The sequence below is a fragment of the Streptomyces sp. NBC_00637 genome, assembly GCF_045161545.1.
Taxonomy (GTDB): Bacteria; Actinomycetota; Actinomycetes; order Streptomycetales; family Streptomycetaceae; genus Streptomyces.
In genome coordinates this window covers 1486133-1601141 of sequence record NZ_CP109046.1, presented here as the reverse complement: position 1 = coordinate 1601141, position 115009 = coordinate 1486133, and the positions used below count along the sequence as shown (strand labels likewise).

The window sequence follows — 115009 nt, the reverse complement described above, 5'->3', positions numbered from 1 at the left end:
CTCGGCGCGGGCCCGCTGGCGTTGGCCCGGGCGCAGCGTGCCCAGACCGCTCGGCTGCTCATCGAGACCACCGAACTCCCCATGGCGCAGGCGGCGTTCGCGTCCGGCTTCGCCTCCATCCGTACCTTCAACGACACCGTGCGTGAGGTCTTCGCGCTCTCGCCGAGTGAACTGCGCGCCCGGGTCCCGCGCAAGGACCATCCGGTCCGCCCGACCACGCCCGGCACACTGGCCCTGCGCCTCCCTTTCCGTGCCCCGCTCAACCCCGAGAACCTCTTCGGACACCTCGCCGCGACCGGCGTACCGGGTGTCGAGGAGTGGCGGGACGGCGCGTTCCGGCGCACGCTCCGGCTGCCGTACGGGCACGGCGTCGTGGCGCTCACCCCCCGGCCCGACCACATCGGCTGCCGCCTCACCCTCAGCGACCTGCGCGACCTCACGGTGGCGATCAGCCGCTGCCGGCGCATGCTCGACCTGGACGCCGACCCGGTCGCCATCGACGACCAGCTGCGCACGGATCCGCTCCTCGCGCCCCTGGTGGACAAGGCCCCCGGCCGTCGGGTGCCCCGTACGGTCGACGAGGCGGAGTTCGCCGTACGCGCCGTGCTGGGGCAGCAGGTCTCCACGGCGGCGGCCCGCACCCACGCGGCTCGGCTGGTCACCGCGCACGGCGAACCGGTCGACGACCCGGAGGGCGGCCTCACCCACCTCTTCCCGACCGCCGAGGCGCTCGCCGCCGTCGACCCCGAGACGCTCGCCATGCCCCGCACCCGCCGCACCACCCTCACCACACTCGTCGGACAACTCGCCGACGGCACACTGCGCCTGGGCGTGGAGAGCGACTGGCCGAAGGCACGCGCCCTGCTGCTCGCGCTGCCCGGCTTCGGGCCCTGGACGGTCGACGTCATCGCGATGCGCGCCCTCGGCGACCCGGATGCCTTCCTCCCCACCGACCTCGGCATCCGGCGCGCCGCCAAGGAGCTGGGCCTGCCCTCCACCCCCGCGGCGCTCACCGCCCGCGCGGCGGGCTGGCGCCCCTGGCGGGCGTACGCCGTCCAGTACCTCTGGGCGACCGACAGCCATCCGATCAACTTCCTTCCCGTCTGAGGAATCCCCGTGAAACAGCACACGATCACCGACAGCCCGTACGGCCCTCTCACCCTCGTCGCCGACGACGGCGTCCTGTGCGGCCTCTACATGGTCGGACAGCGTCACCGCCCACCCGAGGAGAACTTCGGCCCCCGCGACGCCACCGTGTTCCGCGCCGTGGAGGAACAGCTGGAAGCCTATTTCGGCGGCGGGTTGCAGGACTTCAGCCTCCCGCTCCACCTGGACGGAACCCCGTTCCAGCGCTCCGTCTGGGACGAGCTGCGGAAGATCCCGTACGGCGAGACCCGTACCTACGGCGCTCTCGCCGAAGCCCTCGGCAAGCCGACCGCCTCCCGGGCGGTGGGCCTCGCCAACGGCAGGAACCCCATCGGCATCATCGTGCCCTGCCACCGCGTGATCGGGGCCGGCGGCGGCCTCACCGGCTACGGCGGCGGCCTGGAACGCAAGCGGCGCCTGCTGGACTTCGAGGGCGGCACCGCCCCCGATGACACGACGCTCTTCCCGCTCGGGGCGTAAGAAGGCGTGACCCGCCCGGACCGGCAACGGCGAGGGCGGGCCACATCCGCAACGGCGAGGGCGGGCCCACCGCCCCGACGGAGGGTGTCAGAGCTCCGTCTTGGCCAGCTCCCGCAACAGCTTCGGCAGCGCCGTCCCGATCGGCTCCCGGACGACCTCGTCGGCGATCTCGTCGTACGGCGTCGGCTCGGCGTTGACGATGACGAGCCGGGCCCCGTGGTCGGCGGCGACACCGGCCAGCCCGGCGGCGGGCTGGACCCGGAGGCTCGTGCCGACGGCGACGAAGACCTGGCAGGCCTTGGTGATCGCGACGGCCTCACCGAGCACCACCGGGTCGAGCCGCTCGCCGAACATCACCGTGGCCGACTTCAGGATCCCGCCGCACGTCAGGCACGCCGGGTCCTCCTCACCGGCGTCGACCCGCGCGAGCGCGTCCTCCATCGGCCCCCTGGCGTGGCACCGCGTGCACACCACACCGCGTACGGTGCCGTGCAGTTCGAGCACCTTGCGCACCGGCAGGCCGGCGCGCTGATGCAGCCCGTCCACGTTCTGCGTGATCACCCGCACCGGCACCCCGGACCGCTCCAGCTCGACCACGGCCCGGTGCGCCGCGTTCGGCTCGGCCGTCAGGGCCCGATGCCGCCGCCGCATCCGCCACGACCGTCGCCGGATCTCCGGATCTCCCATGTAGTACTCGTACGTCACGAGCTTCTCGGCCTCGGGATCCTCGCGCCACACACCGTTCGGACCGCGGTAGTCGGGGATGCCGGAGTCCGTGGAGACACCGGCCCCGCTGAGGATGGCGACAAGAGGCTTGCTCATGCGTTCGAGCGTAGGCCGGGGGCCCGGCAGCCGCGAGCCTATATCGCGGTGCCCCGGCCGGTGTTACCGTCCGGCATGGCCAAGATTGCTGTCTCGCTCGACGCCGAACTCGTCGTCGAGGTCATGGTGCTCACCGGTGTGGGCAGCCCCCAGGACGCCGTCGAACTGGTCGTGCGCGACTACATCGAGCGCGGCCATCGCACGGAGGCCAGGACCGCCGTCCGGGACGAGGCCCTGCGCGAGGTCGACGCCAAGCCGCGCGACGTCGACGGCTGAGAGCGCCGGACCGGCGGGCTGGGTGAGCCGGGGTCATCGGGCTGGGTGAGCCGGAGTCAGCGGACTGGGCGGCCGTTCTCCAGTTCCGCCGTCGTCGAGCCGTCCGCGAGCGCGTCCAGGGCGGCCAGGACCCGGTGCCCCAATGCGCCCAGCAGATAGGTGTGCAGCTCCTCGCGCGGGACCAGCCGCCAGGACAGCAACTCCGTCTCCTGGAGCCGGATCGCCTCGAAGTCGTCCGCGTCGAGCACGCCGCCGTCGTACACGTACGCCGCCAGCGGCGGCCGGTCCGGGCCGAGCACCCAGTCCACCGCGAGCAGCCGGCCGAGCGCGCGGTCGAGTCCGATCTCCTCGAGCGTCTCGCGGCGCGCGGCCTGCCGGGGGGTCTCGCCGGTGTCGGACTCGATCGTGCCGCCGGGCAGCACCCAGCCCGCCCGGTAGTTGGGCTCGACGAGCAGGACCCGCCCCTCGGCGTCACGGAAGATCGTGGCGGCGCCGGCCAGGACGCGGGGCAGGGAGGCGATGTACGACGCGTAGTCGGGCGTGCCGGAGATGCTCATCCGGAAAGCGTAAGGGGGCCCGGCCGCGGCGCGCAGGACCGGCCGCGTGGCGGCTCAGTCCGGCGCCGGGTGGTCCCGCACCCCGACCAGTCGCACCGTGCGCCGTGCCAGTTCGCTGACGCGGGCGCCGTCGAAGCCGAACACCGCGCTGCGCACGGTGTCCTCCAGCGGCTCGGTCCACTGCGGCGGGATCGCCGAGGCGCCGGTCAGGACACCGGCCACCGAGCCGGCCGTCGCGCCGTTGGAGTCGGTGTCCAGACCGCCGCGCACGGTCAGCGTGACGGTGCGGGTGAAGTCGCCGTCGCCGTACAGCAGTCCGGCGGTGAGGACGGCGGCGTTCGGGATCGTGTGGATCCAGCCCAGGCCCGCCGTCTCCCCGGTCACCGTGGCGAGGGTGTCCTCCCAGGTCATGCGGGTGTCGTGGAGGGAGGCGACCCGGCGCACGGTCCGGGCGAGGCGGCTGCTCGCCGGGACGACGGCCAGCGCCTCGTCCAGGGCGTGGCGCACCGTCGGCGCGGTGAACGCCGCCGAGATCAGCGCCGCCGCGAACATCGCGCCGTACACGCCGTTGCCGGTGTGCGAGAGCACCGCGTCCCGGCGGGCCAGGGAGGCGGCGCGGCGGGGGAGGCCCGGGCAGGTCCAGCCGTAGATGTCGGCGCGGATCAGGGCGCCGATCCACTCCTGGTACGGGTTGTCGTACGTCGCCGTCAGCGGCGGCTTCAGCCCGGCCGTGAGGTTGCGGTAGGCGGCCCGCTCGGCGGTGAACGTTTGGAGGTACGGCAGCCGCAGCAGCCACAGGTCGCCGACCTGCTCGGTGCTGAAGCCGAAGCCGTGGGTCTCCAGCAGGTCGAGACCGAGGATCGCGTAGTCGACGTCGTCGTCGCGGCAGCTGCCGTGGATACGGCCGCGCACACACGCCCGCCACTCCGGACGCAGCCGCAGGCCGTCCTCCTCGGTGGGCGGCTCGGGCAGATAGTCGGTGAGCGGCAGGGCGGCGGCCCGCCGCAGATAGCGGTCGATGCGCTCGCGCGTCCACAGATCGCCCTGCTCGACCGGCTTGCCGAGCATGTTGCCCGCGATCCGGCCCAGCCAGCCCCCGAGGATGCGGTCGGCGAGCTCCGGCTCGCCGATGACAGGGCTCATGCGTCCGGTCTACCCGATCCGGGGGACACCCGCGAGGGTTGCGGCGGGCCCACAGGCGCCCCTCAGGGTTGTTCCAGGGTCCGGGCACCGCATGACGGCGGGGGCGCCTTCCGGTTAAGGTCGCAGCGGCGCGACTGGCCCTGACGTGCGCGGGGCCCGGAGAGCAAGGGGATGGCAAGGTGACGGACGCTCCAGCGCGGGGCACCCGACGGGTGCTCGTGGCCGCGGACAAGTTCAAGGGCTCACTGACGGCCGTGGAGGTCGCCGAGCGGGTGACGGCCGGGCTGCGCCGGGCCGTGGCGGACATCGAGGTGGAGGCCCTGCCCGTCGCCGACGGCGGTGACGGGACGGTCGCCGCGGCGGTCGCGGCCGGCTTCGAACGCCGGGAGGTGCGGGTCGCCGGGCCTCTCGGGCAGGAGGTGACCGCCGCGTTCGCGGTACGCGGCGACACGGCGGTCGTGGAGATGGCGGAGGCGAGCGGCCTCCAGCGGCTCCCGGCCGGCGTCTTCGCGCCCCTCACGGCGTCGACCTACGGCTCGGGCGAACTGCTGCGGGCCGCACTGGACGCGGGGGTACGGACGATCGTCTTCGGGGTCGGCGGCAGCGCCACCACGGACGGCGGAGCGGGCATGCTGTCCGCGCTCGGCGCACGGTTCCTCGACGAGGACGGCGAACCCGTGGCCCCGGGCGGCGGCGGCCTCCTGGAGCTGGCCCGCGTCGACCTGTCGGAGCTGGATCCCCGGCTGACCGGCGTGGAACTGGTCCTGGCGAGCGACGTCGACAACCCGCTGACCGGTCCCAAGGGCGCGCCGGCGGTGTACGGCCCGCAGAAGGGCGCCTCGCCGGACGACGTGGCGACGCTGGACGCGGCGCTCGCGCACTACGCGAAGGTGCTGGAGACGGAACTCGGGTCGAAGGCGGCGGAGTACGCCGCCGCGCCGGGTGCGGGCGCCGCGGGCGGCATCGGCTACGGGGCGCTGCTCATCGGCGCCCGGTTCCGCGCCGGCATCGAGGTCATGCTCGACGTACTGGGCTTCGCGTCGGCGCTCGAACGGGCCGAGCTGGTGATCACCGGTGAGGGCTCGCTGGACGAGCAGACCCTGCACGGCAAGGCCCCCGCGGGTGTCGCCGCGGCCGCCCGGGCGGCCGGCAAGGAGGTCGTCGCCGTCTGCGGCCGCCTCGCCCTGCCACCGGCGGCGCTGGGCGGGGCCGGCATCCGCCGCGCGTATCCGCTGACGGATGCCGAACCGGACATCGCCAAGTGCATCTCCGACGCCGGACCGATCCTGGAGCGGGTCGCGGAACGGATCGGCCGCGACTTCCTGGGCTGAGGGCGGACGGCGCTGTGGGCTACGACAGGGGGATCAGATCACCGTCGGTCTCCCTGAAGTAGCTGCCGTCGGTCCGGCCCTCCACCCTGCCGTTCTTGAACCACTGCTTCGAGAAGTGGTGGACGGTCTTCGCGGTGGTCTCCCAGACCAGGGAGTGGCCCGCCCCGGCCAGGCAGAACATCAGTGTCTTCGGTCCCTTCACGGCGTCGTAGAGGGCCGGCACGGAGAAGCGCAGGATGTCCGGGAACGTCGCGGGACTGTTCGCCGTCCGGTCCTGATCCCCGTACACGATGAGCAGGGGGACCCGGTTGCCGAGCACCCGCGTGCCGGCCGGGTTCTCGTACGGCGCGGTCTGGCTGTTCCAGCCCCACGAATAGGTGTTCCGGTAGCGCAGGACTCCCTCGTACACGCCCGGCGCTTCTTCGGGGCCCCACTTGCCGCCCACGGGGTCGTCCTGCACGCAGGCGTCCCACGCGCGCTCGTCGATACCGGGCTCCCACAGCGCGGGGGTGCTCGTCAGCGACGCCTTGAACCCGGTCTTGCCGGCGACGTGCATCGGGAAGCCGAACAGATTGGCCGGCTTGGACACGGGCAGCGTCGACACACCGGGCGGGCGTCCGAAGGGATCGGCGGGCTTTTCCGACCACCGCCCCTTCGGCGGGAACACCGGGGCGAGGAGGAACATGCTCTCGACGTCCTCGGGATGCCGGAGCGTATAGGGGCCCATGACGAGCGCGGCCGCGGACCAGCCGACGAAACGAATCGGTTTGTCCAGGCCGGGCAGCCCCCTGATGTACTTGACGACGGCACCGAGCTCCGCCGCCTCGCTCTCCGTGTTGCCCAGTTCGTGGGCGTAAGGGGGCGGGGGCGGGCAGGGTTCGGAGAGCGGGTTGGGGACGAGAACCGCTTGTTGCTGGGTCGGGTTGGCGTTGCACGCCTCGTCCATCACCTTCGGGTGGGGGGACCGGCCGGACCCCTGGAGATCCATGATGAAGACGTCGTAACCGTCCGACGCGAGTTCCTGGGCCCAGCTGTACCGGGTGGCGTGCCCGTCGGGCACCGGCGCCAGATCGAACCCGGCCAGTGCCGGGACGCTTCTGCCGTGCAGCATGAGAACCGGCTTGTGCGGATTGTTGCCGTGGGTGCCGTCGTACTCCCGGACGGGGAGCTGCACCGAGTCTCCGTAGTTCGCGGGGATCTTCGAGGTGTGCGCTACCAGATGTTCTTTGAGGACGAGTGAGGGCATGACCATCTCCCGAAGGGTGCAAAGGGGGTGATTCTCATACAATCCCCCCTCCCTCTACGCTCCTCTTCTTCCTCACGCTCTGCAACCGCTCGATGATCGCCGGTAGTTGACGGTGCAAGGGCACACGACGGACGCCCTTGAACGCGAAACGGGTGCGGCCCGGACCTTCGAGGTCCGGGCCGCACCCGTCAAGCGAGGGAGCGAAGGTCAGGGCAGCTGGGCCGCCCGCGCCTCGCGGCGGTTGCCGCGGAAGTTGTTCACCCGGCGGGCCGTGGCGAACAGCGGGATGACCGCGCCCATGACCAGCTGCAGCGCGCAGCCGGTCTGGAGCAGGAGCTGACCGCTCGGGGCGTCGAACGCCCAGGCCGCGAGCAGACCCATCGACAGCACGATCCAGGCGAGCATCGCGCCGGCGAGGCGGCCCCGCGGCTTCGGGTACTCGACCCGGCTCACCATCAGCCAGGCGGTGCCCAGGATGGCCATCAGGGTCGCCACGAACGGCAGCTCGAGGAGCACGATCGAGACGACCGTCAGCGCGCCGAACGGCGACGGCATGCCCTGGAAGGTGCCGTCCTTGACGGTGACGCACGAGAATCTCGCGAGCCTCAGCACCACCGCGAGCAGCACCACGATGCCACCGACCGCCGCCACCCGCTGGTGGGCGTCGTCGGCGACCATGCCGTAGACCAGGACGAAGTACGCCGGGGCCAGACCGAAGCTGATCAGGTCCGAGAGGTTGTCCAGTTCCGCGCCCATGGGGGAGGAGCGCAGCTTGCGTGCGACCAGGCCGTCGAACAGGTCGAAGACCGCCGCGCACAGCATCAGGATGACCGCCGTGGCCGCGCTGTGGCGGGCCATGCCGGATTCCTGGCTGCCGGTGAGGTGCGGGATCAGGATGCCGGTGGTGGTGAAGTACACCGCCATGAAGCCGCACGTTGCGTTGCCGAGGGTGAGCGTGTCCGCTATCGACAGGCGGAGAGAGAGGGGCATCTCCTCGTCGTCGTCCACGTCGTCGGCCTCGGGCACCCAGCCCGCCTGGGTCTCCGGGTCAATCACGGTCAATGCGAGTCACCCCTGCCACCGTCTTCTGCCCCACCTCGACCGCGACGTCCACGCCCTCGGGGAGGTAGATGTCGACACGCGAACCGAAGCGGATCAGGCCGATCCGCTCGCCCTGCTCGACCTTCGTGCCCTCGGGGAGGTAGGGGACGATGCGGCGGGCGACGGCGCCGGCGATCTGGATCATCTCGATGTCACCGAGTTCGGTGTCGAAGTGCCAGACGACCCGCTCGTTGTTCTCGCTCTCCTTGTTGAAAGCCGGTACGAACCCGCCGGGGATGTGCTCGACCGACGTCACGGTGCCGGCCAGCGGCGCGCGGTTGACGTGGACGTTGAGCGGGCTCATGAAGATCGCGACGCGGGTGCGCCCGTCCTTCCACGGCATGATGCTCTGCACCACGCCGTCGGCGGGGGAGATGACCCGGCCCGAGGCGATCTCGCGCTCGGGGTCGCGGAAGAACCACAGCATGCCCGCCGCGAGAGCGGTGGCGGGCACGGCGACGGCCTTGGCGGCACCCGAGCGGCGGGCGCGCAGCAGGCTGACGGCTGCGGTGGCGACGGTCGGCAGAAGCCACGGCGATGCTCCGCGCGCGAGGCGTGCGCCTACCAGGCTGTCGCGGTGTGCAGAGGTTTGGCTGTGGGGCATGGATGACCTTCGTAGCGGATGATGCCGCGCTTCGACGGGGGGACGGCGGCTTTCCGCGATCGTAGCGGTTCGGGGCCACAACTGGGTAAGCAAGGAAGCCGAGTCGACGGCAGAGGGAAGTTGACGGGGTGTGATCTTCTTCTCGAAGAAAACACCCCCAACCCGGACAATCAGCCCTGGAACCGATACTCCTCGAGCAACCTGCGCCCGATGATCATTTTCTGGATTTCCGCGGTGCCTTCGCCGATCAGCAGCATCGGCGCCTCACGGTAGAGGCGCTCGATCTCGTACTCCTTGGAGAAGCCGTACCCTCCGTGGATCCGGAAGGCATCCTCCACGACCTCCTTGCAGTACTCGGAGGCGAGGTACTTCGCCATCCCTGCCTCGAGGTCGTTTCGTTCCCCGGAGTCCTTTTTGCGTGCGGCGTTCACCATCATGGCATGCGCGGCCTCGACCTTGGTAGCCATCTCGGCGAGCTTGAACTGGATCGCCTGGTGCTGGGCGATCGGCTTGCCGAAGGTGTGCCGCTGCTGGGCGTACGACACGCCCAGTTCGAAGGCACGCTGTGCGACGCCGCAGCCACGCGCCGCGACATTCACGCGACCCACCTCGACGCCGTCCATCATTTGGTAAAAACCTCGGCCGGTGGCCCCGCCGAGCACGCTGTCGGCGGGAAGGCGCAGGCCATCCATGATCAGCTCGGTGGTGTCCACCCCCTTGTAGCCCATCTTGTCGATCTTGCCCGGGATGGTCAGGCCGGGGCGGACCTCACCGAAGCCGGGCTCCTTCTCGATCAGGAAGGTCGTCATCGACTTGTGGGGGGCGGTGCCCTCGGGGTGTCCTTCGTCACTTCGGACCAGAACGGCCACCAGCGACGACGTCCCGCCGTTCGTCAGCCACATCTTCTGGCCGTTCAGGACGTACTCGTCGCCGTCCTTCACCGCCTTCGACGAGATCGCGGACACGTCCGAGCCGAGAGCCGGCTCCGACATGGAGAAGGCGCCGCGGATGTCGCCGGCCGCCATCCTCGGCAGATAGTGGTCCTTCTGCTCCTGCGTGCCGTGCTGCTTGAGCATGTACGCCACGATGAAGTGCGTGTTGATGATGCCGGAGACCGACATCCAGCCGCGGGCGATCTCCTCGACGCACAGCGCGTACGTCAGGAGCGACTCGCCCAGACCGCCGTACTCCTCGGGGATCATCAGGCCGAACAGGCCCAACTCCTTGAGGCCGTCGACGATCGCTTGCGGGTACTCGTCGCGGTGCTCCAGCCCGGTCGCGACCGGGATGATCTCCTTGTCCACGAAGTCGCGGACGGTGGAGAGGATCTCCTGCTGGATGTCGGTCAGACCGGCGGTCTGGGCGAGGCGCGCCATGGCTACTTCTCCGTCTTTTCCGAAGGGTCGTTCAGCTCCGGGCGGCCCGGCTGCTCGCCGCCGCGCTCCTTGATGTACGTCTCGGTCGGCACCATCACCTTGCGGCGGAAGACGCAGACCATCGTGCCGTCCTGCTTGTAGCCCTTGGTCTCGACGTAGACGATGCCGCGGTCGTTCTTCGACTTCGACGGCCACTTGTCGAGCACGGTCGTCTGGCCGTAGATCGTGTCGCCGTGGAAGGTCGGCGCCACGTGCTTGAGCGACTCGATCTCCAGGTTGGCGATCGCCTTGCCGGAGACGTCCGGCACGGACATGCCGAGCAGCAGCGAGTAGATGTAGTTGCCCACGACGACGTTCTTGCCGAAGTCGGTCGTGTGCTCCGCGTAGTTGGCGTCCATGTGGAGCGGGTGGTGGTTCATGGTGAGGAGACAGAACAGGTGGTCGTCGTACTCCGTGACCGTCTTTCCCGGCCAGTGCTTGTACGTCGCCCCGACCTCGAACTCCTCGTAGGTGCGTCCGAACTGCATCGCGCTCAGGCCTCCGGGATCTCGAACTTGCCGGTGCGCCGCATGCCGGCGGCGCGTCCCTTGCCGGAGATGACCAGCGCCATCTTGCGGCTGGCCTCGTCGATCATCTCGTCGCCGAGCATCGCCGAGCCCTTCTTGCCGCCCGCCTCGGACGTGTAGTAGTCGTACGCGTCCAGGATCAGCTCGGCGTGGTCGTAGTCCTCCTGCGACGGCGAGAAGATCTCGTTGGACGCCTCGACCTGACCCGGGTGCAGCACCCACTTGCCGTCGAAGCCGAGCGCGGCCGCGCGTCCGGCGACCTCGCGGTAGCCGTCGACGTTGCGGATCTGGAGGTAGGGGCCGTCGATCGCCTGGAGGTCGTTGGCGCGGGCGGCCATCAGGATCTTCATCAGGATGTAGTGGTAGGCGTCCGCCGGGTAACCGGGCGGCTGCTCGCCCACGACCAGCGACTTCATGTTGATCGACGCCATGAAGTCGGCCGGGCCGAAGATGATCGTCTCGACGCGCGGGGAGGCCTGCGCGATCTCGTTGACGTTGTTGAGGCCCTGCGCGTTCTCGATCTGCGCCTCGATGCCGATCCGGCCGACCTCGAAGCCCATGGTCTTCTCGATCTGCGTCAGGAGCAGGTCCAGCGCGACGATCTGCTGGGCGTTCTGCACCTTCGGCAGCATGATGCAGTCGAGGTTGGGGCCGGCCCCCTCGACGACCGTCACGACGTCGCGGTAGGTCCACTCGGTCGTCCAGTCGTTCACCCGGACGACCCGCGTCTTGCCCGTCCAGTCGCCCTCGTTGAGGAACTTGACGATGGTGTGGCGTGCCTCGGGCTTGGCGAGCGGCGCGCACGCGTCCTCGAGGTCGAGGAAGACCTGGTCCGCGGGGAGGCCCTGCGCCTTCTCCAGGAAGCGGGGGTTGCTGCCCGGAACGGCGAGACACGAGCGCCGCGGACGAAGACGGTTGACGGTCATGCGGGGACCTCCAGGGGGTCGAGCTTGTTCGCTTTCCGGATCTCGTCGACGATGCGGCCGATGATTCCGGTGATGTCGAAGTCCTTCGGGGTGAAGACCGCGGCCACGCCGGCAGCTTTGAGCTGTTCGGCGTCTCCATTCGGGATGATGCCACCGGCGATCACCGGGATGTCTGTGGCACCGGCCACACGCAACCGTTCGAGGACGTCCGGCACCAGCTGGGCGTGCGAGCCGGAGAGGATGGACAGGCCCACGGCGTGCACGTCCTCCTCCAGCGCGGCGTCCACGATCTGTTCGGGCGTCAGCCGGATGCCCTGGTAGACCACCTCGAAGCCGGCGTCCCGGGCCCGCACGGCTATCTGCTCGGCGCCGTTGGAGTGCCCGTCCAGGCCCGGCTTGCCGACCAGGAAGCGCAGCTTGCCGACGCCCATGTCCTTCGCGGTGATGTCGACCCTGCGGCGGACGTCGGCCATGGCCGAGCCCTCCTCCGCGGGGACGGCCACCGGCGCCGACGACACGCCGGTCGGGGCGCGGAACTCGCCGAACACCTCGCGCAGCGCCCCCGCCCACTCGCCGGTCGTGACCCCGGCGCGGGCGCACTCCAGGGTGGCGTCCATGAGGTTGGCGGTGCCCTTGGCGGCCTCCTTCAGCTTCTCCAGCGCCTTGCACGGGCGAGGGTGGTTGAAGGGCGGCTGGTAGCGCGTGTCGCGCCAGTTCTGCAGGGAGGCGATGACACGGGCCTCGACCGCCGGATCGACCGTCTGGATGGCCGTGTCGAGATCGGCGGTGAGCGGGTTGGGCTCGGTCGTCTCGAAGACGTTGACGCCGATGATCTTCTCCTGCCCGGACTCGATCCGGGCCCGGCGCTCGGCGTGCGAGGAGACGAGCTGCGACTTGAGGTAGCCGGACTCGACGGCGGCCATCGCGCCGCCCATCTCCTGGATCCGCTCGATCTCCGTGAGGGATTCCTCGACCAGCTCGGCGACCTTCGCCTCGATGACGTGCGAGCCCTCGAAGATGTCCTCGTACTCCAGCAGGTCGCTCTCCAGGGCGAGGACCTGCTGGATCCGCAGGGACCACTGCTGGTCCCAGGGGCGGGGCAGGCCCAGGGCCTCGTTCCAGGCGGGCAGCTGCACGGCACGCGCGCGTGCGTCCTTGGACAGCGTCACGGCGAGCATCTCGAGGACGATCCGCTGGACGTTGTTCTCCGGCTGCGCCTCCGTCAGGCCCAGGGAGTTGACCTGGACGCCGTAGCGGAAGCGGCGCTGCTTGGCGTTCTCGATGCCGTAGCGCTCACGGGTGATCCGGTCCCAGATGCGGCCGAAGGCGCGCATCTTGCACATCTCCTCGACGAAGCGGACGCCCGCGTTCACGAAGAAGGAGATACGGGCGACGACGTCGCCGAACTTCTCGGCCGGCACCTGCCCGGAGTCCCGGACGGCGTCCAGCACGGCGATCGCCGTGGACATCGCGTACGCGATCTCCTGCACCGGCGTGGCCCCGGCCTCCTGCAGGTGGTAGCTGCAGATGTTGATCGGGTTCCACTTCGGGATGTGGGAGACCGTGTACGCGATCATGTCCGTCGTGAGACGCAGGCTCGGCCCCGGCGGGAACACGTGCGTGCCGCGGGACAGGTACTCCTTGACGATGTCGTTCTGGGTCGTGCCCTGGAGCTGGGTGATGTCCACCCCCTGCTCCTCGGCGACGACCTGATAGAGCGCCAGCAGCCACATGGCGGTGGCGTTGATCGTCATCGAGGTGTTCATCTGGTCCAGGGGGATGTCCTGGAACAGCCTGCGCATGTCACCGACATGGGCCACCGGCACGCCGACCCGGCCGACCTCGCCGCGGGCGAGGATGTGGTCGGAGTCGTAGCCGGTCTGGGTCGGCAGGTCGAACGCGACCGACAGACCCGTCTGGCCCTTGGCGAGGTTGCGCCGGTACAGCTCGTTGGACGCCTCTGCCGTGGAGTGACCGGCGTACGTGCGCATGAGCCACGGCCGGTCCTTCTGACGCTCAGTCATCTATGACCCCGGGTGTCTCAGATGTTGCGGAAGCGGTTGATGGCGTCGATGTGCTGGGCGCGCTTCTCCTCGTCGCGCACACCCAGACCCTCCTCGGGGGCCAGCGCGAGGACGCCGACCTTGCCCTGGTGGAGGTTGCGGTGCACGTCGTAGGCGGCCTGGCCGGTCTCCTCCAGGGAGTAGACCTTCGACAGCGTCGGGTGGATCTTGCCCTTCGCGATCAGCCGGTTGGCCTCCCAGGCCTCGCGGTAGTTGGCGAAGTGCGAGCCGATGATCCGCTTCAGGGACATCCACAGGTAGCGGTTGTCGTACTCGTGCATGTAGCCCGAGGTCGAGGCGCAGGTGGTGATGGTGCCGCCCTTGCGGGTGACGTACACCGAGGCGCCGAAGGTCTCGCGGCCCGGGTGCTCGAAGACGATGTCGATGTCCTCGCCGCCGGTGAACTCGCGGATGCGCTTGCCGAAGCGCTTCCACTCCTTCGGGTCCTGGGTCCGCTCGTCCTTCCAGAACTTGTAGCCCTCTGCGTTGCGGTCGATGACCGCCTCGGCGCCCATGGCCCGGCAGATGGCGGCCTTCTCGGGGGAGGAGACGACACAGATCGGGTTGGCGCCCCCCGCCAGCGCGAACTGGGTGGCGTAGCTGCCGAGTCCTCCGCTGGCGCCCCAGATCAGGACGTTGTCGCCCTGCTTCATGCCGGCGCCGTTGCGGGAGACCAGCTGCCGGTAGGCGGTGGAGTTGACGAGGCCGGGGGCCGCCGCCTCCTCCCACGACAGGTGGTCCGGCTTCGGCATCAGCTGGTTGGACTTCACCAGGGCGATCTCCGCGAGGCCGCCGAAGTTGGTCTCGAAGCCCCAGATGCGCTGCTCGGGGTCGAGCATCGTGTCGTTGTGGCCGTCGGAGGACTCCAGCTCGACGGACAGGCAGTGCGCGACGACCTCGTCGCCCGGTTGCCAGGCGTTGACGCCCGGGCCGGTGCGCAGGACGACGCCCGCGAGGTCGGAGCCGATGACGTGGTACGGCAGGTCGTGCCGCTTGGTCAGCTCGCTGAGCCTGCCGTAGCGCTCCAGGAAGCTGAACGTCGACACCGGCTCGAAGATCGAGGTCCACACGGAGTTGTAGTTGACCGAGGAGGCCATGACGGCCACCAGGGCCTCGCCCGGGCCGAGCTCGGGGACGCGGACCTCGTCCAGGTGGATCGACTTGCGCGGGTCCTTGTCGCGGGTCTCCTGACCGGCGAACATCTCCGTCTCGTCCTTGTGCACGGTGATCGCGCGGTAGGACTCGGGGAGCGGCAGAGCGGCGAAGTCGTCCGGCGTCGAGTCCGGCGACTGGATCGCGTCCAGGATCTTCTTCATGGTCACGGTGTTGCCTCCGGCGGTGAGCGCCCTGAGGGCGGGGCGCTGAGGGTTGCGGCGGTGCTGCTGAGGGTTGGGAGAAGGTGCCGTCGGTTCGGCGGATGTGCTGTTCGGCAGCGCTTTGTGGCGCGGGAGGTTGCCTGTGACGCAGGCGTCCGGGCGCGCAAACCATGAGTTTGCGGGGACAGCCGACGTACGAAAGGTCTCTGCACGCCGGCCGCCCGGACACCTTCAACGTATGACACCGCGTGTCACCTCGCAAGGCACTGAGTGCCAGAACTTGGTCTCAGCTGAAATCTTTACGTAACACATGAGCGATGATCGATCGAACGGGCTCTGAAATCTGCGCGAAAAGGGGCTCTGACATGCCAAAACGGCCACCCGGTGGGGTGGCCGTCGTCACAGCGTGGAAGGAGTTTTCGGGGCGTGCTCAGCGCTCCTTGAGGGCCTGCTCGATGGTGCGCATGACCTCGTCCAGCGAGGCATCGGTGCGGGCGACCGTCACCAGCACCTCCCCCTGCGCGGAGACCGCCGCCGGGGCGGGCCGGGGGCCGCCGGCGCTGCTGCGGCCGGCTCCTATACCCGTCCCGAACGTCTTGCGCACGATCGCGAAGGCGTGGTCGAGCTGGGTCTCGACGTCGCCCTGGCCTCCGGCCCTGAGCCAGCGCCGCAGCACGTGGTTGTGGGCGGTGACCACGGCGGACGCGGCGACCTCGGCGAGCAGCGGATCGTCGTTGGCGTCGTCGTCGTGGGCGTGCTCGTCGAAGTGGCCGAGGAGATAGCGGGTGAAGAGGCGCTCGTAGCGGGCCACCGACGCGATCTCCGCCTCGCGCAGGGTGGGCACCTCGCGCGTCAGCTTGTAGCGGGCGACCGAGATCTCCGGCCGGGCCGCGTACATCTTCATGACCTCCTTGATGCCGCGGCACACCGTGTCGAGCGGATGCTCGTGCGCCGGGGCCGCGTTGAGCACGGCCTCCGCCCGGATCAGGGTGTCGTCGTGGTCGGGGAAGATCGCCTCTTCCTTGGAGCGGAAGTGACGGAAGAAGGTCCGGCGGGCGACTCCGGCCGCGGCCGCGATCTCGTCGACGGTGGTCGCCTCGTACCCCTTGGTCGCGAACAGCTCCATCGCCGCGGCCGCCAGTTCTCGGCGCATCTTGAGCCGCTGGGCGGCCGCGCGGCTGCCCGCGGCACTCTCCGGCGCGTCGGGCGTGGCGGGTGTACGTGAGGACCTGGCGGGCTGGGGCATGACCCGAACGTACTGCATGTGCGCAGCTCGGTGCGCGTGTCCGGGGTTTCCCCCGCCCTCGGTGGGCGGGGGCCCGAGGGCGGGGTCGAGCAGCCCACCCCAGTCCTCGTCCGCGCGGAGCCGGTCGCCGATCCCGTCAGCGGCGGGCATATTCGCGGAAGCCGCGGCCGGTCTTGCGGCCGAGGCAGCCCGCGGCCACCAGGTGCTCCAGGAGCGGCGCCGGGGCCAGACCGGGGTCCCGGAACTCGCGGTGCAGCACCTTCTCGATCGCCAGGGAGACGTCGAGCCCGACGACGTCCAGCAGCTCGAAGGGGCCCATCGGGTAGCCGCCGCCCAGCTTCATCGCCGCGTCGATATCGTCGAGGGACGCGTAGTGCTCCTGGACCATCTTGATCGCGTTGTTGAGGTACGGGAAGAGCAGCGCGTTCACGATGAAGCCCGCACGGTCTCCGCAGTCCACCGCGTGCTTCTTGATCCGCCCGCACACCTCGCGGACCGTCGCGTGGACGTCCTCGGCCGTGAGCACCGTGCGCACGACCTCGACCAGCTTCATCGCCGGCGCCGGGTTGAAGAAGTGCATCCCGATCACGTCCTGCGGGCGCGACGTGGCGCGGGCGCAGGCGACGACCGGCAGCGAGGAGGTCGTCGTGGCGAGGATGGCGCCGGGCTTGCACACCTTGTCCAGCGTCGCGAACAGCTGCTGCTTGATCTCGAGGTCCTCGGCGACCGCCTCGAGCGCCAGATCGACGTCGGCGAAGGCGTCGTAGGAGCCGGCCGGGGTGATCCGGTCCAGGATCTCGGCTGCGGCCTCCGCGGTCAGCCGGCCCTTGTCGACCGAGCGGGAGAGCGACTTGCCGATCCTGGCCTTGGCGGTCTGCGCCTTCTCCTCGCTGCGGGCGGCGAGGACGACGTCGTAGCCGGCCTTGGCGAAGACCTCGGCGATACCGGACGCCATGGTGCCGGAGCCGGCGACGCCGACCGACCCGACCGGACGGCCGGGGGCCACGCCGGCGCCGGACAGGGGCGTCAGCGCGTCCGGGACGACCGTCGCGCTGCCCGGGGCGTCGTAGGTGTAGAAGCCGCGGCCCGACTTACGGCCGGTCAGGCCCGCCTCGCTGAGCTGCTTGAGGATCGGCGCCGGGGCGTGCAGCCGGTCGTGGGACTCGGCGTACATGGCCTCCAGGACCGTACGGGCCGTGTCGACGCCGATCAGGTCCAGCAGGGCGAGCGGGCCCATCGGCAGCCCGCAGCCGAGCCGCATCGCGGCGTCGATGTCCTCGCGGGAGGCGTACCGGGCCTCGTACATCGCGGCGGCCTGGTTGAGGTAGCCGAACAGCAGGCCGTCGGCGACGAAGCCGGGACGGTCGCCGACCGCGACCGGCTCCTTGCCGAGGTCGAGGGCGAGGTTGGTGACGGCGGTGACCGCGGTCGGCGCGGTCAGCACCGAGGAGACGACCTCGACCAGCTTCATGGCCGGCGCCGGGTTGAAGAAGTGCAGGCCCAGCACCCGCTCCGGACGCGCCGAGTCGGCGGCGAGCCGGGTCACGGAGAGCGCGTTGGTGCCGGTGGCCAGGATGGTCTCGGGCCGCACCAGCCCGTCCAGCTCGCGGAAGATCTGCTGCTTGATCTCGTACGACTCCGGCGCCACCTCGATGACGAGGTCGGCGTCGGCCACCGTACGCAGGTCGGTGGAGACACGGACTCGGGCCAGGGCCTCCGTGCGCTCCTGCTCGGTGAGCCGCCCGCGCTGCACGGCGCGGGCGGTGGAGGCCTCCAGCGCGGCGAGGGACCGCGCGGCCTGGGCCTCGCTGATGTCGACGCCGACCACCTCGCGCCCGGCCTTCGCCAGGACCTCGGTGATGCCGGTGCCCATGGTGCCGAGGCCGATGACGGCGATCGTCTGGAGCGGGGACAGAGGGGTGTCGGACAGGGGAGCGGCCATCGCGGGACTCCAGGAATGAGGTGACGACTGGGACGCGCCCGGGTGCGCCGAGGAGCCTTCGCGAGGCAGGGGCGCACCGGGTGCGGAGAAGGAGTTGCGGGTGTTGCCGGGCTACTTGCGCACACGCCCGGTGCCGTCGCCGAGGGCGTGCACACGCCCGGAGCGAACGGGGGGATCCGACCGGCCCTGTCCCGTGGCCGGGTCGTACAGCGGTACCGGTGGTACCGAACCGACTTCTCGCGGCGACTGCGTCACCAGGCCACCGCGAGGAGGTGAGACGAGTGGGTGACTCGCTCGTATGAGCTTAACCGGTGGGTAACGAGCGCGCCAGCCCCTGTGTTTGTGATCTGTTCCGCTCGAACGGCCTCACCCGGTCGGGGCGGACCGGGTGCCCGGTTCGCGCCTCCGCGCCCTGCCCATCCCCCTACGCTCGGCATATGGACGAAGAGTTGCGATCACTCACGGAGCGCTTACGGCGCGAGTCCGGCGCGACGGCCGCGTACGAGCGACTGGCGCGCACCGCGGACCACGACGAACTGGCGGGCGTGCTCATCGCGTCGGGGCAGCCGCTCTGGGCCCGCGAGCTGGCCGCTTTCCGGCTGGGATGCGCCGGCGACCGGCGCGCCTTCGAGGCGCTCGTCCTGCTGCTCAACCACCGGGATCCGGCGCGCTGCGCCTCCGCCGCCCACGCGCTGAGCCGGCTCGACGACCCCCGCACCGCCCGGGCCGCGGCCGCCCTGGCGACCAACGAGCTGCGCGTCGCCTACGCCCTGCACCCCGTACGGCTGCTGGTGGACCTGCGCGCACCGGAGTCCGTACCCGCGCTGATCACGACCCTGCGCCGCCGTCTGAGCCCCCACGACCCCTATCGCCGGGTGGCCCTCGCCTGCGTGGAGGGACTGGGCACCCTGGCCGACGACCGCGCCCGGCCGGTCCTCCACGACGCCCTGGCCCACCCGGCCCTCGCGGAGGCGGCCGTGCACGCGCTGGCGCGGATCCCCAAGCAGCGCTGAGCCGCCGTCGGACCGCGACGCCGGGTCGGGTGCCGGACGCGGCGTGCGGCCCGGTGCCCGACCTCGGTGCCCCGTCCGCCATCCCTGGGCGTGCGGAAACCGGACTCGCTCACGCATGACGGTCTTGTCGCCCATTAGTTCGAGATTCGAATATCTTCGCGATGGGAAGATCGCCTTCCGCCGGACTGCAGAGGGTCGGCGCGCCCGTCGGGCTGCCGCCGAAATGACCGCGGACGAGCCGGATCAGTCCGGCTGTGGAGGGGATAGGCCGTGACCAGCACACAACTGCCCGATGAGATACCAGTCCTGAGCCCGCCTCAAGATCCGACCAAAACTTTCGGGCAGTTCCTGGAAGACAAGTGGTCAGCGGTCTGCGGGGGCTTGGGGATAGACCAGTGGGTGACGGAGAGTGTGTTCCAGGACCTGCGGGAGGCACTCCACCCGTGGGGCGAGAGGCCCGTGGGAACGCGATGTGAGCCGCCTTCGTTCGTCTCGGCGGACGGCTTCCCCGCCGAACTCTCCGTCAGTTGGAAGGCCGGCCGGCCCGAGGTCCGCATCCTGTTCGAGTCGCTCGGCTCCGACGGCACCCCGCTCGGCTGTCAGGAGGCCGGCCGTCGGCTGACGCGGAGACTCGCGCGGAGACCCGGGACGGACATCGCGCGATACCTGGGTGTCGAGGACCTGTTCATCGCGTCCGCCCCCGATCGCTACCGGGCCACCATCTGGCACTCCTTGGCCTGGCGGCCGGGGGAGCTGCCCCGCTACAAGGTCTACCTCAACCCGCAGGTGCACGGCCTGGACCGCGCGTACGACGTCATGACGCAAGCCATGAACCGGCTGGGCCTGGCACAGGCCTGGGAACGGGTGGCGCGGCGCGGCGAGGAACTGGCGCGTAGAGGACACGAGTTGGAGCTCATGGCCCTCGATCTGGAGGGCGGAGACACCTCCCGGGTGAAGGTCTACTTCCGGCACCTCCCCATGCCGATGGACGAGCTGGACACCGTGGCGGCCCTGGCGCACTGCCACGACCCGGCCCGGGCGGCCCGGGCGCGCGCCGTGATCTACGGGCGGGACGGCGGCACCGTGAGCAACGAGCCGATGACCTGCCTGGCCTTCCGGGAGGGCGTGCCCGACCCCGAGGAGGCCAACGTCTACCTGCGGCTGCCGAACAACACCCGCAACGACGCGGAGGCGGCCTTACGTGTCGCGCGGCTCATGGAGCTGGAGGGGATCGACCCGCGTCCGCACGCCGAGGTTCTGCGGCGGTTGACGGCGGAGCCGCCGGAGGGCGCCGGGCAGTTGCAGGAGTTGTGCAGCTACCGGACGATCTCGCAGGACCTGCCCGCGGACATCGGTCTGTACCTGCGGTTCCCCACGTACGCCGACCCCGCGATCTGAACCTGGACCGGGTCCATGGGCGACGGCCCCGCCACAGCCGCTCCGGCACCGCGTGCGGGCTCCGCCGGGGGGCCGGCCGGCGACGGCCGCGAATCGGCCGGTGCCCATGACGGTGGGGGTGCCCCCGGCCGAGCGAAGCCGAGGCCGGGGGAGTGAGTACCGCGCCGCGGCGGCGGCTCCGTCGGGGGCGGAGATCCTGGTCGGTTCTCTCATCTGCCCATGGTGGACCACGGGTCTGACAACGCCCCCGACGGGCCTGCGCTCAGCGCTCAGCCACGGAACCCCAGCAGCCCGTGCAGCGTCGAGCCGTGGGCGCTGCGTGACCCCACCTTGGAGGTCGACGGCTTCGGGTCGGGCTGCGCTGCGCAGACCGCGTCGACCCCGCCGGTCCCGCGCGGCACGGTGCCATCGGTCAGGTACGCCGCCAGATGCTTGTCCAGGCAGGTGTTCCCGCTCAGCGTGATGCCGTGGTTCTGGCCGCCGTCCTCGACGACGAGGCTGGAGCCGCGCAGCAGCGCGTGGACCGTGGCGCCGCCCTCGTAGGGGGTGGCCGCGTCGTTCGTCGCCTGGAACAGCAGGGCCGGCGGCAGTTGGCCGTTGGCGAGGTTCACCGGGCCCACGGATTCGGTCGGCCAGAACGCGCACGGCGCGTTGTACCAGGTGTTGTTCCAGGTCATGAAGGGCGCCTTCGCGTACGCCGACCAGTTGTCCGTGCGCCACTCGTCCCAGTCGCGCGGCCAGAAGGCGTCCCGGCACTGCACGGCGGTGTAGACGCTGTAGCCGTTGTCGCCCGCGGTGTCGACGGCGGCGAGGTTCTCGTACGCCTCGACCAGCGGGGCGGTCTCCTTGCGGTTCGCGTACGCCGCGAACGCCTCGGCGAGGTGGGGCCAGTAGCCGTTGTAGTAGCCGCCGGGCAGGAAGGTGTCCTCCAGCTCCGACGCGCCCACCCGGCCGCCGGCCGGCTTCCCGGCGAGGGCCGCCCGCATCGCGTACCACTTGGCCTCGACCTGCTCCGGGTCGGTGCCGAGCTTGTACGTCTTGTCGTACTTGGCGATCCAGGCCATCAGGGCGCGGTGCCGGTCGTTGAAGGCCAGGTCCTGGGTGAGGTTGTCCTCGTACCAGACGCCCGTGGGGTCGACGATCGAGTCCAGGACCAGCCGCCGTACCCGCTGCGGATACAGCTTGGCGTACACCGCGCCGAGGTAGGTGCCGTACGAGTAGCCGAAGTAGTTCAGCCGCCGCGCGCCGACCGCGGCACGGATCGCGTCCATGTCCCGTACGGCGCTGACCGTGTCGATGTAGGGCAGCACGCGCGCGTACTTCTTCGCGCAGGCCGTCGCGAAGGACCGCGCGCGGTCGACGTTCGCCTTCTCGATCGCCTCGGTGCCGGGCACGGAGTCCGGGCGCACGGAAGCGAAGTGGCCGGGCGCGCAGTCCAGCGCGGGCGTGCTCCTGCCCACCCCGCGCGGGTCGAACCCGATGACGTCGTACTGGGCCGACACCGCCTTCGGCAGCGCCGAGGCGACGAACGCGGCGAGGCTCAGTCCCCGGCCGCCGGGACCGCCGGGGTTGACCAGCAGCGGGCCCTGGTACTTCCTCGCGGTGTGCGGGACGCGGGACAGCGCCAGGGTGATCTGCTCACCGCCCGGCCGCTCGTGGTCGAGCGGCACCTTCAGGGACGCGCACTGGAGCGCCGGCTGCCCCGTGGTGCCGCCGCAGCCCTTCCATTCGAGCGCCGCCGCCCGGGTGGGCTCGGCGGGGTGCGAGGGGCTCGCGGCGGCGGGCGCGACGGTGACCGTCCCGGCCACGACGAGGGCGGCAGCGCACAGCGCTGCTGCGCGTTGGTTCATGGAGTGCTCCCGGGGCGATGGAGGGGCCGAAGGTCGGACCGGGCAGGTCACGGCCCTTGCCGCATCGTTCCGAAAACAGCGTCCGGCAGAACCTGTTCCGCCGTTGATTGACCCGTTCGGGTCGCCGGATGCGCTCGGAAGCGCTCAGATCAGCGTGAGCTGGGTCGGCCCGGACCCGGTCGGCTCCTCCTCCGGCCCGGGCCGTGGGATCCTGCGGGGCATCCCCGCGCGCGTGGGGCCGATCCCGTACTCCTCGGCCAGTTCGTGGACCTGACGGGTGATCCGCCGCTGGTACCACTTCGGGGCGTAGGCGCCGTCCGCGTACAGCCGCTCGTACCGGCGCACCAGATAGGGATGGTGCTGCCCGAGCCAGGCCATGAACCACTCGCGGGCGCCGGGCCGCAGATGCAGCGCCAGCGGGGTGACGGAGGTGGCGCCGGCGGCCGCGATCGCCCGCACGGTGGCCCGCAGCTGGTCCGGCTCGTCGCCGAGGAACGGGATCACCGGCGCCATCAGGACCCCGCAGCCGATCCCGTGGTCGGTGAGGGTCCGCACGACGTCCAGGCGCCGCTGGGGGGCCGGCGTGCCCGGTTCCACGGTGCGCCACAGCTCGGTGTCGGTGAAGCCGACGGAGACCGAGACACCGACGTCGGTCACCTCGGCGGACTGCCGCAGCAGGTCGAGGTCGCGCAGGATCAGGGTGCCCTTGGTCAGGATCGAGAAGGGGTTCGCCCGGTCGCGCAGGGCGGACAGGATGCCCGGCATCAGCCGGTAGCGGCCCTCCGCGCGCTGGTAGCAGTCGACGTTCGTGCCCATCGCGACGTGCTCCCCGTGCCAGCGCGGCGAGGCCAGCTGGCGCCGCAGCAGCTCGGGCGCGTTCACCTTGACGACGATCTGGGTGTCGAAGCCGGTCCCGGTGTCGAGGTCGAGATAGCTGTGCGTCTTGCGGGCGAAGCAGTACACGCACGCGTGCGTGCAGCCACGGTAGGGGTTCACCGTCCATTCGAACGGCATCCGGGAGGCCCCCGGCACCCGGTTGAGGATCGAGCGGGCCCGGATCTCGTGGAAGGTGATGCCGGCGAACTCGGGCGTGTCGAACGTCCTGGTCGTGACCGCGTCCGCGCCGAACAGCGCGGCATCGGCCGGCCGGTCGTGGCGGGTCTCCGCGGTGAGGTTGTCCCAGCGCATGACGCCTCCTCGGTAGCACTGCCCCCACAATAGAACATCTGTTCCCATGATCGTGCGGGGGGCTCTTCGGCAGCCCTTTTCGATCGCCCCGCGATCGCTTCGGGGACCCCGATTTGGGCGGCCGTGGACCGGGGTGGTTGGCTTGCCCCGAAGCTGCAGAACCCCGAACACCCCTGAGCAACACGGACCTGGAGGAACCCCATGGCGCAGGTCGAGGCCACCACCGAGCGGGTCGTCGCCGCGGACCCGGAGAAGGTGTTCGACACCATCGCCGACTACAGCGACGCGCGCGGGAGGCTGCTGCCCGAGCACTTCAGCGAGTACGAGGTGCGCGAGGGCGGCGACGGCGAGGGCACCCTCGTCCACTGGAAGCTCCAGGCCACCAGCAAGCGCGTGCGCGACTGCCTCCTGGAGGTCGCCGAGCCGACCGACGGCGAGCTGGTCGAGAAGGACCGCAACTCCTCGATGGTCACCGTCTGGCGTGTCACCCCGGCGGGCGAGGGCAAGTCCCGCGTCGTCGTCACCACGACCTGGAACGGCGCCGGAGGCGTGGGCGGTTTCTTCGAGAAGACGTTCGCGCCCAAGGGCCTCAACAGGATCTACGACCTGATCCTCGCCAACCTCGCCACCGAGGTCGAGAAGTAGACCAACAACGCAGCGCCCCCCGTGCGTTGCCCTCCTTCACCGGTTCGAGTGGATATCCCTTGTGACCGGGATGGCCCCGTAACTCGTCGCGCTTGCTCGTAGTTGTCGCTTTACGCGGGAATTGTGTGGCAGGTGCGACGAGGGAGCGGTACATGGGCGGGACGACGCCGGTACAGGACGAGCCGGTCACGGCACCTGCCGCGGAGGACCCGCCCCCGCCCCCGGCGCCGGCCGGCGGGACGGAACCCGGCCGGCGCCGGGTGCGGCTGATCTTCTTCTCCCTGATGCTCGCACTGCTCCTCGCGGCCCTGGAGCAGATGATCGTCGCCACCGCCCTGCCGAAGATCGTCGGCGAACTGCACGGCCTGGACCGGATGTCCTGGGCGATCACCGCCTACCTGCTCACCGCCACGGTCGGACTGCCGGTCTACGGCAAGCTCGGCGACCTCCTCGGCCGCAAGGGCGTCTTCCAGTTCGCGATCGTCGTCTTCGTCATCGGCTCCGCGCTCGCCGGGCGGGCCCGCACCATGGACCAGCTGATCGCGTTCCGCGCGGTCCAGGGCGTCGGCGCGGGCGGACTCATGATCGGCGTACAGGCGATCATCGCGGACATCGTGCCGCCTCGGCAGCGCGGCCGGTTCATGGGCCTCATCGGCGCCGCCTTCGGTCTCGCCTCCGTCGCCGGACCGCTGCTCGGCGGCTACTTCACGGACCACCTCTCCTGGCGCTGGTGCTTCTACTTCAACGTGCCGTTCGGCCTCGCCACCCTCGCCGTCGTCACCGTCGTCCTGAAGCTGCCGAAGCCGGTGGCCAAGCCCCGATTCGACGTCCTCGGCACCCTGTTGCTGGCCACCGCCTCCACCTGCCTCGTCCTGCTCACCAGTTGGGGCGGCACCACGTACGCCTGGGACTCCGGCGTCGTCCTCGGCCTCGGCGCGGGAGCGGCCGCCTCGGCCGTGCTGTTCCTCGCCGTGGAGCGCGCCGCCGCCGAACCCCTCATCCCGCTGCGGCTGTTCCGGGACTCCGTCTTCAACGTCAGCGCACTCGTCGGCCTGGTGATCGGCGTCGCGCTGTTCGGCGCCGCGAGCTACCTGCCGACCTTCCTCCAGATGGTCGACGGGGCCACCGCCACCGAGTCGGGGCTGCTGATGCTGCCCATGATGGGTGGCATCGTCGGAGCCTCGGTCCTCTCCGGGCAGCTCATCACCCACACCGGCCGCTACCGGATCTATCCCGTCCTCGGCAGTACCCTCGCCGCCCTCGGCATGTGGCTGCTGTCCAGGCTGGAGGTCGACACGCCCCGGCTCCAGTACAGCCTCTGGATGGCCGTCCTCGGCGCCGGCATCGGGCTGGTGATGCCCGTCCTGGTCCTCGCCGTGCAGAACTCCGTGCGCCCCGCCGACCTCGGCACCGCCACCAGCGCCAACAACTACTTCCGCCAGATCGGCGGCAGCGTCGGGGCGGCCGTCTTCGGCACGCTCTTCGCCGACCGGCTCACCGACGCCCTGAGCGCCCGCCTGCCCGCCCGCGCCGCCGGCGACGTCCCGGACCCCGAGTCCCTCACCCCGCAGCTCGTCCGCACCCTGCCCCCGCAGCTGCGCGACGCCTACATCGGCGCCTACGCCGACGCCATGCCGAGGATCTTCCTCTACCTCGTGCCGGTGCTGCTCCTCGGCCTGCTCCTCGCCTTCTTCCTCGAGGAGAAACCGCTGGTGGCCCACCACACCGGCGCGGCGGAACCCGCGTCCGGGAACACGCAGGTCCCGCAGACCCTCGCGCTCCAGGCGCCTCACCTCGCCGGCGTTCCCGTCCAGGGCACGGTGCGGCGCCCCGACGGGACCGTCGTGCACCGCGCGGCGCTCACGCTCATCGACGTGACCGGGCAGCAGATCGGCCGGGACGCGAGCGCCGCCGACGGCCGGTTCGCGCTGGCCGCGCCCGGCTCCGGGGCGTACGTCCTGATCGCCGCCGCCGGCGGTCACCAGCCGCGCGCCTTCTCCCTCACCGTCGGCGAGCGGCCCGTCGCGCTCGACGTCGTCCTCGGCGGGGCCGGTCGCCTCGCCGGGAGCGTCGTGTCCGCCGACGGCTCCCCGGTACGGGAGGCCGCCGTCACCCTCACCGACGTCCACGGCGAGGTGGTCGCCACCACCCGCAGCGGCCGCGACGGCGGCTACGTCATCACCGAACTCGTCGCCGGGGAATACACCCTCGCCGCCGGCGCGCCCGCCTTCCGCCCGGCCGCCGTACCGGTCAGTGTCCAGGCCGCCCGCGAGACCCGCCAGGACGTCGAACTGGCCGGCGGCGCCCTGCTGCGCGGCACGGTCCGGGCCACCGGCGGGCGGCCCGTCGAGGACGCGCGCGTGACCCTCCTGGACGCGGCGGGCAACGTCGTGGACACCCTCACCACGGGGCCCGACGGCACCTTCCGCTTCGTCGACCGCTCCGGCGGCGAGTACACCGTCATCGCCGCCGGTTACCCGCCGGTCGCCACCGTCCTCCAAGTGGCGGGCGGCGCCCGCACGGAACGCGACCTCCAGCTCGGCCACGAGGACTGATCCCGTCGCGAACGGCCGCCGGGACGTGCGGCGTACCCCGGCGCGCCGCGCTGAAACCAATTCCAGGATTGCCGCACATGCCGACCGACGTGCGCCGTACGGTGGTGACGGCGCAACAGATCTTGCACAGCTCTGGGGAGAGAGGGCCTGGGCCATGGACCGTGGCACCGAGAGGGACGTACCTCCCAGCCGCGGAGCCGGCGGCGGCACGGCCGACACGGCGGGCGAGGCAGGGCAGGGGTCCCCGCGCCCGGAGGACGGGGGAGAGTCCGCCGACGCCGGACGCGTCCCGCTGGCCGTCGTCGTGGTGGACCGCGAGGGACTCGTCTCCCACTGGAGCACCGGCGCACGCCGGCTCTTCGGTGTCGTCAAGGACGAGGCGATCGGCCGGCCCGCGATCGACCTGCTCCCCGTCTCCGGCGCGCTTCCCGAGCCGGACGACCACTTTCCCGACGGCGGATACGACGGCTACGGGGACTACGCGGCCTACGACGGCCTCGGGCCGGGCCTCGACTCGTCCCTCGACCGGGGTCTCGGCTATCCGGCCGCCGGTCGGGCCCGGCTGACCGTCCCCGGGCGGGACCGCGAGCGTGGTCGGGTCGACGTGCTGTGGTGGGCCTACCCGCTGGTCGGCCCGGGCACGGAACGGCTGCTGGTCCTGGCCGCGGACGCGACGGAACTGCACAGGGACGAACCGGTCGACTCCCTGGCCGTCGAACGCATCGCGCCCGCCTTCGCCCTGCACACCGACTTCCCCGGCGCCGCGGAACTCGCCCGGCGACTGCCCGAGATCCTGCCCAGCATGAGCGTCGGCGAGAGCGCCCGCATCGTCGCGCAGGTCCTCGAACTCGGCTACCCGGTACTGGAGTTCAGTCAGAACGACCGGGTGCCGGTGACCCCCGACTGGGGCGTGGCCCGGCGCGTCGAACGCAGAGCGCGCCGCGAACGGGCCGCCCGCGCCGTCGCCGAAGGGACGCCGATACCGCAGGAGCTCGCCGACGAGGGCGAGGACCTCGAGTACGTCGCCGTCCGTGAGCGGCTGGAGTTCCTCAACGAGGTCAGCGGGAAGATCGGCACCTCCCTCGATCTCTCCCGCACCATCATCGAGGTCAGCAAAGCCGTCGTGCCGCGCTTCACCGACGTCGCCGGCACCTATCTGCGCGAACAGGTCGTCGCCGGTGAGGGGTTCCCCGACGGCGTGCCGGACACGACCACCATGTGGCACCGGGTCGCCCTCGAACACACCGACGAACCCGGCCGCTGGGACGACGTCGTACCCGTCGGCGAGGCCATGCCGTTCCCGGCACACACCCCGTTCTTCCAGTGCATGACGAGCGGACAGCCCGTCCTCGTGCCCCGCATCAGCGAGCGAATGGGCCACGCCATCGCCTCGCAGTTCGAGAAGCGCGACATCCGGCCCCTGATCACCGGCCGTTCCATGCTGGTCGTCCCGCTCAAGGCCCGTAACGTCGTCCTCGGCTTCATGATCCTGCTGCGCCACCCCGAGCGCGCCCTCTTCAACGACATGGACCGCGTCACGGGCGCCGAACTCGCCGCCCGCGCCGGCCTCGTGCTCGACAACGCGCGCATGTACACCTACCAGGAGAGCGTCGCCGAGATCCTCCAGGACAGCATGCTGCCGCACATCCCACCGCGCATGGCGGGCTGCGACATCGCCACCCGCTATCTGCCGGGCACGTTGCTCGGGCGGGTCGGCGGCGACTGGTTCGACTCGGTGAAGCTGCCCGGCGCGCGTACCGCCCTCGTCGTCGGCGACGTCATGGGACACGGACTCAACTCGGCCGCCATGATGGGCCAGTTGCGCACAGCCGTGCAGACCATGGCAGCGCTCGACCTGCCGCCCGCCCAACTCCTGCGCAACCTCGACGACCTGGCGCAACGGTTGGGCGACACCTACCTCGCGACGTGCCTGTACGCCGTCTACGACCCGATCGTGGGCGAGCTGCACCTCGCCAACGCCGGCCACATCCCACCCGTGTTGGTACGCGCCGTCGACGGCCGCAGCGAACTGCTCGAACTGCCCACCGGCGCGCCCATCGGAGTCGGCGGGGTGCCCTTCGAGGCCGTACGCGTGCGCGTGGACCCGGGCGACCGGCTGGTGATGTGCACCGACGGCCTGGTCGAGGTGCGCGGCGAGGACATCGGCGTAGGGCTCGCGACCCTCTGCGAGTCCGCCGCCCACCCGGCCGCCTCCATGGACGACGCCTGCGACACCATCATCCGCACCCTCAACGTCCGAGGCGGCCGCAAGGACGACGTGGCCCTGCTCATGGCGCGTCTCAACGGCATCGAGCCGGACGACGTCGCCGAGTGGCGGTTCCCCCTCGACCCGGCGGAGGTCGGCCGGGCCCGAGCGGTGGTCCGCGAACAGCTCCACGCATGGGGTCTGGCGAAGCAGGCCGAGGCCGCCGAACTCATGGTGAGCGAGCTCGTCACCAACGCCGTACGGCACTCCCGCCGCAGCCCCGTGGCCGTACGCCTCGTCCGCGGCGAGACGCTGCTGTGCGAGGTCGAGGACGACGACCACGAACTGCCGACCCTGCTGAGTGCCGGCCCCGGCGACGATGCCGGGCGGGGACTGCGCGTCGTGAGCGCGCTGGCCCGCGAGTGGGGCACCAGTCGTACGGCCGCGGGGAAGTCGGTGTGGTTCGAGCTGACGTTGCCGCGCCGCCCCGCGGGACGCTGAGCCGAGGCACCGGGGCGCACCGGACGGCGGACGGAACTCGAACGCGGCGTGAAGGAATGAGCTCCGCGCTTGTCGCGCCGTCCGGGGAGCGATAGACCGTACTCGCCCGTCACTTACGACGGATCGGTTCTGCATCCTGGGGAGTTGTGCATGAGCGTGACGAGTCGGTACCGGGAGGCGTGGGAGGGCTTCTGGCGGGAGGCTCCGCAGGAGGCGGGCGGTGTGTTCTGGGACGCGGATCCGAAGGTGACCGCAGCCCCCCACCTGGCCCTCTTCGAGCCCCATCTCGCCGACCCCGGGCTGGCGTTGCTGGACCTCGGCTGCGGCAACGGCACCCAGACCCGCTACTTCGCCGACCGCTTCCCGCACGTGGTCGGAGCCGACCTGTCCGCCTCGGCCCTCGACCACGCCCGCCGTGCCGACCCCGCCGGACAGGCGACCTACCGGCTGCTGGACGCGGCCGAGAAAGGCGCGGCCGAGACGCTGCACGCCGAACTCGGCGACGCCAACGTCTATATGAGGGGGGTCCTGCACCAGTGCGAGCCCGACGACCGGCAGCCGCTGGTGGACGGGATCGCCGCATTGCTCGGGGAGCGCGGCCGGGTGTTCCTCGTCGAGCCGTCGGAGGCGGCCCGTCCCGTCCTGGGCGGACTGGCACAGAGTCCGGCCGGTCCGCCGCCGAAGCTCGCGCCGATCTTCCGGCACGGCATCGCCCCGGGCGAAGTGGCCGACGACGCGGTGCCCGCGTTTCTGCGCGCCGCCGGTCTCACCATCCTGGCCAGCGGTGAACTACCCCTCGTGACCACCGAGTTCGCGCCCGACGGCACCCGGATCGAACTGCCGTCGAAGTGGCAGGTCGCCGCTCGCGTCGAGTGACCGCCGTCACATGAAAGCGGCTCCTGTGGCTGTCACACCTTCGCGGCGCACGGTGTCAGGGGGGTGAAGGAACACACGGAAACCCCTTGAGGAGCTGCTGAGATGTTCACCGACCACTCCACCGCCTATGTCGTCGTCACCCTCGTCGGAGCCGTCATGGCGGGCTTCTCGGCCGCCTCGATCTTCCTCGGCGCCGAGTGGACGGTGAAGCCGCTGGCCGACTACGGAGTGCCGCGCTCGTGGTGGCCGTGGCTCGGCGCCGCCAAGGCCGCGGGCGCGGGCGGTCTCCTGGCCGGGCTGTTCGTGCCCGTCGTCGGCGTACTCGCCGCGATCGGTCTGACCCTGTACTTCCTCGGCGCCGCCGTCACCGTGCTGCGGGCCCGCTGGTTCGCACACCTGCCGTTCCCGCTCGTCTACGCGGCACCGGCGGTGGCCTCCCTGGTGCTGGCGTTCTGACCCCGGTCCGGGCACGGGACAAAGGACAAGGCGGGGGACGGCGGGGGACGAGGCGGGGGCGGCCGGACCTCCCGGTCGCCCCCGCCCGTTCGTCAGTCGTCGGCACCCACCGGCGTGAGGCCGACGGGCCCGGCGCCCCCGGGCTCGGCTCCGACGGTGTCGAGCACCGCCACCTCGATGCCGTCCAGCCGCTCCCGGTCCGCCACCACGTCGATCCCGGTGATCGCGCCCTCCGCGATCGTGAACAGCAGCACGAGCCGCAGCCTGCCGTGCGGCGCCATCGCGAGGCCGACCCGGCCGTCGAGCAGGGCGAGGCCGGTGAACCGGGCCCGGCCGGTCGCCGCCATCGCGCCCTCGGCCACGGGCCGGGCGCCGCCCACCGTGACGGGCTGCGGCGTCGGGACGACGAACCGGTCGGCGGTGAGGACCACGTCCGGGTGCAGCAGGGCGAGCAGCGCCTCGAAGTCGCCGCCTCGCGTGGCGGCCAGGAACGCCTCGGCGACCTCGCGCTGACGGGCCCGGTCGGCGGCGGCCACGGGGGCGACGACGCCGGGCGAACCGGCGGTACCGGGGCTGACGCCGTCGGGCGTCCCGGCACCGCCCGCGGCCTCCGGCGCGCCGCCTCTGACGCGGCGACGGGCCCGGCTGGCCAGTTGTCGCGTCGTGGCCGGAGTGCGCTCGATCATCGCGGCGATGGTGTCGAAGGGCACGGCGAACAGGTCGTGCAGCACGAACGCCACCCGCTCGGCCGGGGCGAGCGTGTCCAGCACGACCAGGAGCGCCACCCCGACCGAGTCGGCGAGCAGCGCCTCCTCCTCGGGGTCCTCGCCCTCCGTCCCGACCGCCGGCTCGGTCACCTCGGTGTCGAGCGGCACCTCGGGCCGCGTTCTTCGGGAGCGCAGCATGTTCAGGCACACCCGGCTCACGACCGTGGTGAGCCACCCGCCGAGGTTCTCCACGTCGCCGATGTCCGCCCCGGTCGCCCTGAGCCATGTCTCCTGCACGGCGTCCTCCGCCTCGCCGAGCGAGCCGAGCATGCGGTAGGCGACGGCGCGCAGATGGGCCCGTTCGGCCTCGAAGCGCTCCGGTGGCAGGGCGGTGTGCGTGGTCATGGCGGGTCCCCGTTCATGTCGCTGCGGTGCGGACGTGTGAGCCCAGATCACCACACGCCGCGGGTCGGCCGCATCAAGGCCCCCGGAACGAGGGGGTGTTCCCGCGATCAGCGCCGGCCGGTGTCCGGCGGCCGCCCCCCGGGACGCCCGCGGCCGCCGTCCCGAGCCGGTCCGACCAGGGACGGCGGCCGAGGTGTCTGCCGAGCGGGGGTGCCGGTCGAGGGACCCCGGCCGTGGTCGGCGGACGCCGTGGGGAAGCTCCCGAGCGAGTGGAGTCGCTCCCCGGAATACCGGGGCGCGGCCCGATAGGCTCGGCTCTCCTTGAGAGGACGGGGCGGACGTGAAGATCCTCATCAGTGCCGACATGGAGGGCGCCACCGGCGTCACCTGGCCGGCCGACGTAATGCCCGGGGCGCCCGAGTGGGAGCGGTGCCGGTCGATGTTCACCTCGGACGTCAACGCCGCCGTGCTCGGCTTCTTCGACGGCGGGGCGGACGAGGTCCTGGTCAACGAGGCCCACTCGACCATGCGCAACCTGCTCCTCGAACAGCTCGACGAGCGGGTGGAGATGCTCACCGGGCGGCACAAGTCCCTCTCCATGGTGGAGGGCGTCCAGCACGGGGACGTCGACGGCATCGCCTTCGTCGGCTATCACGCGGGCGCCGGGATGGAGGGCGTCCTCGCCCACACCTACCTGGCCAACTCCCTCACCGGCGTCTGGCTGAACGACGTCCGGGCCAGCGAAGGGCTGCTGAACGCGCAGGTCGTCGCCGAGTACGGGGTGCCGGTCGTCCTCGTCACCGGTGACGACGTGGCCTGCGAGGACGCGCTCGGGTACGCGCCCGAGGCGCTGAAGGTCGCGGTCAAGGACCACGTCTCCCGGTACGCGGCCGTGTGCCGTACGCCGACCCGCACCGCCGCCGACATCCGGGCCGCGGCGAAGGAGGCGACGCAACTGGCTGTCCGTCAGGAACCTTCGAGCGCGGGGCCGTTCACGGTGGCCGTGGAGTTCGACGCCGAGCATCTCGCGATGGCGGCCACCGTAGTGCCGGGCGTCGCCCGTGTCGGCGAGCGGAAGATCGCTTACACCAGCGGCACCATGTACGAGGGCATCCGTACCTTCAAGGCGGTCACCACGATCGTCTCGGCCGCGATCGAGGAGCAGTATGGCTGAGCGGCGGGACCGGGGGCAGCGGCGGGAGCGAAGACCCCGGCAGAAGAACCGGCAGAGGCGGGAGCGGGATGTCTGACGCACAGGCGCGGGACGAGGTCGTCCGGTTCACCTCCGATCTCATCCGCATCGACACCACCAACCGGGGCGGCGGCGACTGCCGGGAACGGCCCGCCGCCGAGTACGCTGCCGACCTGCTCGCCGAGGCCGGCATCGAACCGACGCTCCTCGAACGCACCGCGGGACGGACCAACCTCGTCGCGCGGATCGAGGGCACCGACCCGGCCGCGGACGCGCTGCTCGTCCACGGGCACCTGGACGTGGTCCCCGCGCAGGCCGCCGACTGGAGCGTCCACCCCTTCTCGGGGGAGGTCCGTGACGGGGTCGTGTGGGGGCGCGGCGCCGTCGACATGAAGAACATGGACGCGATGATCCTGGCGGTGCTGCGGGCCTGGGCCCGGCAGGGCGTCCGGCCCCGGCGCGACCTCGTCATCGCCTTCACCGCCGACGAGGAGGCCAGCGCCGAGGACGGCTCCGGGTTCCTCGCCGACCGGCATCCGGAACTGTTCGAGGGCTGCACCGAGGCCATCGGCGAATCCGGGGCGTTCACCTTCCACGACGGCGCCGGACGCGAGCTCTACCCCATCGCCGCAGGTGAGCGCGGTACCGGTTGGCTCAAGCTCACCGCAGGCGGGCGTGCCGGACACGGCTCCAAGGTCAACCGGGAGAACGCGGTGACCCGCCTGGCCGCCGCCGTCGCGCGCATCGGCGAGCACGAGTGGCCCCTGCGGCTCACTCCGACCGTCCGTGCCGCGCTCACCGAACTGGCCGCGCTGTACGGCATCGACGCCGACCTCCACGACGTCGACCGTCTGCTGGCGAAGCTCGGACCGGCGGCCGCCCTGGTGGAGGCGACCGTACGCAACAGCGCCAACCCGACCATGCTGGACGCCGGATACAAGATCAACGTGATCCCCGGGGAGGCCGCGGCCTACATCGACGGCCGCTATCTCCCGGGCGGCGAGGACGAGTTCCGCGCGACGCTCGACCAACTCACCGGCCCCGACGTCGATTGGGAGTTCCACCACCGCGAAGTCGCCCTCCAGGCACCCGTGGACGCCCCGATCTACGCCCGTATGCGGGCCGCCGTCGAGGAGTTCGCGCCCGAGGGGCACGTGGTGCCGTACTGCATGTCGGGCGGCACGGACGCCAAGCAGTTCTCGCGGCTCGGCATCACCGGCTACGGTTTCGCCCCGCTGAAGCTTCCGGAGGGCTTCGACTACCAGGCACTCTTCCACGGCGTCGACGAACGCGTCCCGGTGGAGGCACTGCACTTCGGCGTCCGGGTACTCGACCGGTTCCTGCGGACGGCCTAGGCGAGCGGGGGAGAACGTGCAGGTCCTGCCCTACGGTTTCTGGCCCTCGCCCATCGACGCGGGCCTCGCGGCCACGCACGACGGGCGCCCCGAGTACGTCGGCTTCGTCGGCGACGAGGTGTGGTGGACCGCGCCCCGGCCGGCCGAGCACGGCCGCCGCACCCTCGTCCGGCGGCGGCTCGACGGTACGGAGGAATCCGTCCTGCCCGCCCCCTGGAACGTCCGCAGCCGGGTCGTCGAGTACGGCGGCCGGCCGTGGGCCGGTGCCGTGCACGACGGGCGGCTCCTCGTGGTGTTCGTGCACTTCGCCGACCAGCGGCTGTACGGGTACGAGCCCGGTGCCGCGCCCGGCGCCGGGCCGCGCCCGCTCACTTCCGTCTCGTCCGTGGGTGGCGGACTGCGGTGGGTGGAGCCGCAGTTGCTGCTGGAGCGGGGCGAAGTCTGGTGCGTGCTGGAGGAGTTCACGGGTGAGGGTCCGACCGACGTGCGCCGGCTGCTGGCCGCGGTACCGCTGGACGGATCGGCCGCCGACGATCGCGCCGCCGTCCGTGAACTCACCGACGAACGACGCCGGTTCGTGACGGGGGCCCGTCTCTCGTCCGACGGCCGCCAGGCGGCCTGGCTGGCCTGGGACCATCCGCGGATGCCTTGGGAAGGCACGGAGGTGGTCGTCGCCGACGTCACGGAGGACGGCGCCCTGAGCGGCGCCCGGGTGGTGGCCGGCGGGCCGGGGGAGTCGATCGCCCAGGTCGACTGGATGCCGCCGACGGGATACGGGCGGCTGTCGCTGGACGACGGTCGACGGTCCGCGGGAGACGGCGGACCGTCGACCGTCGACGAAGAACCGTCGACGATCGACGGAAGACGGTCTGCGGGTGACGGAGGATGGTCGACGGACGACGAAGGATGGTCGACGGGCGACGGTAGACAGCATGCACGAGATGGAGCGCGGTCGACGGGCGACGGTAGACAGTCCGCACGCAACGGAGAGCATTCGACAGGCGACGGTAGACAGTCCGCACCCGACAGTCGACCGTCCGCACCCGACAGTCGACCGTCCGCACGCGCCGAAGAACGGCAGCCGGGCGACGGACAGCAGTCCGCAGGCGACTGTCTACTGTATACAAGCGACCGCAGCGGCTGGTGGAACCTCTACCGTGACCACCAGCCCCTGTGCCCCCGCGAAGAGGAGTTCGGCGGGGCCCTGTGGAAGCTGGGGCAGCGCTGGTTCGCGCCGCTGGAGAGCGGGCTCGTCGCCGTCGTGCACGGCCGGGGGGCCACCGCGCTCGGGATCCTCGACCCGGAGACCGGTGATCTCGTCGACGCGGCCGGACCGTGGACGGAGTTCGCGTCCACCCTCGCGGTGCAGGGCGACCGTGTCGTCGCCGTCGCGGCCAGTCCGCGCAGCGCGTACGAGGTGGTGGAACTGGACGCCAGGACCGGCCGGGCCCGGGTGATCGGAGCCGCGCACGACGACGCGGTGGATCCGGCCTACTATCCCGAGCCCCGGATCCGTACCTTCACCGGCCCCGACGGGCGGGACATCCACGCGCACGTCTACCCGCCCCACCATCCCGGGCATGTCGCGCCCGGCCACGAACTGCCGCCCTACGTCGTGTGGGCGCACGGCGGGCCCACCGATCGCGCCCCGCTCGTGCTGGATCTGGAGATCGCCTACTTCACCTCCCGGGGCATCGGGGTCGTCGAGGTCGACTACGGCGGCTCGACCGGGTACGGGCGGGAGTACCGGGAGCGGCTGCGCGAGCAGTGGGGCGTGGTCGACGTCGAGGACTGCGCGGCGGTCGCCCTGGCGCTCGCCGACGAGGGCACCGCCGACCGACGGCGGCTGGCCGTCCGGGGCGGCAGCGCGGGCGGCTGGACCGCCGCGGTGTCGCTGGCCGGTACCGACGTCTACGCCTGCGGCACGATCCGCTACCCCGTGCTGGACCTGGTGGGGTGGGCGACGGGGGAGACCCACGACTTCGAGTCGCGCTACCCGGACAGTCTCGTCGGCCCACTCGCGCAGGTGCCCGCCCGCTACGCCGAACGCTCCCCGATCGAGCACGCCGACCGCGTCACCGTGCCGTTCCTGCTCCTCCAGGGGCTGGACGACGTGATCTGCCCGCCCGCCCAGTGCGAGCGCTTCCTGGGCCGGCTGGCCGGGCGGGCGGTGCCGCACGCGTACCTCGCGTTCGAGGGGGAGGGGCACGGGTTCCGCCGGGCCGACACGATGGTGCGGGCTCTGGAGGCCGAGTTGTCGCTGTACGCTCAGGTGTTCGGGCTGCGCCCGCCCGGAATCCCGAGGTTGGAGCTTGTGCGGTGAAGGAACTCCAGCGGCCGGCCCGGCTCGCCGCCGGCGCCCGCGTCGCGATCGTCGCACCCAGCGGACCGGTCGAGGAGGAGCGGCTACAGGCCGGCCTGGACCTGTTGCGCGGCTGGGACCTCGACCCGGTGGTCGCCCCCCATGTGCTGGACCGGCACGAGCGGCTGCCGCATCTCGCGGGCACCGACGCCGACCGGGCCGCCGACCTCCAGCGGCTCTGGTGCGATCCGGGCGTCGCCGCCGTACTGTGCGCACGCGGTGGTTACGGCGCCCAGCGGGTCGTCGACCTGCTCGACTGGGACGCGATGCGGGCGGCCGGGCCGAAGGTGTTCGTCGGCTTCAGCGACAGCACCACCCTGCACGAGGCGTTCGCCCTCCGCCTGGGCCTGGTCACGCTGTACGGGCCCGCGGCCGCCGGCGTCGACTTCATCAAGAGCGCCCGGGGGCAGGAGCACCTCAGGGCCACCCTGTTCGCCCCGGAGACCGTCCGTACCCTCGCCACCACCGGTACGGCCATCGCTCCGGGCCGGGCGCGGGGTGTCACCCTGGGCGGTTGTCTGGCGCTGCTGGCCACGGGCTTCGGCACCCCGCACACCCGGAGCGGCGCCCGCGGCGGCCTGCTGCTGACGGAGGACGTGGGGGAGCGGCCGTACAGCGTCGACCGGGCCCTCACACAACTGCTGCGCACCGGCTGGCTGGACGGCGTCGCGGGTGTCGCGCTCGGGTCCTGGGAACGCTGCGGCCCGTACGAGGAGCTGCGGCCGGTCCTCGTGGACCGGCTCGGCGGCCTCGGTGTCCCCGTCGTCGAGGAGCTCGGGTTCGGCCACTGCGAGGGGGCGCTGACCGTGCCCTTCGGCGTACCGGCCGTCCTCGACGCGGACGAGGGCACGCTGACCCTCGACGTCCCCGCCCTGCGCTGACCCCCGGCCGCCTCGCCTGGCCGCCTCACCTGGCCGTTTCGCGCCGTCTCACCCGGCGGGCGCGTCCCGCCGTGCGCGGGAGCGGCTCAGGGATCAGGCTGGGAGCATGAGCCCGAAGACCTCGAAGGCCGCCCGGAGCGGTGGCAGGAACGAAGCGCTGACGCCGGGCCGGATCATCGTCCTGGCGCTCGCCGTCCTCACCCTGGTCTTCATCTTCGAGAACACCCGCCCCACGAAGATCCGGGTGCTGATCCCCGAGGTGACGGTGCCGCTGTGGACGGCGCTGCTGGCGATGTGGGTGATCGGCGTACTGTGCGGCGCCTCCTTCGCGTACTTCAAGAAGCGGCGCAAGTGATCCGTCGTACGCTGTTGCGATGCCGCACACCGCATCCCGTTACCTCGCCGAGGGCCCCCGCGTGGGCATACGCCACTTCACCTACGAGGACGGGCCGGAGTTCACCGCCCGCACGCGCGAGAGCGAGGACCTGCACCGCCCGTGGCTGTTCCCGCCGGCCACCGCCGACGCGTACACGGCCTACGCGGGCCGGCTGATCGAGGACCCTTCGAAGGCCGGCTTCCTGGTGTGCACCCTGGAGGACGGGGCGGTCGCCGGGTTCGTCAACATCAACAACATCGTCGAGGGGGGCTTCCGGTGCGGGGCGCTGGGCTACGGCGCCTTCGCGCACGCGGCCGGACGAGGGCTGATGCGCGAGGCGCTCGACCTGGTGGTGGGCCACGCGTTCGGGCCCATGCGGCTGCACCGGCTGGAGATCAACGCGCAGCCCGGCAACGTCGCCTCGATCGCCCTCGCCCGCGCCTGCGGGTTCCGCAAGGAGGGGTTCTCCCCGAAGATGATCTACGTCGACGGGGACTGGCGGGACCACGAGCGGTGGGCGATCACCGCCGAGATGCGGACTTGTAGTTGATCTTCATCGTGTCGAGGTCGGTGACCGTCGACCGCAGCCCGGTGAAGCCGTGGCCGAGCCCGCGCAGCGTCGCCTCGGCGCGCTCCTCGGCGAGCGCGCCCGCCATCTCCTCGCCGTCAGCCGCGTCCGACACCACCACGTAGCGCATCGAGAAGTGCTTCAGCGGCGACGGCTCGTACGACAGCGTGCCCTCCTCGGTGAACCGCATGCTCGTCAGGCCGTGGGCGCCGGACTCGGCGAGGAGAGCGGTCCGGCTCTCGTCGGTGAGGGCGTCCCAGGTGCCCCGGACGATCACCCGGTAGGTGTGCTGCTCACTCACTGTCGCTCCTTCGTGCCTGCCGTCGAACGCCCGACTCTACGTCCGCGACGACGCGACGCACGCGGAATTTTCGCCGCGCCCGGCGCCTCAGGAGCCGCGCCGGTCGACGTACTCGTACACCGCGCCGTCCGGGTGCCGCGCGATGAGGTTGCGGCCGACCGGGGTCGGCACCGGGCCGGCGATGACGTCGGCGCCCAGCTCGGTGAGGGTCCGGTGGGCCTCGTCGACGTCCGCGACGGCGATCGTCGCGGCCACCTTGCGCAGCAGCTCCAGCTCGGTCGGCGGCCCGCTCATCAGCAGGAAGCAGCCGACCGCGGCCACTTGTACGCCGCCCCGCTCGAAGCGGAGGGCGCCGGTGCCCGCCAGCCGCTCGTAGAAGGAGACCGAGGCCTCCAGATCGTCGACACAGACACGCAGTGTGGCTCCCAGAATGTCCATGCGGACGAGCCTAGTTGGGGCGGGCGCGGTGAGGTGATCCCTTCACCCGATCCCCGTCCGGCCCCTCCCCGCCCGCCTCTCCGCCCGTCTCCGCCTCCTCTCGTCGCCGCTCCGGCGCGCGGGTCCGTGGAGTTAAGCGTCCATGACAGCGGGTACCCGACGTCCATGGAGCGCATGGATCACCTGGAGCATCTGGACAAGCATCTGGTCGACGAGCTGGCGCAGGTGGCGCGCGAGACGATCCGCGAGGAGCTGCGCGAGCAGACCCGCAAGCAGCGCCGCACGGCCATGCTCTACGCGGCGTCCGGCGCCGTCGCCCTCTACGCGGGCGCGGCCGTCGCACTCGCGGTGGGCCTCGCCCTCGGCATCGGTCTGCCGGACTGGGCCGCGGCGCTGATCACCGCCGCGATCCTCGCGGTGGTGGCCTACCTGCTGCGCGGCGCGGCCAAGCCGCACGCCTCGTCCCCGACCACGGCAGGACTCGAGGCCGCAGCGGACAAGGGCGGCAAGGGCCCCGGTCGTGTCATCGGCGGTACCTCGCCGGCCGCACCGCCCGGCGGTACCGGCCTGCCGTACCCCCCGATGCCGCCGACCGCGCCCGGCGCCCACGTGCCGGCCCCGGGCGAGGCGCCGCGCGCGGACGACATCGACCCCGAGAGCACGCACCGGGCCTGACACGCGGTGCGCGTCCGCCGAAGTGACGTAGCCCCGTCACGCGTTCGGTATCCGGGCGGCCCCGCGGCACACGCTGCCGCGGGGCCGCCCGGTGCGTACGAGGGCCCCGGCCCCTCCGCAGCCCTCCCATGGGACCCATGGGGAGGCCGGGCACGCGGAGGGACCGTCGGCGCACGTTTGGCGGGTCCTGCCAGGGGGACGCGGAAACCTTCGTACGAAAACCGTCCGAACCCCTTCGGAGGCCCACCGTGAGGCGTCCCCGCATCGTGATCGTCGGAGCCGGCTTCGCCGGGTACCGGACGGCCCGCACCCTGGCGCGGGCGACCGGTGGCCGGGCCGACATCACTCTGCTCAACCCGACCGACTACTTCCTGTACCTGCCCCTGCTGCCCCAGGTGGCGGCCGGCATCCTCGAGCCGCGCCGGGTGACCGTCTCGCTGTCGGGGACCCTGCGTGCGGTGCGGCCGGTGCTCGGTGAGGCCGAACACGTCGACCTCGACGCGCGCACCGTCCACTACACGAACCCCGAGGGCGACAGGGGAACGCTCGGCTACGACCGGCTCGTGCTCGCCGCCGGCAGCGTCAACAAGCTGCTGCCCATTCCCGGCGTCGCCGAGCACGCGCACGGATTCCGGGGTCTGCCCGAAGCCCTCTACCTGCGCGATCACCTCACCCGGCAGGTGGAGTTGGCCGTCTCGGGCGCCGACGCGGCCGAACGCGCGGCGCGTTGCACGTTCGTCGTGGTCGGCGCGGGGTACACCGGAACCGAAGTCGCCGCGCAGGGGCAGTTGTTCACCGACGCCCTGGTCCGGGCGCACCCGTTGCGCCGGGGCATGCGACCGCGCTGGCTGCTGCTCGACGTCGCGTCGCGCGTCCTGCCCGAACTGGACGAGCGGCTCTCCCGTACCGCCGACCGGGTGCTGCGCGAACGGGGCGTCGAGGTGCGCATGGGGACCTCCGTCAAGGAGGCCACCAGCGACGGAGTCCTGCTGACCGACGGCGAGTTCGTCGGCACCCGCACCCTGGCGTGGTGCGTGGGCGTACGGCCCGATCCGCTCGCGGAGTCGCTCGGGCTGCCCATGGAGCGCGGCCGGCTGCTCGTCGAACCGACCCTTCAGGTGCCGGGCAGGCCCGAGGTGTTCGCGTGCGGCGACGCGGCCGCCGTACCGGATCTGGAGAAGCCCGGGGAGTACACGCCGATGACCGCGCAACACGCGTGGCGCCAGGGCAAGGTGGCCGGCCGGAACGTCGCCGCCTCGCTCGTCGAGGGCGGCGGCGCCGCCGGTCTGCGCCCGTACCGGCACAAGGACATGGGGTTCGTCGTGGACCTGGGCGGCGTACAGGCCGCCGCCAATCCGCTCGGTGTCCACCTGTCCGGACCCGCGGCCGGCGCGGTCGCCCGCGGCTACCATCTCGCCGCGATGCCCGGCAACCGCGTGCGCGTCGCCGCCGACTGGCTGCTGGACGCCGTACTCCCGCGCCAGGAAGTCCAGTTGGGCCTCGTCCGGTCCTGGTCGGTACCGCTGGACACGGCGTCGCCGGAACTGGCGCGGGCACCGGGAGACCAGAAGCGCGAGAGGACGGCCTCCGGCCCCGGCGCGGCCACCGAGGAGGACGTGAACGAGACGAACGACATGGACGACACGAACGACACGGACAACGCGGACGCCGCGGACGACGGCGACGCGGACGGCAGGAACAGGCACGACAGGAACGAGGGAGACGACGTGAACGACGCGAACGACGTGAACAAGGCGAACGGCGGGTCCGGCGAGAAGCACCCCTCCCCGGAGGACGACTCCCAGTCGATCACCGCGCCGACACCCGAGGTGGGACGGCATTCGAGCGACGAGCGCGGGTCCCGGGTGGGGCAGTCGTCGCCGGAGGAGGGCTCCCAGTCGATCGACTCGCCGACACCCGAGGTGGGGCGGCACAGTTCCGGACCGCCGACCGGTCGAGGTGACAAGACCGCTCCCGGCCCCGTCGAGCGCGGCGACACCCGCGCGGAAGGAGACCAGTAGCCTGATGGACAGCGCCGAACTCACCGAACTCGGACAGCAGTTGAGGGTCGACAGTGTGCGCGCTTCCGCCGCGGCGGAGTCCGGGCACCCGACGTCCTCGATGTCGGCCGCGGACCTGATGGCCGTCCTGCTCGCGCACCACTTCCGCTACGACTTCGACCGCCCGGCGCACCCGGGCAACGACCGCTTCGTCCTCTCGAAGGGCCACGCCTCCCCGCTGCTGTACTCGGCCTACAAGGCCGCCGGGGCCATCGACGACGAGGAGCTCCTGACCTTCCGCGAACTCGGCAGCCGACTCGAAGGACACCCCACCCCGCAGCGGCTGCCGTGGGTCGAGACGGCCACCGGCTCGCTCGGCCAGGGGCTTCCGGTGGGCGTCGGCATCGCGCTGGCCGGGAAGCGGCTGGACCACATCGGCTACCGCGTGTGGGTCCTGTGCGGGGACAGCGAGCTCGCCGAGGGCTCGGTGTGGGAGGCCGCCGAGCATGCCGGCCACGAACACCTCGACAACCTCACCGTGATCGTCGACGTCAACCGGCTCGGCCAGCGCGGCCCCACCCGGCACGGCCACGACCTCGACGCCTACGCCCGCCGCTTCCAGGCCTTCGGCTGGCACACGATCGAGATCGACGGACACGACGTGGACGCCGTCGACCGCGCCTACGGCGAGGCGGCCTCCACCCTGGGGCAGCCCACCGCGATCCTCGCCCGCACCCTCAAGGGCAGGGGCGTCGCCTCCGTGGAGGACCGCGAGGGCATGCACGGCAAGCCGCTGCCCGACGCCGACGAGGCCGTCGCGGAACTGGGCGGCATCCGTGACCTGCGGGTCCACGTGCGCGAGCCGGCCGACGCCCGCATGCTGCACTCCGTCCCGACCCGGCCCCTCGTGCTGCCCCGCTGGGAAGGGGAGGACCGCGAGAAGGGCGTGGCGACCCGGGACGCCTTCGGCAAGGCCCTCGCCGCCCTCGGCGCCGCTCGCGAGGACGTCGTCGCGCTCGACGGCGAGGTCGGCGACTCCACCCGCGCCGAGGCCTTCGCCAAGGAGCACCCCGACCGTTTCTTCGAGTGCTACATCGCCGAACAGCAGCTCGTCGCCACGGCGGTCGGCCTCGCGACGCGCGGCTGGGTGCCGTACGCGTCGACGTTCGCGGCCTTCCTGACCCGGGCCCACGACTTCGTCCGGATGGCCGCGGTCAGTGGCGCCGGCATCAATCTCGTCGGCTCGCACGCGGGGGTCGCCATCGGACAGGACGGGCCCTCACAGATGGGTCTGGAGGATCTGGCGATGTTCCGGGCCGTGCACGGCTCGACCGTGCTGTACCCGTGCGACCCCCACCAGACCGCCCGGCTCGTCAGCGCCATGGCCGGCCTGGACGGCGTCCGTTATCTGCGCACCTCACGCGGGGCCTACCCGGTGCTCTACGGGCCGGACGAGGAGTTCCCCGTCGGGGGGAGCAAGGTGCTGCGCTCCTCCGACCGGGACCGGCTGACGATCGTCGCGGCCGGCGTCACCGTGCACGAGGCGCTGAAGGCCGCCGAGGCGCTCGACGGCGAGGGCATCGCGGCCCGGGTGATCGACCTGTACTCGGTCAAGCCCGTCGACCGGGCCACGCTGCGGCGGGCCGCCGAGGAGACCGGCCTGCTGCTGAGCGTGGAGGACCACCACGAGCAGGGCGGCCTCGGGGACGCGGTCCTCGACGCCTTCCTCGACGGGCGGCCGGTGCCCCGGCTGGTGCGGCTCGCCGTCCGGACGATGCCCGGCTCGGCGAGCCCGGCGGAGCAGCTGCACGCCGCGGGCATCGACGCCGAGTCGATCGCCGCGTCCGCCCGGCTGCTGGTGGAGCAGGCGATCGCGCCGTGACCGGCGACGACGTACGGCGGCTGCGGGTGGGCCGCCGCAGCGTCGAGGTCCACCGGCCGGACAAGGTGCTCTTCCCGGGCGGCGGGGAGGCGAGGCAGTACACGAAGGGCGACCTCGTCGCGTACTACCGGTCGGTCGCCGCGTTCATGGTTCCGCAGCTGCGCGGGCGTCCGCTGATGCTGGAACGGCATCCGGACGGCATCGACGGGCCCCGCTTCATGCAGAAGAACACCCCCGAGCACTACCCGGAGTGGATCGCGCGGGCCGAGGTGGCCAAGGAGGACGGCACCGTCCACCACACCGTCTGTGATGACTCGGCCACCCTGGCCTACCTCGCCGACCAGGCGTGTCTCACCCTGCACCGCTGGCTGTCGCGGGTCGGCCGGGTCGACCGTCCGGACCTGATGGTCTTCGACCTCGACCCGGCCGACGGCTCCCGTTTCGCCGCCGTCCGGGAGGCCGCCGAATGGCTCGGTGAGCTCCTCGACCAGCTGCGGCTGCCCTCGGCCCTGATGACGACGGGCTCGCGCGGACTGCACGTCGTCGTCCCGGTGGACGGGCGCGACGACTTCGACGAGGTGCGCGGCTTCGCCCGGGACGCAGCCGAGCTGCTCGTCGCCGAGCACCCCGACCGGCTGACCACGGCCGCCCGCAAGAAGGACCGCGGCGACCGGCTCTACCTGGACGTGCAGCGCAACGGCTACGCGCAGACCGCCGTCGCCCCCTTCACCGTGCGCGCGCTGCCCGGGGCACCCGTCGCCACGCCCATCACCTGGGAGCAACTGCGCGATCCGGAGCTCGGCCCCCGCCGCTGGACCATCGCCGACGCCGCCGAGCAGGCCCACGCCCGTCCCTGGGCGGCGCTGACGGGCCGCGGGCGCGCCCTGGGCCCGGCCCGGCGTCGGCTCGACGCACTGCGTCACGCGTGAAGGTTTGGCCAAGAGCCTTCGGGCCACCCGGAAGAAGAGGTGGCCATGGTGAACACGAAAAGCACATCGCAGTCACATACGTCACGCGACTCGAACAGCACGCACGAATCATCCGAATCTGACCAGTCACAGAGTTCACGGACCCCGCAGAGTTCGCAGGGTTCGAAGAGACCACAGAGATCACACAGACCACAGAGATCGCGAAGTTCGCAGCGTCCCGAGAGCGAGCGGACCGCGACGAGCAAGGAAGGCAAGGACGACGTGGCGGACGACCGGCCGAGCCCCATGGAGGTGCTGCGCGAGGCGCGCGCCCAGCTCGCGGAGCTCACGGGGATGACCGCGGAGAGCGTCTCCTCCTTCGAGCAGACCGACGACGGCTGGTCCCTGGACGTCGAGGTCCTCGAGCTCGCCCGTGTGCCCGACACGATGAGCCTGATGGCCAGCTACCAGGTGGAGCTCGATCCGCAGGGCGCGCTCACCGGCTACCGGCGTGTCCGCCGCTACGAGCGCGGACGCTCCGACGCACATCGGCCCGGCGGCCGTTAGGCCGCCGGCCCGCAGTCATTCCCGATCATCCAATCCCAGACAAGGAGGCACGGTCGACATGACCGTTGTCCCGGCTCAACAGTCCGGCGGTGGAGGCGGCTCCAGTGGCCTCTACGACGTGCTGGAACTCGTCCTCGACAGGGGTCTCGTCATTGACGCGTTCATACGGGTCTCCCTGGTCGGCATCGAGATTCTCAAGATCGACGTAAGGGTCGTGGTGGCCAGCGTCGACACCTACCTGCGCTTCGCCGAGGCGTGCAACCGGCTGGACCTGGAGGCGGGGCCGCGCAAGAACCCCGGCCTGCCCGACCTGGTCGGCGAGGTCACCGAGTCCGGCGCGCGCGGCAAGTCCAAGGGCGCGCTGTCGGGCGCCGCGGAAACCATCTCCGGTGCCTTCAAGCAGGCCCGTGACGAGGGCTCCCAGGAGGAGCGGGAACCCAGGCCGCGCGCGCGTAAGAGCACCACCTCGCGCCGGAAGGAGGAGCAGGAGTGAGCACGTATGTGTACGGCATCGTCTCGAGCTCGCACCCCGACCTCCCGGACGGCCTGGCCGGTGTCGGCGACCCGGCCCTGCCGGTGCGTGTCCTGAAGGAGGGCACACTGGCGGCGGTCGTCAGCGATGCCCCCGAGGGGCTGCGGCCCAAGCGCAGGGAACTGCTCGCCCACCAGACGGTTCTCGCCGAGGCGGGCGCGGACGGCTGCGTGCTGCCCATGCGGTTCGGCAGTGTCGCCCCCGACGACAGTTCGGTCACCGGGGTCCTCGCCGAGCGCACCAAGCACTACGAGGAGCGCCTGCGGGCCCTCGACGGCAAGGTCGAGTACAACATCAAGGCCTCGCACGTCGAGGAGGCCGTCCTGCACCAGGTCATGGCCGACAGCCCCGAACTGCGCGGCCTGGCGGAGGCCAACCGGCAGTCGGGCGGCGGCAGTTACGAGCAGAAGCTCCAGCTCGGCGAGATGGTGGCCGCCGCGGTCAAGGCCAAGGAGGCCGAGGACGCGGCCGACGTACGGCAGAACCTCGAGTCGCTGGCCGCGGCCACCAGCGTGGGCCCCGAGTCCACCGGCTGGCTGGTCAACGTCTCGTTCCTGGTGGACCGCGACTCGGCGGCCCGGTTCCTGGAGGCCGCGGAGGAGCTCCGCAAGGGCCGTCCGCACCTGGAACTGCGCGTCAACGGGCCGCTGCCGCCCTACAGCTTCGTCGAGCCCGGCGCGGCCGAACCGGCGGGTGCCACCACGGAGTAGGTGCGTCATGGGACTCATCTCAGAGGTGCTGCTGTTGCCGTTCGCCCCGGTGCGCGGCAGCGGCTGGGTGATCCAACAGGTGGTCCAGGAGGCCGAGCGGATCTACTACGACCCCGCCACGGTCCGGACCGAACTCGCGCGTCTGGAAGAGCGGTTGGACGCCGGTGAGATCACCGAAGAGGAGTTCGACCAGCAGGAGGACGAGCTCCTCGACCGGCTGGAGAGCGCGACGCGCAGAAGCGCGGGAACGGACGACGGGTGGACAGGATGAACAGAACCGCATTGGGCCTCGCGGTCGGGGCCGGGTATTTCCTCGGACGCACCAAGAAGCTGAAACTGGCTTTCGCCGTCGGCAGCCTGGTGGCCGGCAAGCGCCTGAACCTCACTCCCAAGGGCATCGCGGACCTGGTCTCCACACAGCTGCGGGACAACCCGCAGTTCAAGGAGATCGGGGACCAGCTGCGCCAGGACCTGCGCGGGGTCGGCAAGGCCGCCTCCGGCGCCATGGTCGAGCGGCAGATCGAGGCGCTCGCCGACCGGCTGCACGGCCGCACCGCCGAGGTGCGCGACCAGCTCGACGGCGTCGTGCCCGGCGGGCAGGACGAGGCCGACGAGGACGCCGAGGCCGACGAGGAGTACGAGGAGCCCCAGGAGGACGAGGCGGACGACGCGGACGAAGAGCCGCAGGACGCCTCGGACGACGAGGACGAGGACGAGGGCGACGACGAGGGCGAGGAAGACGAGGGCGAGGAGGAGGAACCGCCGAGGAAGACCGCGAAGAAGGCGCCCGCGAAGAAGGCTCCCGCGAAGAAGGCGCCCGCGAAGACGGCCAAGAAGGCTCCCGCGAAGAAGGCGCCCGCGAAGACGGCCAAGAAGGCTCCGGCCCGCGCCGCGGCCGCCAAGAAGACGACGTCGGCCCGGAAGACGGGCGCGAGTACCGCATCGAGGGCCGCCTCGGGTACCACCTCCCGGGCCCGGCGGCCGAAGGGAGGCGGCGACCGATGACCGACACCCTCGGATCCGCCAAGTCCGCGGCCGGCAAGGCCACGGGCGGCAACCCGCTCTCCGGAGTGGCCCACAGCGACGCCGCCGACCGGCTCAAGGAAGAGGTACAGGAGTACCTCGCCGCGCAGGCCACGCGCCTGCTGACCGGCGTCGGCCACAAGCTCGGGGACACCACGGCCAAGCTCAACGACATCGCCGAGGGCAACAGCCCGGGCTTCGCCAAGCTCGCCCTCGAAGGCGGTCGCAAGGTCGCCGAGGGCAAGGGGCCGCTGCGCAGCGCGCTGGAGCTCGGTGGCTCGCGGGTCAAGGACAAGGTGACCGGCGCGTTCAAGAACCTCGGCGGCAAGGGCGGCAAGGGCAAGAAGAGCGCCGGCAAGAAGCCGACCGTGATCATGGAGACGATCGACGTCGGTGTGCCGCTGCGCACCGCCTACGACCAGTGGACGCAGTACCAGGACTTCAGCACCTTCGCCAAGGGCGTCAAGAGCGCGAACCGCGCCGACGACACCACCAGCGACTGGCAGGCGAAGGTCTTCTGGTCCAACCGCAGCTGGAAGGCGAAGACCACGGAACAGGTGCCGGACGACCGGATCGCCTGGACCTCGGAGGGCGCGAAGGGCACGACGAAGGGTGTCGTCTCCTTCCACGAGATCGCCGAGAACCTCACCCGGATCCTGCTGGTCATCGAGTACTACCCGACGGGTCTGTTCGAGAAGACCGGCAACATCTGGCGAGCCCAGGGCCGCCGGGCCCGCCTCGACCTCAAGAACTTCGCCCGCTTCATCACCATCAAGGGCGAGGCGCAGGACAGCTGGCGCGGTGAGATCCGCGACGGCGAGGTCGTCACGTCCCACGAGGACGCGGTCGCCGAGGAGGACGAGAACGCCGAGAACGCCGAGAACGCCGAGGACGACGGGGACGACGAGGAGAACGGCGGGCCCGAGGAGGGTGCCGAGGCGCGGGATGCCGAGGACGGCGGCCCGGAGGACGATGAGGAGTACGAGGAGGACGAGGAGGAGGGCCCGTATGCCGAGGACGAGGAAGTAGAGGACGAGGAGGCGGAGCCCGAGGCCGAGTACGAGGAGGAGGAAGCCGAGGAGGGTGAGCCCGAGGCCGCCGAGGACGAGTACGACGAGTACGAGGACGAGGAGCCCGAGGAGGAGCCCGAGGACGAGGACAGGCGGGTCAAGGGCGGGAGCCGGCGATGAGCATGCCGAGCCGGATGCCGGAGCCGTACGGCCAGGGCGGCGGGGCCAACCTCGCCGACATCCTGGAACGTGTCCTCGACAAGGGCATCGTCATCGCGGGCGACATCCGGATCAACCTGCTCGACATCGAACTGCTCACCATCAAGCTCCGCCTCATCGTCGCCTCGGTCGACAAGGCCAAGGAGATGGGCATCGACTGGTGGGAGGACGACCCGGCCCTGTCCTCCGGCGCCCGCCGCAACGAACTCGCGCGTGAGAACGCCGAGTTGCGTGAGCGGCTGGCGCGGCTGGAGGAACTGGAGCCGGGCCGCGTCCCCCGGGAGAGCCGCGCCCCCGAAGAGAGCCGTGCCCCGCAGGACGTCCGAGAGGAGTCACCATGACCGGACTGCGGTACGTGTACGCCGTCTGCCACCCCCTCGGCGCGCCCCTCCAGGCCGCCCTGTCGGGGGTGGCGGGCGATCCGCCCCGACTTCTCACCCACCGCGGCCTGATCGCCGTGGTCAGCCATGTGCCGGAGGGGGACTTCGCCGAGGAGCCGCTCCGGCGCCGTCTCGAGGACCTGGACTGGCTGACGGAGACCGCCCGCGCCCATCAGCAGGTGATCGACGCCCTCACGGCCGTCACCACTCCGCTGCCGCTCCGGCTCGCCACCGTGTTCCGGGACGACAGCGGAGTGCGCGTGATGATGGAGGAGCGCGAGGACGACTTCCGACGCGTCCTCGACCGGCTCGCCGGGCGGGTCGAGTGGGGGGTGAAGGTGTATGTCGAGCCCGAGGCCCAGGAGGCCGCGCAGGCGGCGAGCAAGCCCGCCTCGGGCCGGGACTACCTGATGCAGCGGCGTTCGAAGGCCCGGGCCCACGACGACACGTGGCAGCGTGCCGAGCGATTCGCCACAGGCCTGCACGAGAGGTTGTCCGCGCACGCCGACGACGCCCGCCTCCATCCGCCGCAGAACTCCGCCCTTTCCAAGGCGTCGGGACAGAACGTACTGAACGCCGCCTATCTGGTTTCGCGCGCGGAGTCCGAGGAATTCGTGGAAATGGTGGACCGCACCAAGGGGGAGGAATCCGGAATGCGGGTGGAACTCACGGGCCCGTGGGCGGCCTATTCCTTCGTGGAGTCCGCCGGCGAGCCCGGCGGCGCGGAAAAGGGCGCCGCCGATACGGGCGCCGCCGATAAGGGCGCCGCGGAGACGGGTGCTGTGGAGACGCGCGGCGCGGAAGCGGGGGAGGGCGCATGACGGTCGTGGAGCGCCGTGAGGTCGCCCTGGTCGACCTGCTCGACCGGCTGCTGGCCGGCGGGGTCGTCATCACCGGGGACATCACGCTGCGCATCGCGGACGTCGACCTCGTCCGCATCGACCTCAACGCGCTGATCAGCTCCGTCAACGAGCAGGTACCGTCGCCATGGGGGGACTCGCTGTGACCGAACGCCGCAACCATATGGACCTCGAGCCCGACACCGTCGAGCGCGACCTGGTGAAACTCGTCCTGACCGTCGTGGAGTTGCTGCGCCAGCTGATGGAACGGCAGGCGCTGCGCCGCTTCGACACCGGCGATCTGAGCGAGGAGCAGGAGGAGCGGATCGGGCTCACCCTGATGCTCCTCGACGACCGCATGACCGAGCTGCGTGATCGCTACGGACTGCGGCCCGAGGACCTGAATCTGGACCTCGGGCCGCTGGGACCGCTGCTTCCCCGGGAGTGAGTCGCTCCCCCGGGGAAGCCCGTGTCGTCCGCCGCGTCAGTTCACCACCTGTACCAGCGGCCCCTGCCTCCCGCGGAAGTGGTTCCGCGAGCCAGGAAGCCGAGCAGCCAGAGGACGAGAACCGCGAGTGCGATCCACCAGAGCAACTTCACCGCGAATCCGGCGCCGAAAAGAATCAGCACCAGCAGCAGAACCAGCAGAACGGGAACCATAGTGTCAACCTCCTGCAATGCGGGTTTCCCGGATTGCGGAAATCATTCGCACTTCATTTACGAACCGTCCGTGAACCGTCCCCGAATCGTCTTCGCGGCATCCTCGAAGCGTCCTGAGGCGTCCGCCGGTCAGGTGGCCTTCCGGCACAGGATCTCCGCGTGCAGAACGCCGAACCAGCCGTCCTCCTGTCGCCCCCACTCCCGCCAGGCCTCCGACACGGCGCGCAGTTCCTCCACCGTGGCGTGCCCGCCCTGGGTGGCGCGCTCCGCGTACGCCGACGCCACGGTGCGGTCGGCCCACAGGCCGCTCCACCAGGCCCGCTCGTCGGCGGTGCTGAACGTCCAGGTGGCCGAAGTGGCCGTGATGTCGGTGAATCCGGCGGACAGCGCCCAGGACTTCAGCCGGCGCCCGGCGTCCGGTTCGCCGCCGTTGGCCCGGGCCACCCGCCGGTACAGGTCCAGCCAGTCGTCCATCCCGGGTGACGCGGGGTACCAGGTCATCGCCGCGTAGTCCGAGTCGCGGACCGCCACGAAGCCCCCCGGCTTCGTCACCCTCAGCATCTCGCGCAGTGCCTGCACCGGGTCGCCGACGTGCTGGAGCACCTGGTGGGCGTGGACGACGCAGAAGGTGTCGTCCGGGTAGGCCAGGGCGTGCACGTCGGCGACCGCGAAGTCGGTGTTCGTCAGACCCCGTTCGGCCGCCGTGGCACGTGCCTGCGCCAGAACCCCCGGCGCGTGGTCGACGCCGGTGACGTGCCCGTCGGGGACCAGTGCGGCCAGGTCCGCCGTGATGGTGCCCGGACCGCAGCCGATGTCCAGGATCTTCATGTGGGGCTTCAGCGAACCGAGCAGGTAGGCCGCGGAGTTGGCGGCGGTCCGCCAGGTGTGCGAACGCAGCACCGACTCGTGGTGTCCGTGCGTGTAGACGGCCGTCTCCTGTGCTTTCGGCATGGCTCTACCCCTTCTCGACGAACCGGGTCCCCGGTTCCCCCACCGTACGCCGATGCTCGGATGGTGAGACCGTTGGTCTTGACATGTGGTCTGACGATGCATCAGCCGCCCTGCGTGCCCCGCCGACTCCGCCGTCGCAGGCGTCCGGCGTGCCGGACGGCGAACGCGGCGCCCACGCCCAGCGCCGCGCCCGCGAACACGTCGCTCGGGAAGTGGACACCCGTGTACACCCGCGACATCGCCACCGAGAACGCGACCGGCGCCACCACCGCGCCCCACACCGGCGACTCCAGGGCGACCCCGGCCGCGAAGGCCGCCGCCGACGCGGAGTGACCGGACGGGAAGGAGGTCGTGATCGGCTGCCGCTTCAGCCGCCGCCCGCGCGGCACCGCGTCCAGCACGGGCCGGGACCGGCGCACCGAACGCTTGCCGAGGGTGTTGATGGTGAGAGAAGCCAGGCCGAGGGAGGTCAGCCCGCGCGCTGCCGCGCGACGGGCCCGGGGCGTGCCGGACACGGCGAGGGCCGCCGCCGTCGCGAACCAGAGCACACCGTGGTTCGCGCTGCGGCTCAGGCGCGGCAGGACCGGCTCGGCGGCCGGCCAGTGCCGCTCGGCGGCGAACGCGAACACCTGGTCGTCGAAGGCGAGGAACAGATCGCGCAGACCGTGCCGACCGGGCTTCAGGACAGTGAGATCGACGTCGGGCATCATGCGCTGCGGGTACCCTGAAGTGGCCGTTTCCTGTGCGGAGGCGGCATCGACACCGGAGGGTCACTGCATGCGACTGCTGCTCGTCCGCCACGGCCAGACCCCCACCAACGTGGACTACCTGCTCGACACCGCCGTCCCCGGCCCCGGCCTCACCGAACTCGGCGCCCGGCAGGCCGCCGCACTGCCGCAGGCCCTCGTCGACGAGGACATCGAGACCCTCTACGCCTCCACCCTCGTGCGCACCCGGTTGACCGCCGCCCCGCTGGCCGCCGCCCGAGGCCTCGACGTCCTCGTGCGCGACGGCATCCGGGAGATCTCCGCGGGTGACCTGGAGATGGTGCCCGGCAACTCGGAGCGCGGCGAGCTCTACATGCGCACGGTGTTCGCCTGGGCGGCGGGCGACACCGGGCTGCGCATGCCCGGCGGGGAGAGCGGCACCGAGTTCCTGGCGCGCTACGACGCCGTGGTCGCCGAGGCCGCGGCGAGCGGCGCGGGAACCGTCGCGATGGTCAGCCACGGCGCCGCGATCCGCGCCTGGGCGGCGACCCGCGCCGACAACGTCGACGTTCCCTTCGCCGCGGCCAACCGCCTCGCCAACACCGGCACCGTCGTCCTCGAGGGCTCCCCGGCCGACGGCTGGAAGGCCCTGTCCTGGGCGGGCGCGGCCGTCGTGCCCGCGGGCGAGGGCGGCCCGGCGGGGGAGCCGGTGGCGGGGGCCGGCGGCTGACGGGCGGCGGCGCGCCCTCCCCGGCCCGCCGGCGTCCACGCGCATAACGGTTTGCCGCATCCCGTGGGCCGCCCGCAGAATGCGTCCTCATGGGACACCTGGAAGCCGCGCACCTCGAGTACTACCTCCCCGACGGGAGGGCGTTGCTCGGCGACGTGTCCTTCCGAGTGGGAGAAGGGGCCGTGGTGGCGCTGGTCGGACCCAACGGCGCCGGCAAGACGACTTTGCTGCGGCTGATCTCGGCCGAGCTGAAACCGCACGGCGGGACCGTCACCGTGTCCGGCGGCCTGGGCGTGATGCGCCAGTTCGTGGGCTCCGTGCGGGACGAGACGACCGTCCGTGACCTGCTGGTGTCCGTGGCCTCGCCCCGTATCCGCGAGGTCGCGCGGGCCGTCGACAAGGCCGAGCACGCGATCATGACCGTCGACGACGAGGCCGCGCAGCTCCAGTACGCGCAGGCCCTCTCCGACTGGGCCGAGGTGCGCGGGTACGAGGCCGAGACGCTCTGGGACATGTGCACCACGGCGGCGCTCGGCGTCCCCTACGACAAGGCCCAGTTCCGTCTCGTCCGCACCCTCTCCGGCGGTGAGCAGAAGCGGCTCGTGCTGGAGGCGCTGCTGCGCGGCACCGACGAGGTGCTGCTGCTCGACGAGCCGGACAACTACCTCGACGTGCCCGGCAAGCGGTGGCTGGAGGAACGGCTGAAGGAGACCCGCAAGACGGTCCTCTTCGTCTCCCACGACCGCGAACTCCTCTCCCGTGCCGCGGAGAAGATCGTCTCCGTCGAGCCCGGCCCGGCCGGAGCCGACGCCTGGGTGCACGGCGGCGGCTTCGACACCTACCACGAGGCCCGCCGCGAACGCTTCGCCCGGTTCGAGGAGCTGCGCCGCCGCTGGGACGAGAAGCACGCCCAGCTCAAGAAACTGGTGCTGAACCTCCGTCAGGCGGCCTCCATCAGCCACGAGTTGGCCTCCCGCTACCAGGCCGCCCAGACCCGGCTGCGCAAGTTCGAGGAGGCGGGGCCGCCGCCGGAGCCGCCCCGCGAGCAGGACATCACGATGCGTCTCAAGGGCGGCCGCACCGGCGTGCGCGCGGTCACCTGCAAGGGGCTGGAGCTCACCGGTCTGATGAAGCCCTTCGACCTGGAGGTCTTCTACGGCGAGCGGGTCGCCGTCCTCGGCTCCAACGGCTCGGGCAAGTCGCACTTCCTGCGGCTGCTGGCCGGCGACACCGTGGCACACACCGGGGAGTGGAAGCTCGGCGCGCGGGTCGTGCCCGGGCACTTCGCCCAGACCCACGCCCACCCCGAGCTCCTGGGCCGCACCCTCCTGGACATCCTGTGGAGCGAACACTCCCAGGACCGGGGCGCGGCCATGTCCCGGCTGCGCCGCTACGAGCTGACCCAGCAGGCCGAACAGACATTCGACCGGCTCTCCGGCGGGCAACAGGCCCGGTTCCAGATCCTGCTGCTGGAACTCCAGGGCGTCACGGCCCTGCTCCTCGACGAGCCCACCGACAACCTGGACCTGGAGTCCGCCGAAGCCCTCCAGGAGGGCCTCGAGGCCTTCGACGGCACGGTCCTCGCCGTCACCCACGACCGCTGGTTCGCCCGCTCCTTCGACCGCTACCTGGTCTTCGGCAGCGACGGCCGGGTCCGGGAGACCGCGGAGCCCGTGTGGGACGAACGGCGCGTGGAGCGGGCCAGGTAGGGCGCCGGGCCGCACGGAGGCCCGGTGGCCGGAATGTTCGTACAGTGGATGCGGAGACGTGTTTCCGGGTGGGGTACCCGAACCGCATGGACGAACACGACGAGCGGGGCATGACGATGACCGGAGTCGACCCGGACCGGCTGGACGACCAGCAGCTGATGAAAGAGCTGGAGACGATCCACCGCACGCGCCACGACACGCTGCTGTACGGCTCGAACGACGCCCTGCGCGTCCACAACGGCCGCATGGCCCAGCTGGAGGGCGAGTACCTGCGCCGCAACCCGCGCCGCTTCGTCTCGCCGGCCCGCACCCGGGACGGCGCGAGGGAACGGGCCGTCGGAACCGACACCGTCGCCTCCCGCCAGACTCCGACCGGCACCCGGGCGACCACGGAAGGCGGCTCGGCGGCCACGCCGGTCGGCAAGTGGGGCCCGGGCAGCGCGAGCGGCCCCGGCGGAGCCTGAGCCCACCGAGGCCGGTCCGATCGCGCGTCTCTCGCGATCTCTGTGTGCACTGTGTCTGTACTTGCGCGATGTCTGCGTGTGACGCGATGGCTGCGGGCGAGCCGCGTGTGAGCGGTCGACCGCAGACTGTCTACGGTGTCCGGCCGACGGCCGACGAGCCCACGGCCCACGAGTCACGGGGGACAGGCGACTGGCGACTGTCTACGAGCGACTGTCTACAGCCGAGTGCCTACGACCGGCCGCCGACGGCGGCTCGCCGACGGCGGCTCGCCGACGAGCGACTGTCGACAAACGACTGTCGACCTCCGACCATCGACGATGGCCCGCCGACGAGCCGCCGTAGACCTCGACCACCGACCGTCGACCACCGGCCACTGGTCGGTCAGCCCGCTTCCTGTGCGAACACGTCCAGAAACGCTGCGCAGAAAGCCTTCAGATCGTCCGGCTTGCGACTGGTGACGAGCTTGTTGGTGCCGTGGTCGCAGATCTTCACCTGCTCGTCGACCCAGGTGGCACCCGCGTTGCGCAGATCCGTCCCGAGGCTCGGCCATGAGGTCAGCACACGGCCCCGTACGACGTCCGCCTCGATGAGGGTCCACGGGGCGTGGCAGATCGCGGCGACCGGGCGGCCCTGCTCGAAGAAGTCCTTGACGAAGGCAACAGCCTTGGCGTCGGTGCGCAGGAAGTCGGGGTTCGCGACGCCGCCCGGCAGGACCAGCCCGCCGAAGGACTCCGCGGACGCCTCACCGACGACCTCGTCCACCGGGAACGTGTCCGCCTTGTCGAGATGGTTGAACGCCTGGATCTCGCCGGACTCGGTCGACACCAGGACGGGCTCGTGGCCCGCGTCCACCGCCGCCTGCCAGGGGTCGGTGAGCTCGACCTGCTCGACGCCTTCGGGTGCCGTCAGAAACGCGATGCGCATAGGGTTCAACATCCTTTCCGTGTCCTTGCGGCCCCCGTGTCGGCGGGCCCGATCTCACCGGCCGGCTGCCGCGCCGTCACCGGCCGCTGCCGACCAGCGCCTCGGCCAGCTCCTGGACGGTGGCGTAACGGTCCTTTCCCGGGAGCTCCCGCACCGCCTCCACCAGCCCGTCCGGCGCGTTCTTGCGGCTCAGGCCCCCGGCCAGCGCGCTCGCGTCCGCGGGGAAGGAACTCCGTCCCAGGTTCCGCGCCAGCTCCAGCCGGATGGTCTCCAGCGTCGCCCGGGGACTTCCGGGCACCACCGGCCCGCCCCAGATCTCGGGGTCGTCCTCGGCGGACGGCTCGGGGTCGTGCCACTCCTCCACCCGCGTGGGGTGGCCGGACCTCAGCAGCCCCTGCAACTCGTGCTTCATCTCGTCGTCCCGGTGCACGCTCAGCCGGTCGCTGCCACGCTGCATGTCTCACCCTCCAGGTTCGTCGGGGTCGGTGGCCACCGCGTACCCGAGGACAGGGAGCCGACACGGGGTCGCCCGGCTACTTCTCCTGTGGCCCCGGCAGGAACTCCTGCATCTTCGACCGGAAGCCCTGCTTGATCATGGAACCCCGGTCGGCGTCGCCCTTGAGGGCCGCGGCGGCCGTGGACTCGATCTGCTCCCAGGTGGCGTGCGGCGGGACCGGTGGCACGGCCGGGTCGGTGAGGAACTCGACGACCGCGGGGCCGTCCGCCTCCAGGGCGGTGCGCCAGCCCGCCTCGACCTCCTCCGGCGTCTCCACCCGGACCCCGGTCAGCCCCAGGGAGCGGGCGAACGCCGCGTACTCCACGTCCGGCAGTTCCTGCGAGGGCAGGAACGACGGCGCTCCGCCCATGGCGCGCATCTCCCACGTCACCTGGTTGAGGTCCCGGTTGTTCCACACCGCGACGACCAGCCGCGGGTCCGACCAGCGGTCCCGGTACTTGGCGGCGGTGATCAGCTCCGCCAGTCCGTTCATCTGCATGGCACCGTCCCCGACCAGCGCGATCACCGGCCGGTCCGGATGGGCGAACTTCGCGCCGATCGCGTACGGCACGCCGCAGCCCATCGTCGCCAGCGTGCCGGAGAGGGAGCCGCGCATGCCGGGGCGCATGGTGAGATGGCGGGCGTACCAGTTCGCCACCGAGCCCGAGTCCGAGGTGACGATCGCGTCGGGCGGGAGCAGCGGGGACAGCGCGCGGGCCACGTACTCCGGGTTGATCGGGTCGGCCGACAGCGCCGCCCTGCGGTCCAGCACGTCGTCCCAGCGCCGTACGTTGTCACAAACGGTTTCGAACCATTCCCGGCCGCGTTCCTCGCCCCTGATCATCGGGATCAGCCGGCGCAGCGTCTCCCGCGCGTCGCCGACGAGGTTCACCTCGTACGGGTAGCGCATCCCGATCATGTGCGGATCGAGGTCGATCTGCACGCCGCGCGCCTTGCCGAACTCGGGCAGGAACTGCGCGTACGGGAAGGACGAGCCGATCGTCAGCAAGGTGTCGCAGTCGCGCATCAGCTCGTAGGAGGGCCGGGTGCCGAGCAGCCCGATCGAGCCGGTGACGTAGGGGAGTTCGTCGCTCAGGACGTCCTTGCCGAGCAGGGCCTTCGCGACGCCCGCGCCGAGCAGTTCCGCGATCCGCTCGACCTCGGCCCGGGCCCCTGCGGCGCCCTGGCCGGCCAGGATCGCCACCTTGTCACCGGAGTTGAGGAGGTCGGCGGCCCGCCGCAGGGACTCCTCCGACGGGATCGTCGTCGCATCGCTCAGACCGAGACTGGACGGCACCATCTTGAACTCGTGCGTGGGCGCGGCGTAGTCGAGCTCCTGCACGTCCCCGGGGATGATGACCGCGGTCGGGCAGCGGCGGGCGTACGCGGTGCGGATCGCCCGGTCCAGCACGTTCGGCAACTGCTCGGGGACCGTCACCGTCTCCACGAAATCCGAGGCGACGTCCTTGAACAGCGTGTGCAGGTCCACCTCCTGCTGGTACGAGCCGCCCATCGCCGAACGGTGCGTCTGGCCGACGATCGCGAGGACCGGCACATGGTCGAGCTTCGCGTCGTACAGGCCGTTGAGCAGGTGGATCGCGCCCGGCCCCGAGGTCGCCACGCACACCCCGAGGCGGCCGCTGAACTTGGCGTAGCCGACCGCCTGGAACGCGGACATCTCCTCGTGCCGCGACTGTACGAAACGCGGCTCGTCCCCGGCCCGGCCCCAGGCGGCGAGCAGTCCGTTGATGCCGTCGCCGGGATAGCCGAAGACCTGCTCCACCCCCCACTCCCGCAGCCGCTGAAGGACGTGGTCGGAGACCTTGACGCTCATGGAAGTGACCTCCTGGGCAGACGACCTGGACGCGGTGTGCAGGGCGTGTCCCGTTCCGTGTGACCCCGGGGGCCGCCGGAAAACCTGGGCGGGTGTTTGGCGTGGGGAGTCCGGGGCAGGCGCGCAACAGTGCTTCGGACCGGAGGCACGTCCGTGGGAGGCCGCGATCTCGCGCCCCCGGCGGCCCGGTCGGGCTGCCGTCGCCTCCCCGGTGACCGGCCAACCCAGAGCACTGCCAAGGGAGTTGCCACACCCTATGCCGAACCGAGCGAGCACGAAGCGCCATGCGCACCACGACGCCCCCGACACCGCCGACGCCTTCCGCAGGCTGGCCACCCTGCCCCCGGGGCCCCAGCGCGACACGCTCCGCTCCCAGATCGTCGAGGCCTGGCTGCCCATGGCCGACCGACTCGCCGGCCGTTTCCGCAGTCGCGGCGAGTCCTTCGACGACCTGCGTCAGGTCGCCGCGCTGGGCCTGGTCAAGGCTGTCGACCGCTACGACCCCGAGCTCGGAAACGCTTTCGAGAGCTACGCCGTCCCCACCGTCACCGGTGAGATCAAGCGGCACTTCCGCGACCACATGTGGACCCTGCACGTGCCGCGCCGCGTCCAGGAACTGCGCAACCGGGTGCGCTTCGCCGGCCAGGAACTGGCCCAGACCGTCTCCGGACGGCGGCCCACCGTCGCCGAGATCGCCGAGCGCGCGCAACTCAGCGAGGAGGACGTCCGCACCGGTATGGAGGCGCTGGAGAGCTTCACCGCGCTGTCGCTGGACGCGGAGCTGCCGGGCGGCGAGGACGGCTACTCGCTGAGTGACCTGCTGGGGGCGGCGGACCCGGCGCTGGGCACGGTCGTCGACCGGGAGGCCGTCAGGGCACGGCTCGCCGCGCTGCCCGAGCGGGAGCGGGCGATCTTGTACATGAGGTTCTTCGAGGACATGACGCAGAGCCGGATAGCGGAGCGGCTGGGCATCTCGCAGATGCATGTCTCCCGGCTGATCAACCGGTGCTGCAACCGGTTGCGGGAACAGGTCCTCAACGACGTCGCGTAGCGGGCACCCGTCGGCGCGGGCGACCCCTGCGATCACCCGGTTGGTGGTCCGTGTCCCGCCAATGGCGTCCGGCGGCGCGCGGCCGGACGGTCCTCGGGCTCTGATGACTGTGGGGCGGGGAACGCCCCGCCCGCAGCCGTCGGCCGAAGGAACCGTCCATGCGTCGCACCGCCCACCTCCTCTCCGCCCTCGCCGTGGCCGGCGCCGTCCTGGTCGCCGTGGGTCCGTCGGCGGCCGCGGACCCGGCGGCGGAGGTCAGCCCCGGCAGCGTCGCCCCCGGCGGCAGCGTCACCGTCTCCGTCTCCTGCGGTCCCCTCGGCGCCACCGCGCCCGAGAGCCTCGACGCCTCCTCGCAGGCCTTCGCCGAGGGCACCGTCAAACTGAGCAAGGTCCCCGGCGCCGACGGCGCGCAGTCCGGGTCCGCCTATCGGGGCACCGCCCGCATCGCGCCCGCCACCGACCTCGAGGTGAGCCCGGACGCGGTCGGCCCGGACGCGGCCTGGACCGTCGACGGCACCTGCCCCGCGGCGCCCGGGGGACAAGGCAAGCCGTGGAGCGCGACCCTGGACGTCGCACGCGGCGCGCCGCAGCCGTGCGGGACGGCGTCCGCCGCGTCCTGCGCCACCGGCCGGCCGTGTCCGCAGGGGGAGGCCGCCTCCGCGGCGCACACCGACTGCGGCACCGTCCAGCCGTGCACCCCGCCCGAGCCCCAGCCGCGCGCCGGCGCGCCGAAGGAGGCCGACTGCGCCCCCGCCACCGTCGAGCACGGCGTGCAGGCCGGTGAGGGCGGTGCCTTCACCGATTCCGTTCCCGCGCTCGCCGCCGGTGGCCTGCTGATCGCCGGCGCGCTCGGCGCCGCCGTGCACCGGCTGCGCCGCCGGGACCCCGAAGGCCGCGCCTGACCCGCCGCGGAGGCCACCCGGCCCGCGCTGTGACCGGCGCAACGAGTGGCGGGGGCCATGGGGTGAGGTCCCTCGGGGTACTCGGAACCCAGGGGCACGACCGGCCCCGTACGAGCGTCCGGCCCCGCGGGGCCGTCGGGCCCCGCACGGGCCGGGCCGCCCCGCACGGCCCACGACGACGTCCGACGGCCTGGGGGCGGGGGCGGCACCCGCGCCGCGGGCACCGCACCAGGCAGCGCACCACCACAGGCACCAGGAGCACCTCAGGGACCACCGGCACGGCACCAGGACCAGGACCAGGCAGGGCACCAGGTACGGACTGCGCGGAGGACGACATGCGGCGGACGGAAGCGGAGGACCACGGGCCCGTCCGCTACGGGCCGCCGCTGCCCTCGGACGGACTTCCCGTGTTGCCGGAACTCGTCTCGGTGCTCGCCGGAGCCGCCGGCAGGGCCGACGGCGAGCCGGTCGGCGGCGGCCCCGCCCTCCTCGACGCCGCCCGCGGCTACTGGGAACGGCGCGGGACCCCCGCCGAGCCGGGCCGCCTCGTGGCCGGGCCCGGCGCACCCGCCCTGCTGCTCGCGCTGACCGCCGCCCTGGGCGGCGACGTCCTGGTGCCCCGGCCCTGCGCGGCCTGGTGGGCGCCGTACGCACGTCTGCTGGGACGGCCCGTCTTCCACGTGGCGACCCCCGCCGAGTGCGGCGGCGTCCCGGACCCCTACGCCCTGCTGGAGACCGTGCGCCGGGTGCGCGCCGAGGGCGGCGACCCGCGGCTGCTGGTGCTGTCCGTCGCCGACGACCCCACCGCGACCGTCGCGCCGCCCGAAGTGCTGCACGAGGCGGTGGAGGCAGCCGCGGGCGAGGGCCTGCACCTGGTCAGCGACGAGACCTGGCGCGACACACTGCACGCCCCGCACGACACCGTGCTGGTCAGCCCCGCCGAGATGCTCCCGGAGCAGGTCACCGTCGTCAGCGACCTCGCCGGTGCGCTGCTGCCGCCCGGTTGGCCGGCCGCCGTCGCCCGGTTCCCCGCCTCGGCCACCGGCGACGACCTGCACGCGCGCGTGCTCGACGTGCTCACCGCGCTCGGCGCGAGCGTGGCCGCCCCGGTGGCCGCCGCCGCCGCGTACGCCCTGGGGGAACCCGAGCCCGTCACCGCGCGCGTCGCCGCCGCCGTACGTCTGCACGCGCGCGTGGCGGACGCCGTGCACGCCGTCGTGGTCGGGGCGGGCGGCCTCGCCCTCCCGCCCCGGGCCGGCCGTCACCTGTACGTCGATCTCGGCCCGCTGCGCACCGCGCTCGCCGCGCACGGCGTCGGCGACGCACAGGACCTGGAGGACTTCCTCTCCGCCCGGCTGGGGATACCCGCGCCGGGCGGACACCGCTTCGGGGACGAGCTCGGGGCACTGCGCGTCCGGTTGTCGACCGGCACCCTGCTGGCGGCCGGTACGGACGCGCGGCGCGCCGACTGCCTCACGTCACCCGCACCGTTGGAACTGCCACACGTGCAACACGCGTTGATGCTCTTGAGGTCGGTCTTCGACGATCTCCGTGACGACGCTCAGCGATGGGAGCCTCCTCGATGACGCAGCAGTCCGAGTCGACCACCACCGGCACGGTGACCACCGAGGACATCGGCGCCCCGGCCCCGCTGTCCCCGCTCGCGCCCGCCGCCCCTCCTCTCGCCGAGCCACGCCCCCTCGGGGAGCGGCGGGTGTGGCCGCGGACCTTCCACGACCGGCTCACCTCGCCCCTGCCCAACCTCAAGGCCATCGCCCGGTTCGCCCGCGAGGGTTCCGTGCGGCCCGGCAGGGACGGCCTCGCCGACATTCCCCGGCTGCCCTTCGCCCCCGCCCCGCTGCCCCGGGTGGACGCCCGTACCGTCGCCGTCTCCTGGGCGGGGCACGCCAGTTGGGTGGTGAGCGTCGGCGGCCTCACCGTCCTGACCGACCCGGTCTGGTCCCGCCGTATCCTCGGCACCCCGGCCCGGATCACCCCTGTCGGCGTCCCCTGGGAGGCGCTCCCGCGCGTCGACGCCGTCGTCATCAGCCACAACCACTACGACCATCTCGACGCCCCCACGCTGCGCCGACTCCCGCGCGACACACCGGTGTTCGTGCCGGCCGGGCTCGGACGCTGGTTCCTGCGCCGCCGGTTCACCCGGGTCACCGAGCTGGACTGGTGGGAGGCGGCCGAACTGTCCGGCGTCCGCTTCGACTTCGTGCCGTCCCACCACTGGTCCAAGCGCTCCCTCACCGACACCTGTCACTCCCTCTGGGGCGGCTGGGTGCTCACCGCCCCCGACGGACAGCGCGTCTACTTCGCCGGCGACACCGGGTACGGCCACTGGTTCTCCCGGATCGGACAGCGCTACCCCGGCATCGACCTCGCCCTGCTGCCCATCGGCGCCTACGACCCCCGCTGGTGGCTCAGCGACGTCCACTGCGACCCGGAGGAGGCGGTCCGCGCCACCCTCGACCTCGGGGCGCGGCGGATGGCCCCCATGCACTGGGGCACGTTCGTGCTGTCCGCCGAGCCGGTCCTCGAACCCCTCACCCGCGTGCGTGCGGCCTGGGAGAAGGCGGGGCTGGACCGGGACGATCTGTGGGACCTGCCGGTGGGCGGCGCCCGGGTACTGGAGTAGCACGGCGCGGCGCGGCGCGGATCCGGCCCACCACGGCCGCTGGACCACTTCGGGCGCGGGACCACCACGGCCGCGGGATCGTCACGAACGCGGGGGCCGGACTGCGGGACCGGCACGACCGCGGGGCCGGACTGCGGGCACGGCACGACCGCGGGCCGGCACAGCCGCCCGGCTAGGCGGTTCTGGTGCCCCGGACCCGGCGCCACAGGCTCGGGGCCGCGCCTATCACCACGGTCAGCGCGATCGCGGCGACCACGCCCTCCCAGGGCTCCGGGAACAGCGAGCCGCCGAGCACGCCGATCAACTGGTAGGTCGCCGCCCAGGCCAGACAGGCCGGGAGATTGCCCCGCGCGAAGCGACGCAGCGGCCACTCGGCGACGAGACAGGCCAGCATCACCGGTATCCGGCCGGCCGGTACCAGCCGGGACAGCACCAGTACGGCCGTGCCGTGGTGGGCGAGCTTGTCCTGCGCCTGCTCCAGCCGCTCCTCCGGTGCCCGCGAACGGATCGCCTCCAGCCAGCGCGAGCCGTTCTTCGAGCGCATCCCGCGCCGCCCCAGCCAGTACAGCGCCGCGTCCCCGCAGAACGCCGCGAGCGACGCCGTCAGGAACACCATCAGCAGCGCGAACGGCACGGTCTGATGGACGGCGACCGCCGCCGCCGTACTGACCAGCGCGCCCGTCGGCACCACCGGCACCAGTGCCCCGATCAGCACCAGCAGGAACAGCGACGGATAGCCGAGGGCCTGCTGCGTGGCCTGGGTCGGCACGACCGTCACGGTCGCGGCGAGCCACCATTTCACCGGAAGACCTCCGGGCGCAGGCTCTCCCCGTGCCCGAGACGGTGCACCGCCACCTTCGGCGCGCGTTCCGCCGCGAGCCTTACGAACTCCTCGCCGGGAGCATGGAATTCATGGGGGCGCACGGCGTCCATGCCGATCGGCCAGTACGTGCCGTAGTGCACCGGCACCGCGGTGCGCGGCGCCAGCCGGGCCAGGGCCTCGGCCGCGCGCCCCGCGTCCAGGTGCCCCTCGCCGAGATACGGGCCCCAGCCGCCCACCGGGAGCAGCGCCACGTCGACCGGTCCGACCTCCTCGGCCATGTCGTCGAACAGGCCGGTGTCCCCGGCGAAATACGTCCTGGCCTCGCCCTCGACGACGTATCCGAGCGCGGGGGAGTGGTGCCGTCCGACCGGCAGCCGCCGTCCGTCGTGGCGCGCGGGCACGGCCCGTATCCGCACGTCGCCGACGGTGGTCTCGTCCCCCGGCGCCATCTCGCTCAGCCGCAGGTGCCGCAGGCGGCGCAGCCCGGGGACGGCGCGCGGCGCGCCCCGGGGCACCAGCAGGCGCGTGCCCGGCGCAAGGCGCGCCAGCGAGGGCACATGGAGATGGTCGGCGTGCAGGTGGGAGACGAGCGCCACGTCCGCGCGCCAGGCGCCGGGCGGGGGCAGCGCGCCCCGGCGGCGGCGCAGATGCGCGAGGCGGCGCGCGAACAGGGGATCGGTGAGCACACGTACGTCCGAATCCTCGACCGTACAGGTGGCGTGCCCCCACCACGTGATCTCCACTGCCACCTCTTTGCCTCCTTCGCGCGACTCCCCCGAAGCCTACGGGCAGGAGTAGGGTCGGCGGCGAAACCCGGAGGTGAGGGGGACGCCATGGGACCGGTGCGGGTCATGCGGGTCACGGCGATCGCGAGTCTGACGCCGCTCGAGGAACTGGACGCCGATCCCTTCCTGGTGGACTCCCGCAGCCAGCACGCGATGTGCGCGCGGTGGGCCGCGGAGCGCGGCTACGTCGTCGGCCGGGAGCTCCTGGTCCGCGGGCTGCGCGCCGACCACTGCGTGCTGTGGGAAGGCGTCCGGGCCGGCGTCGACCTGTTCGTCGCGCCGAGCCGGCGGGTCCTGGAGAGCGCGCTGTCGTCCGTGGAGGAGTTCGCCGCGGAGTGCGCGCGGCGCGGTGTGCGGGTGGAGACGGTCGGCAGCGCCGAGCCCGCCTACGACGCGCAGATGAAGGCCCGGGTGCACCGGAGGCTCTCGATGCCGACGGCCGGCTACGACGGGCGGTAGCCGCGGGGTGCCCGCCACCGCGGTATGACAGGGTGGAGGGCGGCCCCCGCGGGCGTCGGGGCCGGAACGTGAGGTGTACGGGGCGTGCGTGGGGTGCGGTGGCGGCGGGCCGCCAGTCAGGTCGGGCGGAGCATCGCGGTGTGGGCCGTCTGCACGCTCACGATGCTGGTGCTCGCGGGGATCCTGCCCGACTTCCGGCTCCAGTCCGCCGACGGGGACAGCGCCACCACCATCGCCAGGACCGCCGCCGTCGGCGCCGGCGTGTTCGGTCTGCTGTCGGCCCTGGCCTGGCCCCTGCTGGTGCGCCTGCTGTTGCTCGTACCGGCGTTGGTCCTCGGTCTGCTGGTGTTCTTCCTCAACGGTTCGCTGCTGCTGCTCGCTCTGCGGCTCAACCCCTCCGGGCAGAGCGAGGTGGCCCCCGAGACCGCCGTCATCGTCGCCGCCGTGATGTCCGCCGTCGCCTCCGCGACGGGCGGCGCCCTGGCCGTACGCGACGACGACGCCTACCGCCGCCGCCTGTACCGGCTCGCCGACCGCCGCCGAAGAGGCGGCGCCGCCTGCCCCGCCACCCCCGGCACCGTCTTCCTCCAACTCGACGGCGTCGGCCACGACGTGCTGGCCGCGGCGGTACGCAAGGGGCTGATGCCGACCGTCGCCCGATGGCTGGGCAGCGCCCCGGCCCAGGACCGCGGGCAGGCCCGCGCAGGCGGCACCCCACGCCCCAGCCACCGGCTCACCGTCTGGCACACCGACTGGTCCAGCCAGACCGGCGCCAGCCAGCTCGGCATCCTGCACGGCAGCAACCACGACGTGCCCGCCTTCCGCTGGTACGAGAAGGACACCGGGGAGGTGATGGTCTGCAACCGGCCCACCAGCGCCGCCGAACTCCAGCGCCGCGCGGTCGAGTACACCGGTGACGGCGGGCTGCTGTCCGCCGACGGCGCGAGCCGCGGCAACCTCTTCGGCGGCGGCGCCGACGAGCAGGCCCTGGTGCTGTCCATCGCCACCCGCAGGCGCAGCCGGGAGACGCGGTCCCGGGACGGCTACTTCGCCTACTTCTCCGACCCGGCCAACGCCGTGCGCACCGCCCTGTCGTTCGTCGCCGAGGTCGGCCGCGAGATGGGCCAGTCCCTCCGCGCCCGGCTGCGCAGGGAGCGCCCGCGCGTCGGACGCGGCGGCCTCTACCCGCTGGTCCGCGCCTTCGCCACGGTCGTCGAACGGGACGTCGTGGTGGCCGCCGTGACGGGCGACATGCTCGCCGGCCGCACCGCCGTCTACGCCGACCTGGTGGCGTACGACGAGGTGGCGCACCACTCCGGGCCGCTCGGCCGGGACACCGAGCAGGTCCTCGGCCGTCTCGACCGGGCGCTTGCGCTGCTCGAGAACGTCGCCGAACACGCCCCCCGCCCCTACCGGATCGTCGTCCTGTCCGACCACGGCCAGAGCCCTGGGGAAACGTTTCACGCCCGCTACGGCCTCACCCTCCACAATCTGGTGCGGGCCGGCTGCGGGCTGCCCGTACCGCGCAAGGCCGAACGCACCCACAGCGGCGCCGAGGCCCGGGCGGCCGTCCGCGCGGCCCTGCGCCGGCCCGTCGAGGAGGGCGGCGAACGCCACCGCCCGGCCGGCCGCGACGCGGAACCCGTCGTGCTGGCCTCCGGCAACCTCGGCCTGATCTCCTTCCCGGACGTGCCGCACCGGATGAGCAAGGAGGAGATCGACGCCCGCCACCCCGCCCTGCTGACCACCCTCGCCAACCACCCCGGCATAGGGTTCCTCCTCGTCCGCAGCGAGGAACACGGCGGGGTCGTCCTCGGCGCGCACGGCGCGGAGATACCCCTGGACCGCCTCGACCGGACGCCCGGCCCGCTGGCCGCCTTCGGGCCCGGCGCGGCCGACGCGGTGCGCCGCACCCACTCCTTCCCGCACACCGCCGACATCATGGTCAACTCCTTCCACGACCCGGCCGACGGCGAGGTCCTCGCCTTCGAGGAGCAGATCGGCTCCCACGGCGGCCTCGGCGGCGCCCAGGCGAGACCCTTCCTGCTGTCCCCGCTCGCGCTGTCCGCACCCGTCGGGGACGACGAGGAGCTGACCGGCGCGGAGCAGGTGCACCGCGTCCTGCGCCGCTGGCTGCGCGAGTCCGGCGGGCCCCGGATACCGCTCGAGACGGCGCCGCAGGAGCGCGCCGCCTGAAAATCGGCTGCGCCGGGGGAGCCGTACGCACACACTGGCGGTACCGGTCCGGTCGTCCGGATCCCGCGCACTCGCGCCCCTTCCGCATCCCTCGAGGAGCCCCTCCGCTGTGCAGGCTGCCGTCACCGTCACGCCTTCCCGTATCCCCGAACTGCTCCTCGGCCTCGCCACCGTGCGGCCGGTGTTCCTCTGGGGTGCCCCCGGCATCGGAAAGTCCTCCCTGGTCCGGGACTTCGCCGAGTCGCTGGGCCTGGAGTGCGTGAGCCTGCTCGGTACCCAGCTCGCGCCCGAGGACCTGATCGGCGTGCCGCAGATCCGGGACGGCCGGTCGGTGTTCTGCCCGCCGGAGGCCATCGCCCGTGACGAGCCGTACTGCCTGTTCCTGGACGAGCTCAACGCGGCCACGCCCGACGTCCAGAAGGCGTTCTACTCCCTCATCCTCGACCGGCGGATCGGCAACTACGAGCTCCCCGAGGGCTCGATCGTCATCGGCGCCGGCAACCGGGCCACGGACAACGCCCTCGCCCGGCCGATCGCCTCCGCGCTCGTCAACCGCCTCACCCACGTACACCTCGAGGCCTCGGCGAAGGACTGGCTGAAGTGGGCCGCGGGCAACGACATCCACCCGTGGGTGCTCGACCACCTCACCGACCGGCCCGACCACCTGTGGTCCAAGCCGCCGAAAACCGAGGAACCGTTTTCCACCCCCCGCTCCTGGCACATGCTCTCCGACGCGCTGCACTCCTTCGGGCGCGACCTCGACGAGGACACCCTCACGGTGCTCGCGCACGGCACGCTGACGCCCACGCACGCCACCGCCTTCCGCGGTTACGTCAAGATCGTCCGCAGCCGGTACGGCATCGAGGCCATCCTCAAGGGCGAGGCCCCCTGGCCGCGCCGGGTGGAGGACCGCGACCTGCTCTACTACCTCGCCGACTCGTTCCGTGGCCGGCTCGTCAAGGAACTCCCCGCCGTCAGGGAGCACATGTCGGCGAAGGGCCGGCAGACCGCGTACCGCGCCAAGTCGCTGCTCGTCCAGCTCGCGGAGATCTCCGTCGAGGTCGCCCAGACCGTCATCGCCTCCGACGCCGACGGCAACCCGGTGCTGCCCGCCTGGTTCCTGGTCGAGGCGGCCCGGGACATGCCCCGCCTGGTGGAGGCGCGCCGGTGAGACGGGAGGACCGCGACAAGAAGAAGCGCGACCTCGCGGCGGAGGCGTACGAGGCCGGGAAGGCGGCGCTGCGCGGCAACCCGGCGCTGGCCGCCGTCGACTTCGACACCTGCCGCCGCGAGGAGTGCACCCTGGCTCCCCGGGACGGACTCGTCCGCGCCGACTCCAACGGCACCCTGCACGCCCACCCCACCCGGATCGCCGACCCCGCCCTCTGGGCCTGGTCCCTCGCGCACGCCGCCCTCCACCTCGGTTTCGGACACCTTCCGGCGTCCCCGCACGAGCGCGCCCAGCCCGACCGGTACGACCTCGCCGCGCGCTGCATGGTCGTGAACCGGTTTCTGCTGACGTTTCCGGTCGGCCGCGCCCCCGACGAGCTGCCGTCGTCGTACCCGGGCGGCGACGAGGAGCAGCTCGCCGCGCGCTGGCGCCGCATCGGGCTCCCGGCCGCCTACGAGCACTGCGGCACCGCGGGCACGGACACCGACCAGCTGCTCGTGCGATGGACCTGGTCCGGGCGCCCGCTGCCGGACTGGCCGCTGGCCTTCGCCACCGCCCTGACCCGGACCGTGTCCGCCGCGATGGACATGGCGGGCGGCCGCCGCGACTCCCTCGGCGGCGCGGTGACCGTCTGGCGGCCCTGGGAACGCGCGCTGGGCTGGTTCGTCTCGTCCTACCCGCTGCTCGGCGGCCTCGCGGCCGGTATCAAGCTCGTCGCCGACGCCGAACTCGCCCGCGCGCACGGCATCTCGATCGCCGCCGTGAACGCGGAGGCGGGCGAGATCTACATCAACCCGCTGCGCCGCTACGACGACGAGGAGTGGCGGTTCGTCCTCGCCCACGAGATGCTGCACGCCGCCCTGCGCCACGGCGACCGGTGCGGCACCCGCGATCCCTACCTCTTCAACGTCGCCTGCGACTACGTCGTCAACGGCTGGCTGCGCGAGATGCAGGTCGGCACCATGCCCGAAGGTCTGCTGTACGACGCCGAGTTGTCGGGCCTGTCCGCCGAGGAGGTCTACGACCGCATCACCGTGGACCTGCGCCGCATGCGCCGGCTGGCCACCCTGCGCGGCAAGGGCCTCGGCGACATTCTCGGCGCCCCGCTCGGCCCGCCCCGCGACTACGTCGACCTCGACGGCTTCTACCGCCGCGGCCTCGCCCAGGGGCTCGAACTGCACCGGCGGCAGGAACGCGGCTTCCTGCCCGGCGGCTTGGTGGAGGAGATCCGCGCGCTCAGTCACCCGCCGCTTCCCTGGGACGCCCGACTGGCCCGCTGGTTCGACGAGTTCGTGCCGCGTCCCGAGCCGGTGCGCACCTACGCCCGGCCCGCGCGACGGCAGGCCTCCACTCCCGACATCCCGCGCGCGGGACGGTACTTCCCTCCCGAGGAGATCGCCCGCTGCACCTTCGGCGTCGTCCTGGACACCTCCGGCTCCATGGACCGCACCCTGCTCGGCAAGGCGCTCGGCGCCATCGCCTCGTACGCCGAGGCCCGCGACGTCCCGGCCGCCCGGGTGGTGTTCTGCGACGCGGCCCCGCACGACGCGGGCTATCTCCCCGTCACCGAGATCGCCGGCCGGGTCCGGGTGCACGGCCGCGGCGGTACGGTCCTCCAGCCCGGCATCGACCTGCTGCACCGCGCCGACGACTTCCCGCCCGGCGCACCGCTGCTCGTCATCACCGACGGCGAGTGCGACGTACTGCGGGTACGGCGCGAGCACGCGTACCTGATCCCGCAGGGTGGCCGACTCCCGTTCACCGCGCGGGGGCCGGTGTTCCGGGTGCGGTGACGCGGAGTGTGATCGGATGGGGGCACGGAAAACCCGTGCACCGCATATCCGTGCAACGGGAACCCCCGCAGAACTCCATGCGAAAGGAACAACCGTGGCCACCACGCGCTCCGCACACACCGTCTGGGAAGGCAACCTGCTCGAGGGCAACGGGGTCGTGACCTTCGACTCCTCCGGCATCGGCCAGCAGCCGGTGTCGTGGCCGTCGCGCGCCGAGCAGGCGAACGGCAAGACCAGCCCGGAGGAGCTGATCGCCGCCGCCCACTCCAGCTGCTTCTCCATGGCGCTGTCACACGGCCTGGCCGGCGCCGGCACCCCGCCCACCAAGCTCGTCACCTCCGCCGATGTCACCTTCCAGCCGGGAGAGGGCATCACCGGCATCCACCTGACCGTGGAGGGCACCGTCCCCGGCCTCGACGACGACGCGTTCGCCGCCGCCGCCGAGGACGCCAAGAAGAACTGCCCGGTCAGCCAGGCGCTCACCGGCACGACCATCACCCTGTCGGCCAAGCTCGCCTGAATCCGCAGGCAGGGCCGGGGCGCGGGAGTCGCACGAGACCCCCGCGCCCCGTCGCCCCGCCAGACCTCCGCGTCCCATCAGACCCCCGCGCCCCGTCGCCCCTCCGGCCCCCCGCCGGGCAGGGCCGCCCGGCTCAGACGAGTCCCGTCAGCCCCCTGATCGCGGACTGCGCCCACTCCTGCGCCCCGACCGCCGTCCCGGCCGCGAGGCCGGTCGCCACGGGGGCCAGGGCTCCCCTGAGCAGGGTCACCGAGCGGCGCAGCCTACCCGGCTCGGGCGACTCGGCACCCGTGATCTCGGCGAGGACCTCCTGGGCCGCGCTCTCGGTGTCCTCGCGTTCCCGGTCGCCGAGGCCGGCCGTGGGAAGCTGCCGGAGCAACTCGGTCACCAGCGTCGCGAGCGCCTCGTGTCCCGGGGCGACCGTGCTGTTGAGCTGCTGGTTCTGGGTGACCGTCTCGTTGTTCCAGGCGAACTGGGAGCTCGACACGCCCCCTTGGAACACCGGACCGTCGTAGTGGTGCACCTGCCGCGGGTCGTTCATCGGTCGGCTCCGTCCTGATCGCTCTCGCCGCTCTGGTTGGTCTGCTGCTGGGTGACGTGGGTGTTGTTCCACGCCAACTGGGCGCTGTGGACGGCCTCGACGAAGACGGGGCCGTGGTAGTGGTTGACGACGGTCGGCGGCGGTGCCGGCTCCGTGATCTCCGTGACCGGCAGCGATGTACGGAGTGAGACCAGCTTGACGCGGCCGTTGTGCTGCACGGCCACCCCCGTCGTCCCGGGCACGGCACAGTCCGCCAGCCGGCCGCCGCACGTCTCGTCGCAGCGCACGCCCGTGGCCCCGCAGTCCTCGAAACGGCTGTCGGAGACATCCAGATACGCGGAGCCCGTCCCGCACAGGCCGTACGACTCCGCGCCGGTGACGGCGAGGTTCCTCGCGACGAGCCGCGCCGTGCCGAACGCCAGCGCCCCGCCGGTGCTCACGGAGGAGACCGTGCTGTCGTGGACGTGCAGCTGCGCCTCCTCGCCGGCGCCGAACCCCAGCAGCCCGCGCTCCGCCGACACTCCCCTCAGCGTCACCCGGGACTGACCGACGGCGGCCACGGCGGCCATGTCGAAGTCGAGGATCCTGGCGTTGGTGAGCTCGGCGGTCGTGCCGCCGTTGCCCCGCGCCTCCAGGCCGAACGGGCAGCGCTCGACGCGCACCCCCGCGAACTCGGCCTTGCTCTCGTCCCAGACCCGCAGCGCGACGCCGGTCAGGTCGCGCACGTCGACACGGGTGAAACGCCCTCGGGCCTTGTCGGTGACGGCGATGCCGACGTTGCCCGCCGAGACCCGGCAGCCGGTCACCCGGGGGGCGCCGCCCCGCGTCGACAGCACCGCGACGTTTCCCGCGCCGCTGATCTCGCAGTCCTCGAACGTGCCCCGGCCCGAGTCCTGGACGTGGATGCCGGTGTCGCGGCAGTCGGCGAACACACAGCCGCGCACCGCCGGGTCGGCACCGCTCGCCACCAGGATCCCGTTCTCGGCGTCGGTGACCCGGGTGCCGTGTACGGAACCCCGGGACTGCTCGATGAAGGCCAGGCCCGCCCCGTGCGTGGCGACGACCGCGCACTCCTCGACGGTCAGCTCCGCCCGGGTGTCCGCCATGACGGCCGCCCGCTCGGCGCCGGTGACCTCGCATCCCACGAGGTGGGCCGAGGCGTCGCTGACCCGGACGCCGTGGATCCGGCTGCCGTCGAACCGGCTGTCCCGGACCAGCACCCGGGCGTTCTCGATCACCGCGACCGCGTTGTCGGCGGCGTCGGTGAACCGGCACCGCTCGACCTGGCCGCCGGCGCCGGCGAAGACGGTACGGCCGTACCGGAACTCGCTGTCCGTCAGCGTCACGGAGGTGCCCGGCCGGGCGTGCACACAGACGCCGTCGTGCGCCCGGACCGCCACCCGGTCGAGGCTGAGGGCCCCCGCGTGGCAGTCGACGACGCCGGCGTCGGCGTCCCGGCCGACCAGCACCAGGCCGCGGACCACGACCGACCCCGAGACGTCGAGCACGGTGCCCCGGGGGACGCCCACCGTCACGGAACCGGCGTCACCGAGCGCGGTCAGCTCGATCTCGCCCCGGACGCTGAGCCGTTCCTGGTAATGGCCGGGGGTGATCTCCACGCGGGCGGCCCGGCCCCGGGCGGTCGCGGCACGCAGCGCGGACCCGATGTCGGGGTGGGTGCCACGGCCACCGTGCGGCGCGACCACGTACCTCTTGACCATGTCCGCCACCCCCGTAGCGCCCGCCCGTGACGGATCGTCGACTCCCGGTCACCGATGCTACCGGAGGGAGCGATGGCGCCGGGGGTGCGGACGGGGACCTTCACCGGACCTCCCGGCGGCCGGCGAAGCACCCCGGTACCGGCTCAGGGCTTGCGGGCGACTCCCGCGTACACCGGCACGATGCCCTCCGCCTGGGCCGCCACGTCCTCCGGCTCCGGGCGCCAGCCGGAGACCGGGATGACGCCCGGTCCGAGCAGCTCCAGGCCCTCGAAGAAGCGGGTGAACTCGGCCAGGGAACGCGGGTAGAAAGGGGTTCCACCGCGGCGGAAGTTCTCGGCGGCCTTCTCGATGGCCGCCGCGTTCAGGTCGGGCGTCACCTGGGAGAGGATCAGCCAGCTGCCCGGCGCGAGCGCGGCGACGTACTGCTTCAGCAGACCGTGCACGTCGTCGCCCGCCGGGTCGTCGCCCAGGTAGTGCGTGAGGGCGACCAGCGACAGCGCGACCGGCCGCGTGAAGTCCAGGGTGTCGGCGGCCCGGCGCAGCAGCGTGTCCGGATCACGGACGTCGGCGTGCGCGTAACGGGTGGAGCCCTCCGCCGAACCGTGCAGCAGGGCCTCCGCGTGCCGCAGCACGATCGGGTCGTTGTCCGCGTACACGACCTTGGCCTCGGGGGCCACGCCCTGGGCGATCTGGTGCAGATTGGGCTGGGTGGGGATGCCGGTGCCGATGTCCAGGAACTGGCGTATCCCGGCCTCGGCGGCCGTGCGCACCGCCCGCTGCATGAACCGGCGGTTGGCCCGCGCCCCGCGCAGCACCGTGCCGTCGACGGCGAGGATCCTGCGGGCCAGCTCCTCGTCCACCGGGTAGTTGTCCTTGCCGCCCAGCCACCAGTCGTAGACGCGGGCCGGGTGCGGCCTGCTGGTGTCGATGCGGGCGGGTGCCTGCTCGGCCTCGGATCCGGTCATGCGGGTCTCGCCTCCAGGAGGGTCGGGGCTCGGGCTCGGGGCGACGGGCGTGCTCAGAGGCTCGCGCGGGCGTCCCGCAGGATCTTCTTGGTGTGCTGCGCGGACGCGGCGTGCGTCGTCATGTGGTCGAGGACCTCCAGGTGCGCGGAGACCTCCTTGCGGTCGTCGAGGTAGAGGGCGCCGGTCAGGTACTCCGTGACGACCATGTCGGGCAGTTCGGCCTCGGCGAAACGGAACAGGGAGAACGGCGCGGACGTCCCCGGATGCGGGCCGGCCGTGAACTCGCAGACCTGCAGGGTGATCCGGTCGCGTTCGGTGAACTCCACCAGCCGGTCCAGCTGTTCGGACATCACGGCGGCGTCCACGCTCACCGGACGGCGCAGCACCGTCTCGTCCATCACCACCCACAGATGGGGCGGGTCCTCGGACTCCAGCAACCGCTGGCGCGCGAGACGCAGCGACACATGCCGTTCGATCGACTCCGGGGTCGTCTGGCCGACCGTTCCGGCCTCCAGCACGGCGCGCGCGTAGGCCTCCGTCTGGAGCAGCCCCGGCACGAAGTGCGGCTCGTAGGAGCGGATCAGCCGGGCCGCGCCCTCCAGGCTCACGTACAGGCTGAACCACTCCGGCAGCACGTCGTGGTAGCGCTGCCACCAGCCGGGCCGGTTCGCCTCCTCGGTGAGCGTGACGAACGCCTCGGCCTCCTCGTCGCCGACGCCGTACGTCTCCAACAGCACCTGTACATAGGGGACTTTCAGCGCCACGTCGGCAGTCTCCATGCGCCGCACGGTCGCCGGGGCCACGCGCAGGGCGCGGGCGGCTTCCTCGCGGCCGAGGCCGGCCGCCTCACGCAACTCCTGTAGCCGTCTGCCCAGTACCACCTGGCCCACCGTGGGTGCGGGCCGTCGTTCACTCACCCCACGTCTCCCCTACGCCTCGAGGCACGCGGGCCAGTGTGCCACGTTCCGGCGTCACTCTCACAGGAACGGAGTCGAACATTCATCTGGATCCGCGTCCGGGGCACCGCCGGGCGACTACTGCGCTCGGTCGACGAGTGAGTGGAGGTACTTGACCGTCGCGGGGTCCGCCGGGAGGAACGTCTCGACGGCCAGCTCGGCGACCGTCACGTCCATGGGGGTGTTGAAGGTGGAGATCGACGAGATGAAGGAGAGCACCTGCCCCTCGTGCTCGATCCGCATCGGCAGCGCGAAGTACTGCACGGGTTCCGCCGGTTCGTCCGCCGGGCCGTCTGCCGTCTCCGGCCCGCGCTCCGCCACCGGATACGCGGCCACCTCCTCGTACAACTCCCGCAGCGGGGCCGAGCGGTCCAGGGCGATCTGCCGTTCCATCTGCGCGAGCAGGTGGCCGCGCCACTCACGCAGGTTGCGGATGCGCGGCGCGAGGCCGTGCGGGTGGAGGGTGAGGCGCATCGCGTTGAGCGGGGGCGCGAGCAACGACTCCGGGACGCCGTCCAGCAGCATCGTGATGCCCCGGTTGGCCGCCACCACGTCGTACCGCGCGTCCATCACCAACGCCGGATACGGCTCGTATCCCTGGAGCAGCCGTTCCAGACCCGCGCGCAGCGCGTCCAGCGCCGGGTCGTCCAGCGGGGTCTGCGGGTAGCGCGGGGCGTAACCGGCCGCCAGGAGCAGCGCGTTGCGCTCACGCACCGGCACCTCGAGGTGCTCGGCCAGCCGCAGCACCATCTCCTCGCTGGGCCGGGACCGGCCCGTCTCGACGAAGCTCAGGTGCCGGGCCGAGGAGTCGGCGCGCAGCGCCAGCTCCAGCTGGCTCATCCGCCGCCGCTCCCGCCAGACCCGCAGCAGCGGGCCGGCGCCCCGGCCGACGGGGGCGGCGGAGGCGGCGTTCGTACCGGCCGGGACAATGGTCATACGTACGACCGTAGTTGAGGAGCGCGTGGATGAACGACTGGCGGAAGTCCTCCCTGGAATCGACGGCCGTGTACCGCGCCCGGGTACGCGGTTGCCTCCTCGGCGGGGCACTCGGTGACGCCCTCGGCTACGCGGTCGAGTTCTCCTCCCTCGACCGGATCCGCGCGGCCCACGGACCCAGGGGCCTGACCCGGCTCGTGCCCGACGGCGAGGGCGTGGTCGGCCGGGTCAGCGACGACACCCAGATGACCCTGTTCACCGTCGAGGGCCTTCGGACGGCGGTCAGGAGGGCCCGGCTCAAGGGGATCGAGGGGGCGGAGACGGCCCTGGTGCGCGAGGCGTACGGGCGCTGGCTGGAGACCCAGCAGAGGCCGGGGCCGGCCGACGGGATCACGGGCGGACTCCTCGCCGAGCGCTGGCTGTACGCCCGCCGCGCTCCCGGCAACGCCTGCCTGTCCGGGCTCGCCCGGCGTCACGTCCCCGACCCGTGGGCCGAGCTGAGCGGTGCGCCCGGGCCGGTCAACCCCGGTTCCAAGGGCTGCGGAACCGTGATGCGCTCGGCGCCCTTCGGTCTCGCGCACTCCAGCGCCGAGGTCGCCTTCGGCATGGCCGCCCGCTGCGCCCAGACGACCCACGGCCACCCGACCGGCTACTACGCGGCCGGAGCACTGGCCGCGATCGTGGCTCACCTGACGCGGGGGGAGTCCGTCGAGGGCGCCACCCTGCGCGCCCTGCGGCTGCTCGGCCGCCACCCCGGCCACGAGGAGACCTCGGCCGCCCTGAACCAGGCCCTGGACCTGGCCGCCGAACGCGATCCGAGCCCCGAGAAGGTGGAGAGCCTGGGCGCCGGCTGGGTCGCCGAGGAGGCCCTCGCCATCGGGGTCTACGCCGCGCTGGCCACGCACGGGGTGGAGGAGGCCCTGCTCCTGTCCGTGAACCACTCCGGCGACAGCGACTCCACCGGCTCCGTCTGCGGCAACATCCTGGGCGCGCGGCACGGGGACGTCGGGCTGCCGCACGAGTGGCTGGAGCAGGTGGAGGGCCGGGCCGTGATCGCCGCGCTGGCGGACGACCTCGCGGCCGAATGCCTCCGCGGCTGAGCGGGGAGCGGGCCCTCTGACCAGGGCCGTGGCGGGCTTCCTGTGGCACGCTGGACGGGTACGCGACCTCAGGAAGGGAGCCGTGCCATGGCCGTCGAACCGCTGACACGGACACAGATCGAGGACCGGCTGTCCGGGCTGCCCGGTTGGTCCCTGGACGACGATCACCTCACCCGTACCTACCGCCTCGACTCCCACTTCGCGGCGGCCTCCCTGGTCGTCCACGTCGCGCGGATCCAGGACGAGCTCGATCACCACAGCGAGCTCACCCTCGGCTACAACACGGTGTCCCTCGCGGTACACACCCACAGCGCGGGCGGCAGCGTCACCGACCGCGACGTCGAACTCGCCCGCCGGGTGGAGGCCGTGGCCCCCGCACACGGAGCCCGCTGACCCACGGCGGTCGGGACGGGCGGGACGGCTATCCGGGTATCCGGGTATCCGGGTATCCGGGCAGTGCAGGGGTACCGGGCTACCGCTACGGGGCTACGGGGCTACGGGGCCACGGCGCCGCATGAGCAGAGGGCTGGGCTACGAGGGGACGGGCTCGCACGAGCAGGGGTGCGGCGGTCACGGAACGGGGGCGCGGGTGCTGGACTACGACGAGGAAGCCGAACGCTACGACGCCTGGCGCGGAGGCGAGCCCAGGGCGGCGGCCGCCGCGGAGGGCATCCTCGGTCTCGTACCGGCCCGGGCGCGCAGTCTGCTGGACGTGGCCTGCGGCACGGGCATCGTCACGCGGCGCCTCGCGGCCGGGCGGGCAGGCCTGCGGGTCACGGGCGTGGACCGGGCGCCCGCCATGATCCGACAGGCCGCCGCCCGGTTGCCCGGCGCGGTCGTCCTCGCCGACGGCAGCCGACTCCCCTTCCAGGACGGGGAGTTCGACGCCGTCTGCAGCGTGTGGCTGCTGCACCTGGTCGAGGACGCCACGGCCGCGCGGCGGATCGTCGCCGAGTGCGCCCGGGTGCTGCGGCCCGGCGGGGTGTACATCACCACGGTCGACAAGGGTGCCTCTCACAACGTGGGCAGCGACATCGATGTCGTGCTGTCCTCGCGCCCGCACCGGCCGGCCTCCGACACCGCGGCGCTGGTGGCCTCGTACGCCGTCGAAGCCGGCCTGGTCGCGGCCGGGCAGGCCGGGTTCGACGGGCGGGGGCAGGGCCGCAGCCCGCGCCGGGCCATCGCGGACCTTCGGCGCGGCTGGTTCGTCACCCTGCCGCCCGGTCACCCGCTGGCCGACGAGTTCGCCGCCCGCCTCGCGGCCCTGCCCGACCAGGACCGGCCCCGCCCCGACCCCGCGTTCACACTGAACGCGTTCCGGAAACCGGTTTCCCACCCCCTGGTGGACGGGTGAAGTCCATGACCCAGTTGGTCAGCCAGGTCTCCCCGCCGTCCAGCGAGAAGGCCTGCTCCCAGCGGGCGGACGTGTCGCACACCCCCGACCAGACGAAACGGGCCCGCACGTCCTTGCCGTCGTGCGTGTCGTCGCCGTAGAACTCACCGCGGGCGCGGCTGCCGCCGTCGTCCGCGTCCGCGTCGGCGTCGCCGAAGCCGCCGATCACCGGCGGGAACAGCCTGCCGCTCCGGCTGGACGACCAGTTCAGCGACCACTCGCCGCTCTCCCGGTCGAAGAGCCTCAGGGTCAGCCCCTTCGCGCCGAGGTGCGGCATGTCGATCTCGTCGATGTTCGCGGCCCCGTCGAACAGCGGCCGGCAGTGAGCCGTCGACGGGAACTCCTCCCAGTCGCTGCCGGGGTCGAGGAAGTCGGTGCGTCGGCGGTGGTGGACCTCCCACGAGCCGTGCAGGAAGTCGAAGTCGTGCGGGCTGCTCATGAGCGGTCCCCCGTCGTTCCCTCGGGCAGGGAATCGGTCAAGTAGGCGTCGAGATCGGGCACTTCGGTGGCAGAGCGGACAAGCATGTGACGTACCCACGCGTCCCTTTCGTGCAGGATCGGCGGCAGCTCCCAGACGCAGCCGATCCAGGGCCGGTCGATCGTGACGAAGTGGCTTGGGTCGTCGTCCGGGCAGCCGAGCACCGGCTGGCCCGCGGCCGCGCCCCGGAAGTGCAGGACGTTGTCCCACACCCAGCTGTAGGCGTTGAGGTAGGCGCCGTCGTCACCACCGCGGTGCAGCACGACGAAGGTGGCGGGCGGCGTCCCGTCCGGCGCCGGCAGCAGCTCGGGAAGGATCGCGTGGGCCGCCCTCTCCACCTCGGGCGCGATGCCCGCCGGATCGGAGGTGACGTGGTAGCGCTTGATCCACCGGCCCGCCACCTCGACCGGCGCAAGCACCGTGAGCAGCTTCTCCGCGAAGGGCACGGAAGGCGGGGCCGGGCTCGGGGTGGAGCCCGGCGCGGAGCCCGGGGTGGAGGCGGACGCAGGGGGGAGCGCGGGAGGGAGGGAATCGTGGGAAACGGAGGTCATGGGCAGGACGCTAGGCCCGCTTCACTGACATTCTGTGTCAGTGAAGTCCAGCCGACTCGTGTCGATCCTGCTGCTGCTCCAGACCCGGGGCCGGCTGACCGCCGCCCAGCTCGCGGAGGAGCTCGAGGTGTCGGTGCGGACCGTCTACCGGGACGTGGAGGCACTGGGCGCTGCGGGTGTCCCGCTGTACGGCGACGCCGGTCACGCCGGCGGCTACCGCCTGCTCGACGGCTATCGCACCCGTCTCACGGGACTGACCGCCGACGAGGCGGAGGCCCTGTTCCTCGCCGGCGTCCCCGGCCCGGCCGCGCAGCTGGGGCTCGGTCCGGTCCTGGCCGCCGCGCAGCTGAAGGTCCGCGCCGCTCTGCCGCGGGAACTACGGGCGCACGCGGACCGGATCAGCGGCCGCTTCCATCTGGACGCGCCCGGCTGGTACACGGACGCGGGGGCGGACGGGACGCCGTTTCTTCCGGCGGTCGCCGACGCGGTGTGGAACAACAGGATCCTGAACATCGTCTACCGTCGCTGGCGGGAGCCCACCGACGTCGAACGCCGGCTGGAGCCTTACGGCCTGGTCCTGAAGGCGGGACGCTGGTACGTCGTGGCCGGCCCCGGCCCGCGCACCTTCCGCGTCGACCAGATCCTCGAACTCGCCACCTCCGACGAGGAGTTCACCCGGCCGGCCGACTTCGACCTGGCAGCCCACTGGACGGCGTACCAGCACGGCTTCCACGAGCGGCTGTACAAGGACGGGGCGCAGGCGGTGGTGCGACTGGCCCCAGGGGTGACCCTCTCCCGCGCCGTACGACTCGACGGACCCGCCGGGGCGGACGGCTGGACGCAGGCCACGGTCCCGATCGAGTCCGTCGAGCGCGCCCACGCCGAGTTCCTGGGTCTGGGCTCGGACATCGAGGTGCTCCAGCCGCCGGAACTGCGTGAGCGGATCGCCCGGACGGTGACGGAACTGGCCGCGGTGTACGGCAACTCGCCCGTCCGCGGCGGCGACTGAGGGACGGAACCCATCCGTCCCTCCCTGGAGGTACGTCTCGTGCAGAACCCGCACTCGCATCCCCATCAGCACCCGCAGCCCCCACCGCACTCGGACCCCCCTCCGTACCGGCACCGGGGACGACGAGTGGTCCTCGCCGCGCTGGTCGCCACGACGGCCCTGGTCGGCGCCGGACTGACCACGCTCGGCGCCGGCACGGCCGAGGCCGCCACCGCCCGCCAGGTGGAGGCCCTCGACCGGGGCGTCGTCAGCGTGCACACCGACAGCGGCAACCTGGTCAGCTGGCGCTGGCTCGGCACCGACCCCGACAGCGTCTCCTTCAACGTCTACCGGGCCGGCACCAAGGTCAACTCGACCCCGGTCACCGGCTCCACGAACTACTTCCACTCCGGCGCCCCTGCCCAGGCCGACTACACGGTCCGAGCGGTCGTGAACGGCGTCGAACAGGCCGACTCCGTCCACGCGATCCAGTTCCGCACCGGCTACAAGGACGTCCCCATCACCCCGCCGGCCGGCGGTACGACCCCCGACGGCGTCGCCTACACCTACGAGGCCAACGACGCCTCCGTCGGAGACCTGGACGGCGACGGCGCCCTGGACATCGTCCTGAAGTGGCAGCCGACGAACGCGAAGGACAACTCCCAGTCGGGCTATACCGGCAACACGATCGTCGACGGCGTCAAGCTCGACGGCACCCGCCTGTGGCGCGTCGACCTCGGTCGCAACATCCGCTCGGGAGCCCACTACACCCAGTTCCAGGTGTACGACTACGACGGCGACGGCAAGGCCGAGATCGCCATGAAGACGGCCGACGGCACGGTGGACGGCGCGGGCACGGTCATCGGCAGTTCGTCCGCCGACTACCGCAACTCCAGCGGCTATGTGCTGTCCGGCCCCGAGTACCTGACCATGTTCAACGGCCAGAGCGGCAAGGCGATGAGTTCCGTCGACTACGTCCCGGCCCGCGGCACGGTCTCGTCCTGGGGCGACTCGTACGGCAACCGCGTCGACCGCTTCCTCGCGGGAACCGCTTACCTGGACGGTTCCCGTCCCTCGCTGATCATGGCGCGCGGTTACTACACCCGTACCGTGATCGCCGCCTGGGACTGGCGGGGCGGCGCCTTCACCCGTCGCTGGACCTTCGACACCAGCTCCTCCACCAATACCGGTAAGGGCTACGACGGTCAGGGCTCGCACAGCCTCTCCGTCGGGGACGTGGACGGCGACGGCAAGGACGAGATCGTCTACGGCGCGATGGCCGTCGACGACAACGGCAACGGCCTGTGGACCACGAAGACGGGACACGGCGACGCCCAGCACCTCGGCGACCTCGACCCGTCGCACGCCGGCCTCGAGTACTTCAAGGTCTCGGAGTCGACCGGCCAACCCGCCGAGCTGTACATCGACCCGGCGAACGGCACGGTCGACTGGAAACTGGCCGCCTGCTGCGACAACGGCCGCGGGGTCGCCGGTGACATCTGGGCGGGCAACGACGGCGCCGAGGTCTGGTCGGCCTCCGACACCTCGATCCGTGACGAGGCGGGCGCGACGAAGGGCAGGGAACCGTCCTCCGTCAACTTCCTCTCCTGGTGGGACGCCGACCCCGTCCGTGAACTCCTCGACGGCACCCACATCGACAAGTACGGACCGTCCTCGGACACCCGCCTCCTGACCGGCGCGGGCGTCCACTCCAACAACAGCACCAAGGCCACCCCTTCGCTGTCCGGCGACATCCTCGGCGACTGGCGTGAGGAGGTCGTCTGGCCGACCAGCGACAACACGGCCCTGCGCATCTACTCGACGCCGTACGAGACGACGACACGCATCACGACCCTGCTCCACGACACGATGTACCGCACCGCACTGGCCTGGCAAAATACGGCCTATAACCAGCCCCCGCACCCGAGTTACTTCCTCGGCAACGGCATGCAGACGGCACCCCGCCCGACGGTCTACACGCCCTGAGGTCCACTCCCTCCCAACGAGCGAGGGGTGCGCGTCCCGCTCCCGGGGCGCGCACCCCTGGTCGTCAGCCGAGCGTGCAGCTCTGATCACCGAGCTTGAACGCCACCGGTTTCGTGTTCGACCCCGACCAGCTGCCCGTGAAGCCGAAGCTCACGGACGAACCGGCCGCCACGTTGGCGTTCCAGCCCACGTTCTTCGCCGTCACCGTCGAACCCGCCTGGGTGTAGTCGGCGTTCCACAGCTGGGAGACGGTCTGGCCGTTCGGGAACGTCCAGCCGAGGTTCCAGCCGGACCAGGCGCTCGTGCCCGTGTTGGCGAGCTTGACGTCCGCCTGGAAGCCGCCCGACCACTGGTTGGTGATGGTGTAGGTCACCGCACAGGCACCGGTGGGCGTGGGGTCCGTGGGGTCTGTGGGATCTGTCGGGTCCGTGGGGTCCGTACCCCCGCCTCCGGTGTCGGAGGTGTCGCCGTAGACGACCCCCCGCCCGTTCGTCGAGACGTAGACCCGCCCGTACACCCTCGGGTCACCCGTGATCGCCCCGCCCGTCCAACCCCACTGGTGTGCGTCGTCGTTGACGCGGGTCCAGCTCGTCCCCTTGTCCGTCGAGCGGAAGATGCCCCGGACACCGGCGATCTTCGCGCTGGTGTACAGGGTCTGGTACGACGCGCCCGTCGCCGCCTTGCCGAAACCGATGGTGTCGGCCTGCTCGACCCCCGACAGCTTGGTGAAGGTCGCGCCGGAGGTCGTGGAGTGCCACAGCCCGTACGCCCCGTCACTCGCCCCGCCCGCCAGCCACACATCGCCCTTCGTGCCGGGCAGCGCCTTGAAACGCACACTGTCACCACTGGGCAGACCGGTCGCCGCGGACCCGGTGAAGGTCGCACCGCCGTCCGAACTCACGTAGAACTTGCCCGACTTGAAGCCGTAGAAGGTCTTGGGGTCGACCCGGTCGGACTCGACGACCGCGTCGGCCGGGATCCCGCTAGACGCCTGCCACGAGGTGCCGAAACCCGTGGTGTACTGCACGCCGGCGCCCGCCGGGCTCCATACGAAGCGGCTGCCGTCCGCCGCCGCGGCGACGGTCCCGCCTCCGCTGACCCCCGAAGGGTCCGTCCCCGCGGACCAGTTGGCGCCGTTGTCCGTCGAGAACGCCACGTGCGGGCCCGAGTCCAGGTTGCCGACACGCACCACGGTGTTCGGGTTCGTCTCGGCGTAGTCCAGGCTCGTCGTCGAGGTGAAGTTCGGGGAGGTGAACATCATCGACGGGACCTTCGTCAGGTCCGTGTGCCGGAAGCCGCCGATGTCACCCAGTGCGCTGAGCAGGGGAGCGCCGGACGGTGGGGAGGCGATGTCCAGGACCGCCGTCTCCTCCAGCCCCTGCACCATCGGCTTGATGGTGAACTGGCCCCCGCTGTCCCAGTTGGCCAGGTTCTCCGTGCCGTAGATCGTCGCGCCCGTGCCGTACATCATGCGGCTGGAGTTGAACGGGTCGATCTCCAACGCCTCGGTCATCCAGCCCAGTTTGGGCGACTGCTCGGGCGGCGACGGGTTCGCGCCCCAGGTCAGCCATGGCGACGACGAGACATCCATCGTGTACCGGTTGGCGCGGTTGGGGTACGACGTGTAGTCCCACGCCTTCGTCCAGGTGCCGCCGCTGTCCGTCGAGCGGAAGATCTGGGTGTCCGGCCACCAGGAACTGTAGGCGGTGGCCATGACGGTGCCGGGTTTCTGCCGGTCGATCGTCAGTCCGCTGAAGCCGTAGTACGTGTCGGCCTCCGCCACCGGGCTGATGTCCGTCCAGGTGCCGGTCGCCGTCGCGTAGCGCCACAGCCGGCCCTTGCCGCCGTCGTACGGGCCGCCCTTGTCGCTGTATGCGATATACAGATAGCCGTTGACGGTATCCAGTACACCCTTGTGCGCCAGGTATCCCGTCGGCTGCCCCGCCAGCCGCGTCCACGACACGCCCGCGTCCGTCGACCGGTACACCGCGTTGTCCTGGTCCGCCACGCCGACGTAGATCGTCTTCGTCGCGGTGCCGGACGTCCCGGTGGACTCGTCGAAAGTGACCCAGACGATGCCCTGGTTGTCGGAGGCATAGCCGCTGGTGTCGGTCGGATCCTGCTGGTAGTTGCCGACGTTGGGGAAGTTCGTCACCTGCGACCAGGTGATTCCCGAGTCCGTGGAGCGCCACAGCCCCTTACCGCTCGGCGCGCCCAGGTACAGCACGCTGTCCTTGTTCGGGTCGACCGCCAGCCGCTCGCCCATGCCGCGGCCGGGCATGTTGCCGCCCAGCTTGTAGGGCAGGTCCGTCTTCTGCCAGCTCGCGCCCCGGTCGGCGGAGCGCAGCACGGCCCCGTTCCCCGGATCCCAGCTGTTGGTGTACGTGCCGACCGCCGCGTACACCTTGTTCGGGTCGACGGAGTCGGAGGCCAGGCTCACGACGCCCGTGTGCCCCCAGTCCGCCCAGCCGACCGAGTCCAGCAGCGGCGTCCAGGTCTTGCTCGACTCCTGCCACCGGTAGGCACCACCGATGTCGGTGCGCGCGTAGGCGAGGTTCTTCTCCTTGCGGTTGAAGACGATGCCGGGCACGAAGCCGCCGCCGTCGATGCGGGCGTTCTTCCAGGTGTACGACTCCGCGGCGAGCGTCGTCTGCGGGCTGCCGTCCGCGGCCAGTACGGGCGGACTGCCCGCGATCAGGCCGGCGGCGAGCGCCAGAACTGCCGTGAGGATACGGGTTCTTCGCACGGTGGGGGTCCTTCCGTGAAGAGGAGCGCGCGAGGGCCGGGCGGCCCCCTGTGCGGGTGGGGGCCGCCCGGCCGGGTGGCCTCGTCGTCAGGTGACGAGACCGCGCACGCGGAGCTTTCAAGCGATCCGACGGGAGGTGGGTGCCTCCCCGCGCCCCCGAGCCCCGAAGGGGCGACGAAGGGTGCGGGGAACCGCGCGACCGGCCACGTCCGGCCCGCGGACGAACACCGCCCCACCCGCGGAGCGCTTCGCGGGGGCTATTCGAGAAGCTCCGCGTACGAGCCCATGGCCAGGGCGATGTCCGCCTGGGCCCAGAAACGGTGGTACGTGAACACGGGCGCGGCTCCGCCCGCGAGATAGCTCTCGATCTTCGACCAGGCCGGGTCGTTCTTGTAGAAGGACCGCAGCGAGGCGAAGGTCGAGGAGGAGTTGATCGCGTCGCCGTTCGGCATCTTGCCGCTGAAGGTGCTCGGGACGTACACGCCGTCGTCGAAGCGGTTGTAGTCGGCGCGGGTCTCCGGGACCGCGATACCGAGGGCGTCCTGGTTGTTGGCCCACATCCCGTCCAGCAGCGCCTTGGCCGTCGTCTTCGCCTCCGTGTCACCGGACTTGGCGGCGTAGTACGTCAGGGTCTTGGCGTACGCGGCGGCCACACCGACGTCGTTGGTGTAGTCGGCGACGGTGACGTGAAGTCCCGTGTTGGCGCCGGGACTTGTCGCGTTCCAGGTGTCGGGCTGGCCCGACCACTGGAGCGTGGAGGGGATCAGAAAGCTGCCGTCCGGGTTGATCGTGGTCTTGGACAGCGCCCAGTCGACCCACTTGTCGAGGACCGCCTTGGCGCTCGCGTTCCCCGTCTGCTGGTAGTACTCGGCGACCCGCTCCATCGACCACGCCTGGAATCCGAACCACTGGTTCGACGGCGGGTCGTGGTAGACGGGGGCCTGGTCGTAGTACATGCCGTAGAAGGTCGACGTGCCGGTCGGGGGAGTCGCGTAACGGCCCGCCCAACTGTTCGTCGCCCCACCCGCGATCGCTCCCTCGCTGGACTGAAGCCAGCGGTAGAACTCCAGTTGCCGGCCCAGGGACTTGGCCCAGTCGGCCTGGCCCGTCGCCGACTTGGGCTTCAGGTCGGCGTAACTGCTGAGCGCGTAGGCGGCCAGCGGGTTCTGGTAGCCACCGTGGGTGTGACTGGACCCGATGCGCCAGGCCCAGCCGGCGCTGGTGTCCGTGGCGCCGCCCCAGGCGTAGTACCAGGACATCAGGTAGTGCGAGGCGTCCTTGCCGGTGCCGGCCGCACAGGCGGTCGGTCCGACGCAGTTGCCGATCTTCTTGAAGTACTTGTCGTACATCGAGTAGCGCAGGTAGTCGCCCATCTTCGCGGCCTTGCCGACGGTCGCGGAGACCTCGCTGCCCTTGCCCTGGGCCCCGGCCCAGACGTCCGCCCAGTACGCGGCCTGCACGGCCCGCGCGTCGGCGTCCGGGGCGTTGGTGAACTTCCACTGCTTGGCGTAGGAGGCGTCGCCGGTGAACAGGTCCAGATAGCCGTTCGTGCCGCCGTACTTGAAGGCGTCGCAGGTCGGCTGCGGCACCGTCTCCCACACCGACTCCTGCGCGCCGCGCTGGAAGGTGTTGATGTACGACGGGCCGGTGTCGGCCGGTCCGGCCTCGCACTTGCCGGGCGCGTTGCCGTAGCCGTAGGTGTTGTCCACGTCCTGGAGCCAGTGCATACCGTAGACGTCGTCCGTACCGTATGCGGTCTTCAGTTCACCGGCTATGGGATCCGTTCCCACGGAGACACCGGTGTCCAGCTTCGCCGGATACTCGTTCGGAGTGTCCAGCTCGGGCGCGTACGTCGCCGGCTTGGAGGCGTTGTAGAACGAGTTGGTCGGCTGGTCGGCGTGGGTGGGGATCATGTACTTCTCCATGATGTCCCAGGCGCCGTTGAACTTGGTCCAGTCGCCGGTGATCTTCCCGTACATCGCCTGCAGCCAGAGAAGGTAGCTGTAGGCCTCGGAGGTGGTCTCGTGCCCCTGGTCCGGGGCTTCGACGATCAGCGTCTCGACCGAGTGGTACGGAATGCCCTCGGGGGAGAAGTAACCGTTTGCCGGGTTGGTGATCTTGCCGTAGAGGTCGAGGAACCGGGCGTCGTACGCCTTGGTGCCCGCGATCTCGGTGGCGGTGACCGAGGCCTTCGCGTGTCCGGTGGCCGTCGACTCGAAGGTCGCGGCGCCCGTGCCGGAGGCGTTGGCCGTGATGGTCACGTTCTGGGCGGTGCTCCAGTTCGACGGAGTGAAGGTGAGGCTCGCGCCGCCCGTCACCGTCAGGCCCGTGTTGCCGGTGGTGCGGGCGGTCGTGACGGTCACGTTGGCCGACGGCTGGGTCGACAGCTTCAGCGAGTAGGTGCCCGTCTTGCCCTGCTGCACGGCGAGTTGGTTGGTGGAGGCGACCACGGCCGGTCCCGAGGCGACCGTGATGCCGACGGGGGTCGACGACGCCGACGCGCCCAGGCTGTCGTACGCCTTGGCGACCAGGGAATGACTGCCCACGGACAATCCGGTGGCGGACAGGGTGTACGGCGAGCTCGTGTCCGTGCCCAGCAGGGTCGTGTCGTCATAGAACTCGATCTTGCTGATGGTCGCGCTGTCGGCGGCCGCGGCGGTCGCGGCGAGCGGCACCGCGCCCCCCTGCGTGTAGACCGCGCCCGCGGTCGGGCTGGTCAGCACGGTGACCGGCGGCTGGTGCGCGCCGGCGCAGGTGGTGCCGTTGACCGCGAAGCTCGCGGGAGCGGCGTTCGTCCCGCTGTAGGTGAACTGCGCGCCTGTCGTGACCGCGGCCCCGGCGGCGATCGTCCCGTTGTACGAGGCGTTGTTCACCGTGATCTGCTGACCGGACTGCGACCAGCTGCCGTTCCATCCGTTCGACAGCTTCTGGTTGCCCGCGTAGGTGTACGTCAGGGCCCAGCCGGCGATCGGGTCGGTGCCCCGGTTGGTGAGGGTCAGGTCAGCGGTGAACCCTGAACCCCAGTCGTTGGTCTTGTAGTCCACGCTGCACTGAAGTGCGGCCGCCTGAGCGGCGGTTGTGCTCGTGCTCAGCATGGCGAGGGGGAGCGCCAGGGCCGCCAGGGCGGCGGTCCACAGGCGCCGCGCCCCGCGGCGTCTGCGTGAGGGATCCATGGTGCTGGTTCCTCCTTGCGGCTCGGGGAAGTGGGGGAGGAGCAACAAGCCTTGAACCAGTGGGAGCGCTCCCATAGTGGGGATGAGGGTGGGAGCGGTCAAGGTGCTTGAAGAGTCGAAAAGATTCGACGACAGATGTTGAGGGAAAGTCAGTGATGCCTCTGTTCTTTGCCAGCACTTGGCGCTAGCTTCGAGACACCAGTGGGAGCGGTTCCATCAGTCGACGCGTCCGTTCACGACGCGCCTGAGCTGCAAGGAGTCGCTCATGCGACACCCCCCGCGTTCAGTACTTTTAGCCGTCGCCGGCACGGTCGCCCTCGTTGCGGGCGCCCTGTTACCGGTCGTCACGGCGCAGGGAGCCGTGCCCGCCTGCACGGTCGAGTACTCGGTCACCAGCCAGTGGGAGTCCGGCTTCCAGGGCGCCGTCAGAATCACCAACAACACGACAGCTCTGAGCAGTTGGAACCTCACCTTCGACTTCGCGGACGGTCAGAAGGTCACCCAGGGCTGGAGTGCCAAGTGGTCCCAGTCCGGCACCACCGTCACCGCCGCGAACGAGAGCTGGAACGGCTCTCTGGGGACCGGCGCGAGCATCAGCGCGGGCTTCATCGCCTCCACCTCGAAGACGAACGCCGTACCGACGACGTTCAAGCTCAACGGCACGACCTGCAACGCCGGCGCCGAACCGACCCCCACGCCCACCCCCACCACACCACCCACGACGGATCCACCGGACACCGGTGACGAGCCGCCGGCCCTGCACGTCTCCGGAAACAAGCTCGTGGACGCCGACGGAAGGACCCGTCGTCTGCTCGGCGTGAACCGATCCGGCGGTGAGTTCATGTGCGTACAGGGGCGGGGCATCTGGGACGGACCGGTCGACGACGCCGCCGTCAAGGCGATCGCCGACTGGAACGTAGGCACCGTGCGCATCCCGCTCAACGAGGAGTGCTGGCTGGGCCTCTCGAACATCAACTCCGCCTACGGAGGCACCAACTACGTCAACGCCGTCAAGGACCTGGTGGCCCGCGTCGAGGCGAACGGCATGACACCGATCGTCGAACTGCACTGGACCTACGGTCAGTACACGGGCAATTCGGCCGGCTGCTCGGACGTGCACGCCAGCTGCCAGAAGCCGATGCCCGACATGCAGTACACCCCCTCGTTCTGGACCTCGGTGGCCAACACCTTCAAGAGCGACCAGGCCGTCGTGTTCGACCTGTTCAACGAGCCCTACCCGGACCGCGCCACCTCCACGGTCACCCAGGCGTGGCAGTGCTGGCGGGACGGCGGGACCTGCCCCGGCATCGGGTACGAGGTCGCCGGTATGCAGGATCTCGTCGACTCCGTACGGGCTACCGGCGCCAGGAACGTGATCCTGGCCGGCGGGCTCGCCTACTCCAACGACCTGAGCCAGTGGCTGACGTACAAACCCAACGACCCGACCGGCAATCTCGCCGCCGCGTACCACGTCTACAACTTCAACACCTGCGCGAACGAGAGCTGCTGGAACTCCACGCTCGCCCCCGTCGCGGCCCAAGTGCCGTTGGTTGCAGGGGAGATCGGCGAGAACACCTGCTCACACGGATTCGTCGACCAGGTCATGAAGTGGTTCGACGACCGCGGCCTGTCGTACCTGGGCTGGACCTGGAACACGTGGGACTGCTCCACCGGTCCGTCCCTGATCTCCGGCTACGACGGGACGCCCACGGCGTACGGCGCCGGCCTGCGCGACCATCTGCGCGCCCTCGACGGATAGGTGCCACCGGACCGGTCAGCCGGGTCGATCGGCGGGGCGAAGCCCTTGCCGGTCAACGCGACTGACTGATCGTCAGAACCTCCGCTCGAACGGAACGGACAACCCCCGCAACCGAGAAGGAAACCCGCACTCATGAGCCGTAGCAGAACAGCGGTACTCGCCGCGCTGGCGCTGGTCGCCGGCGCCTCCGGGACGGCGCTCGCGGTCGTCCCCGGCGATCCGGGCATCGCCGCCATCCCGTGCAGCGTCGACTACAAGGTGCAGAACGACTGGGGCAGCGGCTTCACCGCCGCCGTCACCGTCACCAACAACTCGGCCGCGAAGTCGAGTTGGTCGGTGAAGTGGGCCTACGCCGGCACTCAGAAGGTCACCAGTGGGTGGAACGCGAAGATCACCCAGTCCGGTACGGCCGTCACCGCCAACAACGAGACCTACAACGGCACGCTGGCTACCGGCGGTTCGGTCAGCTTCGGATTCCAGGGAACGTACTCCGGGAGCAACGCGATCCCGACCACGTTCACGCTCGACGGCGTGACCTGCAACGTCGACAGCGGTACCGGTGGCCCCACCGACCCCGGCCCGACCGACCCCGGCACCCCGTCCACCAAGGTCGACAACCCCTACTCCGGCGCCAAGGTGTACGTGAACCCCGAATGGTCGGCGAAGGCCGCCGCCGAGACGGGCGGCAGCCGCATCTCCAACCAGCCGACCGGGGTCTGGCTCGACCGCATCGCCGCCATCAACGGAGTCAACGGCGGCATGGGTCTGCGGGCCCACCTCGACGCGGCCCTCGCACAGAAGGGCAGCGGCCAGGAAGTCGTCCAGCTGGTCGTCTACGACCTTCCCGGCCGTGACTGCGCCGCCCTCGCCTCCAACGGCGAGCTCGGCCCGACGGAGATCGACAAGTACAAGACGCAGTTCATCGACCCGATCGCGACGATCCTCGCCGACAGCAAGTACGCCGGCCTGCGCATCGTCACCACCATCGAGATCGACTCGCTGCCCAACCTCGTCACCAACACCGGCAGCCGGCCCACCGCCACCGCGGCCTGCGACACCATGAAGGCCAACGGCAACTACGTGAAGGGCGTCGGCTACGCGCTGGACAAGCTCGGCGCGATCCCGAACGTCTACAACTACATCGACGCCGGTCACCACGGCTGGCTCGGCTGGGACGACAACTTCGCCCCCTCCGCCCAGCTCTTCTACCAGGCGGCGACCTCCGAGGGCGCGACCGTCGACGACGTGCACGGCTTCATCACCAACACGGCGAACTACAGCGCCTTGAAGGAGAACAACTTCACCATCAACGACTCCGTGGCCGGCAAGTCGGTCCGCGAGTCCAAGTGGGTGGACTGGAACCGGTACGTCGACGAGCAGTCGTACGCGCAGGCCTTCCGTAACCAGCTGGTCACCGCGGGCTTCCGGTCGAACATCGGCATGCTGATCGACACCTCCCGCAACGGCTGGGGCGGCACCGCCCGGCCCGCCGGACCGGGCGCCACGACCAGCGTGGACACCTACGTCGACGGCGGTCGCTACGACCGTCGTATCCACATCGGCAACTGGTGCAACCAGGCAGGCGCCGGCCTCGGCGAGCGCCCGCAGGCGGCTCCGGCCGCCGGGATCGACGCGTACGTGTGGATGAAGCCGCCGGGTGAGTCCGACGGCTCCAGCTCCGCCATCGCGAACGACGAAGGCAAGGGTTTCGACCAGATGTGCGACCCGACGTACACGGGCAACCCGCGCAACGGCAACAACCTGTCGGGTGCCCTGGCGAACGCGCCGCTGTCCGGGCACTGGTTCTCGGCCCAGTTCCAGCAGCTGATGCAGAACGCGTACCCGCCGCTGTAGGTCGTCGGACCGTTGCGCGAATCGCCACGCACGGCAGTGAGGTGAGACGGCGGTGATCCGTCGGGGTCGGTGGTCGGTCCTTCCGGGCCGGACCGGCCCCGGCGGTCGCGCACTGTGCCCCCTAGCAGTTCCTGCCCGGCCGCTCCTGCTCGTGTGGAGCGGCCGGGCAGGCGCGATCCGGTTTGCCGTCGGCATCCCTTTTGTTGCCGCACCGGCAACAAAGTTGGCCCTGGACCGGTGCGTCGGCGCACGCTGACGGCACACCGGACGAGAGGCTGACACCATGGCGCACCACCCGCACGAGCCCCACGGCGACCAGCACGCCTCGAACCAGGGCCAGGCCCCCGGCCCTACGCACGGCCACCGCCACGGCCACGGTCATGGCAACGACACCGACATCGACTGGGCGGAGATGGCCCCGCATCTGGAAGCCCAGGCCGAGCTGTTCACCCCCCTGTACGAGCGGGCCCTGTCCTGGCTCGGCAAGGAGGTGACCGAGCCGGGGCTGATCGTCGACGTGGGCAGTGGCCCCGGGGTCGTCTCCTGTCTGTTCGCCGAGACCTTCCCCGGTGCGCGGGTGACGGCGGTCGACGGTTCCGCACCGCTGCTCGAACGGGCGCGGCTGCGGGCCGACCGGCTCGGTCACGGTGACCGGTTCGACATCCTGGCGGGAGAACTCCCGGATGTGCTGGCCGAGTTGGACTACCCGGCCGACCTGCTGTGGGCGGGCCGCAGTCTGCACCACCTGGGCGACCAGCGAGCCGCCCTGGCCGCCTTCGCCAAGCGCCTCGCGCCCGGCGGCACGCTGGCCGTCATGGAGGGCGGTCTGCCGACCCGGTTCCTGCCGCGCGACCTCGGCTTCGGGCGACCCGACCTGGAGGCCCGGCTCGACGCGCTGCAGGAGGAGTGGTTCGCGCGGATGAGGGCCGACCTGCCCGGATCCGTCGAGGAGGCCGAGGACTGGGCGGCGCTGCTCGGCGCGGCCGGCCTGAAGCACGCCCGGACCCGCAGCTTCCTGCTCGACCTGCCCGCGCCCGCCTCCGACCGGGCCCGCGCCTACATCGCCGCGTCCCTGTCGCGGCTGCGGGACGTCTTCGGCGACGCCCTCGGCACCGAGGACCGCGCCATGCTGGACCGGCTGCTCGACCCGCAGGACGAGGCGGGCGTGCACCGCAGGGCGGACGTGTTCGTGCTCGCGGCGCACACCGTGCACACCGCGGTGAGGCCCGTCCAGTAGTGGTTCGGTAGACGCACCCGGGGCCAAGTCCCTCTGAAGAGGCTTGACTTGGAGAGCGCTCCAAGTGGTGGACTGCGTGCCGCGCAACGTACGTCGAGCTACGAGTTGCGGGCCACGGCCTACGGGCTGTAGGCGTCCCGCATCGCGACGCAGCCGGCGTACGCGGCCGATACGCGCAGTCGACCACTGGGGGTACAGCATGAGCAACGTAACGAGCGCTTCGGATTCTCCGGTCGCGCTGATCACCGGGGGCGGCAGCGGCATCGGCGCCGCTGTCGCGCGGCGGTTGCTGGACGCCGGACACCGCGTCACGGTCACCGGCCGTGGCGAGGAGCGGCTGCGCGCCTTCGCCGAGGAACTCGGTGACCCGAAGGGACTGCTGACGGTGGCCGGGAACGCCGCCGACTACGACTGTGTACGGTCGGCGGTCGACCGTACACTCGACACATACGGTCGACTGGATACAGTCGTCGCCAACGCGGGGACCGCCACCCACGACTCGGTCGCCGAGGGCGATCCCGCCGGGTGGACCGACATGGTGTTGACGAACGTACTCGGCCCCGCGTTTCTCATCCGGGCGTCGATCGACGCGTTGAAGGAGACCCGGGGCCGGATCGTGCTGGTCGGCAGTGTCGCCGGCTTCGTACCCACGCCGGGCAACATCTACGGGGCGACGAAGTGGGCGGTGACCGGGCTCGCGGAGAACACCCGCCGCCAGGTCACCGAGTGGGGTATCGGCGTGACGCTGATCGCGCCCGGCCGGGTGGAGACCCCCTTCTGGGACGGCTACGGCAGCCTGCCGCCCGGGCAGCTGCTGACCGCCGACCAGATCGCCGACTCCGTCGTGTGGGCCCTCGGGCAGCCTGCGGGCGTCGACATCAACACCGTCGTCGTACGACCGATCGGGCAGCCCAACTGACGACGGGCCGGCCGACGCGTGGAGGGCGCCTCCCGACCCGGGGGGCGCCCTCCACGCGTCAGGGGGACCTCAGCCGACGTCGAACGTCGCCGGGTCCGGACCGATGCGCCGGTCCTCGTTGAGGGCGCTGATCGCCGCCAGGTCCTCGGTGTCCAGGCTGAAGTCGAACACGTCGATGTTCTCCTTGATCCGCGACGGCGTCACGGACTTCGGGATCACGACGTTGCCGAGTTGGAGGTGCCAGCGCAGCACGACCTGTGCCGGGGTGCGGTGGTGCTTCTGGGCGATGGCCACGATCGCCGGGACCTCGAGGAGGCCCTTGCCCTGGCCGAGCGGGGACCAGGCCTCGGTGGCGATGCCCCGTTCCGCGTGGATATCGCGCGAGGCCTGCTGCTGGAGGTGCGGGTGCAGCTCGATCTGGTTGACGGCCGGGACGACCGACGTCTCGCCGATCAGCCGCTCCAGATGCTCCGGCAGGAAGTTCGACACGCCGATGGCGCGCACCCGGCCGTCCGCGAGGAGCTTCTCGAACGCCTTGTACGTGTCCACGTAGCCGTCGCGGGACGGCAGCGGCCAGTGGATGAGGTACAGGTCCAGGTAGTCCAGGCCGAGCTTGCGCAGCGAGGTGTCGAACGCGCGGAGCGTCGAGTCGTACCCCTGGTCGCTGTTCCAGAGCTTGGTGGTGACGAAGACGTCCTCGCGGGGCACGCCGGAGGAGGTGATGGCTTTGCCGGTGCCATCCTCGTTGCCGTAGATCGCCGCTGTGTCGATGCTGCGGTACCCGGCCTCCAGCGCGGTGGAGACCGCCTGCTCCGCCTCGTCGTCCGGCACCTGCCAGACACCGAAGCCCAGCTGGGGCATCTCCACGCCGTTGTTGAGGATGATCGGGGGGACCTTGCTGCTCACGAGCTCTTGATCCTTCGGTAGTCCGTCAGAGTGGTACTCCCATCGTCAACGATCACGGCGAGTGATGCATTCCTGACGCCGGAATTCGTCTCGGGTGCCCGCCTTGCGCGTGTCGCGAACCCGTGGGAAACGTGTTTCCCACCACTGACCGGAAACCTTACGAGCGGTACAGGGCCTCGACCTCGTTGGCGTAAGCGTTTTCGATCGCCTTGCGCTTCAGCTTCAACGACGGGGTCAGCAGCCCGTGTTCCTCGGTGAAGGGCTGGGCGAGGATGCGGAAGGTGCGGATCGACTCCGCCTTCGAGACCAGCGTGTTGGCCGCCACGACGGATCGGCGCACCTCCGCCTCCAGATCCGGGTCGCCCACCAGCTCGACCGGCGTCAGCTGCGGTTTGTTGCGCATCTGGAGCCAGTGCTCGACGGCCTCCTGGTCGAGGGTGACCAGGGCGGCCACGAACGGCCGGTCGTTGCCGACGACGATGCACTGGTTGACCAGCGGATGATCGCGCACCCGCTCCTCCAGCAGGCCCGGCGAGACGCTCTTGCCGCCGGAGGTGACCAGGATCTCCTTCTTGCGGCCGGTAATGGTGAGGTAACCGTCTTCGTCGAGAGATCCCAGGTCACCGGTTGCCAGCCAGCCGTCGTGCAGCGTCTCGTCGGTGGCCTTGGGGTTGTTGAGATAGCCCTGGAAGACGTTTCCGCCGCGCAGCCAGATCTCGCTGTCGTCCGCGATGTGCACGGTCATACCGGGGATGGCCTGGCCGACCGTGCCGTACCGCGTGCGTCCCGGCGGGTTGGCGGTCGCCGCCGCCGTGGTCTCGGTCAGGCCGTAGCCCTCGTAGATCTGCACACCCGCGCCGGCGAAGAACAGACCGAGCTTGCGGTCCATGGCCGAGCCGCCGGACATGGCGTGCCGTACCCGGCCGCCCATCGCCGCGCGCACCTTGGAGTAGACGAGCTTGTCGAACAGCTGGTGCTGCATACGCAGACCCGCCGAGGGGCCGGGTCCGGTGCCCCACGCCTTCGCCTCGACCGCCTCGGCGTAGTGGACGGCCACGTCCACGGCCTTCTCGAAAGGTCCCGCCTTGCCTTCCCGCTCCGCCTTGCGGCGGGCCGCGTTGAAGACCTTCTCGAAGATGTACGGCACGGCCAGGAAGAACGAAGGTCTGAAAGCGGCCAGGTCGGGGAGCAGGGCGGCCGCGTGCAGCGCGGGCTGGTGGCCGAAACGGACCTTGCCGCGGATCGCGGCGATCTGCACCATCCGCCCGAAGACGTGCGCGAGCGGCAGGAACAGCAGGGTCGCCGCCTCGTCGCCCTTCTTGGAGTGGAACACCGGCTCCCACCGCTCGATGACGGTGTCCGCCTCGAACATGAAGTTGCCGTGCGAGATGACACAGCCCTTCGGCCGGCCGGTCGTACCCGAGGTGTAGATGATCGTCGCGGTCGAGTCGGGGGTAACCGCTTCCCGGTGCCGATGCACGACGTCGTCCTCGATGGCGGCGCCGGCGTCGTACAGCTCCTGCACGCAGCCCGAGTCCAGCTGCCACAGCTGCCGCAGCCGGGGGAGACGGTCGATGACGGTGGCGATCGTCATCGCGTGGTCCTCGTGCTCGACGATCGCGGCCGTGCACTCGGCGTCGTAGAGCATCCAGAAACACTGCTCCGCCGAGGACGTCGAGTAGACCGGCACCACCTGCGCGCCGATCGTCCACAGGGCGAAGTCGAAGAGCGTCCACTCGTAGCGGGTGCGGGACATGATCGCGACACGGTCGCCGAAGCGGATGCCCTGCGCGAGGAGCCCCTTGGCGAGGGCGAGGACCTCGTCGCGGAACTCGCCGGCGGTCACGTCCCGCCACTCGCCCCCCTCGTCCTTGCGGCCGAGAGCGACGTAGTGCGGGTCCTCCTGGGCGTGCCGGAACACGACGTCGGCCAGACCGCCCACCGGCGGTGCCAACGCCAAGGGAGGGTTGGTGAACTCGCGCAAACCCGCACCCCGCTTCTCATGGCCGCACAGCGCCGTGAAAGCTACCCCACCCGGCGGCGGGAGGGGAGGGGGGAGGAAAACGAACGATGCTCTCGTCTGTGCTGGTCAGTGCCGGAAAATGGGCTCACATGGGGAAGGGTCGGACAGAAAACTGACGCAAGAGTAAGTTTCGGCACCGTAATCTCCACCGAATCTGCCCGTACCGATTACTCTGTCCGCCCTTCCGCGGCCTGTCACCGCCTGCGCCGCCGCGCTCCGGCCGTGGGCGCTCGCGCACCGAGTCCCGCTGCGCGAGGCCACGGGCGCAGGCGCGGTCACGGTCCGGGGGTCGCCTCCTCCTTCGACGGCGCGGGAGCACCCGTTCGCGTCGTTCCGGCCCCGGCCCCGGCCCCGCGCGGCGGCCTGACCAGGGCGAGGACGAGCACCGCGGCGACCAGGCCCGCGCAGCCCGCCGCCACCAGCGCCGCGTCGAGCCCGGCGGCGAACGCGGAACGCAGGGCGTGCTCGGAGAGCGTGCCGCGCAGCGCACCGGCCCCACCGCCCGCCAGGACGTGGGAAGCGTCGTGCGGGAGGGTGTCGGTCATGCCGGAGGTCACCACGGTCCCGAACACCGCGACCCCGAGCGCGTACCCGAGCTGCCGGACGGTGTTCACCGCTCCGCCCGCCATCCCGGCCCGCTCCGGCTCCACGGCGGCCAGCGCGGCCCCGGCCACGGTAGGTGCGACGAAACCGGTTCCTATGCCCACCAGCACGAACCCGGGCACCAGTGCCGTCCAGTCCGAACCGGCGCCGAGCACCGCCTGGCAGAAACAGCCCGCTCCGATCAGCAGGAGCCCGCCCCCGATCGTCAGCCGGGCAGAAACGCCATGGAACCGCTTACCCACCACGACCGCGGTGACCATGGCGGCCATCGTCATCGGCAGCAGCGTGAGTCCGCCGCGCACCGGGCTCATGCCCAGCAGCGTCTGCATCCAGATGGACAGGTACGGCGTCACCCCGAACGCCACGCCGTTGAAGGCGAACGCCCCCACCATCACGCCCACGAACGCGGGCCGGCGCAGCAGCGACAGGTCGAGCAGCGGATGCGCGGCCCGACGTTCGGCCAGCACGAAGCACACCAGCGCGAGCGCTGCGAGCCCGAACGAGATGAGCGTCGCCGACGCCGTCCAGCCGTCCTCACCGGCCCGTACGACGGCGTACGCCGTCCCGCCCGCGAAGACCGCGAAGGTCGCCGTGCCCGCCCAGTCAACCCGCGTCCCGCGCCGGCCCGTGGATTCCGGCACCGCCTTCAGTGTCAGCCACACCGCGACCACGCTCACCGGCAGGTTCACGTAGAAGATCCATCGCCAGCCGGGCCCCTCGGTCAGCAGGCCGCCCAGCACCGGCCCGACCGCCGCGGCCGCGCCGCTCACCGCGCCCCACACCCCGAGCGCGGCCGACCGCTGCCGGCCCTGGTAGACCGAGCCGAGCAGCGGCAACGTCGTCGCCAGCATCGCGGCCGCGCCCACCCCCTGGAGAGCCCGGGCGGCGACGAGGGTGTCCGGCCCGCTCGCCAGCCCGCACAGCAGCGACGCCGTCGCGAACACCACCACGCCCACCACGTGCACCCGGCGGCGCCCCAGAATGTCGGCGGTGGCTCCGGCCCCCAGCAGCAGCGCGGCCAGCGCGAGCGCGTACCCGTCGACGACCCATTGCAGGTCGCTCAGCGAGGCGTGCAACGCCCGTGCCATGTCCGGCAGCGCCACGATCACGATCGTCACGTCCAGCAACAACATGAACGTGCCCAGGCACACCGCTGTCAGCGGCCCCCATGTGCGCATGTCCCACTCCTCGACAGTTGTCTCTGACAGGTGTCTCTGCGATTGGTTCGTCGAGCTCCGTACGATGGACGAGACGTGGCCGATCGCCGTGGAATCGGACGGCCTGCCGACGGAATTCGACGATGAGAGGCCGGTGGAGATGGAATCCCACGCCGATGGCAGGCTGGACCGACTGGATCTGCGGTTGCTCTCGGCGCTGGAGGTCGACGGGCGGGCCTCCTTCAGCAAACTCGGCGGGGTCCTGGGTGTCTCCGACCAGACGGTCGCCCGCCGCTACCGCCGGCTCAGCGCCGAGGCCGGCCTGAGAGTCGTCGCCGTCCGGGACGCGGAACGCCTCGGCCAGGACCAGTGGATGCTGCGGCTGCGCTGTGTTCCCGACAGCGCCACCGTCATCGCCGACGCGCTCGCCAAACGCCCCGACACCAACTGGATCGGCCTCGGCTCCGGTGGCACCGAGATCGTCTGCATGACCAGGCCGCGCCATCCCGGCGACCACGACGACCTGCTGCTCGGCAAGCTCCCACGCACCCCGAGCGTCGTGGAGATCCGCGCCCAGCAGCTCCTCCACCGCTTCTACGGCGGGCCGACGGGCTGGTTGCGCAAACTCGGCGCGCTCGACGAGAAACAGATCGACGCCCTGACACCGCGCCACGACCCGAACGCGACGGCGGGGCCGGCCCGCATCCAGCCCGAGGACGAACCCCTGCTCGCCGTCCTGGAACGAGACGGCCGCGCCACCTATCCCGAACTCCAGCGCGCCACCGGTCGCTCCGAGTCCGCCGTCAAACGCCGCCTCGCCGCCCTGCTCGCCTCGGGCGCCGTCTACATCGACGTCGAGTACCACTCCGAGTTCCTCGGTTACCCCCTTGCCGCCGTTCTGTGGATCACCACGGCGCCCTCCGCCCTGCACGCGGTCGGGCAGGCGCTGGCCAACCACGACGAGATCGCCTTCGCCTCGGCCACGGCGGGCCCCTCCCACATCGTCGTCACGGCGGTGGTGCGGGACACGGCGGGCCTCTATGCCTACCTGAGCGGGCCGCTGGGGCGCCTGGAGGGCGTCCAGCACGTGGAGTCGACGCCGTTCATGCGGCGGGTGAAACAGCTGACGTATCAGCATGCTGGGCGGTAGGCGGTAGGCGGTAGGCGGTAGGCGGTAGGCAGGGGAAGGGCGCGGCTGCGGCTGGTGTAGCCGATAGGTGAAATGCTGTATGCAATATGCGGTGTACCGTGCACCACTCGTCGCACTGCCCACGTCGCATATCGCATACGTGCACCGCGTGCGGGCCGGTCAGGCGGTGCCGCCGTCGCCCTCCGGCCGGCCGATCCGTCGACCGGGTCCCGTCGGCCGTCGGTGCAGCCGGTCGCCGCCCGCCAGGATCGCCGCCGCCAGTGCGTCTGCGGCGCCCTGAGCAGAGGTGCGTCTGCCTCCGTGCACCAGTACGAAGTCGACCTGGCCCAGTTCAGGCAAGCCGGCCCGGTCCGGGATGCGCACCAGGCCCGGCGGGATCAGACCCCGTGAGTGGGCCATGACGCCGAGGCCGGCCCGGGCCGCCGCGATGAGGCCGTTGAGGCTGCCGCTCGTGCAGACGATCCGCCAAGCCCGCCCTTGCCGCTCCAGCGCCTCCAGAGCCAGGGCGCGGGTGATGCCGGGGGGCGGGAACACGATGAGCGGGACCGGCCGGGCGGCGTCCAGGCGCAGCCGTTCCGCGCCGATCCACACCAACCCGTCGTGCCACACCAACTCCCCGCGAGGATCCTCGGGGCGTCTCTTGGCCAGTACGAGGTCCAGCTTCCCGGCGGCGAGTCGCTCGTGCAGGGTGCCCGACAGTTCCACGGTCAGTTCGAGATCGACCTCGGGGTGGTCGTAGCGGAAGCCTTCGAGGATCTCCGGCAGCCGGGTCAGTACGAAGTCCTCGGATGCCCCGAAACGCAGCCGGCCGCGCAGCCGGGTGCCGGTGAAGAACGAGGAGGCCTGCTCGTGGACGTCCAGAATGCGGCGCGCGAAGCCGAGCATCGCCTCGCCGTCCTCCGTGAGCTCCACGGAGTGCGTGTCCCGGGTGAACAGTGGCCGCCCGGTCGCGTCCTCGAGGCGTCGCACATGCTGGCTGACAGTGGACTGACGCAGCCCGAGCCTCCGCGCGGCCTGCGTGAAGCTCAGGGTCTGGGCGACGGCGAGGAAAGTACGCAGATGGGAGGGCTCGTACACGCCAGCCACAGTAGCTCCTCGGCGCTTTGTCATCGCGATACGCGATGACAGTGAGAGCGGTATGCCGGATTCCCGATCACGATACGGAGGAGGACGATGGGGAGGGGCTCTCCGAGCCCGGACACACGCCGATCGAACCGCACGTGGAGCACCGTGAAACGCCTGCACTGGCCGAGTTGGATGCCGGTCGACCCCTACATCCTGCTGTTGCTCGGCACCGTCGGGTTCGCGGCGCTGCTTCCGGCGCGAGGTGCCGCCGCCGACGTGGCCTCGGGCGCGTCCACGGCCGCGATCGCCTTCCTCTTCTTCCTCTACGGCGCCCGACTGTCCACCCGCGAGGCGCTCGACGGCCTGAAGCACTGGCGGCTCCACGTAACGGTCCTGGCCTGCACCTTCCTGGTCTTTCCGCTGCTCGGCCTGGCCGCGCGCGGCCTCGTCCCCGTATTCCTCACCCAGCCGCTCTACCAGGGTCTGCTCTTCCTCACCCTCGTACCGTCGACCATCCAGTCGTCGATCGCCTTCACCTCCATCGCCCGGGGCAACGTGCCCGCCGCGATCTGTGCCGGCTCCTTCTCCTCGCTGGTCGGCATCGTCGTCACCCCGCTGCTGGCGGCAGCCCTGCTCGGGAGCAGCGGCGGCGGCTTCTCCGCGGACTCGCTGGTCGAGATCGTGGTGCAGCTGCTCGTACCGTTCCTCGCGGGACAACTGCTGCGCCGCTGGATCGGCGGGTTCGTCACCCGGCACAAGAAGGTCCTCGGGCTCGTCGACCGGGGCTCGATCCTGCTGGTCGTGTACACGGCGTTCAGTGAGGGCATGGTCCAGGGCATCTGGCACAAGGTCAGCGCCGTACGGCTGGGTGGGCTGCTCGTCGTCGAGGCCGTGTTGCTCGCCGTGATGCTCGTCCTGACCTGGTACGGCGGCAAGGCGCTGCGCTTCAACCGCGAGGATCGCATCGCCATCCAGTTCGCGGGCTCCAAGAAGTCCCTCGCCTCCGGGCTGCCGATGGCGAGCGTCCTGTTCGGCGCACATGCGTCCCTGGCGGTGCTGCCGCTGATGCTCTTCCATCAGATGCAGTTGATGGTCTGCGCGGTCATCGCCAAACGCCGGGCGAGGGATCCGCTGGAGGCTTCACGGGAGCCTGCCGACGAGAGGGCGTCGGCTGCGGCGTGAGATGCTCGCCGGTCGCCGGTCGCCGGTCGCCGGTCGCCGGTCGCCGGTCGCCGGTCGCCGGTCGCCGGTCGCCGGTCGCCGGTCGCCGGGCGACTGTAGACAGTCGGCGGCGAACCGCGAATCGTCGACACGTGGCGGCGGGGATGACGGTATGCAATGTGCGGTCGACCGCATCCGTGTTTCCGTATACGTCCCCCGGCTCACGGCACCAGGACGACCTTGCCCAGGTTGCCCCGTGACGTGATCGCCGCGTGCGCCTCGGCCGCGTCCTCCAGGGCGAACTTCCGGTGCACGGCCGGCTTCAGCGCTCCGTCCTCGAACAGGCGCCACAGCTCTTGGCGCCACTGTTCGTACAGTTCCGGTTTCTCGCGCGCGATGTGGGCCATCTGGAAGCCGGTTACGGACTTGGCGCCCACCAGCAGGTCGTACGCCTGGATCGTCCCGCCGCCGGAGCTGTACGCCACGAGCCGTCCGCCGGGTGCAAGGGACGCGACGGTTGGCGCGAGCAACTCGCCGCCGACCGCGTCCAGGGCGTAGTCGACGCTCGTGCCCCAGTCCTCCTGGCTGTAGGTGATGACCTCGTCGGCGCCCAGTTCCGTCACGAAGTCGGCTTTCGCGGGGTCGGACACGGCACCTACGACACGGGTCGCGCCGCGCGTGCGCGCGAGTTGAACCGCGAGGTGGCCGACGCCGCTCGCCGCGGCGGTCACGAGGGCCGCCTCGCCGGGCGCGGGGCGCGCGGCGGTGAGGGCGCCCAGCGCGACCAGCCCGCTGCGTACCAGGGCGACCGCGTCGACCGCGCAGGCACCCTCCGGGACGGGTGAGGCCATCACCTCGTGCAGGAGGGCGAAGTCGGCGTAGCCGTGGCCGAGGCACAGGCCGGTCACGCGCTCGCCCACCCGGAACCGGGTGACCCCCTCCCCGACCGCCACGACCTCCCCGGCGATCTCGCCGCCGAGGGGAATCGGTTCCGCGGCCTCCGCGACCTTGCGGACGACGGGAAGGGTGGCGCCGATCGCCTCGCAGCGTACGAGGAGTTCGGCGGGGCCCGGTTCGGGGGCGGGGACTTCCTCCAGGAAGAGAGGGCCACCGGTTGAGCCGTATCGGACGCGGCGCATCGCACCTCCAGAATTCATTGGGAGCCCCAACGATATTCCCAAGTTCATTGGGGCGGCCAATGAATATTCGATAGGGTGTGGCCATGCCCGAAGCGCATCTCTCCGCCATTCGTTCGCTGCCCAGCTGGCTCCTGGGCCGGGCCGCCGCCCGAGGACGCGCCCTGGTGGCCGAGGCGCTCGCTGCCGAGGACGTCAAGATGTGGCATCACGTGGTGCTCTCCGCCGTCCGTGATCTCGCCCCGGTGGCCCAGGCCGATCTCGGACGCGGCGTCGGACTCGACCCCAAGGACCTGGTCGGCGTCCTCAACGACCTGCAGTCCGCGGGACTCGCCGTGCGCGAACCGGATCCGCACGACCGCCGGAAGAACGCGGTGTCACTCACCGAAGAGGGGCAACGGCTGCTCGGTCGCTGCGAGAAGGCCGCCCGGGAGGCGAACGACGAGCTGCTCGCCCCGCTCTCCGCCACCGAACGCGAGCACTTCATGGGCATGTTGATCCGGATTTCCGGTACGGAGGGCTGACGGCGGATAGCGTTCCGTCATGACCGAAGCCCTCCCGCTCGTCCCCGCGCGCAGCGCCCTCGTCCTCGTCGACCTGATGGACCGCATCGTCGCGCTGCCCCTGGAACCCCGCAAGGGATCGGAAGTACTGGCCACCGCCGAGGAGTTGGCGGCGGCGTTCCGTTCGGTCGGCGCGCTCGTCGTCCTCGTCCGCGTCGAACGTCCCGGCGTCGCCGAGCAACCGCCCGGCAGCGGTTTCGTCGAAGGGCTCTGTCAAGGCGGTGACTTGGAGATCGTCAAGCGGACCATCGGCGCCTTCCAGGGGACCGGCCTGGACGACCGACGCCGGGCACACGGCGTGACGACCCTCGTGTTCGGCGGCATCGCGACCAATCTCGGCGTCGAGTCCACCGCCCGTGCGGCCGGCGACCTCGGCTACGGACTGGTCTTCGTCGAGGACGCGATGGCGGCTCTCACCAGGGCCGAGCACGAGGCGTCGGTGAAACTGGACTTCCCCCGGCTGGGGACCGTGGTGTCGGCGGCCGACGTGCGCTTCACCAGCGGTTGAGGCGGGGCCCCTGCGGCGCAGGGGGCGCTCCCCGCCGGTCGGGGCCCCGCCGCCGTGCCGCGGGGAACCGGGTCAGCCCTGGGCGGCCGCGGTCCGGAGGGTGATGCGGTCCTCACCCGCGTACACGTTCATGGAGCTGCCCCGCAGGAAGCCCACCAGCGTCAGCCCGGTCTCGGCGGCCAGATCCACCGCCAGGGAGGAGGGCGCCGAGACCGCCGCGAGCATCGGGATCCCCGCCATCACGGCCTTCTGCGCCAGCTCGAACGACGCCCGGCCCGACACGAGCAGGATCGTCCGCGACAGGGGCAGGTCCCCGTTCTGCAGGGCGCGGCCGACCAGTTTGTCGACCGCGTTGTGCCGGCCCACGTCCTCGCGTACGTCCAGCAGCTCGCCGTCCTCGGAGAACAGCGCGGCCGCGTGGAGCCCCCCGGTCCGGTCGAAGACCCGCTGGGCCGCGCGAAGCCGGTCGGGGAGGCTGGAGAGCAGGGCGGGTTCGATCCGGAGCGGGGGAGTGTCGGCGATGGGCCAGCGGGCCGTCGTACGGACCGCGTCCAGGCTCGCCTTGCCGCACAGGCCGCAGGAGGAGGTGGTGTAGACGTTCCGCTCGAGGGTGATGTCGGGCATCGTCACGCCGGGGGCCGTCCGGACGTCCACCACGTTGTAGGTGTTGGAGCCGTCGACGGTCGCGCCCGCACAGTAGACGATATTCAGCAGATCGGATGCAGTGGCAAGTACACCCTCGCTGACCAGGAAGCCGGCCGCCAGCGCGAAGTCGTCACCGGGCGTGCGCATGGTGATGGCCAGGGGTTTGCCGTTGAGCCGGATCTCCAGTGGCTCCTCGGCGACCAGGGTGTCCGGCCGGGACGAGATCACTCCGTCCCTGATGCGGACCACCTTGCGTCGTTCGGTGACTCGTCCCATGTCGTGATCAGCCCCGGTTCTGTACGTGCTGGTAGCCGAAGCGGCCCTTGATGCAGAGATTCCCGTGGGTCACGGGGTTGTCGTGCGGTGAGGTGACCTTCACGATGTCATTGTCCTGCACATGGAGCGTGAGATTGCAGCCCACCCCGCAGTAAGCGCATACGGTCGTTGTCTGCGTCTGTGCTGATTCATCCCAGTTTCCGGCCGCTCGGCGGTCGAACTCGGACTTGAACGACAGGGCGCCCGTGGGGCACACCTCGATGCAGTTTCCGCAGTACACGCACGCCGAGTCGGTGAGCGGCGCGTCGTGCTCGACGGCGATCCGGGCGTCGAAACCACGCCCCGTCACGGAGATCGCGAAGGTGTTCTGCCACTGGTCACCGCAGGCGTCCACGCACTTGTAGCAGAGGATGCACTTGTCGTAATCGCGTACGTACAGTTCGTTGTCGATCTTCGGTTCCTCGTTCAGCCGGGCCGCCTCGGGGCCGAAACGATCAGGCTTCGCGTCGTACTCCTTGATCCATTGCGCAACCATTGGTGTCGTGGACAGGTCGACGGAGGACGCGAGCAGCTCGAGAACGATCTTGCGGCTGTGCCGGGCGCGCTCGGTGTCGGTACGGACCTCCATGCCGGGCTCCGCGACGCGGGAGCACGCGGGCGCCAGTGTCCGGGAGCCCTCGACCTCCACGACGCAGACCCGGCAGGCGTTCTTCGGGGTGAGCGTGTCGCCCTGACACAGGGTCGGCACGTCCTTCCCGGCGGCCCGGCAGCCGTCGAGGAGTGTCGACCCCTCGGGCACCCTGACCTCCCGCCCGTCGATCGTGAACTCCACCAGCCGACGTGGCACTCCCAGCGGTATCGCGGTCATACGGCGGCTCCTGTGCGGACGGTCGCGGTCATTCGTACGCCCCCAGACGGTCGATGGCGGATTCCACGGCGTTCCACGCGGTCTGGCCCAGGCCGCAGATCGATGCGTCCCGCATGGCACGGCCCACCTCGCGCAGCAGGGCGATGTCGTCGGCGGCGTCGGCGCCGGTCCGCTCCGCGATCCGGTGCAACGCCTCCTCCTGCCGTACGGTCCCGACTCGGCAGGGCACGCACTGACCGCACGACTCGTCCCGGAAGAACTCGGCGATGCGCAACAGCAGTCGGGGCAGCGGAACGGTGTCGTCGAAGGCCATCACCACCCCCGAACCGAGCGTCGTGCCCGCGTCCCGGGTGCCCTCGAAAGTCAGCGGGATGTCCAGCTCGTCGGGCCGTACGAAGCCGCCGGCCGCGCCGCCGAGGAGTACGGCACGCAGATTCTCGCGGCCTCCGGCGAGGTCGAGGAGTTCGCCCAGCGTCGCGCCGAAGGGGAGTTCGTGCACACCGGGGTGATCGACGCTGCCCGACACGCAGAACAGCTTGGGGCCGGTGGAGGTGGCCGTGCCGATCGCCGCGTAGGCCGGAGCGCCCATGGTGAGGATCGGCAGGACGTTGATCAGCGTCTCCACATTGTTCTCGACCGTCGGCTTGCCGAACAGGCCCTTCTGTACCGGGAACGGCGGTTTCGAGCGGGGCTCGCCCCGGTATCCCTCGATGGAGTTGAACAGGGCCGTCTCCTCGCCGCAGATGTACGCGCCGGCGCCGCGACGGATCTCGATGTCGAAGGCGTAGCCCTGGCCGAGGATGTCGTCGCCGAGGAGACCGCGAGCGCGTGCACAGTCGACCGCATATTGCATACGATGCAGGGCGCGCGGGTACTCCCCGCGGAGATACAGGTATCCCTTGTGCGCGCCGACCGCATACGCCGCGACCGTCATCGCCTCCACCAGTGCGTACGGGTCGCCTTCCATGAGGGCGCGGTCCTTGAAGGTGCCCGGCTCGGACTCGTCCGCGTTGCACACCAGGTAGTGCGGGTGATCGGGCTGGGACGCCGTGGCCTGCCACTTGCGGCCGGTGGGGAAGGCGGCGCCGCCGCGCCCGAGCAGGCCGGAGTCGGCGACCTCGCGGATGACCCCGGCGGGACCGAGCGCGAAGGCGCGGCGCAGGGCCGTGTAGCCGCCGTGGGCCCGGTAGTCGTCTAGCGACGCCGGGTCGACCACACCGATCCGGTTCAGCAGGATCAGCGACGGGTCCCCGGCCTGCGGTACAGCGTCCGCCGCCGCCCGCTCCTCGGGCGCCGAGTCGGGGGCGCCGGCGGCGAGTACGGCCGCCTCGACGCTCGCGGGCGCCGACACCGCCGTACGCACCGGGTCGCCCGCCTTGACCGCGAGCGTGGCGGGGGCGCGCTCGCACAGGCCGAGGCACGGGCTGCGTTCGACGGACACTCCACTGCCCGGCCCCAGCCGGGACTCGATCCCGGCACACAGTCCGGAGGCGCCCGCGGCGGCGCAGGCGAGGTCCGTGCACACGTGCAGCACGGTGGCCGGCCGCGGCTTGACCGAGAACATCGCGTAGAAGGTGGCGACGCCGTAGGCCTCCGCCGGGGGCACGGTCAGGCGGCGGCACAGATAGCCGAGGGCGCCCTCGCTGATCCAGCCGATTCGGTCGTTGAGCGCGTGCAGCCCCGGCAGCAGCAGGTCGCGGCGGTCCCGGGCCTCTCGTCCGCCCCGCGCCCACCGCAGGTCCGCGTCGGAACGGTCGGCGCCCTCCCAGGAGGACTCCGGTGGGCCGAACAGGGCGTCGACGGCCGCCCGTTCGTCGTCCGTCGGTTTGCTGTCGCCGAAGTGCAGGTCCACGACATCACCTCACACAGGTCGGGGCCGGGAGCTTCTCGATCCGGATCGCCGACGCCTTGAATTCCGCCGTCCCCGCGATCGGGCAGTTCGCCTCGATCGTCAGCTGATTGGTGTCCACCTCGTCGGGAAAGTGCATGGTCATGAAGGCGAGCCCGGGCCGCAGAGCGGTGTCGATCCACACCGGTGCGACCACGGATCCGCGCCGTGAGCTCACCCGGACCTCCTCGCCGACGACGATCCCGTAGCGTTCCGCGTCCTCCGGGCACAGCTCGACGTACTCGCCGCGGCGCAGCGGTGAGGCGAAACTGCCGCTCTGCACACCGGTGTTGTAGGAGTCGAGCCGCCGCCCGGTCGTCAGCCGGATCGGGTACTCCTCGTCCGTCAGGTCGACCGGAGGGTCGTGCCGGACGATCCCGAACGGTGCGCGCCTGCCCCGCCGTGCGGGCTCCTTCTCCCACAACCTGCCGTGCAGATAGGCGGGTTCGAGCCCGTCGGTGCTCGGGCACGGCCACTGGATGCCCTGGTGCTCCTCCAGCCGGTCGTACGTCATGCCGTAGTGGTCCGGGGACACGGACCTGAGCTCGTTCCAGACGGCCTCGGCGTCCGCGTACTTCCACTCGTGGCCGAGCCGCGTCGCCAGATCACAGAGGATGTCGATGTCCTCGCGCGCCTCGCCGGGCGGCGTCACGGCACGCCGGACCCGTTGAACCCGGCGTTCACTGTTGGTGGTTGTGCCGTCGGTCTCCGCCCAGCCGGCGGTGGCGGGCAGCACCACGTCCGCCAACTCGGCGGTCTTCGTAAGGAAGATGTCCTGCACGACGAGGAAGTCGAGGGACCGCATACGACGGACGGCCCGTTCGCTGTCCGCCTCCGACTGGGCGGGGTTCTCGCCGATGCAGTAGACGGCCTTCAGCGAACCCTCCTCCATCGCCTCGAACATCTCCGTGAGGTTCAGGCCGTAGTGCGGCTGGATGGCGGTGTCCCAGGCCGACTCGAACCTCAGCCGGGCGTCCGGGTCGAGGATGTCCTGGAAACCGGGGAGGCGATTGGGAATCGCGCCCATGTCGCCACCGCCCTGGACGTTGTTCTGCCCTCGCAGGGGCTGAAGGCCCGAGCCGTAACGGCCCACGTGCCCGGTCAGCAGCGAGAGATTGATGAGCGCGCGCACGTTGTCGGTGCCGTTGTGGTGCTCGGTGATGCCGAGGGTCCAGCACAGTTGGGCCCGCTCGGCGCGGGCGTAGGCGTGCGCCAACCCCCTTATGGCGGCCGCTGGTACGCCCGTCACCTTCTCCGCAAGGGACAGCGTCCAGGGCTCCACCAGCGTTCTGTACGCCTCGAAGTCGCTGGTGGCGCGCTCCACGAACGCCTCGTTGACCAGGCCCGCGTGGATGATCTCGCGGCCGATCGCGTGGGCCATCGGGATGTCCGTGCCGACGTTGAGGCCGAGCCAGCTGTCCGCCCACTCGGCGGTCGACGTCCGGCGCGGGTCGACCGCGTACATCCGGGCGCCGTTCCTGACCCCCTTCAGCACGTGCTGGAAGAAGATCGGATGCGCGAAACGCGCGTTGGACCCCCACATCACGATGACGTCGGTGTGCTCGATCTCCTCGTACGACGACGTCCCGCCACCCGAACCGAAGGCCGCCGACAGGCCGGCGACGCTCGGCGCGTGACAGGTGCGGTTGCACGAGTCGACGTTGTTGGTGCCCATGACGACCCGGGCGAACTTCTGCGCCACGTAGTTCATCTCGTTGGTGGCCCGGGCACAGGAGAACATGCCGAACGCGCCGCGATGGCGCCGGAGTCCTCCCGCGGTGCGCTCCAGTGCCTCCTCCCAACTCGCCTCGCGAAAGGGTTCGTCGCGGGAGTCCCTGATCAGCGGTCGGGTGAGCCGGGTGTAGGTCTTCGGGGTCCGGTCGCGTTTCCTCATGCGTGCTCCCCAGCGATCATGCGGCGCTCCTCAGCGCGAGCAGGTCCGAGATGGCGTGCACGGTGCGCAGGGTCGGCACGTGCACACCGGTGATCTCCGCCAACTCGACGACGGCCGCCAGGAGTACGTCGAGTTCGAGCGGCTTGCCGCGCTCCAGGTCCTGGAGCGTGGAGGTGCGGTGGTCGCCGACCTTCTCCGCGCCCGCGAGCCGACGCTCGATGGAGACGCCCACCTCGCAGCCCAGGGCCTCGGCGACCGCGAGCGTCTCGCGCATCATCGTCTCGATGACCTGGCGGGTACCCCCGTGGCGGCACATCTGCCGCATGGTGGCGCGGGCCAGCGCGCTGATCGGGTTGAAGGAGATGTTGCCGAGCAGCTTGAGCCAGATGTCGTTGCGCAGCGCGGGTTCCACCGGGCATTTCAGCCCGCCGGCCCGCATGGCCTCGCTGAAGGCCAGGCAGCGGGTCGAGACACTGCGGTCGGGCTCGCCGACGGAGAACCTGGTTCCTTCCAAGTGCCGTACGACGCCCGGCCCTTCGAGCTCGGTCGCCGCGTAGACCACACAGCCGACGGCCCGTTCCGGTGCGAGCACCGCACTGACCGCGCCGCCCGGGTCCACACTGTCGATCCGTAGTCCGTCGTGGGGGCCGCCGTGGCGGTGGAAGTACCACCAGGGGATGCCGTTCTGAGCGGCCACCACGGCGGTGGAGGGGTGCAGCAGGGGCTCGATCAGCGGCCCGCACGCCGCGTACGAGTTGGCCTTGAGGCCCAGGAAGACGAAGTCGACCGGGCCGATGTCGGCCGGGTCGTCGGTGGCGTGGGCGCGGGCGGTGAAGTCGCCGCGCGGACTGAGCACCCGCACCCCGTCCTGCCTCATGGCCGCGAGATGCGGTCCACGGGCGACGAGATGCACGTCGGCGCCGGCGCGGTGGAGCGCCGCACCGACGTAGGCGCCGATCGCACCGGCGCCGAGGACTGCGACCTTCATTGCGAGGGAGCTCCGTTCGGTCGAGGGTACCGAGGAACTGTCGAATCCTGTCGACGAAATATTGTCTACAGTATGGAGGTTGCAGCGGCAAGGGTTCGCGCAGCGTCCGGGACGGTTCGCGGCAAGCCCGGGGAGCGGCGTCAGGAAGCGCCCGACCCTGGGATCGGCGTCGGAACCGGTTTCGGAAACCGGTCGGCCGAACCGTTCGGCGCAGTCTGGATACCGTTCATCGCATGCGGTCGACGCGCCGCCTTTCCAACGCCCTCGCCGCTTCCTACCGTCCAGGACTCATGAGTCCCCCTGTCGCACCGGCCGGCTGGAGCCGCTGGCTCGTCCCCCCGGCCGCTCTCTCGGTCCACCTCTCCATCGGCCAGGCGTACGCGTGGTCCGTGTTCAAACCGCCGTTGGAATCCGCGCTCGGCCTCAGCGGCACCCAGAGCGCGCTCCCCTTCCAACTCGCCATCGTCATGCTCGGCCTGTCCGCCGCCTTCGGCGGCACGCTGGTCGAGCGCAACGGACCGCGCTGGGCGATGACCGTCGCCCTGGTCTGCTTCTCGTCCGGCTTCCTGATCTCCGCGCTCGGAGCGGCCACCGAGCAGTACTGGCTGATCGTCCTCGGCTACGGCTTCGTCGGTGGGATAGGTCTCGGAATCGGTTACATCTCGCCCGTCTCCACCTTGATCAAGTGGTTCCCGGACCGGCCCGGCATGGCCACCGGCATCGCCATCATGGGCTTCGGCGGCGGCGCACTCATCGCCTCGCCCTGGTCCGCGCAGATGCTGGATTCCTTCGGGTCCGACAGCTCGGGCATCGCCCTGGCGTTTCTCGTCCACGGGCTGTCGTACGCGGTATTCATGACGCTGGGCGTCCTGCTGGTGCGGGTACCGCGCAGCACGCGACCGGTGGCAGGCGGCGCCGTCGCCGTCGAGGGCGTACAGGTCTCGGCGAGCAGGGCAGTGCGCACTCCGCAGTTCTGGTGCCTGTGGGTCGTGCTGTGCATGAACGTGACCGCGGGTATCGGCATCCTGGAGAAGGCCGCCCCGATGATCACGGACTTCTTCGCCGACACCTCCACCCCGGTCTCGGTGTCCGCGGCCGCGGGCTTCGTCGCCCTGCTGTCCGCGGCGAACATGGCGGGGCGGATCGGGTGGTCGTCGACCTCCGACCTGATCGGACGCAAGAACATCTACCGGGTGTACCTGGGCGTCGGAGCCCTGATGTACGCCCTCATCGCGCTGATCGGCGACTCGTCGAAACCCCTTTTCGTGTTGTGCGCGTTGGTGATCCTCTCCTTCTACGGCGGCGGCTTCGCGACGATTCCCGCCTACCTCAAGGACCTGTTCGGGACCTACCAGGTCGGCGCGATCCACGGCCGGCTGCTCACCGCCTGGTCGACCGCCGGCGTGCTCGGTCCGCTGATCGTGAACTGGATCGCCGACCGGCAGGAGGACGCCGGAAAGCACGGCGCGTCCCTGTACACCCTGTCCCTGTTCATCATGATCGGGCTGCTGGCCGTCGGCTTCGTCGCCAACGAACTCGTCCGGCCCGTCCACGCCCGCCACCACCACGTCCCCGCCCAGAGGGAGGCCGCCGATGTCGAACGACAGCAGCCCGAGTCCGCAGCCTGACAGGCGGCCGCTGATCGCCTTTGCCTGGCTGTGGGTGGGGGCACCGCTCGCCTACGGGCTGTACGAGCTGGTACGGAAGGCGACGCAGCTGTTCACCGGGTGACCGGGTAACGGTGTTTCCCGGGGGGCGCGTGGTCGGTGGGTATGTGTTCGGCGGTTGCTCGGGCGTCCGAGGGCTATGGGGAAGCCGACAACCCGGGAACCGGTTTCCTGTCGCTTCACGCGCCCTCGTACCCGTGAGTCACTGATCAGACTGGTGGATCCCGCTACCCACGGCAACGAGGGGACCCCCCAATGAACGGCTCGCGCATCGCCGCCGTCGGCCACTACCAGCCCGCCAAGGTGCTCACCAACGAGGATCTGGCGAGCCTGGTCGACACCAGTGACGAGTGGATCAGGAGCCGGGTGGGCATCCGCACGCGCCACATCGCCGGACCCGACGAGCCCGTGGACGAGCTGGCGTCGCACGCCGCCGCCAAGGCGCTCGCGGCGGCCGGCCTCGCGCCGAGCGACATCGACCTGGTGCTGGTCGCGACCTCGACGGCGGTCGACCGCTCGCCGAACATGGCCGCCCGGGTCGCGGCCCGCCTCGGCATCCCGCAGCCGGCCGCGATGGACGTCAACGTGGTCTGCGCCGGTTTCACCCACGCGCTGGCCACCGCCGACCACACCCTCCGCGCGGGCGCCGCGACCCGCGCCCTGGTCATCGGCGCCGACAAGATGTCCGAGGTCACCGACTGGAGCGACCGCACGACCTGCGTGCTCGTGGGCGACGGAGCGGGCGCCGCGGTCATCGAGACCTGTCCCGACGGCGTGGAGCCCGGCATCTCGCCGGTGCTGTGGGGCTCGCTGCCCGAGATGGGGCACGCGGTGCGCATCGAGGGCCAGCCGGCGCGGTTCGCGCAGGAGGGGCAGAGCGTCTACCGCTGGGCCACCACCCAGTTGCCGCCGCTGGCCCGACAGGCCTGCGAGCGGGCGGGCCTCACCCCCGCGGACCTCGCCGCCGTCGTCCTGCACCAGGCGAACCTGCGCATCATCGAACCCCTCGCGCAGAAGATCGGCGCCGTCAACGCGGTGGTCGCGCGTGACGTCACCGAATCGGGTAACACCTCCGCCGCCAGCATTCCGCTCGCCTTCTCCAAGCTCGTCGAGCAGGGAGCCGTCTCCACGGGTGACCCGGTACTGCTGTTCGGCTTCGGCGGCAACCTGTCGTACGCGGGGCAGGTCGTGCGCTGCCCGTGACCGGGGCCGGGGTGCGGGCGCGGGTGGATTCCCGCGGGTGGGGCGCGGCGTACTGTGACGCGATCGACTGTGCCCGGCTCTGGCTACTGTGCGCCGTAGACTGTAGACGAAAGACAATCGATACTCGGCTGTAGACAGTCGATCGGCTACGGACGGCCGAGTACGTCAATCGATATGTGGCTTTCCGGTTGCAGTTGCCCGGTGTTGCCCAGGAGGGGGACCGACCGATGTTGTCGACAGGACTGCCGCAGGGCGCGGTGCCCAAACTCGAACGCCCCGGCCCGCTGCGCGACCGTGTCTACGAGGCCCTGCTCGAACTCATCACCACCCGCGCCCTCCAGCCCGGTCAGCATCTCGTCGAGAGTGAGCTCGCCACGCACCTCGGCGTCTCGCGGCAGCCGGTGCGCGAGGCACTCCAGCGGCTGAACACCGAGGGCTGGGTGGACCTGCGGCCCGCCCAGGGCGCCTTCGTACACGAGCCGACCGAGGACGAGGCGGACCAACTCCTCACCGTGCGCACGCTGTTGGAGGCGGAGGCCGCGCGGCTGGCCGCAGCGCACGCGGACAAGGCCGGCATCGAAGCCCTGGACGAGATCCTGGCTCAGGGCATGCTGGCCGTCGCCAGTGACGACGTGGACACCGCGGTCGCGCTGAACGCCCGTTTTCACGCGAAAGTCATCGATCTCGCGGGCAACGCGGTACTCGCCGAACTCGCGGCCCAGGTGGACCGTCGGGTGCGCTGGTACTACACGCCCATCGCCCGGCAGCGCGGCCACCAGTCCTGGATCGAGCACCGCGACCTGATCGCCGCGATCGCCGCCCGCGACGAGCAGTTGGCCACCCGGCTGATGCGTGAACACACCGAGCACACCCGGCGCTCGTACCACGACCGCCCCAAGTCCTGAGCCTGCTCGGACACCGGTTCCACCAGGTTACGACCGATTCCGGGGGCGTCGGCTCCGCGCTTTGTCCTGCGAGTGGGGAAAGTTGACGGCAATCCGTGCACAGCTTCTTCCCAGGTTCGGC

103 protein-coding genes and 2 pseudogenes (1 of these 105 only partly in view) are annotated in these 115009 nt (G+C 71.4%); 60 read left to right on the top strand and 45 right to left on the bottom strand.

Going from position 1 to position 115009, the window contains the following annotated elements; translation table 11 throughout:
* Both OG440_RS06960 and OG440_RS06955 read left to right on the top strand, forming a co-directional pair.
* Positions 1–1107, top strand: partial view of an AlkA N-terminal domain-containing protein gene (locus OG440_RS06960; RefSeq protein ID WP_406005945.1) — the 3' portion only. The gene continues 384 nt to the left of window position 1, outside the view; only the last 1107 of its 1491 coding nucleotides appear in the window; its start codon lies off the left edge, out of view; its stop codon occupies positions 1105–1107.
* Positions 1108–1116: 9 nt separating this feature from the next.
* A complete protein-coding gene (locus tag OG440_RS06955) occupies positions 1117–1626 on the top strand; it encodes a methylated-DNA--[protein]-cysteine S-methyltransferase (RefSeq protein ID WP_406005944.1) in 510 nt (169 codons plus the stop codon).
* Positions 1627–1713: 87 nt separating this feature from the next.
* On the opposite strand, the gene OG440_RS06950 is transcribed toward OG440_RS06955, so the two are convergent.
* Positions 1714–2448, bottom strand: coding sequence for an SIR2 family NAD-dependent protein deacylase (locus OG440_RS06950; RefSeq protein ID WP_406005943.1), 735 nt, complete (start codon positions 2446–2448; stop codon positions 1714–1716).
* Between the two features lie 75 nt (positions 2449–2523).
* Here OG440_RS06950 and OG440_RS06945 point away from each other — a divergent pair, with 75 nt between their 5' ends.
* Entirely contained in the window at positions 2524–2724 is a 201-nt protein-coding gene (locus OG440_RS06945) for a DUF2191 domain-containing protein (RefSeq protein ID WP_406005942.1), read from the top strand.
* 56 nt (positions 2725–2780) lie between these two features.
* Here OG440_RS06945 and OG440_RS06940 read toward each other — a convergent pair whose 3' ends face one another.
* Together OG440_RS06940 and OG440_RS06935 are read right to left on the bottom strand one after the other, a co-directional pair.
* Positions 2781–3281 (bottom strand): NUDIX domain-containing protein, encoded by a 501-nt coding sequence (locus tag OG440_RS06940; RefSeq protein WP_406005941.1) that lies wholly within the window; start codon positions 3279–3281, stop codon positions 2781–2783.
* Positions 3282–3335: 54 nt separating this feature from the next.
* Positions 3336–4424, bottom strand: coding sequence for an ADP-ribosylglycohydrolase family protein (locus OG440_RS06935; protein ID WP_406005940.1), 1089 nt, complete (start codon positions 4422–4424; stop codon positions 3336–3338).
* A 212-nt stretch (positions 4425–4636) separates the two neighbouring features.
* On the opposite strand from OG440_RS06935, the gene OG440_RS06930 reads away from it, so the two are divergent.
* Positions 4637–5755 carry a glycerate kinase gene (locus tag OG440_RS06930; RefSeq protein WP_406011281.1) on the top strand — a complete coding sequence of 373 codons (1119 nt, stop codon included), beginning with the start codon at positions 4637–4639 and terminating at the stop codon, positions 5753–5755.
* A gap of 19 nt (positions 5756–5774) precedes the next feature.
* Here the strand turns inward: OG440_RS06930 and OG440_RS06925 are convergent, their stop codons facing one another.
* The 10 genes from OG440_RS06925 to OG440_RS06880 all read right to left on the bottom strand — a co-directional run bounded on the left by OG440_RS06925 (position 5775) and on the right by OG440_RS06880 (position 18141).
* Positions 5775–7001, bottom strand: coding sequence for an alpha/beta hydrolase (locus OG440_RS06925; protein ID WP_406005939.1), 1227 nt, complete (start codon positions 6999–7001; stop codon positions 5775–5777).
* A 207-nt stretch (positions 7002–7208) separates the two neighbouring features.
* A complete protein-coding gene (gene pssA / locus OG440_RS06920) occupies positions 7209–8027 on the bottom strand; it encodes a CDP-diacylglycerol--serine O-phosphatidyltransferase (RefSeq protein ID WP_406011280.1) in 819 nt (272 codons plus the stop codon).
* A 22-nt stretch (positions 8028–8049) separates the two neighbouring features.
* Entirely contained in the window at positions 8050–8706 is a 657-nt protein-coding gene (locus OG440_RS06915) for a phosphatidylserine decarboxylase (protein ID WP_062643930.1), read from the bottom strand.
* 170 nt (positions 8707–8876) lie between these two features.
* Positions 8877–10082 carry an acyl-CoA dehydrogenase family protein gene (locus OG440_RS06910; protein ID WP_406005938.1) on the bottom strand — a complete coding sequence of 402 codons (1206 nt, stop codon included), beginning with the start codon at positions 10080–10082 and terminating at the stop codon, positions 8877–8879.
* Positions 10083–10084: 2 nt separating this feature from the next.
* Positions 10085–10609 carry a MaoC family dehydratase gene (locus tag OG440_RS06905; protein WP_406005937.1) on the bottom strand — a complete coding sequence of 175 codons (525 nt, stop codon included), beginning with the start codon at positions 10607–10609 and terminating at the stop codon, positions 10085–10087.
* A 5-nt stretch (positions 10610–10614) separates the two neighbouring features.
* Entirely contained in the window at positions 10615–11574 is a 960-nt protein-coding gene (locus OG440_RS06900; RefSeq protein ID WP_406005936.1) for an HpcH/HpaI aldolase/citrate lyase family protein, read from the bottom strand.
* Complete coding sequence (locus OG440_RS06895) at positions 11571–13598, bottom strand: protein meaA (RefSeq protein ID WP_406005935.1); 2028 nt, start codon at positions 13596–13598, stop codon at positions 11571–11573. The genes OG440_RS06900 and OG440_RS06895 overlap by 4 nt, the downstream gene beginning before the upstream one ends.
* Positions 13599–13615: 17 nt before the next feature.
* Positions 13616–14953 (bottom strand): crotonyl-CoA carboxylase/reductase, encoded by a 1338-nt coding sequence (gene ccrA, locus OG440_RS06890; RefSeq protein WP_406011279.1) that lies wholly within the window; start codon positions 14951–14953, stop codon positions 13616–13618.
* A 430-nt stretch (positions 14954–15383) separates the two neighbouring features.
* A complete protein-coding gene (locus OG440_RS06885; protein WP_406005934.1) occupies positions 15384–16199 on the bottom strand; it encodes a TetR family transcriptional regulator in 816 nt (271 codons plus the stop codon).
* A 136-nt stretch (positions 16200–16335) separates the two neighbouring features.
* Positions 16336–18141: a 3-hydroxyacyl-CoA dehydrogenase family protein gene (locus OG440_RS06880; RefSeq protein ID WP_406005933.1), complete on the bottom strand. Its 1806-nt coding sequence runs from the start codon at positions 18139–18141 to the stop codon at positions 16336–16338.
* 437 nt (positions 18142–18578) lie between these two features.
* On the opposite strand from OG440_RS06880, the gene OG440_RS06875 reads away from it, so the two are divergent.
* Entirely contained in the window at positions 18579–19154 is a 576-nt protein-coding gene (locus tag OG440_RS06875) for an adenylosuccinate lyase (RefSeq protein ID WP_406005932.1), read from the top strand.
* Between the two features lie 399 nt (positions 19155–19553).
* Positions 19554–20552 carry a tryptophan dimethylallyltransferase family protein gene (locus OG440_RS06870; protein WP_406005931.1) on the top strand — a complete coding sequence of 333 codons (999 nt, stop codon included), beginning with the start codon at positions 19554–19556 and terminating at the stop codon, positions 20550–20552.
* A 269-nt stretch (positions 20553–20821) separates the two neighbouring features.
* Here the strand turns inward: OG440_RS06870 and OG440_RS06865 are convergent, their stop codons facing one another.
* Positions 20822–22402 carry an alpha/beta hydrolase gene (locus tag OG440_RS06865; protein WP_406005930.1) on the bottom strand — a complete coding sequence of 527 codons (1581 nt, stop codon included), beginning with the start codon at positions 22400–22402 and terminating at the stop codon, positions 20822–20824.
* 144 nt (positions 22403–22546) lie between these two features.
* Positions 22547–23590 (bottom strand): Rv2578c family radical SAM protein, encoded by a 1044-nt coding sequence (locus OG440_RS06860; protein WP_406005929.1) that lies wholly within the window; start codon positions 23588–23590, stop codon positions 22547–22549.
* 201 nt (positions 23591–23791) lie between these two features.
* On the opposite strand from OG440_RS06860, the gene OG440_RS06855 reads away from it, so the two are divergent.
* From OG440_RS06855 to OG440_RS06835, 5 genes are all read left to right on the top strand, one after another.
* A complete protein-coding gene (locus tag OG440_RS06855) occupies positions 23792–24235 on the top strand; it encodes an SRPBCC family protein (protein ID WP_406005928.1) in 444 nt (147 codons plus the stop codon).
* A 152-nt stretch (positions 24236–24387) separates the two neighbouring features.
* A complete protein-coding gene (locus tag OG440_RS06850) occupies positions 24388–26790 on the top strand; it encodes an MFS transporter (protein WP_406005927.1) in 2403 nt (800 codons plus the stop codon).
* Between the two features lie 154 nt (positions 26791–26944).
* Positions 26945–29497, top strand: a complete 2553-nt coding sequence (locus OG440_RS06845) for a SpoIIE family protein phosphatase (protein ID WP_406005926.1) — start codon at positions 26945–26947, stop codon at positions 29495–29497.
* Between the two features lie 150 nt (positions 29498–29647).
* Positions 29648–30373: a class I SAM-dependent methyltransferase gene (locus tag OG440_RS06840; protein WP_406005925.1), complete on the top strand. Its 726-nt coding sequence runs from the start codon at positions 29648–29650 to the stop codon at positions 30371–30373.
* A gap of 102 nt (positions 30374–30475) precedes the next feature.
* Positions 30476–30829 (top strand): DoxX family protein, encoded by a 354-nt coding sequence (locus tag OG440_RS06835; protein ID WP_406005924.1) that lies wholly within the window; start codon positions 30476–30478, stop codon positions 30827–30829.
* 92 nt (positions 30830–30921) lie between these two features.
* On the opposite strand, the gene OG440_RS06830 is transcribed toward OG440_RS06835, so the two are convergent.
* Positions 30922–31941 carry a sigma-70 family RNA polymerase sigma factor gene (locus tag OG440_RS06830; protein WP_406005923.1) on the bottom strand — a complete coding sequence of 340 codons (1020 nt, stop codon included), beginning with the start codon at positions 31939–31941 and terminating at the stop codon, positions 30922–30924.
* 340 nt (positions 31942–32281) lie between these two features.
* Between OG440_RS06830 and OG440_RS06825 the strand changes: the two genes are divergently transcribed.
* The 6 genes from OG440_RS06825 (at position 32282) to OG440_RS06800 (ending at position 38657) form a co-directional block, all read left to right on the top strand.
* Entirely contained in the window at positions 32282–33115 is an 834-nt protein-coding gene (locus OG440_RS06825; protein WP_406005922.1) for a M55 family metallopeptidase, read from the top strand.
* 68 nt (positions 33116–33183) lie between these two features.
* Complete coding sequence (locus tag OG440_RS06820; RefSeq protein ID WP_406005921.1) at positions 33184–34488, top strand: M20/M25/M40 family metallo-hydrolase; 1305 nt, start codon at positions 33184–33186, stop codon at positions 34486–34488.
* A 16-nt stretch (positions 34489–34504) separates the two neighbouring features.
* Entirely contained in the window at positions 34505–36811 is a 2307-nt protein-coding gene (locus tag OG440_RS06815; protein WP_406005920.1) for a S9 family peptidase, read from the top strand.
* Positions 36808–37731, top strand: coding sequence for an LD-carboxypeptidase (locus OG440_RS06810; protein ID WP_406005919.1), 924 nt, complete (start codon positions 36808–36810; stop codon positions 37729–37731). The genes OG440_RS06815 and OG440_RS06810 overlap by 4 nt, the downstream gene beginning before the upstream one ends.
* 106 nt (positions 37732–37837) lie before the next feature.
* Positions 37838–38086 (top strand): DUF1049 domain-containing protein, encoded by a 249-nt coding sequence (locus tag OG440_RS06805; protein WP_406005918.1) that lies wholly within the window; start codon positions 37838–37840, stop codon positions 38084–38086.
* A gap of 19 nt (positions 38087–38105) precedes the next feature.
* Complete coding sequence (locus tag OG440_RS06800) at positions 38106–38657, top strand: GNAT family N-acetyltransferase (RefSeq protein ID WP_406005917.1); 552 nt, start codon at positions 38106–38108, stop codon at positions 38655–38657.
* Here the strand turns inward: OG440_RS06800 and OG440_RS06795 are convergent.
* Complete coding sequence (locus tag OG440_RS06795; RefSeq protein WP_406005916.1) at positions 38629–38976, bottom strand: DUF6204 family protein; 348 nt, start codon at positions 38974–38976, stop codon at positions 38629–38631. The genes OG440_RS06800 and OG440_RS06795 overlap by 29 nt on opposite strands.
* Before the next feature lie 87 nt (positions 38977–39063).
* Entirely contained in the window at positions 39064–39414 is a 351-nt protein-coding gene (locus OG440_RS06790; protein WP_406005915.1) for a VOC family protein, read from the bottom strand.
* A 165-nt stretch (positions 39415–39579) separates the two neighbouring features.
* On the opposite strand from OG440_RS06790, the gene OG440_RS06785 reads away from it, so the two are divergent.
* The 14 genes from OG440_RS06785 to OG440_RS06720 all read left to right on the top strand — a co-directional run bounded on the left by OG440_RS06785 (position 39580) and on the right by OG440_RS06720 (position 50607).
* Complete coding sequence (locus tag OG440_RS06785; protein WP_406005914.1) at positions 39580–40089, top strand: phage holin family protein; 510 nt, start codon at positions 39580–39582, stop codon at positions 40087–40089.
* 248 nt (positions 40090–40337) lie between these two features.
* Positions 40338–42110, top strand: coding sequence for an NAD(P)/FAD-dependent oxidoreductase (locus tag OG440_RS06780; protein WP_406005913.1), 1773 nt, complete (start codon positions 40338–40340; stop codon positions 42108–42110).
* A gap of 4 nt (positions 42111–42114) precedes the next feature.
* The gene (locus OG440_RS06775; RefSeq protein ID WP_406005912.1) at positions 42115–43971 is read left to right on the top strand and encodes a transketolase; all 1857 of its coding nucleotides are present in this window, start codon (positions 42115–42117) and stop codon (positions 43969–43971) included.
* Positions 43968–44900 carry a non-homologous end-joining DNA ligase gene (gene ligD / locus OG440_RS06770; protein ID WP_406005911.1) on the top strand — a complete coding sequence of 311 codons (933 nt, stop codon included), beginning with the start codon at positions 43968–43970 and terminating at the stop codon, positions 44898–44900. Before OG440_RS06775 ends, ligD begins: the two co-directional genes overlap by 4 nt.
* Before the next feature lie 45 nt (positions 44901–44945).
* Positions 44946–45446, top strand: coding sequence for a gas vesicle protein (locus OG440_RS06765; protein WP_406005910.1), 501 nt, complete (start codon positions 44946–44948; stop codon positions 45444–45446).
* A 58-nt stretch (positions 45447–45504) separates the two neighbouring features.
* Complete coding sequence (locus tag OG440_RS06760; RefSeq protein WP_406005909.1) at positions 45505–45939, top strand: gas vesicle structural protein GvpA; 435 nt, start codon at positions 45505–45507, stop codon at positions 45937–45939.
* Positions 45936–46688: a GvpL/GvpF family gas vesicle protein gene (locus OG440_RS06755; RefSeq protein ID WP_406005908.1), complete on the top strand. Its 753-nt coding sequence runs from the start codon at positions 45936–45938 to the stop codon at positions 46686–46688. The genes OG440_RS06760 and OG440_RS06755 overlap by 4 nt, the downstream gene beginning before the upstream one ends.
* A 7-nt stretch (positions 46689–46695) precedes the next feature.
* Positions 46696–46959 (top strand): gas vesicle protein GvpG, encoded by a 264-nt coding sequence (locus tag OG440_RS06750; protein ID WP_406005907.1) that lies wholly within the window; start codon positions 46696–46698, stop codon positions 46957–46959.
* The gene (locus tag OG440_RS06745) at positions 46956–47693 is read left to right on the top strand and encodes a DNA primase (RefSeq protein WP_406005906.1); all 738 of its coding nucleotides are present in this window, start codon (positions 46956–46958) and stop codon (positions 47691–47693) included. Before OG440_RS06750 ends, OG440_RS06745 begins: the two co-directional genes overlap by 4 nt.
* Positions 47690–48901 (top strand): SRPBCC family protein, encoded by a 1212-nt coding sequence (locus tag OG440_RS06740; RefSeq protein WP_406005905.1) that lies wholly within the window; start codon positions 47690–47692, stop codon positions 48899–48901. Before OG440_RS06745 ends, OG440_RS06740 begins: the two co-directional genes overlap by 4 nt.
* A complete protein-coding gene (locus OG440_RS06735) occupies positions 48898–49281 on the top strand; it encodes a gas vesicle protein (protein ID WP_406005904.1) in 384 nt (127 codons plus the stop codon). The genes OG440_RS06740 and OG440_RS06735 overlap by 4 nt, the downstream gene beginning before the upstream one ends.
* Complete coding sequence (locus OG440_RS06730) at positions 49278–50141, top strand: GvpL/GvpF family gas vesicle protein (RefSeq protein ID WP_406005903.1); 864 nt, start codon at positions 49278–49280, stop codon at positions 50139–50141. The genes OG440_RS06735 and OG440_RS06730 overlap by 4 nt, the downstream gene beginning before the upstream one ends.
* A complete protein-coding gene (locus OG440_RS06725; RefSeq protein ID WP_081551358.1) occupies positions 50138–50326 on the top strand; it encodes a gas vesicle protein in 189 nt (62 codons plus the stop codon). The genes OG440_RS06730 and OG440_RS06725 overlap by 4 nt, the downstream gene beginning before the upstream one ends.
* Positions 50308–50607: a gas vesicle protein K gene (locus tag OG440_RS06720; RefSeq protein ID WP_406005902.1), complete on the top strand. Its 300-nt coding sequence runs from the start codon at positions 50308–50310 to the stop codon at positions 50605–50607. Before OG440_RS06725 ends, OG440_RS06720 begins: the two co-directional genes overlap by 19 nt.
* A 41-nt stretch (positions 50608–50648) precedes the next feature.
* Here the strand turns inward: OG440_RS06720 and OG440_RS06715 are convergent, their stop codons facing one another.
* From OG440_RS06715 to OG440_RS06705, 3 genes and pseudogenes are all read right to left on the bottom strand, one after another.
* Positions 50649–50819 (bottom strand): hypothetical protein, encoded by a 171-nt coding sequence (locus OG440_RS06715; protein WP_057602533.1) that lies wholly within the window; start codon positions 50817–50819, stop codon positions 50649–50651.
* 129 nt (positions 50820–50948) lie between these two features.
* Positions 50949–51770 (bottom strand): class I SAM-dependent methyltransferase, encoded by an 822-nt coding sequence (locus OG440_RS06710; RefSeq protein WP_406005901.1) that lies wholly within the window; start codon positions 51768–51770, stop codon positions 50949–50951.
* A gap of 152 nt (positions 51771–51922) precedes the next feature.
* A pseudogene (locus OG440_RS06705) lies at positions 51923–52480 on the bottom strand (phosphatase PAP2 family protein); the annotation flags it as partial.
* A gap of 67 nt (positions 52481–52547) precedes the next feature.
* Between OG440_RS06705 and OG440_RS06700 the strand changes: the two are divergent.
* The 3 genes and pseudogenes from OG440_RS06700 to OG440_RS06690 all read left to right on the top strand — a co-directional run.
* Complete coding sequence (locus OG440_RS06700; protein ID WP_406005900.1) at positions 52548–53207, top strand: histidine phosphatase family protein; 660 nt, start codon at positions 52548–52550, stop codon at positions 53205–53207.
* A gap of 89 nt (positions 53208–53296) precedes the next feature.
* Positions 53297–54916, top strand: a complete 1620-nt coding sequence (locus tag OG440_RS06695) for an ABC-F family ATP-binding cassette domain-containing protein (protein ID WP_406005899.1) — start codon at positions 53297–53299, stop codon at positions 54914–54916.
* 86 nt (positions 54917–55002) lie between these two features.
* Positions 55003–55272: pseudogene (locus tag OG440_RS06690) on the top strand (DUF6158 family protein); the annotation flags it as partial.
* A 490-nt stretch (positions 55273–55762) separates the two neighbouring features.
* On the opposite strand, the gene OG440_RS06685 reads toward OG440_RS06690, so the two are convergent.
* From OG440_RS06685 to OG440_RS06675, 3 genes are all read right to left on the bottom strand, one after another.
* On the bottom strand, positions 55763–56305 hold the full coding sequence (locus OG440_RS06685) for a type 1 glutamine amidotransferase domain-containing protein (protein ID WP_406005898.1): 543 nt from the start codon (positions 56303–56305) through the stop codon (positions 55763–55765).
* Positions 56306–56381: 76 nt separating this feature from the next.
* Positions 56382–56762 (bottom strand): DUF2795 domain-containing protein, encoded by a 381-nt coding sequence (locus OG440_RS06680; RefSeq protein ID WP_406005897.1) that lies wholly within the window; start codon positions 56760–56762, stop codon positions 56382–56384.
* A 76-nt stretch (positions 56763–56838) separates the two neighbouring features.
* On the bottom strand, positions 56839–58635 hold the full coding sequence (locus OG440_RS06675) for a thiamine pyrophosphate-requiring protein (RefSeq protein ID WP_406005896.1): 1797 nt from the start codon (positions 58633–58635) through the stop codon (positions 56839–56841).
* Between the two features lie 256 nt (positions 58636–58891).
* Here OG440_RS06675 and OG440_RS06670 point away from each other — a divergent pair, with 256 nt between their 5' ends.
* The 4 genes from OG440_RS06670 to OG440_RS06655 all read left to right on the top strand — a co-directional run bounded on the left by OG440_RS06670 (position 58892) and on the right by OG440_RS06655 (position 63232).
* Positions 58892–59686: an RNA polymerase sigma factor SigF gene (locus OG440_RS06670; protein WP_406005895.1), complete on the top strand. Its 795-nt coding sequence runs from the start codon at positions 58892–58894 to the stop codon at positions 59684–59686.
* Positions 59687–59844: 158 nt separating this feature from the next.
* Positions 59845–60588: a hypothetical protein gene (locus OG440_RS06665; RefSeq protein WP_406005894.1), complete on the top strand. Its 744-nt coding sequence runs from the start codon at positions 59845–59847 to the stop codon at positions 60586–60588.
* Positions 60589–60923: 335 nt separating this feature from the next.
* A complete protein-coding gene (locus OG440_RS06660; RefSeq protein ID WP_406005893.1) occupies positions 60924–62174 on the top strand; it encodes an aminotransferase class I/II-fold pyridoxal phosphate-dependent enzyme in 1251 nt (416 codons plus the stop codon).
* On the top strand, positions 62171–63232 hold the full coding sequence (locus OG440_RS06655; protein WP_406005892.1) for an MBL fold metallo-hydrolase: 1062 nt from the start codon (positions 62171–62173) through the stop codon (positions 63230–63232). The genes OG440_RS06660 and OG440_RS06655 overlap by 4 nt, the downstream gene beginning before the upstream one ends.
* 172 nt (positions 63233–63404) lie before the next feature.
* Here OG440_RS06655 and OG440_RS06650 read toward each other — a convergent pair whose 3' ends face one another.
* Complete coding sequence (locus OG440_RS06650; protein ID WP_406005891.1) at positions 63405–64034, bottom strand: DedA family protein; 630 nt, start codon at positions 64032–64034, stop codon at positions 63405–63407.
* Complete coding sequence (locus OG440_RS06645) at positions 64031–64804, bottom strand: MBL fold metallo-hydrolase (protein ID WP_406005890.1); 774 nt, start codon at positions 64802–64804, stop codon at positions 64031–64033. The genes OG440_RS06650 and OG440_RS06645 overlap by 4 nt, the downstream gene beginning before the upstream one ends.
* Before the next feature lie 84 nt (positions 64805–64888).
* On the opposite strand from OG440_RS06645, the gene OG440_RS06640 reads away from it, so the two are divergent.
* From OG440_RS06640 to OG440_RS06620, 5 genes are all read left to right on the top strand, one after another.
* A complete protein-coding gene (locus OG440_RS06640; RefSeq protein ID WP_406005889.1) occupies positions 64889–65299 on the top strand; it encodes a hypothetical protein in 411 nt (136 codons plus the stop codon).
* Positions 65300–65383: 84 nt separating this feature from the next.
* A complete protein-coding gene (locus OG440_RS06635; RefSeq protein ID WP_406005888.1) occupies positions 65384–67495 on the top strand; it encodes a phage holin family protein in 2112 nt (703 codons plus the stop codon).
* A 109-nt stretch (positions 67496–67604) separates the two neighbouring features.
* On the top strand, positions 67605–68666 hold the full coding sequence (locus tag OG440_RS06630) for an ATP-binding protein (RefSeq protein WP_406005887.1): 1062 nt from the start codon (positions 67605–67607) through the stop codon (positions 68664–68666).
* Complete coding sequence (locus OG440_RS06625) at positions 68663–70459, top strand: DUF2201 family putative metallopeptidase (protein WP_406005886.1); 1797 nt, start codon at positions 68663–68665, stop codon at positions 70457–70459. Before OG440_RS06630 ends, OG440_RS06625 begins: the two co-directional genes overlap by 4 nt.
* A gap of 94 nt (positions 70460–70553) precedes the next feature.
* Complete coding sequence (locus OG440_RS06620) at positions 70554–70979, top strand: OsmC family peroxiredoxin (RefSeq protein WP_020125610.1); 426 nt, start codon at positions 70554–70556, stop codon at positions 70977–70979.
* 133 nt (positions 70980–71112) lie between these two features.
* Here OG440_RS06620 and OG440_RS06615 read toward each other — a convergent pair whose 3' ends face one another.
* From OG440_RS06615 to OG440_RS06595, 5 genes are all read right to left on the bottom strand, one after another.
* Entirely contained in the window at positions 71113–71520 is a 408-nt protein-coding gene (locus OG440_RS06615; protein ID WP_406005885.1) for a hypothetical protein, read from the bottom strand.
* A complete protein-coding gene (locus tag OG440_RS06610; RefSeq protein ID WP_406005884.1) occupies positions 71517–73241 on the bottom strand; it encodes a right-handed parallel beta-helix repeat-containing protein in 1725 nt (574 codons plus the stop codon). Before OG440_RS06610 ends, OG440_RS06615 begins: the two co-directional genes overlap by 4 nt.
* 143 nt (positions 73242–73384) lie before the next feature.
* Complete coding sequence (locus tag OG440_RS06605; protein WP_406005883.1) at positions 73385–74206, bottom strand: SAM-dependent methyltransferase; 822 nt, start codon at positions 74204–74206, stop codon at positions 73385–73387.
* A 53-nt stretch (positions 74207–74259) separates the two neighbouring features.
* Positions 74260–75123 (bottom strand): helix-turn-helix domain-containing protein, encoded by an 864-nt coding sequence (locus tag OG440_RS06600; RefSeq protein WP_406005882.1) that lies wholly within the window; start codon positions 75121–75123, stop codon positions 74260–74262.
* Positions 75124–75240: 117 nt separating this feature from the next.
* Positions 75241–76098, bottom strand: coding sequence for a helix-turn-helix domain-containing protein (locus tag OG440_RS06595; protein ID WP_406005881.1), 858 nt, complete (start codon positions 76096–76098; stop codon positions 75241–75243).
* Positions 76099–76127: 29 nt separating this feature from the next.
* Here OG440_RS06595 and OG440_RS06590 point away from each other — a divergent pair, with 29 nt between their 5' ends.
* The 3 genes from OG440_RS06590 (at position 76128) to OG440_RS06580 (ending at position 78552) form a co-directional block, all read left to right on the top strand.
* Entirely contained in the window at positions 76128–77198 is a 1071-nt protein-coding gene (locus OG440_RS06590) for an ADP-ribosylglycohydrolase family protein (protein ID WP_406005880.1), read from the top strand.
* Between the two features lie 87 nt (positions 77199–77285).
* Positions 77286–77591 carry a 4a-hydroxytetrahydrobiopterin dehydratase gene (locus OG440_RS06585; RefSeq protein WP_406005879.1) on the top strand — a complete coding sequence of 102 codons (306 nt, stop codon included), beginning with the start codon at positions 77286–77288 and terminating at the stop codon, positions 77589–77591.
* A gap of 196 nt (positions 77592–77787) precedes the next feature.
* A complete protein-coding gene (locus OG440_RS06580) occupies positions 77788–78552 on the top strand; it encodes a class I SAM-dependent methyltransferase (RefSeq protein ID WP_406011278.1) in 765 nt (254 codons plus the stop codon).
* Here the strand turns inward: OG440_RS06580 and OG440_RS06575 are convergent.
* Together OG440_RS06575 and OG440_RS06570 are read right to left on the bottom strand one after the other, a co-directional pair.
* Entirely contained in the window at positions 78500–79030 is a 531-nt protein-coding gene (locus OG440_RS06575) for a hypothetical protein (RefSeq protein WP_406005878.1), read from the bottom strand. The two genes, OG440_RS06580 and OG440_RS06575, sit on opposite strands and share 53 nt — an antisense overlap.
* Complete coding sequence (locus tag OG440_RS06570; protein WP_406011277.1) at positions 79027–79515, bottom strand: hypothetical protein; 489 nt, start codon at positions 79513–79515, stop codon at positions 79027–79029. Before OG440_RS06570 ends, OG440_RS06575 begins: the two co-directional genes overlap by 4 nt.
* A 145-nt stretch (positions 79516–79660) precedes the next feature.
* Between OG440_RS06570 and OG440_RS06565 the strand changes: the two genes are divergently transcribed.
* Both OG440_RS06565 and OG440_RS06560 read left to right on the top strand, forming a co-directional pair.
* On the top strand, positions 79661–80629 hold the full coding sequence (locus tag OG440_RS06565; protein WP_406005877.1) for a helix-turn-helix transcriptional regulator: 969 nt from the start codon (positions 79661–79663) through the stop codon (positions 80627–80629).
* A 126-nt stretch (positions 80630–80755) separates the two neighbouring features.
* Positions 80756–82594, top strand: coding sequence for a rhamnogalacturonan lyase (locus tag OG440_RS06560; protein WP_406005876.1), 1839 nt, complete (start codon positions 80756–80758; stop codon positions 82592–82594).
* 64 nt (positions 82595–82658) lie between these two features.
* Here OG440_RS06560 and OG440_RS06555 read toward each other — a convergent pair whose 3' ends face one another.
* Both OG440_RS06555 and OG440_RS06550 read right to left on the bottom strand, forming a co-directional pair.
* Positions 82659–85340 carry a cellulose binding domain-containing protein gene (locus tag OG440_RS06555; protein WP_406005875.1) on the bottom strand — a complete coding sequence of 894 codons (2682 nt, stop codon included), beginning with the start codon at positions 85338–85340 and terminating at the stop codon, positions 82659–82661.
* Between the two features lie 257 nt (positions 85341–85597).
* Positions 85598–88513 carry a glycoside hydrolase family 48 protein gene (locus tag OG440_RS06550; RefSeq protein ID WP_406005874.1) on the bottom strand — a complete coding sequence of 972 codons (2916 nt, stop codon included), beginning with the start codon at positions 88511–88513 and terminating at the stop codon, positions 85598–85600.
* Positions 88514–88778: 265 nt separating this feature from the next.
* Here OG440_RS06550 and OG440_RS06545 point away from each other — a divergent pair, with 265 nt between their 5' ends.
* The 4 genes from OG440_RS06545 to OG440_RS06530 all read left to right on the top strand — a co-directional run bounded on the left by OG440_RS06545 (position 88779) and on the right by OG440_RS06530 (position 94282).
* Positions 88779–90272, top strand: coding sequence for a cellulase family glycosylhydrolase (locus OG440_RS06545; RefSeq protein WP_406005873.1), 1494 nt, complete (start codon positions 88779–88781; stop codon positions 90270–90272).
* A 132-nt stretch (positions 90273–90404) separates the two neighbouring features.
* Positions 90405–92126: a glycoside hydrolase family 6 protein gene (locus OG440_RS06540; protein WP_406005872.1), complete on the top strand. Its 1722-nt coding sequence runs from the start codon at positions 90405–90407 to the stop codon at positions 92124–92126.
* Between the two features lie 283 nt (positions 92127–92409).
* Positions 92410–93363: a class I SAM-dependent methyltransferase gene (locus OG440_RS06535; protein WP_406005871.1), complete on the top strand. Its 954-nt coding sequence runs from the start codon at positions 92410–92412 to the stop codon at positions 93361–93363.
* Positions 93364–93562: 199 nt separating this feature from the next.
* Positions 93563–94282 carry an SDR family oxidoreductase gene (locus OG440_RS06530; protein ID WP_406005870.1) on the top strand — a complete coding sequence of 240 codons (720 nt, stop codon included), beginning with the start codon at positions 93563–93565 and terminating at the stop codon, positions 94280–94282.
* Between the two features lie 69 nt (positions 94283–94351).
* Here OG440_RS06530 and OG440_RS06525 read toward each other — a convergent pair whose 3' ends face one another.
* The 3 genes from OG440_RS06525 to OG440_RS06515 all read right to left on the bottom strand — a co-directional run bounded on the left by OG440_RS06525 (position 94352) and on the right by OG440_RS06515 (position 98992).
* The gene (locus OG440_RS06525) at positions 94352–95188 is read right to left on the bottom strand and encodes an aldo/keto reductase (RefSeq protein ID WP_406005869.1); all 837 of its coding nucleotides are present in this window, start codon (positions 95186–95188) and stop codon (positions 94352–94354) included.
* A 157-nt stretch (positions 95189–95345) separates the two neighbouring features.
* Positions 95346–97172 (bottom strand): AMP-dependent synthetase/ligase, encoded by a 1827-nt coding sequence (locus OG440_RS06520; protein WP_406005868.1) that lies wholly within the window; start codon positions 97170–97172, stop codon positions 95346–95348.
* Between the two features lie 314 nt (positions 97173–97486).
* Positions 97487–98992, bottom strand: a complete 1506-nt coding sequence (locus OG440_RS06515) for an MFS transporter (RefSeq protein WP_406005867.1) — start codon at positions 98990–98992, stop codon at positions 97487–97489.
* 133 nt (positions 98993–99125) lie between these two features.
* On the opposite strand from OG440_RS06515, the gene OG440_RS06510 reads away from it, so the two are divergent.
* Positions 99126–100121 carry an Lrp/AsnC family transcriptional regulator gene (locus OG440_RS06510; RefSeq protein WP_406011276.1) on the top strand — a complete coding sequence of 332 codons (996 nt, stop codon included), beginning with the start codon at positions 99126–99128 and terminating at the stop codon, positions 100119–100121.
* 159 nt (positions 100122–100280) lie between these two features.
* Here the strand turns inward: OG440_RS06510 and OG440_RS06505 are convergent, their stop codons facing one another.
* Entirely contained in the window at positions 100281–101198 is a 918-nt protein-coding gene (locus OG440_RS06505) for a LysR substrate-binding domain-containing protein (RefSeq protein ID WP_406005866.1), read from the bottom strand.
* A gap of 180 nt (positions 101199–101378) precedes the next feature.
* On the opposite strand from OG440_RS06505, the gene OG440_RS06500 reads away from it, so the two are divergent.
* The gene (locus tag OG440_RS06500) at positions 101379–102368 is read left to right on the top strand and encodes a bile acid:sodium symporter family protein (protein ID WP_406011275.1); all 990 of its coding nucleotides are present in this window, start codon (positions 101379–101381) and stop codon (positions 102366–102368) included.
* Between the two features lie 200 nt (positions 102369–102568).
* Here the strand turns inward: OG440_RS06500 and OG440_RS06495 are convergent, their stop codons facing one another.
* On the bottom strand, positions 102569–103486 hold the full coding sequence (locus OG440_RS06495) for a zinc-binding alcohol dehydrogenase family protein (protein WP_406005865.1): 918 nt from the start codon (positions 103484–103486) through the stop codon (positions 102569–102571).
* An 83-nt stretch (positions 103487–103569) separates the two neighbouring features.
* Here OG440_RS06495 and OG440_RS06490 point away from each other — a divergent pair, with 83 nt between their 5' ends.
* Positions 103570–104007: a MarR family winged helix-turn-helix transcriptional regulator gene (locus OG440_RS06490; RefSeq protein WP_406005864.1), complete on the top strand. Its 438-nt coding sequence runs from the start codon at positions 103570–103572 to the stop codon at positions 104005–104007.
* Positions 104008–104026: 19 nt separating this feature from the next.
* Positions 104027–104554, top strand: a complete 528-nt coding sequence (locus OG440_RS06485) for an isochorismatase family protein (RefSeq protein ID WP_406005863.1) — start codon at positions 104027–104029, stop codon at positions 104552–104554.
* A gap of 72 nt (positions 104555–104626) precedes the next feature.
* On the opposite strand, the gene fdhD is transcribed toward OG440_RS06485, so the two are convergent.
* The 5 genes from fdhD to OG440_RS06460 are packed head-to-tail and all read right to left on the bottom strand — an operon-like array spanning position 104627 to position 111113.
* Complete coding sequence (gene fdhD / locus OG440_RS06480; protein ID WP_406005862.1) at positions 104627–105475, bottom strand: formate dehydrogenase accessory sulfurtransferase FdhD; 849 nt, start codon at positions 105473–105475, stop codon at positions 104627–104629.
* Positions 105476–105482: 7 nt separating this feature from the next.
* Positions 105483–106343 carry a 2Fe-2S iron-sulfur cluster-binding protein gene (locus tag OG440_RS06475; protein WP_406005861.1) on the bottom strand — a complete coding sequence of 287 codons (861 nt, stop codon included), beginning with the start codon at positions 106341–106343 and terminating at the stop codon, positions 105483–105485.
* Between the two features lie 28 nt (positions 106344–106371).
* Positions 106372–108195 carry an NADH-ubiquinone oxidoreductase-F iron-sulfur binding region domain-containing protein gene (locus OG440_RS06470; protein ID WP_406005860.1) on the bottom strand — a complete coding sequence of 608 codons (1824 nt, stop codon included), beginning with the start codon at positions 108193–108195 and terminating at the stop codon, positions 106372–106374.
* A 4-nt stretch (positions 108196–108199) separates the two neighbouring features.
* Positions 108200–110125, bottom strand: coding sequence for a molybdopterin oxidoreductase family protein (locus OG440_RS06465; RefSeq protein WP_406005859.1), 1926 nt, complete (start codon positions 110123–110125; stop codon positions 108200–108202).
* A 16-nt stretch (positions 110126–110141) separates the two neighbouring features.
* Positions 110142–111113: a 2-dehydropantoate 2-reductase gene (locus tag OG440_RS06460; RefSeq protein ID WP_406005858.1), complete on the bottom strand. Its 972-nt coding sequence runs from the start codon at positions 111111–111113 to the stop codon at positions 110142–110144.
* A 290-nt stretch (positions 111114–111403) separates the two neighbouring features.
* On the opposite strand from OG440_RS06460, the gene OG440_RS06455 reads away from it, so the two are divergent.
* The 4 genes from OG440_RS06455 (at position 111404) to OG440_RS06440 (ending at position 114888) form a co-directional block, all read left to right on the top strand.
* Positions 111404–112741 (top strand): OFA family MFS transporter, encoded by a 1338-nt coding sequence (locus OG440_RS06455; protein WP_406005857.1) that lies wholly within the window; start codon positions 111404–111406, stop codon positions 112739–112741.
* A complete protein-coding gene (locus OG440_RS06450) occupies positions 112707–112844 on the top strand; it encodes a hypothetical protein (protein WP_351914704.1) in 138 nt (45 codons plus the stop codon). Before OG440_RS06455 ends, OG440_RS06450 begins: the two co-directional genes overlap by 35 nt.
* 191 nt (positions 112845–113035) lie before the next feature.
* A complete protein-coding gene (locus OG440_RS06445) occupies positions 113036–113983 on the top strand; it encodes a beta-ketoacyl-ACP synthase III (RefSeq protein WP_406005856.1) in 948 nt (315 codons plus the stop codon).
* A 227-nt stretch (positions 113984–114210) separates the two neighbouring features.
* Positions 114211–114888 (top strand): GntR family transcriptional regulator, encoded by a 678-nt coding sequence (locus tag OG440_RS06440; RefSeq protein WP_406005855.1) that lies wholly within the window; start codon positions 114211–114213, stop codon positions 114886–114888.
* The last annotated feature ends 121 nt before the right edge of the window (positions 114889–115009 follow it).

Excerpts from the sequence above, each read along its gene's own strand:
- OG440_RS06950 (WP_406005943.1), bottom strand. The coding sequence starts at position 2,448 with ATGAGCAAGCCTCTTGTCGCCATCCTCAGCGGGGCCGGTGTCTCCACG.
- OG440_RS06945 (WP_406005942.1), top strand. The coding sequence starts at position 2,524 with ATGGCCAAGATTGCTGTCTCGCTCGACGCCGAACTCGTCGTCGAGGTC.
- OG440_RS06940 (WP_406005941.1), bottom strand. The coding sequence starts at position 3,281 with ATGAGCATCTCCGGCACGCCCGACTACGCGTCGTACATCGCCTCCCTG.
- OG440_RS06935 (WP_406005940.1), bottom strand. The coding sequence starts at position 4,424 with ATGAGCCCTGTCATCGGCGAGCCGGAGCTCGCCGACCGCATCCTCGGG.
- OG440_RS06925 (WP_406005939.1), bottom strand. The coding sequence starts at position 7,001 with ATGCCCTCACTCGTCCTCAAAGAACATCTGGTAGCGCACACCTCGAAG.
- OG440_RS06915 (WP_062643930.1), bottom strand. The coding sequence starts at position 8,706 with ATGCCCCACAGCCAAACCTCTGCACACCGCGACAGCCTGGTAGGCGCA.
- OG440_RS06910 (WP_406005938.1), bottom strand. The coding sequence starts at position 10,082 with ATGGCGCGCCTCGCCCAGACCGCCGGTCTGACCGACATCCAGCAGGAG.
- OG440_RS06905 (WP_406005937.1), bottom strand. The coding sequence starts at position 10,609 with ATGCAGTTCGGACGCACCTACGAGGAGTTCGAGGTCGGGGCGACGTAC.
- OG440_RS06900 (WP_406005936.1), bottom strand. The coding sequence starts at position 11,574 with ATGACCGTCAACCGTCTTCGTCCGCGGCGCTCGTGTCTCGCCGTTCCG.
- OG440_RS06895 (WP_406005935.1), bottom strand. The coding sequence starts at position 13,598 with ATGACTGAGCGTCAGAAGGACCGGCCGTGGCTCATGCGCACGTACGCC.
- ccrA (WP_406011279.1), bottom strand. The coding sequence starts at position 14,953 with ATGAAGAAGATCCTGGACGCGATCCAGTCGCCGGACTCGACGCCGGAC.
- OG440_RS06885 (WP_406005934.1), bottom strand. The coding sequence starts at position 16,199 with ATGCCCCAGCCCGCCAGGTCCTCACGTACACCCGCCACGCCCGACGCG.
- OG440_RS06880 (WP_406005933.1), bottom strand. The coding sequence starts at position 18,141 with ATGGCCGCTCCCCTGTCCGACACCCCTCTGTCCCCGCTCCAGACGATC.
- OG440_RS06875 (WP_406005932.1), top strand. The coding sequence starts at position 18,579 with ATGGACGAAGAGTTGCGATCACTCACGGAGCGCTTACGGCGCGAGTCC.
- OG440_RS06865 (WP_406005930.1), bottom strand. The coding sequence starts at position 22,402 with ATGAACCAACGCGCAGCAGCGCTGTGCGCTGCCGCCCTCGTCGTGGCC.
- OG440_RS06860 (WP_406005929.1), bottom strand. The coding sequence starts at position 23,590 with ATGCGCTGGGACAACCTCACCGCGGAGACCCGCCACGACCGGCCGGCC.
- OG440_RS06855 (WP_406005928.1), top strand. The coding sequence starts at position 23,792 with ATGGCGCAGGTCGAGGCCACCACCGAGCGGGTCGTCGCCGCGGACCCG.
- OG440_RS06850 (WP_406005927.1), top strand. The coding sequence starts at position 24,388 with ATGGGCGGGACGACGCCGGTACAGGACGAGCCGGTCACGGCACCTGCC.
- OG440_RS06845 (WP_406005926.1), top strand. The coding sequence starts at position 26,945 with ATGGACCGTGGCACCGAGAGGGACGTACCTCCCAGCCGCGGAGCCGGC.
- OG440_RS06840 (WP_406005925.1), top strand. The coding sequence starts at position 29,648 with ATGAGCGTGACGAGTCGGTACCGGGAGGCGTGGGAGGGCTTCTGGCGG.
- OG440_RS06835 (WP_406005924.1), top strand. The coding sequence starts at position 30,476 with ATGTTCACCGACCACTCCACCGCCTATGTCGTCGTCACCCTCGTCGGA.
- OG440_RS06830 (WP_406005923.1), bottom strand. The coding sequence starts at position 31,941 with ATGACCACGCACACCGCCCTGCCACCGGAGCGCTTCGAGGCCGAACGG.
- OG440_RS06820 (WP_406005921.1), top strand. The coding sequence starts at position 33,184 with ATGTCTGACGCACAGGCGCGGGACGAGGTCGTCCGGTTCACCTCCGAT.
- OG440_RS06805 (WP_406005918.1), top strand. The coding sequence starts at position 37,838 with ATGAGCCCGAAGACCTCGAAGGCCGCCCGGAGCGGTGGCAGGAACGAA.
- OG440_RS06800 (WP_406005917.1), top strand. The coding sequence starts at position 38,106 with ATGCCGCACACCGCATCCCGTTACCTCGCCGAGGGCCCCCGCGTGGGC.
- OG440_RS06790 (WP_406005915.1), bottom strand. The coding sequence starts at position 39,414 with ATGGACATTCTGGGAGCCACACTGCGTGTCTGTGTCGACGATCTGGAG.
- OG440_RS06785 (WP_406005914.1), top strand. The coding sequence starts at position 39,580 with ATGGAGCGCATGGATCACCTGGAGCATCTGGACAAGCATCTGGTCGAC.
- OG440_RS06775 (WP_406005912.1), top strand. The coding sequence starts at position 42,115 with ATGGACAGCGCCGAACTCACCGAACTCGGACAGCAGTTGAGGGTCGAC.
- OG440_RS06765 (WP_406005910.1), top strand. The coding sequence starts at position 44,946 with ATGGTGAACACGAAAAGCACATCGCAGTCACATACGTCACGCGACTCG.
- OG440_RS06760 (WP_406005909.1), top strand. The coding sequence starts at position 45,505 with ATGACCGTTGTCCCGGCTCAACAGTCCGGCGGTGGAGGCGGCTCCAGT.
- OG440_RS06750 (WP_406005907.1), top strand. The coding sequence starts at position 46,696 with ATGGGACTCATCTCAGAGGTGCTGCTGTTGCCGTTCGCCCCGGTGCGC.
- OG440_RS06745 (WP_406005906.1), top strand. The coding sequence starts at position 46,956 with ATGAACAGAACCGCATTGGGCCTCGCGGTCGGGGCCGGGTATTTCCTC.
- OG440_RS06740 (WP_406005905.1), top strand. The coding sequence starts at position 47,690 with ATGACCGACACCCTCGGATCCGCCAAGTCCGCGGCCGGCAAGGCCACG.
- OG440_RS06735 (WP_406005904.1), top strand. The coding sequence starts at position 48,898 with ATGAGCATGCCGAGCCGGATGCCGGAGCCGTACGGCCAGGGCGGCGGG.
- OG440_RS06730 (WP_406005903.1), top strand. The coding sequence starts at position 49,278 with ATGACCGGACTGCGGTACGTGTACGCCGTCTGCCACCCCCTCGGCGCG.
- OG440_RS06725 (WP_081551358.1), top strand. The coding sequence starts at position 50,138 with ATGACGGTCGTGGAGCGCCGTGAGGTCGCCCTGGTCGACCTGCTCGAC.
- OG440_RS06720 (WP_406005902.1), top strand. The coding sequence starts at position 50,308 with ATGGGGGGACTCGCTGTGACCGAACGCCGCAACCATATGGACCTCGAG.
- OG440_RS06715 (WP_057602533.1), bottom strand. The coding sequence starts at position 50,819 with ATGGTTCCCGTTCTGCTGGTTCTGCTGCTGGTGCTGATTCTTTTCGGC.
- OG440_RS06710 (WP_406005901.1), bottom strand. The coding sequence starts at position 51,770 with ATGCCGAAAGCACAGGAGACGGCCGTCTACACGCACGGACACCACGAG.
- OG440_RS06700 (WP_406005900.1), top strand. The coding sequence starts at position 52,548 with ATGCGACTGCTGCTCGTCCGCCACGGCCAGACCCCCACCAACGTGGAC.
- OG440_RS06695 (WP_406005899.1), top strand. The coding sequence starts at position 53,297 with ATGGGACACCTGGAAGCCGCGCACCTCGAGTACTACCTCCCCGACGGG.
- OG440_RS06685 (WP_406005898.1), bottom strand. The coding sequence starts at position 56,305 with ATGCGCATCGCGTTTCTGACGGCACCCGAAGGCGTCGAGCAGGTCGAG.
- OG440_RS06680 (WP_406005897.1), bottom strand. The coding sequence starts at position 56,762 with ATGCAGCGTGGCAGCGACCGGCTGAGCGTGCACCGGGACGACGAGATG.
- OG440_RS06675 (WP_406005896.1), bottom strand. The coding sequence starts at position 58,635 with ATGAGCGTCAAGGTCTCCGACCACGTCCTTCAGCGGCTGCGGGAGTGG.
- OG440_RS06670 (WP_406005895.1), top strand. The coding sequence starts at position 58,892 with ATGCCGAACCGAGCGAGCACGAAGCGCCATGCGCACCACGACGCCCCC.
- OG440_RS06665 (WP_406005894.1), top strand. The coding sequence starts at position 59,845 with ATGCGTCGCACCGCCCACCTCCTCTCCGCCCTCGCCGTGGCCGGCGCC.
- OG440_RS06660 (WP_406005893.1), top strand. The coding sequence starts at position 60,924 with ATGCGGCGGACGGAAGCGGAGGACCACGGGCCCGTCCGCTACGGGCCG.
- OG440_RS06655 (WP_406005892.1), top strand. The coding sequence starts at position 62,171 with ATGACGCAGCAGTCCGAGTCGACCACCACCGGCACGGTGACCACCGAG.
- OG440_RS06640 (WP_406005889.1), top strand. The coding sequence starts at position 64,889 with ATGGGACCGGTGCGGGTCATGCGGGTCACGGCGATCGCGAGTCTGACG.
- OG440_RS06615 (WP_406005885.1), bottom strand. The coding sequence starts at position 71,520 with ATGAACGACCCGCGGCAGGTGCACCACTACGACGGTCCGGTGTTCCAA.
- OG440_RS06610 (WP_406005884.1), bottom strand. The coding sequence starts at position 73,241 with ATGGTCAAGAGGTACGTGGTCGCGCCGCACGGTGGCCGTGGCACCCAC.
- OG440_RS06605 (WP_406005883.1), bottom strand. The coding sequence starts at position 74,206 with ATGACCGGATCCGAGGCCGAGCAGGCACCCGCCCGCATCGACACCAGC.
- OG440_RS06595 (WP_406005881.1), bottom strand. The coding sequence starts at position 76,098 with ATGACCATTGTCCCGGCCGGTACGAACGCCGCCTCCGCCGCCCCCGTC.
- OG440_RS06590 (WP_406005880.1), top strand. The coding sequence starts at position 76,128 with ATGAACGACTGGCGGAAGTCCTCCCTGGAATCGACGGCCGTGTACCGC.
- OG440_RS06585 (WP_406005879.1), top strand. The coding sequence starts at position 77,286 with ATGGCCGTCGAACCGCTGACACGGACACAGATCGAGGACCGGCTGTCC.
- OG440_RS06575 (WP_406005878.1), bottom strand. The coding sequence starts at position 79,030 with ATGAGCAGCCCGCACGACTTCGACTTCCTGCACGGCTCGTGGGAGGTC.
- OG440_RS06550 (WP_406005874.1), bottom strand. The coding sequence starts at position 88,513 with ATGGATCCCTCACGCAGACGCCGCGGGGCGCGGCGCCTGTGGACCGCC.
- OG440_RS06545 (WP_406005873.1), top strand. The coding sequence starts at position 88,779 with ATGCGACACCCCCCGCGTTCAGTACTTTTAGCCGTCGCCGGCACGGTC.
- OG440_RS06540 (WP_406005872.1), top strand. The coding sequence starts at position 90,405 with ATGAGCCGTAGCAGAACAGCGGTACTCGCCGCGCTGGCGCTGGTCGCC.
- OG440_RS06535 (WP_406005871.1), top strand. The coding sequence starts at position 92,410 with ATGGCGCACCACCCGCACGAGCCCCACGGCGACCAGCACGCCTCGAAC.
- OG440_RS06530 (WP_406005870.1), top strand. The coding sequence starts at position 93,563 with ATGAGCAACGTAACGAGCGCTTCGGATTCTCCGGTCGCGCTGATCACC.
- OG440_RS06515 (WP_406005867.1), bottom strand. The coding sequence starts at position 98,992 with ATGCGCACATGGGGGCCGCTGACAGCGGTGTGCCTGGGCACGTTCATG.
- OG440_RS06500 (WP_406011275.1), top strand. The coding sequence starts at position 101,379 with ATGCCGGTCGACCCCTACATCCTGCTGTTGCTCGGCACCGTCGGGTTC.
- OG440_RS06495 (WP_406005865.1), bottom strand. The coding sequence starts at position 103,486 with ATGCGCCGCGTCCGATACGGCTCAACCGGTGGCCCTCTCTTCCTGGAG.
- OG440_RS06490 (WP_406005864.1), top strand. The coding sequence starts at position 103,570 with ATGCCCGAAGCGCATCTCTCCGCCATTCGTTCGCTGCCCAGCTGGCTC.
- OG440_RS06485 (WP_406005863.1), top strand. The coding sequence starts at position 104,027 with ATGACCGAAGCCCTCCCGCTCGTCCCCGCGCGCAGCGCCCTCGTCCTC.
- fdhD (WP_406005862.1), bottom strand. The coding sequence starts at position 105,475 with ATGGGACGAGTCACCGAACGACGCAAGGTGGTCCGCATCAGGGACGGA.
- OG440_RS06475 (WP_406005861.1), bottom strand. The coding sequence starts at position 106,343 with ATGACCGCGATACCGCTGGGAGTGCCACGTCGGCTGGTGGAGTTCACG.
- OG440_RS06465 (WP_406005859.1), bottom strand. The coding sequence starts at position 110,125 with ATGAGGAAACGCGACCGGACCCCGAAGACCTACACCCGGCTCACCCGA.
- OG440_RS06460 (WP_406005858.1), bottom strand. The coding sequence starts at position 111,113 with ATGAAGGTCGCAGTCCTCGGCGCCGGTGCGATCGGCGCCTACGTCGGT.
- OG440_RS06455 (WP_406005857.1), top strand. The coding sequence starts at position 111,404 with ATGAGTCCCCCTGTCGCACCGGCCGGCTGGAGCCGCTGGCTCGTCCCC.
- OG440_RS06450 (WP_351914704.1), top strand. The coding sequence starts at position 112,707 with ATGTCGAACGACAGCAGCCCGAGTCCGCAGCCTGACAGGCGGCCGCTG.
- OG440_RS06445 (WP_406005856.1), top strand. The coding sequence starts at position 113,036 with ATGAACGGCTCGCGCATCGCCGCCGTCGGCCACTACCAGCCCGCCAAG.
- OG440_RS06440 (WP_406005855.1), top strand. The coding sequence starts at position 114,211 with ATGTTGTCGACAGGACTGCCGCAGGGCGCGGTGCCCAAACTCGAACGC.